Origin of the sequence: Microbacterium sp. NPDC058389, assembly GCF_042722305.1 — a bacterium.
Taxonomy (GTDB): Bacteria; Actinomycetota; Actinomycetes; order Actinomycetales; family Microbacteriaceae; genus Microbacterium.
The window spans coordinates 50528-165870 of record NZ_JBHXJQ010000005.1 but is presented as its reverse complement, the minus strand read 5'-3'; the positions used below and the strand labels follow the sequence as shown (position 1 = coordinate 165870).

The following is a 115343-nucleotide window of genomic DNA, read 5'->3' as shown; positions in this document are numbered from 1 at the left end:
CGCGCGGCGTACGAGTACATCACGCGGCTCTTGCTCAGCCCCTTGGCCTTGGCGAGGCGCACATAGTCCTCGCCCATCGTGGTGACCATCATGTTGCGCATGCCGAGCAGCCATCCGCCGACCGACGCGATGACGATCGTGAGCGCCGGCAGGATCGCGTGTTCGATGGCGCTGGAGATGAAGGGCCAGTTGAAGCCGATTGTCGTCCCGACCGCGTAGCCGCCGGAAATGGGAAACCAGTGCAGCAGGATGCCGAAGACGTACACCATGATCGTCGCGAACCAGAAGTACGGGATCGACGAGAGGAAGTTTGTGATCGGGACGACCGAGTCGGTCCACGAGCCGCGCCGCCATCCGACGTACATGCCGAGGCCCGTGCCGATGACGAAGCTGATGACGGTGCAGACCGTGACGAGGGCGAGCGTCCACCAGATGCTCTGGTCGAGAACGTCTCGCACGGGCGACGGGTAGTAGGCATACGAGATGCCGAAGTCTCCCGTGAGCACGCGCCCCCAATAGTCGACGTACTGCTCCCACAGCGTACGGTTGTCGGAACCGAACAGCTGACGCAGCGCGGCGACGGCCTCGGCGCTGAGCTTGCCCTGGAACTTGTTGATCAGGGCCGTGGCCGGGTCGCCCGGCATGAGGCGCGGGATCAGGAAGTTCAGACTGATCGCCGCCCAGGCGGTGACCAGGTAGAAGAAGATCCGGCGGCGGAACGCGCGCATGTCTCTCAGTCCTCCATCGGGGTCGTCAGCCACCGCACGCAGCGCTCGAGAAGTTCGCGCACGGCGGGTTCCCCGAACGGCCGGGTGTCGTGGCCGAGTTGGATGTAGCAGATGCGGCCCGCTGCGTCGTCGCGAACGACGGCGACTGGCTCGCGACCGTCTGCGGTCACGCGCCAAGCGATGGGGCGCGCGTCGGCGGCGACCTCGAGCAGATAGTGCTCGTGGTCGACGTCGAAGCCGGCGAGTCCGCTCGTTACTGGGTGGTCGGGGTCGACCTCGACGCGGAAGCGACTGCCGTGGGGGTGCGGGCCGTGCGAGAGGAAGCGCGCTCCGATGAGCTCGGCGAGCCTGCGCTCGGGCGCGGACTCGAAGAGCACGGCGCCGGCGTGGACGACCAGCAGCGAGGTACCGGCACTCACCGCTGCGACGAGCGCATCGACGCGCTCGATCGACAGGTCCGCCACGGCGGTCTCGAGCACGACCAGATCAGGAGCAGCTTCGAGCAGCGCCGCGGTGCCGACACGCACCCGCGCCGCCATGCCGTTCTCGGCGAGAAGCTGCGCGAGCGCGTCTGATACGCCAAACAGGTCCTCGTAGACGTCGTCGCCGCCGATCAGGACGTCGGCGCGCACCGATCGACCGGCGCCGGATCGGCGCTGGGCAGGGGTTAGGGTCATCGTCCTTCGTCTCAGTATGTGGAACGCTGCTCGCCGGTCGGTTCCCAGAAGCCGCGGGTCAACCCGTCGGCAAGGGCGTTGTCGGCTGGATCGAGCGGCAGCAGCACCCGACGGCGTGAGCGGCTGCTCTCGTAGGTTGCGAAGATGATCTCCGCACCCGCGAGTGCTCGGCGCGCGGTTAGGGCCGGCTCGCGGCCTGTCGTGTATGCATCGACGACGTCACCGATCGCGGCATCCGTGGCGGCGAAGATCGCGGGATCGATGCCGTGGTCCCACGTTGCGGCATCCGTCGCGTACGGTGTCGGGAAGATCTCGTCGCCGGCGCCGAAGCGCTGCACCGTGCACTGCGCACCGCGCGTCGTGATGCGCCCCGTCGTGCCCTGCACGATCAGGCCGACATTGTTCGACAGGTTCAGCACGGGCGACTGGGGCTCGCGTCCTGTGACGACGACGGCGCCGACGCCCGACGGCCAGCGGATCTGCGTCAGCGAAGAGGTCTCGGAGAAGACGCCGTAGACGTACCGGTTGACTGAGACGTCGATCTGGCCGATCACCCAGTGCGGCTTCGCGTCGTCGAGCACGAACAGGATGAGATCGACGATGTGGCTGCCCCAGTCGCCGAGGTTAGGGCAGTACCCCTCGATGCTCACGATCTCGCCGATCGCGCCTTCGCGGATGCGCTGGACGGTGTGCCGGTACACCGGTTCGAATCGCCGCTGCAGGTTCACGGTGAGCTGGACGCCCGCTGCCTCGGCGTCGGCGACCATCGTCTTGGCGTCGGCGTAAGAGGTCGCCATTGGCTTCTCCACGTGGATGGCCCGTACACCCGCCGCGATCGCCGCGCGCACGACCTCGAGCCGGACTGCCGGAGGCGTGCACACGCTGACGAACTCCGGCCGCAGCTCGGCGAGCATCGCCTCCGCGTCGCCGAACGCCCGCGCTCCGTGCTCCTCGGCCAGTTCCGCTGCGAGCTGCTCCGTCGGGTCGGCCACCGCTATCAAATCGACACCAGTGGCCCGTGCCCAGGCACGAGCGTGCACGCGGCCCTGGGAGCCTGCGGCAATCACGGCAGCAGTCTGAGCGATCACGATGTCCATTCCCCATTGATGACGAGCAGTAGTCCACATGTATACCACTAGCGGCCAAGGTAATACGTGTTGTATCTTTTACGCAATCCGGAGTTCACCACCAATACCGTTCAGAGAGAGGCGGGCTTGCCGTGCTCGTTAGCCAGGTCGTGGGTCCGGGTCGCTCCGAAGTAGTCGAGGTCGAGGATCTGGTGCCGGGGGCGCGGCAGGTGCTACTGGAAGTGCTCGCGTGCGGTGTCTGCACCTCGGATCGCACCGCTTGGGGCGAGCATGACGTCGCGGGTGCACCGACGCGTCTCGGACACGAAGTCGTGGGCCGGGTGAGCGGCGTCGGCGTCGAAGCCGCCCGCTGGCGCATCGGCGACGTCGTGACCGGCCTCGGCGGCGACGGGTTCGCGACCGCGGCCGTGTTCGACGCCGACTCACTGGCCCCTATACCCACTGGCATCGCCCCCGAGCTGGCGCTGGGCGAGCCGCTCGCCGTCCTCGAGGAGGCCATCTCCCGCGCCGGCATCCGTCCCGGCGACCGGGTGGCGATCGTCGGGCTCGGCTTTATGGGCCTGGGCCTCGTGCAACTGGCAGCGCTGCGCCTGCCGAGTCTGCTCGTGGGGATCGACCCCCGACCAGGCAACGACGCGCTCGCCCTGCGGCTGGGAGCGCACGAAGTGCACCGGCCGGACGCGCTGCCCACGGAGTTCACCACGGGAGGTCTCCGCGAGCTCCGCTTCGACGTCGTGATCGAAGCCGCCGGCGTCACAAGCGCCCTGTCCACCTCATCGACCATCGTCCGCCCCTACGGCACCGTTTGCGTCGTCGGCTATCACCATTCGGGCACCGCTCCGATGGACATGGAGCTGTGGTACAAGGGCGTCACGACCGTCAACGGCTTCTCACCGCACCGCCCGCGGACCATGCGCGCGATGCGCGATGGACTCGGCATGATTGCCGATCGCACCTTCGACTACACGCCCCTCATCACGCATCGCTTCGGTCTGCGCGAGGTCGATGCCGCTTTCGAGCTCATGCGCGAGCACCCCGCGAGCTTCGTGAAGTCCGTGATCGTCCCGTGAGCATCTGGCGGGGCGCTGCGCCGACGAGACGGCTGCTGCGCTCAGCAGAAACAGGAGTCAATGTGAACGGCTACATCAGTTTCAATGCAGCGCGACAGACGCAGGCCGAGATCCTCGGCGGCCGTGTCCTTCCCCACCTTCGCGCGCAGGTCTCCGAGCTGTCCGCACGCGGGGTCCTGCAGGGTCGCGGCCCCGTCTTCACGGGGATCGGAGCGAGCCATGCGGCTGCCGCGGGAGGCGTGTGGCGCCTGCGTGACCGCGGCGTGGACGCCTGGCGGCTGTCGGCGGGCGACAACCCGATCCCGCCGCCAGATGGCGACCGGCTGGTGTTCGGGATCTCGCAGTCCGGCCGCAGCACCGAGACCATCGCGTCGCTCGACTCGCCGCACCGCGAGCGCCGCGCCGCGATCGTGAACCGACCGCAGTCCCCCGTCGGCGACCTCGCCGCGCACGTCGTGGATCTCGGAAGCGTGAACGACAGCTACGCGTCGACCCTCGGCTACACGGCGACCGCGATGGCCGTCGCGCTGATCGCGGAAGCGTGGGACGGCGGCGCGCCGGATTCCACGTGGGAGCGACTTCCCGAGGCGATCGCGCAGGCGCGCTCCGACCTCGCCGCTCGGGTCGAAGACAGCGTGAACCTGTTCCGAGGCGCGCAGTACGCCGACTTCGTCGCCGCGGGTTCATCGCTGGGTACCGCTGAGGTAGGCGCACTCCTCCTCCGCGAAGTGGCCCGTGTCGCGTCGGCCGGCTTCGGCACGCGTCAATACCTGCACGGCTCGATGGAATCCGCCAGCGACGGCGTCCACGTCTTCTTCGGTGCGCACCGTGAGGCTGCCGCCGCGGACGTGCTCGCGAACGCGGGCCACAAGGTCGTCTTCATGACCGATTCGGATGCGACGACGGCCGCGTCGGTGTGCGACCTCCGGCTGCCGCGCTTCACGCCCACTCAACGCCCGCTGATCGAAGCCGTCCTCCTCCAGGATTTCATCGAGGGCGTCGCCGGAGTCCGCGGCGTGGAGATCGAGGAGTTCGTGTTCCACCACGACGACACCAAGGTCGCGGCGAGTGCCCGAGATGAGTGACTACCTGGTTGGTCTCGACGTCGGCCACGCGAAGGCCGCCGACCTTGCGCGGCATGGATCGATGACGATTCCGTCGCGCCTGACCGCACCGCGGGACAGCGGAACACCACTCCCCGACCCCTTCTAGGAGCACAACCATGACCCATCCTCTGCCGTACTACAACCTGGCACTCCTGGAGGCGGAGCCACGCGCTCGATTCGACTCCTTCACCCGCGACGACGCCGCCGCCCTCGGCATCGCGGCGGCGCAGATAATCCGCGAGTGGGGATTGAGCCTGATGGCCGATGTCCACATCGGCGATGAGCTCGCGTTCCGCGTCCAGTACGGGCAGACCGGCGAGGGCAGCCTGCACTGGGTGAGCGGGAAACGCCGCGTGGTGAGGAAGTTCAGCGAGAGCTCGCTGCTCGTCCGCTTCCGCGGAATAGACACTCCTCACCTCGTCGAAGGCCTGGGCGATGAGTACGCCGTCTGGGGCGGGGGTGTGCCGATCTTCGTGGGAGACGAGCTCGCGGCGACGCTCACGACCTCCGGCGAAGAAGATGTCGTGGACCACGAAGTTGCGGTCACCGCCCTGGCCCGCTTCGCAGCACAGGACCGCGCCCTGTCCGCGTAGCGGGCGGCCGGCGAGTCCTGAGATAGGTGGGATGTATCCAGTAACCGCAGCTTCTACATCGCGGGGGGTTCGTCTTTCTCAGGTCGCCGGGATCACTCCCCCGCGGCGCCGCTCCGGTGCCGGATCGGATCGAGGATCGCCTCGGCCGCCCACATGGCGGCGTCCGCGATGTCGCGGCCGCCCATTCCGAGCTCTCTCCGCATCGTCACCCAGGTCGCCGACGAGTCCAGGTGGCACAGCGCCGCCACCACGGCGCGCCGATCGTCGTCGCCGAGCGAGGGCACCTCGCTGCGCAGCATCCTATCGAACTCCGTCTGGTGGGGCGCAGGGTCCGCGCCGTTCACGCCTCTCATCGCCGTTTCGGCGACGACATGGGCCAGCTCCGGCCGCCGGTCGTAGGCCTCCATGGTCTCGCGGATGGCGATCGGCACATCGAAGATCGACTCGGACTCCGCGCGCGAGAAGATCGTGTGCTCGATCCACGCCGACGTCGCCAGCAGCAGGTCGACGCGCGTGGGGTAGTAGCGGAAGACCGTGCGCTCGCCGACCCCCGCGCGCAGCGCGATCACACGGAACGACACATCGTCGGTGCCGACCTCCTCGATGAGCTCGGCGTACGCGGCGAGGATCGACGCCTGCGTCCCGGAGAGCTCCTGCGCCGGCGGGGCAGTGCCCACTAGGCGGCCCGACGGGTCCTGGTCGAGACGGGGAGGAACCTGTCGACGGCGAGATCGAATGCCCGGAAGGTCTCGTCGGCACTCATCTCGAAGCCGGTCCGCATCCGCGCCCAGAACATGGGCGACGCGAAGTAGCGCAGCGAGGCGGCCGTGCGCAGCGCGTCCCTCCTGTTGAGCGTCGGCGCCGTCGCCTCCAGCATCGCGACGATCGCCTCCGTCATCGGCGCAGCGGCCTCCTGCACGGTGGGCGACAGGGCCGCGCCGCGGGCGGCCACGAAGGCGAACGCGGGCTGGGAGTCGTACGCACGGAATCGAGCGCGCACCGCGGTGCGGAACTCGTCCGCGGTCCGGAACTCGGGGACCGGGAAGTGCTCGGCCTCGATCCAGCGGGCGAGCGCCTCGAGCAGGTGCGACCGGGTCGGGAAGCGGCGGTAGATCGTCCGCTCGGACACGTCGGTCATCTCGGCGAGCTCGAGGTAGGAGACATCCTCGAACGTGCGCTCGCGAAGCAGCAGCGCAGCGGCGGCGAGGATCGCGGACTGCGTGTCGAGGGCCTCGTCCATCAGACCTTCCTTCCTCGCCCGGATCGAGACGACGCGGCCGGTTCCGGCGGGAGGACGTAACGGTCGGAGTCGTCGAGGGCCAGCGCGAGCGACGAGACGAACTGCACCTCGCCCCGCGGACCCGCCTCGGCCGAGGCCAGCATATCGGGCCGCTCGAACGTGTAGCCGGTGACATGGCACCGCAGGCGCTCGCCCGACGGATTGCCGTCGCGATCCAGAATGGGGCTCGGGATGCCGTCGGAAGAGCGTCGGAGGTAGAACCGGCCGCGTGTGAGGATCGCCATGAGCGGGGTGACGACGACGGCGGCACCGATCGCCACGAGCACGGAGAAGGGCTGCAGGCGAGGGCCGAAGGCACCCGCGAAGCACAGGAGCGAGAGCAGCGACGCGATGCCCACCGAGACCGGCCCGACGGGGTTCCAGTTGTGGAGCATCCCGCGACGGAACTCCGGGAAGCGCGGCGAGAGCCCGAGCAGGTGCTTGTTGATCACGATGTCGGCCGAGATCGTGACGAGCCACGCCATCACGACGTTGGCGTACAGGCTCAGGACGAACGAGATGAGGCTGAAGACGTCCATGAGCATGAGCGCGAGCGCGATCACGAGGTTGAAGACCACGAAGACGGTGCGCCCCGGGTAGTGCTTCTTGACACGCGTGTACACGTTCGACCAGGCGAGCGAGCCGGAGTACGCGTTCGTCACGTTGATCTTGACCTGCGCGATGACGATGAGCACGAGCGCGAAGACGAGCGCGATCCAGTCCGGGAGCAGCGACTGGTACATGCCGAGGAACTGCTTCACGGGCTCGACGGCGCGATCGGCGATCGACGGGTCCACCTTCGTCACCAGGTACACCGCGAGGAACAGGCCGATGACCTGCTTCGTCCCGCTGAAGATCACCCAGCCGGGGCCGCTGAACACGAACGACGCCCACCACGACTTCGCGTTCGCGGACGTGCGCGGCGGCATGACCCGGATGTAATCGATCTGCTCCGCGAGCTGCGGGGTCAGCGCGAAGCACACCGCGGCGCTCGCGACCACGGCGCTGAAGCTGACGGTGCCGTCCGACTCCCCGGTGAACCCGAGGAACTCGCCCACCGCGTCGGGCTGCGTGAACACGATCCAGACGAGCGGGACGAGCGCCAGCGCGAGCCAGAGCGGCGTGGTCCAGAAGTGCAGTCGTTCCAGCGCCCGCATGCCGTAGACCACGATCGGGATGACCGCCACGGTGGAGATCACGTAGCCGATCGGCAGCGGTATCCCGACCGCGACCTCCAGCCCCTGCGCCATGATCGCGCCCTCCAGCGCGAAGAAGATGCACGTGAACCCCGCGAACACGACCGTCGTGATGATCGAGCCGTAGTAACCGAAGCCCGAGCCGCGCGCGATGAGGTCGAGGTCGAGGTTGTAGCGCGCCGCATAGAACGCGACCGGGAAGCCGACGAGGAAGATGATGACGGAGGCGAGCAGGATGCCGAGCACGGCGTTGCTCGTGCCGTGCTCCAGGCCGATGCTGGCCCCGATGGAGAAGTCGGCGAGGAACGCGATCGAGCCGAGTGCCGTGCCTCCGACCGACAGCGCGCTCCAGCGCCGGAACGAGCGCGGCACGTACCGGAACGCATAGTCCTCGAGGCTGTCTTCTGCGGCGGCGCGCGCATCGCCGCCTCGTGCCCCGGCTCTCGCGCCCGGCACAGCCACACTCACCTCCGGCGCATCCACGATGTCTGGATCATGCCGCGAGCGTGTTTCGGGCGCGTTGCCGCGGGGAATCGATCTGATTCAGATGGCCATCGCGTGACGCACCGTGTCGGCGGCGGCCGCACCTCCCTGTCCTGTCATGGTGATCCGGCCGGCCTGCAGCACGGAGAAGGTGTTCGTGGAGCGCAGCGCGAAGCCGACGTGCTGCTCGACGAGCAGGACGGAGAGGTCGCCGCGCCGGGTGAGCGCGATGATGACCCGCTCGATGTCGGCGACGATGTTGGGCTGGATGCCCTCCGTGGGTTCGTCGAGCACCAGCAGCCTCGGCTTGGTGAGCAGAGTGCGGGCGATCGCGAGCTGCTGCCGCTGGCCACCGGACAGCAGGCCGGCACGCCGGCCGAGGAGCTCCTTGAGCGCCGGGAAGAGGTCGAACACCTCGTCGATGTCCGAATGCCGCTTCGCCACGAGCTGCAGGTTCTCCAGGGTGGTCATCTGGGGGAACGACTGCTGACCCTGAGGGACGTAACCGAGACCGCGCCGGACCCGCTGGGAGGGCGGCATCCGGGTCACGTCCTCGCCGTCGATCAGCACCCTGCCGCTCATCGCCGGGATCAAGCCCGTCGCGACCCGGAGGAGCGTCGTCTTGCCGGCCCCGTTGTGGCCCATCACCGACACCGCCTCCCCGTGGGGAACCCGCACGGTGACGTCGTGCAGCACCTTCGTGCGACCGTAGCCGGCCGTGACCCCTGCGATCTCGAGCATCAGTGACCCCTGCCTTCCGCTGCGGCGTCGGCCGCTGATCCGAGGTAGACCTCCTGGACACGCGGGTCCGCCTGGACCTGTTCCACGGTGCCCGCCGTGAGCAGCTTGCCGGTGTGCATGACGGTCACCCATTCGGCGTAGTTGCGGACGAAGTCCATGTCGTGCTCGATGACGATGATGGTGCGCTCGTCGCCGATGCGGCGCAGCAGCTGCCCCGTCTCGTCGCGTTCGTCGACGTTCATCCCGGCGACGGGTTCGTCGAGGAACATCACCTGAGCGTCCTGCACCAGCAGCATGCCGATCTCCAGCCATTGCTTCTGACCGTGCGCGAGGATGCCGGCGGGCCGGTCTCTCAGGGCGGTGAGCCCGATGGTCTCCAGCGCCTCTTCGACGTACTCGGGCACTCCGCGGCGCGTGAGCGGAAGCCCCCACGCGCTGCGGTGCAGCCCACCCGCGATGTCGAGGTTCTGCAGCACCGACAACTCGTCGAAGACGGTCGCGGTCTGGAACGTGCGGCCCACCCCGGCCCGGATGATCTTGTTCGTCTTCATCGCCACGAGATCCATGCCGTTGTACACGGCGGTGCCGGAGGCGGGGACGAGCCCGGTCAGCGCATCCACGAGCGTCGTCTTCCCTGCGCCGTTCGGCCCGATCAGGAAGTGCACCTGCCCCTTGAGCATGAGCAGGCTGACGTCGTCGACCGCCGTGAAGCCGTCGAAGGTCACGGTCAGGTTCGCCACGGCCACCGAGGTCTCGGCGTCGGGCACCAGCGTCTCGCCGGCGCTCACCGCCGCGGCATCCTCTTCGATTCCGGTCATGCCGACACCTCCGGTTCCGCGGTGGCGTGCACCACGGGCTTGTCCGTTCTCACGCGCACCATGAGCGCCTTCGTCCGGTCGAACAGCGACGCCAGCCCGTTCGGCAGGAACAGGGTGACCAGGACGAACACCAGCCCGAGTACGTAGACCCAGCCCTCCGGCCAGCTGGACGCGAGGCTCGACTGCCCCCACCCGATCGCCATCGCGCCCAGCACCGGGCCGAACAGCGACGCGCGCCCTCCGAGCGCCACACCGGCGATCATCAGGATCGACGCGGAGGCGCCGATCTCCTGCGGCGTGATGATCCCGACCAGCGGCACGAACATCGCACCGCCGATGCTCGCCATCACCGCGGCGATGACGAACGCCACGAGCTTGATGTTGGCGGGGTCGTAGCCGAGGAAGCGGACCCGTTCCTCGGCATCCCGCGTCGCGAGCAGGAGCTCGCCGAACCGGCTGCGATAGAGCTGCCACGCGACGAGCATGCAGACGATGAGCAGGCCGACGGTGATCATGTAGATCATGATCTTGTTCGCGTCGTCGTTCAGGACGTAGCCGAAGAAGTACTTGAACCCGCTCAGTCCCGTGTCTCCCCCGGTCTCGCGGATCGTCGAGCTGATGAACACGGCGAGCGCGACCGCGAGCGCCTGGGTGAGGATCGCGAAGTACGCGCCCTTGACCCGACGTTTGAACAGTGCGTAGCCCAGTGCCCCGGCCACGATCACCGGGAGCAGGACGATCGCCAGCACGGTGAACCACTCGCTGCGGAACGGCTCCCAGAACGCCGGAACCGGCGCGAGCGGGTCGTAGAGGATCATGAAGGTCGGGGTCGCGTCGGGCCCCGCGGTCTCCAGCGTCAGGTGCATCGCCATGGCGTAGGCGCCCAGCCCGAAGAAGACGCCCTGACCCATGACGAGCATGCCGCCGCGTCCCCACGCGAGACCGATGCCGACAGCGACGATCGCCCAGGCGCTGTACTTGCCGAGATTGTTGATCCAGTGCATCGACAGGACGGCCGGCGCCACCGCGAGCAGCAGGAAGGCGAACACCGCGATGCCGACGAGCGACGTCCACGGCCTGATCTTGGTGAGCATCGTCATGCCAGCCCCCTCGTGCGAACGGTGAACAGGCCCTGCGGACGGATCTGCAGGAAGATCACGACGAGGACGAAGGCGAGGACCTGCGCGAGGCTGCCGGTCGTCCAGTCGGCGAAGAGCGCCATCGCGATCCCGATGGCCAGGGCGGCGATCACCGTCCCCTTGATCTGGCCGATGCCGCCGACCACCACCACGAGGAACGCGGGGATGATGTACTGCACCCCCATCTGGGAGTTGGTGCCGCCGATCAGCGAGGCGGCCACCCCGGCGACGCCTGCCAGGCCCGACCCGACGAAGAACGTGAGGCGGTCGACCCGGCGCGTGCGGATGCCCGCCGTCTCGGCGAGGTCGCGGTTCTGCACGGTCGCCCGGATGCGGCGACCGAAGGAGGTGTACTTAAGCCAGGCGGCGAGCGCGGCGACGCACACCGCCGCGAGCGCGATGGTGAACACCTGACGGAGCGGCCAGGCGTAGCCGAAGACGTCGATCTGGCCCTGGAGCCAGCCGGGGTTCTCCACGGGAACGCCCTGAGCCGGGAAGATCTGCAGCGCTGCCTGCTGGAGGATCAGCGCGACACCGACGGTGACGAGGAGGGTGTCGAGGGGCCTCCGGTACATCCATTGCAGGATGCTCACCTCGAGCAGCAGCCCGAGCAGGCCGGCGACGACGAAGGCGACCGGCAGTGCCACCGGGATGGAGATGTTGCTGTCGGGGATCACGAGCTGGGTGAGATAGGTGACGAACGCGCCCGCCATGATGAACTCGCCGTGGGCCATGTTGATCACCCCCATCTGCCCGAAGGTGAGCGTGAGGCCGAGGGCGGCCAGCAGCAGCAGCGCGCCGAGCGCCGAGCCGTTGAGCAGCGGCGGTATGAGTGCGTCCATGCGTGGTCACTCCCTTCTGTGCGGAATGCGACGTCTGATGAAGCGGGAGGGGATGCGGGGCTCTGTGCCGCGTGGAGCACGGAGCCCCGCATCCTGGTCGACTCAGCCGGCGGCGGCCACGAGCGACTTGCGGACGTCCTCGGGGAACCAGTCATAGCCTTCGAGGTACGGGTCCGGCTCGATGAACTCGTCGGAGGCCCACACGATGTCGAACTGGTTCTCGGCGTTGATCTTGCCGATGTGGCCGGGCTTCGAGATGTGGTGGTTCTCGCCGTCGAGCGTGACGACCCCCTCGGGGGCGTCGACGGTGATCTCGTTCTCCACTGCGGCCTCGTTGATCGCGTCGACGTCGAACGAGCCGGCGGCCTCCGCAAGGGCCTTGTAGAGGTAGAGCGAGATGTACGCGGCCTCCATCGGGTCGCTGGTCACGCCGCTGGAGCCGGGGTACGCCTTCCACGCGTCGATGAACGCCGGGTTGTTGGGCGTGTCGAGCGACTGGAAGTAGTTCCACGACGCGAAGTTGCCGGTGACCTCGTGGCCCATCGCCGGTGCCTCCTCCTCGGCGATCGACACGGAGATGATCGGGGTCGTCTCCGGGCTGAGGCCGGCGTCGTAGTACGCCTTGACGAAGCCGACGTTCGACGAGCCGTTGATCGTGTTGAAGATGAAGTCGGGCTTCGCCTCCACGATCTTGGCGACCTGCGTCGTCCAGTCGTCCTTGTCGAGCGGCACGTACTCCTCGCCGACGATCTCGATGCCGAGCTCCGCCGCGTACAGCTTGATGATGGCGTTCGCCGTGCGCGGGAAGACGTAGTCGGAACCGGCGAGGAACAGCGTCTTCACCCCCTGCGATGCGAGGTAGTCCATCGCCGGGATGATCTGCTGGTTGGTGGTCGCGCCGGTGTAGTAGATGTTGGGCGAGGACTCCAGGCCCTCGTACTGCACCGGGTAGAAGAACAGGCCGTTGTGCTCCTCGACGACCGGCTTCACAGCCTTCCGCGACGAGGACGTCCAGCCGCCGAAGATCGCGGCGACGCAGTCCTGGGTGAGCAGCTTCTCGGTCTTCTCGGCGAAGGTCGGCCAGTCGGTGGCGCCGTCCTCCTGGACGTACTCGATCTGCTTGCCCAGGATGCCGCCGTCGGCGTTGATCTCGTCCGCGGCCATGTGCAGCACGTTGGACACGGTCTTCTCCGAGATGGCCATCCCGCCCGTGAGGGAGTTCAGGAAGCCGAGCTTGATGGTGTCGCCGGACGTGTCGACGCAGCTTGCTGCGGCCGCTTCCGAGGCGGTCGGTGCGGCGTCGCCGGCGCGACTGCCGCAGCCGGAGAGGACCAGGGCGGTGCTCGTGACGAGCGCCCCCGCGGCGAGGATCGCCCTCAGGCGCTTCCTGCTCGTGGTGATCATGCTGTGCTCCGTTCGTTGTGATGCGAGACGCGAATCGCGAACGGAGCACACACCGGGCGCCACCTGGCGCACGACAGGAACCGCCCGCGGGGCGGATCCGTCGGATGCGCCGCTCGCCGGTCAGGGATTGCTGGTGGTGCTCGTCGGCCGGGCCGTCGTACAGCGAGGGTCCGACCCGTTTCCTCGTCGGCGGCAGGGTTCCGTCGACGGCTGCAGGTGATCCCACGATGGGGGTGCGGCATTACATTGCCATTGCTCGTGTGTATCGCATGTGTAAACAGTCGTTCGGGTGCGCGCCATCATCCGTTGATATTCCGGGGTTGCGAGCGCACGCGTCATCTTCGAGTGGATGCAGTCACTCGAGCGTGATGACAGACTTCTGACACATCGACTCCGCCCATGGGAGCGGATCGGTGTGTCAGCGAACCGGCACCCCCGGCCGATTCGCCCCGGTCGACGACGGAGGAAGCCGATGCACCTGTCACCCGCAGACACGGAGAAGCTGCTGCTGGCCGTGGCAGGCATGGTGGCCCGCGACCGCAGAGCGCGCGGCGTCAAGCTCAACCACCCCGAGGCCGTCGCACTGCTGTCGACCTGGGTCATCGAGCGCGCCCGGGACGGTGCCGAGGTGGCTCAGCTGATGACCGAGGGGCGCGCGGTCCTCGGCCGCGACGACGTCATGGACGGCGTGGCGGACATGCTCGCCGACGTCCAGGTCGAGGCGACCTTTCCCGACGGGCGCAAGCTCGTCACCCTTCACCACCCGATCGATTGAGAGACTGCCATGGCATCAGGTTCGGCATCCGGCCCCGGCGCGATCCGCGTGAGACCGGGATGGATCGAGCTCAACGCGGACCGCACGGACGACGAGAGGCTCGAACTCGTCATCCTCAACACCGGCGATCGGCCCGTCCAGATCGGCTCGCACATCCATCTGCCGGACGTGAACGCCGCACTCGAGTTCGACCGCGCGGCCGCCGCCGGCTTCCGCCTCGACATCCCGTCGGGAACCTCCGAGAGGTTCGAGCCGGGGGTCTCCAAGCGCATCGCAGCGGTGGCGCTGCGAGGACGCCGGCGGGTGCCGGGCATTCAGCTGCGGCCGACCGAGGAGGGTCGCTGATGGTGCGCATCGACCGGGAGAGATACGCCGCGATCTACGGCCCTACCGCGGGCGACCAGGTGCGGCTCGGCGACACGGACCTGTGGATCGAGCTCGAAGACGACCTCACCGTCGGCGGCGAGGAGGCCGTGTTCGGCGGGGGCAAGTCGATCCGCGAGTCCATGGCGCAGAGCACGCTCTCCCGCGCCGAGGGAGCGCTCGACACCGTCATCACCAACGCCGTCGTCCTCGACTGGTGGGGCATCGTCCGGGCGGATGTCGGCATCCGGGGAGGGCGCATCGTCGGGATCGGCAGGGCCGGCAATCCCGACATCGCGGACGGCGTCGATCCGCGGCTCGTCATCGGCCCTTCGACCGACGTGATCTCGGGCGAGGGGAAGATCCTCACGGCCGGGGCGATCGACTCGCACGTCCACCTGCTGTCTCCGTCGCAGATCCACGAGGCACTGGCGGCCGGCGTCACCACGATCGTCGGCGGTGGGACGGGTCCTTCCGAGGGCTCGAAGGCGACCACGGTGACCCCGGGCTCGTGGCATCTCGAGCAGATGCACCGTTCGCTCGACCGGTTCCCCGTGAACGTGCTGCTGCTCGGCAAGGGCAACACGGTCTCGGCCGCCGCGTTCGAGGAGCAGGCGCTCGCCGGCGCCGCCGGCTACAAGGTGCATGAGGACTGGGGGTCGACCCCCGCCGCGATCGACGCCAGCCTGCGCGCCGCCGAGGAGTGGGGGCTGCAGGTCGCGCTGCACAGCGACTCGCTCAACGAGGCCGGGTTCGTCGAGTCGAGCATCGCCGCGATCGCGGGCCGCAGCATCCACGCGTTCCACGTCGAAGGAGCCGGCGGTGGACACGCGCCCGACATCCTGTCGATCGCGGGGCTGCCGTACGTCATCCCCGGATCGACGAATCCGACGCTGCCCCACACCGTCAACACCGTCGCCGAGCACCTCGACATGCTGATGGTCTGCCACCACCTCAACCCGGGCGTGCCCGAGGACCTGGCGTTCGCCGAGTCCCGCATCCGCGCCACCACGATCGCCGCCGAGGACATCCTGCACGACATGGGCGCGATCTCCATCACCTCGTCGGATGCCCAGGCGATGGGCCGCATCGGCGAGGTGGTCACGCGCACCTGGCAGGTCGCCCACGTCATGAAGGCGCGGCGCGGGCCTTTGGGCGGAGGGCTCCCCGCCGACAACGAACGGGCCCGTCGGTACGTCGCGAAGTACACCGTGAACCCCGCGATCGCGCACGGGATCGATGACGAGGTCGGCTCGATCGAGGTGGGCAAGCTCGCCGACCTGGTGCTGTGGGATCCGCGCTTCTTCGGATTCCGGCCCAGCGTCGTGATCAAGGGCGGCGGCCTCGTCTGGGGAGCGCTCGGCGACCCGAACGCCTCGATCCCCACGCCGCAGCCGGTACTGATGCGTCCGTCGTTCGCCGACGCGATCGGCGGGTCGCTGTCGGTGTCGTTCGTCTCGCCCGCGGCGCTGGAGGCGGGGCTCGCCGAACGCCTGGGACTGACCCGTCGCCTGCTGCCGCTGCGCTCCACGCGGCAGATCGGGAAGGCCGACATGCGCAACAACGACGCCCTGCCCCGGATCGACATCCGGCCCGACACCTTCGACATCGCCATCGACGGCGACCGGGTCGAGCCGGCTCCCGCGGCGCGGCTTCCGCTCGCGCAGCTCTACCAGCTCTTCTGATGCGTCCCCTCTCCTCGACCACCGCCGCCATGCTGCTCGCCGACGCACGGCTGCCGTCGGGCGGCCACGCGCACTCCGCGGGCGTGGAGCCGGCAGTCATGGCCGGGGTCTCTCCGGCGGAGCTGCCGGCGCTCCTCCGCGGGCGGGCATCCACGACCACGCTCGTCGAAGCGGGGACCGCCGTGGCCGCACGGCACGCGCACCTCACCGGCGGCGCGCTGGACGAGGTCGAGGCGGCGTGGGCGGCGCGGACCCCGAGCAGGGCGCAGCGGGATGCCGCGCGGATGCTCGCGCGGGGCTACCTGCGGGTCGGCGCGCGACTGTTCCCCGGCGACGCGGCGATCCGGACGTGGAGCGACCGCGCGGCGCCGCCGCCCAGGCCCTGCGTGCTCGGCGTCATGGCGGTCGGATTCGCGATGACGCCGCTGGAGCTCGCGCGCCTCGTCGCCTACGACGACATGCAGGCTGCGGCGGCCGCCGTCCTCAAACTCGAGCCGCGCGATCCGCTCGACCTCGTGTCGCTCGTCGTCGAGTCGTGCGCCGAGATCGAGGACGACCTGGTCGCGATCGCCGCCATCACCGATCCGACCGAGATCCCCGCGCTCAGCGCACCGCAATCCGAAGCGTGGGCAGAAGCCCACGCGCGAACCACGAGGAGGCTCTTCCGTGCCTGATTCCCCCGCATCCCGCGCCCTTCGCCTCGGCGTCGCCGGCCCCGTCGGCACCGGCAAGTCGTCGCTCATCGCGACGATCTGCCGCGCCCTCGCCGACGAGATCCGCATCGGCGTGATCACCAACGACATCTACACCGACGAGGACGCCCGCTTCCTCCGGTCGGCGGGAGTGCTCGAGCCCGAGCGCATCGTGGCCGTCGAGACGGGCGCATGCCCCCACACCGCGATCCGGGACGACGTCACCGCGAACCTGCTCGCCGCCGAGGATCTGGAACGGGCGTTCGCGCCGCTGGACATGGTCGTGATCGAGTCCGGTGGCGACAACCTCACCGCCACGTTCTCACCGGCGCTCGTCGACGCGCAGATCTTCGTCCTCGACGTGGCGGGCGGCGGGGATGTCGCCCGCAAGGGCGGGCCGGGCATCGGCCGCGCCGATCTGCTGGTGGTGAACAAGACCGACCTCGCCCCGTACGTGGGTGTGGACGTCCCGCAGATGGTGAGCGATGCGACCTCGGCGCGCGACGGCCGGCCCGTGCTGGCGCTCTCGCGGACCGACGCCGCATCGGTGGCGGCCTTGCGTCAGTGGGTGCTCGCGATGCTGGCCGCGCACCGTGCCGGCTCGCACGTGCCGCAGGACCCGGGACCGATGGCGCCCCACTTCCACGCGGACGAGGAGGGCAACAGCTACCTCCACACGCACGCGGACGGGGAGGACGCGCACGGGCATCCCGTCGGCGAGGAGGCGCACAGCCACGCCGGCCACGCGCACCCATGACGCAGACGGTCGTCGAGATCTCGCCGCGCGGCGGCGAGGCGTCGTGCGCGCTGGCGGGCGAGCTGGTCGTGCCGCGACTGGTCCGGCGTGTGGGCCGCCGCGTCGAGGTCGCCCTCGTCGCGGGGAGGGCGATGCTCCTGCCCGGCGACGAGGTCAGGATCGAGATCCGCGTCGGCGAGGGCTGCACGCTCGACCTCGTCGACATCGGCGGACTCGTCGTCTACGGCCGCGCCGGCGAGACGGGCGCCCCCTCGCGCTGGCACGCCCGCATCGACCTCGCGCAGCACGCGTCCCTCGGCTGGGATGGTCTGCCGACGGTGATCACGGATGCCGGCGACCTCAGTCGCTCGCTGACCGTGCGGCTCGCGCACGGGTCGTCGGCGGTCCTGCGCGAGACACTCGTCCTCGGCCGCACCGGGGAGCGCGGCGGCCGCCTCCACGCCGACGCCGACATCGCGGATGCCGTCGGGCCGATCCTGCGGGAGACGCTCGTGGTCGACGGTCGCGACGCGGTCCCGGGTGTGCTCGGGGATCAGCGCGTCCTGGACAGCATCCTCTCTCTCGGAGAGCACGGCGACGCGTCCGACGTGCCCGGAGCCACTCGTCTCGAGTTCGAACGGGGCGGGTGGGCGCTGCGCTACCTCGGCGACGCCGCGCACCGCAGCCCGCTGAACGGCGCCCGCATCGGCGACGCCGCGCAGGAGCGGGAGCCGGTCGGCACCGCGTGACCCCGCAGCTGCGGACCGACGCCCCACCCGTCGACCCATCTCCACCGATCCGCTCCGGAAAGGAGCACCCGTGAACCGTACGACTCCTGCCGCTCGACACGTCCTCGTCGCCGTCGGTGCGCTCCTCCTGGTCAGCTGGGGCCTCTTCGCGGCCGTGGTGCTGCCCGGCGACTACCAGGCCGGCACCACCACGTTCGGCGTCGGGCTCGCCGTCACCGCCTTCGTGCTGGGCATGCGCCACGCCTTCGACGCCGACCACATCGCCGCCATCGACAACACCAGCCGCAAACTCGTCGCCGACGGGCGGGATCCGTCGAGCGTCGGCCTATGGTTCGCGCTCGGGCACTCGACCGTGGTGCTGGTCGCGGTGGGTCTGGTCACCGCCGGGGTGGGCGCGCTCACCGCGCAGATCGGGGTGGATCAGTCGCCCCTGGCGATCTTCACGGGCGTATGGGGGCCGACCGTGTCGAGCCTGTTCCTCCTCGTCATGGCGACGGTGAACCTCACCATCCTCGTGCGCCTGATCCGCAGCGCGCGCCGGGGAGGGACCACCTCCGACCAGCCGACCGGCGGCGGCGTCGTGTCACTGCTGGTCGCCCGGACCTCCGCGGCGCTGGATGCCCCGTGGAAGATGTTCGTCGTCGGCCTGCTGTTCGGCCTGGGATTCGACACGGCATCCACGATCGCGCTGCTCCTGATCGCCGGCGGTGCGGGCATCGTGATGCCCTGGTACGCGGCGATGGTGCTCCCCCTGCTGTTCACCGCGGGGATGGTCATGTGCGACGGCGTCAACAGCATCGTCACCTCGAGGATCTACCGCTGGTCGGCCGACCAGCCCGAGCGGCGGGTGCGGTACAACGCCGCCCTGATCTCGATCTCGGTCGCGGTCGCGCTCGTCGTCGGCACCGTGGGCCTGTGCGGCGTCCTCGTGGACTCGTTCGGCGTGAGCCTGCCCCCTGTGGAGGCCGTCGCCGCGACGGATCTCGACTCGTTCGGGCTGATGATCGTCGGAGCGCTGCTTGTCGCGTGGCTCGTCAGCTGGGTGGTCGCCCGCTCGGGGGGTCCTGCGGCGACCGCGCAGGGGATCGACGCGACGTGACCGGCGGTCGACGGATCGCCGATCACCGGCGGCACCCGCATGGTGCGACCGGTCAGACGATTCGATACCCCAGGTAGACGAACCCGTTCGCAAAGCGGTGCTCGGCGAACAGCTCCAGGTCGAGCCGCAGACCGTCGTCGAGGAAGCGGGTGCCGCCGCCGACAACCGAGGGTGCCACGACGACGTGGACCTCGTCGAGCAGACCGGCACGGGCGGCGGCCGAGGCCAGCAGACCGCCGCCGATCGCGACCGGACCGGGTGAGGCATCCCGCATCCGCCGCACGTCGGCGGGATCGAAGACCGGCCGCAGCTCGGTGCGCCGCGTCGTCACCGCCTCGAGGGTCGACGAGTACACGACCTTGTCGATGTCGCGCCATTGCAGTGCGAACGCGCGCTCGGCGGGCGGCAGGTCGTCGAGCGGGAAGTCGTCCCACGCCTTCATGACCTCGTAGACCTTGCGGCCGTACAGGTGGACGCGCGCCGGCGCGAGCAGGTCGTTGACGAAGGAATGGACCTCGGCGTCGGGCGTCGCCCAGCCCCAGCGGCCGTCGGGACCGGCGATGTAGCCGTCGAGCGAGGCGGAGTTGAAGTAGATCAGCGAGCCCACGCCCGGCACGCTACCCGGCGCCCCGCGGACGCATAACCCCCGGCGGGGGTTCGCGGGCGATCCTCAGGTTGCCCTCTTGTGCGAGAAGTGGATGCCGCCGCTATTGTTTCTCGATAGGTACATGCCGTTTATCGATAGGTTGACACATGCAACGCACCACGATCGTCGTCCTCAAGGTCCTGATCGCGGGTCTGCTCGCCCTGCTGTTGGTCTGCCAGATCTTCGTCGTGCCGGCCGTCGCCGCGCAGTCCGCCGTGCGGTACGCCGAGATCGCGTACTTCGAGATCCCGGGCACCATCGTCGGCATCCTCTTCCTGCTGTGCGTGCAGGTCGTGCTGGTGTGCGTGTGGCGCCTGCTGTCGCTCGTGCGAGAAGACAGCATCTTCAGCGACAGCGCCTTCCCCGACGTCGACGTGAGCCTCGCGGCCGTCGTGTTCGCGACACTCCTCGTGCTGATCGCACTCGTCGCCCTGAGCTTCACCGGGTTCATGACGCCGTCGATCACGCTCCTCCTGCTGCTCGGCGTCGTCGTCGGCGCGGGGCTGTCGCTGCTGATCGTCGTGCTGCGCGGCCTCCTGCGCAAGGCGTCGCGGCTCGAGGCGGACCTCGCGGAGGTGGTGTGATGCCGATCATCATCAACCTCGACGTGCAGCTGGCGAAGAAGAAGATGTCGGTCACCGACTTCGCCGCCGCCATCGACATCACGCCGGCCAACGTGTCGGTGCTCAAGAACGGCCGCGCGAAGGCGGTGCGGTTCACGACACTCGACGCGATCTGCCGCGTGCTGGACTGCCAGCCCGGCGACATCCTGGAATGGGTGCCCGACGACCACCCGGCGGCCGTCGCCGCCGAGTCCGGCACCGAGGCCGACGGATGAGCACCGTCGCGCACGAGCGTCGGTCGCCGGCCTGGAACGACAAGGCCATCGCCGAGCTGCTCGACGTCGTCCGCTGTCCGGTGTGCGCGGGCGGCATCGTGTCGGAGCGGCGCTGCCCGACCTGCGGCGCGGACTTCGACGGGCCGATCGGGCGCGACCTCTGGCTGGCGTCGCAGCGCGCGGTCGAGGCGCTCAAGGCGCGCCAGGCCGTGCTCGACCGCGTGCCGTCGCTCCCGGTTCCGCCGGCGCCGGCCGCGGCGACTCCGGGAGCCGGGATGCCGGGGGCCGCGGCATCCACCATCCCCGCGCCGGGCGCGGGGGAACCGGGCCCGCCGCTGCCGCCCGTGCACCGGACCGGCGACGCGCCGGTGCCTGCCCCCGGCGCATCGGCATCGGTGCAGTCGGTGCTGGCCGTGGCGGGTGCGGGCCTCGTCGCGGTCGCCGCACTCGTGTTCACCTTCTTCAACCCCGATCTCGACGACCCGATCATCCGCACCGGGATCGTCGGCGCGATCGCGGCGGCGTTCCTCGGCGGTGCGCCGCTGCTGGCCCGCCGGCGGCTGCGGCTGTCGGCGGAGGCGATCGGCGCGCTCGGGGTCGTGTTCCTCGCCCTCACGGTGACGGCGGCGCTGCCGTTCGCGCGCAACGGATGGGTCTCGGCGGGGCTCGTCGCCCTCGTCGCCGGCGGTGCGCTCGCGCTGCTCGGCCCGCGGGCGCACATCCGGGCGTGGCTGTGGTGCGGCGTCGTCGCGCTGGCGTTCGCGCCGCTGCTGCTCGCACTGGGAGCCGGATCGGCGCTCGTCGCGACGGCGGGCTGCCTCACCTCGGCGGCCGCCGCGAGCGCCCTGATCGCGCTCACGAGGGGCGGCGCCGAGCGCGTCACGCTCACGATCGCGCAACTCGTGTTCGCGGCGACGGCCGTCGCACTCATCCCCGCGACCGTCGTCGAGACGGGCCTCGGACCGGCGTGGATCGCCGCTCCGACGCTGCTCGGGGTCGCCGCCGTCGCGGTGGCCGCCACCTACGCCCCGACGCGCGGGCTGTGGAGCGGCATCGCCGGCGCCGCGCTCGTCGGCGCCGCCACCTCGCTCACGCTCGGCGCCCTCGGGACGGCGCCCGTCGGCGGAGCGATCGCATTGCTGCCGACCACCGCCGGCGCCGGGCTCGTACTGGTCGGCGTCCTCACGCCGCTGCACCGTCTCGTCTCGCGGGGGGCGCTGTTCACGGGCGCGGTGCTCGTCGTCGCGGTCATCGCCGCGGCGCCGACGCTCATGGCCCTGCTGGCGCTGGCGGCCGGGATCGCACGCCCCGGGGCGCAGGAAGCGCTACTGCCACCCGACAGCGCGTGGGGGCTGCCCGCGGGGCTGTTCGCCCTGGCGCTCACCCTGGCGTCGTTCGCCGCGATCACGCGCGACGACGCAGCGGGCCGGGGGGCGGCATCCACTCCTCCCGGGTCCGTGGCGCGCGACCAACGGTCGCGGCACGTGGCGGATGCCCCCGACGCCGCCGACTCCCCGCAGACAGGCCCCGGCGTCTGGACGCCGACACCGCTCGGCACGCGCTGGCTCGGGTTCCTCGGTGCGTGGTACGCGGTGCTGGCGTTCCTCACGGTGCTGGCGCTTCCGGCGATCGACACGTGGGCGCGGATCGCCGTCGGGCTCGGCGCGGCCGTCTGCGCGAGCGCCGTCGTCCTGACGGTGCTGCGGGATGCCTCAGCCTCGGTCCGGATGCCGCTCGTGGTCGGCGCGCACGCCGCCGTCGTGTACGCGGCCGTGCTGTCGTGGGCCGACACCGGTCTCGCGGTCGCCGCGGGTCCGGCCGTCGTCGCCGCCGCAGGCGTGCTGATGCTGACGGTGCCGCGCCCGGCGCGGTTCGTGCACGTCGCACTGGGATTCGCCTACGCGCTCGTCGTGCTGGCGACTGCGCTCGACCGCTCCGGGACCGACGCGATCGTCGCCGTCTGCCTCACGACGTGCGCGGCCGGCGTCGTCGCCATCGCCGTGACGTTCGCACGGCGCGTGCGGCTGCACGAGTGGTACGCCGTGCTGACGGTCACCGCAGTTCCGTTCGCCGTGGGCGTCGCGCAGGTGCTGTTCGAGCGCAGCGGCTGGACCGCACTGTCGACCGCCGTCATCTTCTGCCTCGCGCTCACGCTCGTGACGACCACCCGCCCCGGACTCGGCCTGCCGGTGCGCACGCTCGCCGCCGCCACGCTGGTGCCCGCGCTGGCGGTCGTCGCCGTCTGCCTCGGCGCTCAGCTGCTGCCGATGAGCGGCTCGCCCGTCGTGCTCCCGGTCATCGCCGGACTCGTCGCCGTCACGCTCGCGGCGGGGGACAGCATCGGCACGGCACTCGCCCGCCGCCTCCCCCGGGCATCGGCGCGTGCCGCCGGCCTGGCGATCGAGGCTTCCGCCCTGCTCACCGCGGCCATCGCCGTCGGCCTGGCGCTCGTGCGCACCGCCGCCGGGCTGCCGACGACCCTGCTCGTGCTCCTGATCCTCGGCGCCGGGTTCGCGGTGACCGCCGTGCTCTCACCGCGCCGCTACGCGTGGCCCCTCGCCGGCGCGGCGCTGACCGGCGCCCTCTGGACCGCGTGGGGACTCGCCGGCGTCACGGGCCTGGAGCCCTACGTGCTGCCGCCCGCGCTCGGGGCCGCCGCCGTCGCCGCGGTGCTGACCGCGCGCGGCCGCCGGGCGACCGGCCTGTACACGGCCGGACTCGGGGTCGCCGTGATCGCGGTGCTGCTCGTTGCGGCGGCGGGGCGGGATGCCGGCCTGCCGGCGCTCCCGGGCGCCACCGGATCCGAACCCCGGACGTTCGCGCTCGTGGCTGCCGCGTGGCTGTTGACCGCGGCATCCCTCGCCGTCCGACGGGTGGACGACCCGCGCGTGCGCCGGCTGCGGGGGCTGACGACCCCGACCCTCGCGTTCGCCATCACGGCAGCCGCCGGCGCGGCGGTGCAGGGGGTGCGGTGGGGCACCGGGATGGACGCCGCGCCCACCGATCCCGCGATCGTCGGCGCACTCCTGTTCGGCGTCATCGGCGCCGGTGCCGCGGCGAGCGCGGCACGGCTGCTCCACCGCTCGGCGACACCCGGGGCCCTGCTTGCCCGCACGCGCTGGCTGGGCGCGCCGGCCGTGCTCATCGTGGGCCTCGCGACGTGGCCGGCGATCGAACGCGACTGGGTCTCGATCTGGACGATGTGGGGCCTCGCCGTGGCGTTGCTGACGCTCCTGGTCGTGGTCGCCGCGCGCGGCCTGCGGGGCCCGACCGCGCTGCCGCCGGTGCCGTTCCTGTTCGCTGTCTCGTTCGTCACCGCCGTCGTCGCCTGGAGCCCCCGCGACCTGCGCGTCGAGTGGTTCTCGCTGCCGCTCGGGCTGTTCCTGCTCGCGGCCGGCGCGCTCGCGATGCAGCATCCGGGGTCCCGCGTCGCGTCCCCGTCGCTCAGGGACTGGCCGGCGGGCTGGAGCGGCTCATGGGCCCTCCTCGGCCCGGGGCTGCTCGTGACGCTCAGCGCCTCGGTCGCCGCGACCTACACCGACCCCCGCACGTGGCGGGCGATCCTCGTGATGGCGATCGCGCTCGTCGCGATCCTCGTGGGGGCGACGCTGCGCCTCGCTGCGCCGTTCCTCATCGGCATCGTGGTGCTGCCGGTCGAGAACGTGCTGGCGTTCGTCGTGCAGATCGGCCGCGGCATCGAGGCGATGCCGTGGTGGATCACCCTGTCGGTCGTGGGCGCGGTGCTCCTCATCATCGCCGTGGCATACGAGCGGCGGGCCGGCGAGGGGTCGGGGCTGACGGCGCGGCTGCGCGACCTCGCCTGACCGGGCAGGGGGGCGTGGGGCGGCTCAGGCGCCGAGGGTCACGTCGACCTGGATCTCGGTCGCGAGGCGCTCCAGCTCCGCGGTGAGGGCGTCGAGATCGACGGATGCCGGCACCCGTGCGGCGACCGTCGCCTCGAAGAGGCGGCCGCCGTACATCGCGGCGTCGGTGGTGCGGGTCGCCATGCGGTCGATCGTCACCCCGTGCGCGCTCAGCACCGCGCTGATGTCGCGGACGATGCCGGCGCGGTCGTTGCCCACGACCTCGAGCGTGAGCGCACGGCCGGGTGCGACACCTGCGGCTCCTTCCGCTCCCGCGTGGACCGTGACCTTCAGGAGCCCGTCGAGCGACGACAGTGCGGCGCGCAGGTCGTCGGCCCGCTCGCGGGCCACCGAGACCTCGATGATCCCCGCGAACGCGCCCGCGAGCTCGGCGAGCTGGCTGTTCTCCCAGTTGCCGCCGTGTGCGCCGACGACGTCGGCGACCGCCGCGACGAGTCCGGACCGGTCGTCGCCGACCACGGTGAGCACAAGCGTCGTCATGGGCTCACTGTACCGACGCGGTCATCGCGGAGCGAGGGCGTCGCCGACGGGGAACGGCAGCGGGAAGCGCTCCGGGTTCGCGCCCACGGCGGACGCGGCGCCATACTCGTCGGCGACGACGACGACGCCCCGCGGACTCGCCTCGCCGATCCGCACGGGACGCTCCGAGCCGTCGGCGAACCGCAGCGTCCAGCGGTCGGCGAGGTAGCCGATGCCGAGTTCCTCGAGCAGCTCCTCGGCGTCGAGCCACTCCAGCGGCTCGCCGTCGGCGCCGCCGGGCGTGCGCTCGCGGCCGAGCAGGTCGAACACCCGGAACCCGTCGCCGTCGGCCCGCATCCAGCCGAGCACCTCGCCGTCGGGACGGCGGTGTTCGATCCAGTCCGGGGGCAGCATCCGTCGAGCGTAGCGGGGTCACGAGGGTTCTCCACAGCCGGGCGCGCGGGAGCACGTCCGGGTGCCCCATCCGGGTATCCTCCAAACAGGCGGCCGCGCGGGGAATCGCGGTCCGGATCTGGGGATTCACATGGCCACTGCCGGCTCTCCTGCACCCACGCGCAAGCGGCGAGGCCGCGTGTTCGCCGGCGTCGCGGTCGGCGTCGTCGTGCTCGCCGCGGTGGCGGGCACGATCACGGCGATCACGATGGCGAGGGCGGGAGCGGATGCCGCACCCGTCGCCGTCCCGACGTCGACCGCCACGCCCGCTCCGACACCTTCGCCGACGCCGCTCACCGCCGAGGAGCAGCTGCTCGCGACGGTGACCGACCCGGCCGCCTGCGCGGTCAGCTTCACCGGCGACGGGGTCACCGACGCACCTCAGCTGCAGACGCAGGGCGCGCTGTACGCGGGCCTGCCGATCCCGGCGCGCGACGGCCTCGTGTTCGCAGGCTGGTACGCGACGCCGGCCGATGCCGCGGCCCTCGCGATCCCCGGCCGCGTCAACGGGTCGGAGCCCGTGGTGTGCGCCGATCGGCGCGTGACGCTGTACGGCGCGTGGGTGAGCCCCGAGCAGAACGCGGCCGAGAACGCCCGCATCCCGATCCTCATGTACCACCAGTTCACGGCGAAGCCCGAGGGCGAGTCGGGGTGGCTGCGTGGCAATTACGCCTACATCGGCGACTTCGACGCGCACATGAACCACATCGCCACCGGCGGCTTCTACCTGCCGACGTGGGACGAGCTGTCGGCGTTCATCGACGGACGCCTGTTCCTGCCGAACCACTCGGTGATCGTCACCGACGACGACGCCGACCAGTCGTGGTTCGACCTCGCGGCGCCCGTCGTCGACAAGTACAAGGTGCTCACGACATCGTTCATGATCACGGCGTACCGGCAGGACCCCGCCCCCAACCTGTACGTGCTGCGGCGCTCGCACACGCACGACATGCACCAGGCGGGCGACAACGGCAAGGGACGCATGGTCAACTGGACGGCCGACCAGATCGCCGCAGACATGGAGGCCTCGGCCATCGTGCTCGGCGTCAAGGAGATCATGGCCTACCCGTACGGCCACTACAACGACACGGCCAAGCAGGGGCTGCGGCAGGCGGGCTGGGAGATGGCGCGCACGATCGAACCCGGGTACGTCACGATCGGCACCGACAAGCTCGCACTGCCCGTGGCGCGCATCAACTACGGCATGGGCCTCGACGCGCTGGTCGGCCTGATCGGCTGAACTCTGAGCGCAACCCTAGGACGCACTACCGGTTTCCCTTAAGGCTTGTCAAGCATTCATAGAAAAACCCTTCCGGTCTGTGGACTCCGGGCGTACAGTGACTTCTCGCAGGGGATCTGGGGATCCCTTCGACCCGACACCCGGCCGGGTCTCGCACTGGGGTTGGTCAGCTCGGCACCGGAACCCGACAACGACGTCGCGCCGACCAGTGGGAAGTTGATGTCTGCTAAGGACGCGTCATCGTGCGCGCGGTGGACCGCGGTCTGAACCAGACCGCGTTCGACGCGGCGCCCGCGGGCGCCGGCGGAGTGACCCGAACACTCCGCCGACGCCCGATCCTTCCGCGCCCGCTGTTCGATACGCTTCCCGCTGCCGTTGCCCCACGTGTCCAGCCGTCGTTGGAACGCCGCAGGCTCTGGGAGCGGCGATTCCGGCGGCGGCTGGACGTCACCGACGCGGTCAGCATCACCGTCGCCGTGTCGGCCGCCGTCTTCGTCGAGACCGGGCCCATCGAGACGTGGGCAGACCTTGCAGGGCCGGTGCGCATCGGGGTCTTCGTGGTCGCCGCGTGGCTGATGCTGCTGTGGCTCGCCCGGACGCGCGAGCCGGCCGTCCTCGGCGCCGGCTCGGCCGAGTACAAGCGCATCGGGCACGCGACGGGCCTCGCCTTCGGCATCCTGTCGACCGCCTTCATCCTCGCCCAGCTGCCCGGGCTGCGCGCGCAGCTGCTCGTGGCCATGCCGTTCGGGCTGGTGACCCTCGTCTTCAGCAGGTGGCTGTGGCGCAAGTGGCTGATCCACGAGCGCGAGCGCGGCGAGTGCGTGTCTCGCGTCATCGTCGCCGGATCCCGCGACGACGTCGAGTACGTCATCGAGAAGCTCGTCGACGACCCCCACCACGCGTATCACGTCATCGGGGCGACGACGACGGACGGACTGATCGACCCGATCCGCATCGGCGACCACCTGTACCCGGTCATCGGATCCATCCGCTCCACCGCGACGTACGGCCGCGCCTCGGGCGCCGACGCGATCGTCGTGGCCAGCACGCCCGACGACGACCGCGACTTCGTCCGGCGGCTCGGCTGGGAGCTGGAGGGGACCGCGGCGGAGCTGGTGCTCTGCAACCGCCTCACCGATGTGGCCGGTCCGCGACTGTCACTGCGGCCGCTCGACGGCCTGCCGCTCGTGCAGGTGAAGATCCCCGAGTTCGAGGGCGGCATCCACGCCATCAAGCGCGGGATGGACGTCGTGCTGTCGCTGCTCGCGCTCGTCCCGATCCTCCTCCTGACGCCCGTCATCGCCCTCGCCATCAAGCTCGACACCCCCGGTCCGGTGCTGTTCCACCAACTGCGGGTGGGCCGCGACGGACGGCAGTTCTGGATGATGAAGTTCCGCACGATGGTCGTCGACGCCGAATCCAGCCGCGACAGCCTCCATGCCCGGAACGAAGGCGCCGGTCCGCTGTTCAAGCTCAAGCGGGACCCCCGGGTGACCCGCGTGGGGGCGGTCCTGCGCAAGTTCTCGATCGACGAGCTGCCGCAGTTCGCGAACGTGCTGCGCGGTGACATGAGCATCGTCGGGCCCCGTCCGCCGCTGCCCGCCGAAGTCACCGCGTACGACGGCACCGTCTACCGCCGGCTGTATCTCAAGCCCGGCATCACGGGGCTGTGGCAGATCAGCGGGCGCAGCGACCTGTCGTGGGAGGACAGCGTGCGGCTGGACCTCGGGTACGTCGAGAACTGGTCCATCGCCACCGACCTCATGATCATGTGGCGCACCGCCAAGGTCATGGTCGCGCCGAAGGGGGCGTACTGATGGGCCTTCACCGTCTTCGGCCGGCGACAACGGCGTCGCCGGCCGATGGGAGCCGGATCCGCGGTCGCGAGCCGACACGGACCGCCGGGTGCACAACGGCGATCGCGCGAGCGGCCATCGCCCAGTCCCCCAAGCGGGCGTGGCCGCGGGTCCCTGGGAGCACGCGCCGATCGGCGCGGCCACGGCAGGGGACGAGCCCGGGCCGGGGTTAGGGCGCGAAGACGGTTTGGGGGCCGCGCATGGAAGTCCAGCAGGAATCGAAGACCGCGCATCGGAGCGGGCTGACTCGGCCGATGTGGGGTGCGCTCATCGCGGTGGGAGCCGTCGTGCTCATCACCGCCGGAGCCGCGGTGTGGCTCTTCGTCGCTCCCGTCGGCGGACCGGGCGGGGCAGGGGCGGCACCGCATCCGTCGCCGGCCGCGGTCGCGACCCAGGGCCCCCTTCCGGAGGCCACGCCGACGACCGGCAGCGAGGTGCTCCCGCCGCCGGCCGAAGACACGGAGGGCGGGCTGCCGCTTCCGCCCTCGACCGCAACGCTTTTCACCGGACCGCTGCCGGCATCCGCCTCCGGCGCCGCAGACCTCGTCGACGGCTTCCCGTCGGACGTGATGGGACCGGCCCCCGAGGCGACCGTCGTGCAGAACGAGATCGCGACCGAGGGCGAGATGGTGCAGGTGTCGCTCGTGGCCCGCACGCAGGCGTCGCCCCAGGAGGTCATCGACCACTACGCACAGCTGTGGGCGTCGAAGGGCCTCGTGGCCGCACCGGAGAGTGCGGACGGATCCGTCGCCTACACGAGCGCCCTCGACTCCCTGACTCTGGCGTTCACGCCCGCCACGGGGACGGGCACGGTGTACATGGTGCACGGGGTCTTCCGGACGAACTGACGCGGCATGTACATCTCCCTCTCGAACAAGCCCGGACCCGACGAGCAGGAAGGCACGCCGCCCGCTGCGCCCGCGCACAGGCCCCGAGGCGTGCGCACGGTCTCATCGACGGTCGTCACCCTCGGCATCGTGTCGATGCTGACCGACATCTCCTCCGAGTCGGTTTCCGCGATCCTGCCGCTGTACATCACGGGCGTCCTCGGCCTCTCCACGATCGCCTTCGGATTCCTCGACGGCCTCTACCAAGGGGTGAGCGCCCTCGTCCGCATCGCAGGCGGCTACGTCTCCGACCGCGTCGATCAGCCCAAGTGGGTCGCGTTCGTCGGCTACGCCCTCGCCGCCGTCGCACGGCTCGGGCTGCTCTTCGGGTCGGGCTTCGCCGCGATCACCGCCGTGATCACGGCGGACCGCGTGGGAAAGGGCATCCGCACCGCGCCACGGGACTCTCTCATCACGGCCGCCTCACGGCCCGACAATCTCGGCACCTCGTTCGGGGTGCACCGCACGCTCGATAACATCGGCGCCGCCGTCGGCCCCCTGCTCGCATTCTTCATCCTGCTCGTCGTCCCCGACGGCTACGACACGATCTTCGCGACGTCGTTCGCTTTCGCCGCGATCGGCGTCCTGATCCTCGGCATCGTGGTCCCCAACGTCCGCACCCGCGCGCGGAGGACGGCTCCCGCAGACGCTGAGCGATCGGATGCCGCCCCCCGGCCACGATTCGACTGGAGCGTCGTCACGTCCGGCCCCATGCGCCGGCTGCTGGCGGCGGCCGGCATGCTGGGCCTGCTCACGATCGGCGACGGCTTCGTCTACCTCGTGCTGCAGTCGCGCGGCGGCTTCGCCGCGCAGTGGTTCCCGCTCTTCTACGTCGGCACGAACGTGGCCTTCCTCGCGCTCGCGATCCCCCTCGGCGCGCTCGCCGACCGCATCGGCCGCACGCGCGTGTTCGTCTGGGGGCATGTGGCTCTGCTGGCGACCTACGTCACCGCGGCCCTGCCGATCGCCGACATCGCCGCGACGGTGCTGTGCCTCATGTTCCTCGGCGCGTTCTATGCGGCGACCGACGGCGTGCTCGCCGCGCTCGCCGCCCAGCTGACGACACCGGAGACCCACGGGACGGGGATCGCCGCAGCGCAGACGGTCGTCGCCCTGGCGCGCTTCCTCTCGGCGGTGGGGTTCGGGTTCCTCTGGTACGCGGTCGGCCGCGAGAACTCGATCCTCATCGTCGCGGGCGTCCTGGCGGTCGCCATCCCGGTCGCCGCGGTACTGCTGCGGCCCCTCCTGTCGACTCGAGACCGGTCATGACGGACCGGAGCAAGTGGCTCATCGTCGCCCTGGCGTCGGTGCTCCTGCTGGGCGTCGCAACCGGGGTCGGAGTGATCGGCTGGTACCAGTACCAGGCGAGGGGATCCGCCGCCAGCACGGTCCAGACGGCCTCGCCGGCGGACTGGGCCACCGGCGACCGTGTGGTGTTCCGCAACACCGCGATGGGCGAAGGCTACGGGCAGGTCGCGAGCGTCCGGCTCGACGACCCGGGAGGCCCCCGAGCCGTCATCGCCCAAGCCTGCGATCGCGTGACCGCGACCGACGGCAGGTTCGTCTGCCTGCGCTCCGAGCGGGGGATCGTTCCGCGCTACACCGCGACGCTCTTCGACGACGACGGCCGCGAGGTGGAGTCATGGCCGCTCGCCGGCATCCCGAGCCGCGCCCGGATCTCTCCCGACGGCACGCTCATCGCGACGACGGCCTTCGTGACAGGGCATTCGTACGCGACGGTGGGCTTCTCGACCGCGACCACGGTGCACACGACCGACGGTCGCGACGAGGGCAATCTCGAGGACTACACGCTCGTCGTCGACGGCGAGGTCGTCGCCCCCGTCGATCGCAACTACTGGGGCGTGACCTTCGTAGACGACGTCACCTTCTACGCCACGGCGGGACTCACGACGACGGGCACGACCTATCTGGTGCGCGGCGACCTGGAGACCCGCACGCTCACCTCGATCGCCGAGGACGTGGAATGCCCCTCGCTCTCACCGGACGGCTCGCGCATCGCCTTCAAGCGCGTCACCTCGGGATCCGGCCCCACCGTGCACTGGACTCCCGCGATCATGGACCTGGCCAGCGGATCCGTCCGGGTCCTGGATGCCGAGACCCGCAACGTCGACGACCAGATCGCCTGGCTCGACGACGACACGATCCTCTACGGACTCCCGCGTGAGGGGGTGGCCGGCGACACGGACGTCTGGTCGCTCGCCGCCGACGGCTCGGGCGCGCCCGAGCTGTTCATCGAACACGCATGGTCCCCGTCCGTGGTGCGAGGGTAGCCGCGACCATGCTGTGCCAGAGCGAGCGCGTCGTTCCGCCGGGGGCCCGGCTAGCGCCCACCATCCGGGGGTGTCGCACCGCGGCGTCGGAGCACGACCAGCCACGCGATGGCCGCGCCGACCGCGGCGCCGAGGCCGTTGGCGAGCACGTCGCGCAGACTCGGGCTGCGTTCCGGAATCAGCACCTGCACCAGCTCGACCGTGACCGACAGGGCCAGTGCGAGGGTGGCGCCCCACAGGTGGTGGCGCATCAGCACGGTGAGCAGGAGACCCAGCGGAACGAACATCAGGACGTTCGCGGCGAACTCGACCCATCCGGCGCCGAACGGCACCAGTCCCGTGCCGTCGTGAAGCCACCGCGTGAACGCCGCGATGACGTCACCGTACGAGACGGGCGCGAAGACCACCGCGGCGACGGCGCTCACGTAGACCACGAGACCGACCACCGCCCATCGCGGCCGGCGCGCTTGGCTCCCCATCCCGCCACTCTGGCACGACGGGCGGCCCGGATCCCAGCGCCGTATGCCGTGCGGTGGCGCGGGGGAGCTCCATCACGGGGAGGAGAAGAGGATGCTGACTGTCGTCATCGCCGCGCACAACGAGGAGAGCATCATCGGCGCGTGCCTGGATGCACTGCTGGCGCAGCCCGAGAGCGCGGTCGAGCGCATCATCGTCTGCGCGAACGGCTGCACCGACCGCACGGCAGAGATCGCCGCCACCCGAGGCGTGCGGGTGATCGACCGTCGCCAGGCCGGCAAGCCCGGCGCGCTCAACGCCGGCGACGAGATCGCGACGGGGTTCCCCCGCATCTACCTGGATGCCGACATCATCGTGCCCGTGGGCGCTCTGGGGTCGATCATCTCGCGCTTCGACGCCGCGCCGTCGGCGCTCGCGGTGGTGCCGCGGCGCCGCATCGAGACCACGGGACGCCCCTGGCCGGTGAGAGCCTACTTCTCGATCAACGAGCGCCTGCCGGCGTTCCGCAAGGGCCTGTTCGGGCGGGGCCTCATCGCCCTCTCCGAGACGGGCCGCGCACGCTTCGGCGCCTTCCCGGACGTCATCTCCGACGACCTCTTCGTCGACGCGCAGTACACCGATGAGGAGAAGGCCGAGGCGGAGGACGTCGTGATCGTGGTCGAGGCACCGTGGACGACCAGCAGCCTCGTGAACCGCCTGGTGCGGGTCCGCCGCGGCAACGCACAGATGCGCGCGGCGGCGGCCGATCAGCAGATCGCCGTCGCGGTGCGGCCGTCGGATCGATGGGCATGGCTGCGCGACGTCGTCGCCCGGGAACCGCGCCTGATCCTGGCCGCCGCACCCTACGTCGCGATCACCCTCCTCGCGTCGCTCCGCGCGAGGCGCTCCGACGGCACCGGGACGGCGTGGGGTCAGGACCGCAGCACGCGGGACGCCTCAGCGGTCGCGGCACAGGGTGGCGTCCCTGCTGCCGACCCGGCCGCTCTCGCGGAGGGCTGAAAGCTCAGCTGCTGCTCGCCGCTCGCACGATGAAGGCGACCACGTCTTCATCCGTGCCGGAGTTCGACTGCACGTGGACGGCGATGTCGTCGGGTGGCATCGTCTCGACGAACTCGCGTGCGGTCTCCATCGTGAGGGCAGTCGTCCCCCAATGGCTGTGGCAGAGACTGCGCTCCCCCACGTTCGTGCGGCGGCTCGGCTCGGCGAGCGACATCACGTACGTGCCGTAGGTGAGGTATTCCGAGAAGTCGATGCTGGCTCCGACGGCGGTGCGCCAGTCCCGGCCCGTGCTCGCCTCGACCCGGTGGAGGCACTCGCGCACGAGCGCCGGATCCCAGCTCACGAATGCGGAGATGTAATCCGGCGAGTCCACCTCCGTGGTCTCCAGTCCGAGGAGCGCAAGCGCCCTCCTCCGCTGTGAGAGATGACGGGTCATCTGCTCCGTGATCCCGTGGGGACGTCGGTAGAGACGGACGACGCCGTCCGCCGTCCGGAACGCCCCTTCCCGCAGGGGCCGCACGACGACGACGTCGGAGTCGATCATCACCGCCACGTCGGTCGTGAGCTCGGAGACGACCGCGAGCTTCACGAGCTGCTGCATGATCCAGCCGCGCACGGGCGGCCACGGTCGGGCGGCGTTCACCGCCGCGAGGCGGAACCCCCGAGGCATCCCGGGCAGCGTGGCGATCCACGAGGTCTGCAGGAACTTCCGCGGGAGCACCGCGCTGTAGCGGCGCACCTCCAGCCGTCGCGAACGGATGGTGCCGAAGAGCTCTGCGTGCGCATCCGGCACGACGACGATGTGGCGCACCTCGTCACCGCTGTTGCGGACGAGCGATTCGTGCATCCGCTCGAAGCCCGCGAAGTCGGGGGCGTAGCTGGCGGTGACGAGCGAGAGGCTCATGACGTCGCCGCTCCCCCCGAGCGCGCGACCCCGCGGGGTGCGTCCGCCGCCGGACCGGTGGCATGCGGCAGTGACGACCACGATCGAGGCGACAGGACGGTGCGCAGGATCGCCCGATGCTCGGGGGCCGCCGAGCGCGTGAGCTCGTTGAGCACGGCCGTGGCGTGGAACAGCAGGGTCGCCGCCGGCCCATGGTACTTCGCGTAGTAGCGGATGCGGTTGACGGCCAGCAGAGTGGCGAGGGCGACCGACGCACCCGAGCCGCCCTCCGCGTGACGGACGACGGCCGCGGGCTCGAACCACACCTGGAATCCGGCATCCCGGGCCCGGCGACAGTAGTCGGTCTCCTCCGAATACAGGAAGAATCGCTCGTCCCACTCCCCGATCGCCGCCGATGCCTCCCGCGAGACGAGCAGCGCGGCGCCCGTCGCCCATTCCACCGGGTGGGCCACGGCATACTCGGCCGGCGGGAGCACCATCTCGGTGAGCGCTGCAGGACGCCGGCGCAGCCGTCCGCCGACGAGCGCGTCGCACACGCTCCGGAGCACCGACGGCTCGCGACGCAGCGACGCGGTGCGTCCGTCCGCGCCGTCGAGGATGACCGGGACAGCGAGCCCGACGCCGGGCTGGGCGACGCGCTCACGGAGCGCGGCGATCGCGCCCGGGTGCACGACGAGATCGGGATTGAGGATCAGGATCGCATCAGCGTCGCCGGCCGCCCCCATGGCCGCGTTGATCCCCCCGGCGTAGCCGAGGTTCCCGCCCGTCGGCAGGGCGACGACGTCGGTGTGCGCGCGGGCCACCGCGAGGGTGTCGTCGGGCGAGTCGTTGTCCGCGACGACGACCCGGAGCCGTTGCCCCACCGCCTCGCGGCGCAGCGAGTCGATGAGCCCCCCGATGTCGGCGGCGGAGCGATAGGTGACGACCACGACCGCGACATCAGCGCGGTCGTCCGGTCCGACGAAGCGGCCGTCGCTCCGATCACCGCCGGCGCGCGCGGGGTCGCCCCGCTCGTTGTCAGGCACCATCGCCTCCCCTCGCGTCCCCGCCGGCGGGCCTGCCCCCGTTCCCCTCGGGGTATGTGCAGGACCGTCGGCTCTTGCGCACCGTCGCGAAGCCGATGATGATCACTCCGGTGAGGAACCTTCGCAAGACTCTACGCTTTCTCCTCGTGCTCGTCCGGCGCCGGCTGTTCAACATCTGGCTCAACGGCATCGTGGCGTCGGAGCTCCTGCCCGAGCACGCGCGCTGGCTCTTCCTGCGCGCGTCGGGCATGCGCGTGGAGCGCTCGCTGATCGACTCCGGCGGGTACATCGGCAGCACCCGCATCGTGATCGGCCGCGGATGCTCGATCAACCACGGCGTGTTCCTCGACGGCTCCGCCCCGGTGGTCCTCGGACGGAACGTCTCGCTCGGCATGAACGTCCTCGTGATCACCGGCACGCACGAGCCGGGGAGCACCGTCAACCGCGCGGACGGCGCATTCACGACCGGGCCCGTGAGGATCGAGGACGGTGCGTGGATCGGAGCCGCGGCGGTCATCCTCCCGGGTGTGACGATCGGCCACGGGGCCATCGTGGGCGCGGGATCCGTCGTCATGAAGGACGTCGCCCCCGATACCGTCGTCCTGGGCAACCCCGCGCGATTGGTGCGCCGCCTCGATGCGGACGAGCCTGCCGACCCGGCGCCATCAGTCCGCTGAACTCTGACGAGGGCGCCACGGCGACGCCGCGGCCGGCTCGGCCGCGATCGGCTCGTAGACCGTGAAGTCGTCCCCCACCGACAGCGCGGACGGCCGAGGTCCCCACACCCGCGCCGTCTCGTTCGCGGCGGCCACCGTCCGGATGGCACCGCACAGTCCGACCAGCACGAAGAGCAGGCCGGCGGTGATGGGGAACGCCAGCCCGTCGAAGAAGGCGAACAGCAGGGCGACATTCAGCACCGACGCGGCGAGGGCGTGACCCACGAGCCGCGCATCCGGCCAGATGCTCCGCTGGCGCGCGTCCCAGGCGCTCCACATCGCCGTGACCAGGATCGCGCCGAACGCGACCACCCCGATCACGCCCACCTCTATCGCGGTGATGGCCCACTGGTTGTCGAAGATGTAGTACCGCGGCAGGAAGGTTCCCGATCCGACACCGATCAGCGGAGACGGCGACATGAACTCGGTCAGTCTCGCCAGCGCGTCCGTGCGGGAGAGCGTGCTGCCGTCCTCCGAGGCGCCGGTGAAGAGTCTCGCCGTGGCCCCGGCGAGACCGGGGATCGCCGCGATGAGCACGCCGACCAGGACCACGCCCCCGGCGACGACCTGCACCCGATACCGTGGCGGGATCGCGGGGATCATGGCGACGACCGCGACCGCGAAGCCGATCATCGCCGAACGCGACAGCCCCGTCAGCGCGACGACGGCGATCAGGGCCGTCGCCGCCCACCACCACAGTGACGCAGCGCGCGACGCCCCCGGCCGGAACCCACGCGTCAACGCGGCCGCGATACAGATCGACAGCCCCGCGTTGAGAGTCGTCACGAGTTCGAGCGGATGCGTCGCGGTGGCCGAGGCGCGGATCTGCCCGTTGCGCTCCGCGACCCCGCCGAAGCCGAGGGTGAACCCCGGAACGGAACCCCAGAAGTCGAGGAGGTACTGCTGCGTGACGACCTGGACGAGCGCGAGCGCCGCCAGCAGCGCGACACCGATGCCGATGCGGCGGACGAGACGCGAGACGTCGCGCATCGTCTGGACCCCGTCGAGGATGACCAGCAGCACGCCGGCCGACGAGACGAGACCCACGACCCATGTGATCGCGGGGCTGATCTGGTCGGCGGGCTGGCCGCGGAGCATCGCCGCACCGAAGCTCACCAGCACGATCACGAAGTAGACGACGAAGGCGAACCGCACGGGCTGCGAGACCCGCTCGACGTCGACGGTGCGCCATTGCAGACGTGACACCGCCCAGAACACGAAGAGCGCCAGCCCCCACAGCAGCGCCGGGCGTCCGAGGGATCCGAGGCCCGTGATCGTCACATTGGACGGGATCGCGAGGAGGAGCACGAGATAGACGGTGACGAGCGTGGTCGCGTCCCCCACCCGGTTGGATCTCGCCAGTGCCGTGTGCCCGGTCGCCGGCCGCGGGATCTGACCGCCGAACGTCGTCACCGTCATCCTCCGGAGGCGCCCGGCCGGTGCTCCGAGGCGGCCGGCGAGCCGGACGCCGGCTGCTCCAGCTGGGCGTCCAGCTCGTCGAGTGCGTCGAGGTCGGCATCGTGACCGGCGGCGCCCGGACGACCGGCATCCGGGCCGTCGAGGTCGGGATCATCGCGGTCGGGATCGTCGCCGGCCGCGGCGCCGCGACCTGGATCGTCCGGTGCGCCCCGCTCATCCGCGGTCACCGGCGCACCGGCGCGGCGTCGCCTGCGCTTGGCCAGCCCATCGACCAGCGCCGTCACGAACAGCGCGATCGCGGCGACCAGGAGCGCCGCGCCGCCGGCGATGAGCAGCCGGGTGCGCTCGATCTGCCGGCTCTGCGTGTCGACGGCGAGCGTCGTGATCGACATCCGGGAGTCGCCGGCGATCGACTCCTCCTGCTGCATCGACTCGAGCGTCGACACGGTGCGATCCATCATGATCGCGAGCAGCGCCTCGGCGTCGGCGTCCGAACCCGCCGTGACCTTGATCGTGATGATCGGCGCCGACGTGCCCGAGCGGCTGACCTCGACCTCTGCGCCGGGGAAGTCCGCCAGCACCTCGCTCAGCACGTTCTCGCCCATGACGGCCTGCACCACGATGTCGGCCGGGAGGGCGAGCCCACTCAGATACAGGTAGGGGTTGGTCGCGTCCTCGGGGAGCGAGCCCATGCCCGGGAGCACGATCTGCACCCCTTGGCGCTCGTACTCGGGTTCGACCGCCATCCACGCGGCCACGCCGCAGGCGACGGCGAGCAGCAGCCCCGGCACCACGATGTACCAGCGCCGCAGCATCATCCGCCACGCGTCCGCGAGCTTCATGTCGTCCTCCCCCGTGTCACCGGCACCCCGGCGCCACGCCGGTGCCGTGCCGCCCTGTCCCACACCAGCGCTGCGCCGACGCCGGCGATGAGGCCGGCGATCGTCATGGCGGCGAACGCCGCCAGGGTGCTGGCGCGGGTGGGCGCGATGTACTGGACCGTCGTCGACAGCGGGTCGATGGACGGCACGACGAAGTCGGCCTCGGGTGCTCCCGCCTCCTGCTGCAGCTCGTCCGCCGTGCGCAGCACCTCGTCGATCAGAGCGGACTGTCGCACCTCGACCTCCCGCTGCGAGCGGCCGATCACCTGCACGGTGACCGCGGCGACGGGGTGGTCCGTCACCCATTGGTTGCCTGAGAACGACATGCCGACCACTTCGGCGTCGCGGACACCCACGCCGTACAGCGGAGCCTCGTCCTGCGAGTATCGCTCCGGCGCCCGGCCCTGGTTGACCCGCAGCGCCACCATGTCGGCGAACGAGATGACGCTGTCGTTGGTGAACCCGTTGTCGAGTTCGGTGCGCGCAGCGCCGGGCCAGCGGAACTCGACGACGGCGCGGGTCGAGTACGTGCCGCCGTCGTGCAGGAACATCGCCGTCAGGATCGCGGCGAGCGCCAGCGCGACCACGGTGGTGTACCACCTCCGTGCGACGACTCCCAGGATCTGGCGCACCGTCACGATCCGGCTCCTCTGCCGATGGACGCGGTCCCCCATTGGCCGCGCCGTGCTGAGAGCAGAGTATCCGCGGAATCTCGGTGGCGGCTGAGTACACGCACGCTCCGTCCGAGACCCGCCGAACCCCCGGCGGTCGTCCCCGACGGCGGTGAGGCACGCGGCGCCTCAGAATGAGAAACCTCTCACCGCGACGGCGGGAGTACCATCGGATGCACTGGGGTTCAGCCGCGGCCGAGTACGCCGCCTTCCGTGATTTTCCGCACTGCCCGACGCCGTCGCGACTCACGACACCGCGAGCTCTCCCTCGGAGTGAGAAAGCTCTCACTCCGTCGTTGAGCGCGAACGCCCGTGCGAGGGTGGAACGCGCTGGCGATCGACGCCTGCCGGACCGGTGACATCGCGGTCCACAGATGACGAAGGAACTCCGAGCGTGCATTCTGACCTCTCGATGCAGAGTCGCCGCAGCCGCCGCGACGCCATCACCCGACCACGACCCAGCGTCTGGGCACGGCTGGCCACGGCCTTCGCGATCGCTGTCGCCGCCGCGGTGGCCGTGTCGCTGCTCTCGACGATGGGCGCATCCGCGGCGACACCGACCGGGGTGTTCACGGCCTCCGACGCGCCGCGGACCCTCGCCGACCCGGACACGGCCTCGGTCGAACTCGGGGTGAAGCTCACCGTCGCGACGGCGGGCGTCGTCACGGGCGTCGAGTACTACGCCACGCCGGCCAACGGCGGGACCCACGTGGGTTCGCTGTGGGGACCCGACGGCAAGCGCCTCGCGAGCGCCACGTTCCCCACCGCGACGAAGAGCGGCTGGGTCAAGGTCTCGTTCGCGACCCCGGTGACGGTACAGCCCGGCAAGACGTATGTGGCTTCGTACCTCGCGCCGAAGGGCCGTTATGCGGTGACCGAGAACTTCTTCACCAAGGCCCGCACGGCGGGCGATGTGACGTTCCCGAAGAACGCGGGCGTGTACGCCTACGGCACGGGCGGATTCCCCACCAAGGTCTACAAGGCGTCGAACTACTACGTCGACGTGCTCTTCGTCGCGGGCAAGCCCGGTGCCGGCACCACGCCCGGCGTCACGCCCACCTCCACCGCGCAGCCGAGCCCGAGCGTCACGCCCACCACGACCCCGACGCCGACGACCTCCCCGACGAGCTCCCCCACTCCGACGGCCGCCCCGACGCCGACGGCCACCCCGACGCCCACGACCAGCCCGTCGCCGGGTACCGGCGGTCAGAAGAACTGCATCACGAACCCCAGCGCGTGCGGCTACCCCGATGCGACGAACACCGGAGTCAAGGCCGGCGTCACGCTCACCCGCGTCCCGGAGGACGCCACCAGCGGCCCCGGCTGGACGTGGCGCTCCGACATCCGTGCGGTGGAGACGACCGGCAACGGTGTGACCATCCAGGGCCTCAAGATCGCCAACGGCTCGATCATCGTCAAGCACAGCGGCGTGACCCTGCGCAACGTCTCGGTCGCGTCGACCGACTACTACCCGATCAACTGCGTGTACTCCGGGGCGACCCGCGACGCCGACAGCTGCCTCGGGCTGACGGCGGAGGACGTCGAGATCAAGGGAACGGCGAACTGCCAGGCCGCGATGGCGTTCAACGGCTACACCGCCCGGCGCGTCTACGCACACGGCTGCATGGACGGGTTCAAGGCCGACTCGAACGTCCTCATCGAGGACAGCTACGTCACGGCACTGACCTATGTGCCGGAGTCCTCGCCGGGGGCCGGTGACGCCTCGCACAACGACGGTGTCCAGTCGACGGCGAGCGGCAACATCGTGGTGCGTCACACCACCTTCAAGCTGGGCAACCAGTCCGGTGTGAACGCCGTGTTCCAGATGGGCGTGAAGGGCCGCGACAACCACGGCGTGACCATCCAGAACAACCTCATCGACGGCGGCGGCTGGATGCTCAACGCCACTCCGATCGACGGCATCCTGGTCAAGGACAACCGGTTCACGCACCGGTCGACCTGGGGCATCGGCTACGTCAGCGGCGGCTCGTGGACGGGCAACTACTGGGACGACACGCTCGCCCTCGTCGCCGAGAACGACTGACGCAGAAGACCCGGCGCGCTCCGCAGAGCCCGACGGCCACGACAGTGGCGTCGGGCTCTGCGGCCGTCCGGACGATCAGGCCGCCGCTGCAGCGACCTTCGCGTCGACGAAGGCCGTGAGCGCGCCGACGGTCTCGAAGATGTCGGCGCCGAACTCGTCGTCGTCGATCGTGATGTCGAACCGTTCCTCGATCGTCGCCACGAGCTGCACCACGCCGAAGGAGTCGAGCTCGGGAAGCTCGCCCAGCAGCGCCGTCTCCTCCGTCAGGTCGTCGGGGGTCTGCGGCAGCTCGAGCGCGTAGATCAGCGCCTCGCGCACGGCGTCCAGGGATGTGGTCATCGGTCGTCCTTCCTCGTGTTCGTCAGATCCTGCTCAAAGCGAGCTGCGGCCAGTGCCGCGCCGGGGTGTTCGCGTCGAGCACGGGCACGCCCGCGTCGAGGAGGACGCCCTCCGGGGCACGGTCGGACCCCAGGATGATGCCGTCGGCACCCGTGATCGCCGCGGCCCGGGAGCCGACGAGGAGCCGCTCGAGGTGCGGCAGGCGAAGCCGGATGTACGACTCGTTGCTGCCGACGAGCTCGGCCGGGTTCACGACCTCGTCGAAGATGCGCACCTCCACGCCTTTGCCGGTGAGCGTCTCGGCGATGTCGACGTAGGGACTCTCACGCAGGTCGTCCGTGCCGCTCTTGAAGGCGAGTCCGAGCAGGGCGACGCGCCGCCACCCCAACGACAGCACGTGGTCGACCAGACGCCGCGTATGCGAGGCGTTGCTCGGCAGAAGGCTCTCCAGCAGCGGCGCCGCCACATCGGCGTGACGGACCGCATGGATCAGGGCGCGGACGTCCTTGGGCAGGCAGGAGCCCCCGAAGGAGGCGCCCGGACGGAGATAGCGCGCCGAGACGTTCAGCATCTTGTCCTCGACGAAGACGGCCATGAGCGCATCGGCGTCGACGTCGTACGCGTCCGCGAATCGTGCCATCTCGTTCGCGAACGCGATCTTCACCGCGTGGAAGGCGTTGCTGGCGTACTTGACGGACTCCGCCGTCGCGATCGACACCTGACGGACCGGCGCGGCCACGCTGTCGAAGAGATCGGTCACCGCGGCGAGCGCGACGTCGTCGTCCGTGCCGATGATCGTGAAGGGCGGATGCCCGAAGTCGACGATGGCGGACGACTCCCGGAGGAACTCGGGGCAGTAGGCGACGCTGTACCGCCCGCCGGCGGGATCGGGCATGCGCTCCGCGACGATCCGCTCGGTCGTGCCCGGCAGCAGCGTGCTGCGGACGACGACGGTCAGGTGCCGTCCCTCGGGATGCTGCTCGAGGAAGGCGCCGATCTGTCCGAGCACCTCCTCGACGAAGCCGGTGAACAGCGCGCCGTTGGGTGCCGACGGCGTCCCCACGCACACGACGGCGACGTCGGCGTCGTTCAACGCGCGGACGGCGTCGGTGGTCGCGGTGAGACGCCCGGCATCCACCACCTCCGAGATGAGCGACGCCAACCCCGGCTCGGCGAGGGGCGCCAGGCCCCGCCGGACCGCCAGCACCTTCGGCCGCGCGAGGTCCACCCCCACCACGTGATGCCCCGCCTCGGCGAGGCAGGCGGCCGTGACACTGCCCACGTACCCCAGCCCGAACACGACGACTCTCATGCTTCTGCCCTCCTCTTCATGTCGGATGCCTCCAGATCGATCCAGTGCTGCGGCACCGCTTCGCCGACAGCCGTGGCCGCTGTGGCGGCCGCCCTCTCGGCGGCGAGCCGCCCGTAGGTCGTTGTGAGCCTCTCCGCCTGGATCTCCCAGCACAGCTGCTCCTCGAAGCGCGCCCGCCCGGCCTCTCCCATCCGCCGCGCGAGGGCCGGATCGCCCAGCACCTGCTCCACGGCGTGGGCGAAGCTCCGGGCGTCGTTGTCGCGGGTCGCGTAGAGCGAGGCATCCCTGGCCGAATAGCGCCCTTCGCGCACGTCGAACTGCACGATGGGCCTGCCCAGCGCCATGTACTCGATGATCTTGTTCATCGTCGACAGGTCGTTCATGGTGTTGACCTCATCGGGGTTCACGCACACGTCGGCATCGGCGAGGATGCTCTTCATCACGTCGTCGGGCACGCGGCCATGGAATTCGACCCGGTCGGCGATCCCGCGGGTCCGCGCCAGGGACTCCAGGCGCCCCCGGTCGGGCCCCGATCCGATCAGCGCGAGATGCACGTCGAGGTGCCGCTCCGCGACGAGCACCTTCACGGCGTCGATCAGATACTCGATGCCCTCCTGGCGCCCCATCACTCCGACGTAGCCCAGCAGGTACCGCCGCCCCCGGTGCCAGTCCTCGCCGGTCGAACGATACGACGCCCACGAACGGGAGGGCCCCGACCGCACCACCGTCACGTCCGAACCGATGAAGCGGCCCCGCCTCATCGCGATGTCGCGGTAGCTCTCGTTGGTGGAGATGACGTGGTCGGCCCACGCGTAGGTGCGCTGCTCGCACAGACGTGCGACCCCCACGAAGAGCCAGGGCAGCGGCATCCGCTTCGCCTGCACCAGCTCGGGCCCGATGTCGTGCTGGTCGAACACGAGCACGCTCCCGTCCTCCCGCTTCGCGCGTTTGGCGACGAGGTACAGCAGATCGGGCGGATTGCAGAAGTGGACGATGTCGAAGGGTGCGACGCTGCGGGCCACCTCGAACGTCCGCGTCATCCGGCTGAGTGACACGACGTACTCGTTGACGTACCCGAAGATGCCCTTGGCCTCGCGCGGGGCCTCGTAGCGGTTCACGCCGACGCCGTCGATCACGAAGTCGCCCACGGGATGGTGCTCATCGCTCGGGCAGATGACCGTCACGTCCGCTCCGGCGGCGGCGAGCGACGTCGCCTCCTGCCAGACGCGACGGTCGAACGGGACGGGGAGGTTCTGGACCAGGATGGCGATGCGCCGTCCCCTCAGGGTCCCGACTGCTGCCTCGTGTTCGGATTCCATTTCTTCTCTTCCCCTCAGACGAGGACTTCCGCCGGGGCCGGGTGGCCGAGGAACGCCGTCGGGCTGGCCGTCAGGCCGTACGCGCCCTGCTGGAAGACCACGATCAGATCGTCGAGCTGCGCCGCCGGCACGTCGACATCGTCGCCGAGCAGGTCCAGCGGGGTGCACAGGCATCCCACGACGTCGACCTTCTCGGCGGGCTCCGCGTCGGCGCGGTTGCCGACGATGAGCGGGTAGTTGCGCCGGATCGCCTGCCCGAAGTTGCCGGAGGCCGCGAGCTGGTGGTGCATGCCGCCGTCGACGACGAGGTAGGTCCTGCCCCGCGACACCTTGCGGTCGAGCACCCGCGTGACGTAGACCCCGCACTCGCCGACGAGGTAGCGGCCCAGCTCGATGACCGGCACGGCATCGGGCATCCGCTCGGAGATCGGCCCGTCCACGAGATCCTGCAGCGAACTCGCCACGACGTCCAGATCGAGCGGGCGGTCCTTCGCGGTGTAGGGGATGCCGAACCCTCCGCCCAGGTTGAGATAGCGCACCGGCGAGCCGACGTGCTCCGCGAGGCGGCTCACCAGGTCGACGGTCCGCCGCTGCGCCTCGGCGATCGTCTCGGCGTTGAGGTTCTGGGATCCGGCGAACACGTGGAACCCGATCAGGTCTATGCCGGATCCGGCATATTCCCGCAGCACATTCGGGACGATCTCGGCATCCATCCCGAACTGCTGGGATCCGCCTCCCATGCGCATGCCCGAGCCCTTCACGGCGAAGTCGGGGTTCACCCGCACGGCGACGTGCGGCACCACGCCCAGTTCGTCGCCGGCATCGATCACGCGGACGAGCTCGGTCGTGGACTCCACCTCGACGACGACCTCGGCGGCGACCGCCTGGCGGATCTCGGCCGGCGTCTTGCCCGGCCCCGCGAAGCTCACCCCGCCGGGCCGGATCGGCGCGTCGAGTGCCGTCCGCAGCTCCAGCCCCGAGGCGACGTCGATGCGGTCGACGCGCTGGGCGAGGTGCTGCACGACCGCCGGCATCGGGTTGGCCTTCATCGCGTAGCTCAGCTCCACCCGCGTCGGCAGCGCGCCGCGCAGTCGGTCGATCCGAGCATCGAGCAGTCCGCGGTCGTAGGCGAAGAAGGGCGTCGAGCCGACTCTGGCCGCGAGCCGGCCGAGGCCCATGCCGCCGATCCTCAGCTCGCCGTCGACGGTGCCGAACGCCTCGAGATGCTCCTGCGGTGTCATGCCGTCACCTCCCTGACGATCGCGCGGCGATCGAACTTGCCGTTGGGCGAGCGCGGCAGGTCTGCACGCGTCTCGATCGTGGACGGAAGCATGAACAGCGGCAGCAGGCGTCGCAGCCGGGCGTGCAGCCCCGCCGGGTCGAGGTGGGGTGCTGCCGGAGTGACGACGAGGACGATGCGCTGTCCGAGCTCCGGATCGTCTACGCCGAAGGCGACGGCATCGCGCACCAGTCCGGTGCTGTACGCGGCCTCTTCGATCTCGGTCGGGCTCACGCGATAGCCGGAGGTCTTGATCATCTCGTCCCGGCGTCCGACGAAGTAGAGGAACCCCTCCTCGTCGGCGACGACGGTGTCGCCCGACCAGACGGCCGGCTCGGGCGCCCGCCACGGCTGCCCGGGATGCGGCATGAGTCGGTAGCGCTCGGCGGTGCGCTCCGGATCGTTCCAGTACCCGAGGGCGACGAAGGCTCCCCGGTGGACGAGCTCGCCCTCCTCCCCCGGCGCACACCGCGTGCCGTCGGGACGGAGCACGAGGATCTCGGCATTGGGGACCGCCTTGCCGATCGATCCGGGGCGGCGGTCTACCTCGGCAGGGTCGAGGTAGGTCGAGCGGAACGCCTCGGTGAGCCCGTACATGAGGTACGGCTTCGCGGCGGGGAAGAGGCTGCGCAGCCTGTCGAGCGCGGTGCGCGGCAGCCGCCCCCCGGTGTTCGCGAAGTAGCGCAGCCGCGATGCCGCCGCCTGCGGCCACGGCACGTCGGCGATCTGCAGCCACAGCGGCGGCACGCCTGTGAGTCCCGTCACGCCATGGCGCTCGCAGAGCCTCGGCACGTCGTGAGGGAGGAGATAGTTCATGAGGATCACCGAGGCGCCCACCGAGAAGGCGGTCGTGATCTGGCTCAGGCCCGCGTCGAAGCTGAGCGGCAGAGCGCTCAGGATGACGTCGTCCGCGGTGTTCTGCAGGTAGGTGCTGACGCTCTCCGCGCCGGCGATGAGGTTGCGGTGGCTGAGGACGACGCCCTTCGGGCGCCCCGTGCTGCCCGACGTGTAGAGGATGGCCGCCGGGTCGACGTCGATCGTGTCGCAGGCGCGAGGCTCGGCGTCGGCATCCTGTCCGTCGTCCCACAGATGGATCTGCGGCGCGGCCGGCGGATGCTCGGGGGGCTTGCCCACCACGACGACGTCGGCCACGAGCGTGGCGTCCGCCAGCTCCTGCGCCAGCTGTCCGAGGCGATCAGCGGACGTGATGAGGATGCGCGCCCCGCTGTCGCCGAGGATGTGCGCCACCTGTGCCGGCTTGAGCACATGGTTGATCGGCACGAAGATGCCGCCGGCGACCGACGTCGCGAACATCGCCGCGACGGTCTCGATCCGCTTGTCGAGGTAGATCGCCACTCGGTCGCCCCGCTCGAGTCCGAGCTCCTGCAGCTGCGCTGCGGCGGCACGGACGATCGCCCAGGCCTGGGCGTAGGTGACGGAGTCGTCGCGGTATACGAGCGCGTCGGCTTCCGGGGTCGCCGCCGCCGCCTGAGCGAGCAGGTCGTGCACGTGGGATCGCGTCGGAGTCATGGCGCCGTCCCCTCCTCGTCGAGCCACGCCAGCAGCTGGCGCGCGCGGGACGGCCAGCCGGCATCGGCCACGGACCGGCGGATCTCGCGGTCGTCCGACCGCGCGCGGACACGCTCGTGCACGAGCGATGCGAACGCCTCCGCCGACCCCGCTGTGCTGACGAACCGGGCGTCGAGGCCCTCCGTCGTGGCCACGTCCGTCGCCACGACGGGGCGCCCCGCGGCCAGATACTCGATCGTCTTCAGCGGGTAGCTGCGCCGGTTGAACATGGTGTCGGCATAGGGCGTGAGGCCGACGTCCATGCACGCGAGATACGCAGGCAGGTCGTCGCGCGGCACGGCGGTCACCCACTGGACGCCGGGGAGGCGCGTCAGCGCCGCGAACCTCTCGGCGGTGTCCGACGAGTGGAAGCGCTGCGGCCCCACCAGCAGCAGGCCGATCCCGGTCCCCTGCACCGCCTGCAGGACCGACAGGTCGACGCGGGAGTTGAACTGCCCCACGACACCGGCGATCGGCGACGGGAGCCGCACGTCCTGCGCGCGTTCGACATCCGGGCGCGCGAGCACGTCGAGATCCGCACCGTTGGGCAGCCAGCGCGATGCACGGCTCGTGCGCTGCAGGTGGCGGGCGAGTTCCGGGGTGACGGCGAGCACCAGGTCCGCCTCGCGGAGGTTCGCCTCGCGCGCGGTCCCGAGGTAGCGCCGGTCCACGCCCCACAGTGCGCCGGCCTCGACGAAGTCGTCGGTGGCGTAGTAGACCTTCCGGCCGGGGAGCCGCCGGGTGTGGGCGAGCATCGGCGACGACGACGCGCAGACCACGGCGGAAGGAGTCAGGCCGTTCCTCCGGAGGTACGCCTGGGCGATGACCCCGCACCACACGTCGGCGATCCATCGGAGGACGGGGCGCTGGTTCGCCGGCACGATCGCGCCACGGAGGCGGACGATGTTCGGGCGGGGGCTGGTGACCGCCGGCACCGACGGCACGCGGCGACGCAGCGGGCTCTGCGTCGGGTCCACCCAGATGACCGGGCGCTGCCGCGAGATCTCGGTCACCAGCTGCCGGTCCGTCCCCGCGACGTCGTCCCAGGCGACGCCCGGGAAGTAGAGGATCGGATCGTGCGCGGCGCCTGCGGCGCGGGGAGCGCCTGCCGTCACGTGGCGCTCGCCGGCGACCGGAACCGCGTTGAAGTCGTCCGTCGGCGCACGGCCCAGCCTGCGGGCCACGCCGCGACGGAGGTAGTAGCCGCCCAGTGCGCCGGCCGACGCCGCGGCCGAGAGGAACCGGCGCTTCTGATCCGCGCGCGCGGCCCACGCATCCCGGTACACGGCCACCTGGCGGTGGGCGGCCTTCGTGATCGAGAAGTCCTCGACGAGCTCGCGGCTGAAGGCGCCGAGCTCCCGCCGGAGATCCTCGTCCGCGAGCAGAGGCTCCAGCTCCGCACGCAGCCGGCCGGCGCCGTCGGCGCGACCCTCCCCGACGCCGTACCAGCCCTGCCAGCGGAAGACCTCCGCGGTCTGCCGCGACAGGGTCCGGAAGAACCCGTGCTCCCCCTGAACGATCAGCGGCTTGCCGAACGCGAGCGATCGGAGTGCCGATCCGCCCATGCCGAGCATGATGTCCGCGGTCGCGTACGCGACCCTCGGGTCGGCGAGCTCGCCGGTGAAAACGACGCTCCGGCGCCCCCGCCCTGCGTCGGCGCGTGCGGCGGCCTTCACCATGTCCGGTCGTGAGCTGCCGTCGCCCACGATCAGCAGCTGGAACGGCAGCGCATCGGCGAGCTCGCCCGCGACCTCGATCGCGGCGAGGATGCCCTCCGCCTTCAGGTCGGGCACCAGGCGACTGACGCACGCGACGACCGGTCGCTCGTCGAGCCCCCACCTGGCGCGGAACGCCGCGATCTCGGCATCCCCCGGCGCAGTGTTGTGGGCGAGGTCGACCGGCGGCTCGATCAGCGTCACCGCCAGGCGTCCGCGTGCCTGCTCGACCGCCGAGATCTGCTGCGTGCCGACGACGAGCGGCATCCACTTCGGGAGGAAGGGCGCCACGGCCATGGACATGACCGTGCAGACCGCGGCGGCGTCCGGCAGAGGCTCCGTCGCCAGCGCGGCCTCCAGCGCGGGCGGCCACTCGTAGCCGTGCACGACGTCGATGCCGCGTTCGACGACGAGCTCGCGGATCGCTCTGGCCACGTTCTGCGACGGGCGGCGCCCGGGCTCGGGCGATTCGACGAACTCCAGGCCCAGCTCGTCGATGCGCGCGCACAGCGTGCCGCGGCGTCCGAAGACGATGCATTCGTGGCCGATCGCGGTCACCGCGGCGGCCAGCTCGATCGCGTTGAGCTGGCTGCCTCCGAGGTCGAGGTCGTGCGGGCAGACGAGGATCTTCACGGCCTCGCCCCTTCCGCCGTGGCCGCGCGGGCCGTCTGCAGGATCCCCAGGCTCCGCCGTGACAACAGGAGCAGTCCCGCGCTCGCCGCGACCGACAGGGCTCCCGCGACTGCTGCTGCGAGCAGAGGGGACGCGATCAGCTGAGCGCACAGGATGCTCGCCGCCAGCACGACGCCGCCGCCGAGCAGGGGGACGAGGGTCGCGCGGGCCAGCGCGAGCAGGTGCACGCCGGCACGCCCGAGGGCCCAGCCGTAGCCGCCGATCATGACTGCGGCGGCGACGACGAACTGCGCAGCTGCGACGCCCGCGATGCCTCCCCGGTCGGCGCCGAGGAGCAGCGCGGGCACGAGCACCGCGAGCCACGCGAGCTGGATGATCAGCAGCGCCGTGGACCGGCGCTTGACGGCGAGGAAGTCGTACGACAGCTCGAACACGATGCGGATCGCCGCCTGGAGCGCGAGCCACTGCAGTGCCAGCGCGGCCGGAGCCCACACCTCTCCGTAGACGAAGATGACGACCGGCAGCGCAGCGCCGGAGAGGAACGCGCACGCGGGGAGCGCCACCGCCAGCACGACACGGAACGCCGCCCGGAAGCCGGCATCCATTCGGCTCGCATCGCCCTGGATCCGCGCGAACGCCGCCGGCGCGACAGCCCTGATGGGCTGGGACAGCATGTTCACGGGCCAGCTGGCGAGGTTGAAGGCCAGCACGTAGAAGCCGAGCGCCTGCGAGCCGAGGAGCGCGCCGACGATCAGCTGATCGGCGTACGCGACGGCGAAGACGACGATGCTCGCCCCCGCGAGCGGCAGGCCGAACCCGAGCAGCGGCCGCACGAGCGTCCGGTCCCAGCCGAAGCGCAGCCGCTCGGGCGAGAACGCGATGATCATCGCGGAGAAGACGACGGTGGCGACCACGCGTCCGATCGCGAGGCTCATCGCCCCCACGCCGAGGACGGCCAGCACGATCGAGATGCCCGCGCCCAGCCAGACGTTCACCTGGTCCGCGATGGTGCGCCTGCCCTGCTGGAACCCGCGCTGCAGGAGGGCGGCCGGGGTGGCGACGAGCCCGTTCAGCGGGACGCACACGAGCATGAGCTGGACGACGGGGGTGGCGTCGGGATCGCCCATCGCGGTGGCGAACGCCGGCGCGACGGCGAGCCCCGCGGCGAAGATCAGCGTGCTCGCCACGACCGAGATCGTCGTCACCGTGGGCGCGATGCGGCGAGGGTCGCCGTCCCACCTCACGATCGCGAGGCTGACGCCGAGCTCGTTGAAGCTGAGCACCGCCATCAGGGCGACCATCGCGACGGCGAAGGTGCCGAACTCCTCGGGTCCCAGCAGCCGCGCGATGACGATGCCGATCGCGAGGCCGCTGAGCTTGCCGATCACCGTGTTGGCGAAGCTCCACCCGAGCGCGCGCCGCGCGGTGGGCGCGCGGGACCCGCGTTCGGTGTCCGTCGTCGAGCCGCGCACCCGCATGTCATGCCCCTACCGCGGAGTGGAGCGCACCGACCACGGCGTCCTGCTGCGGGCGGGTGAGGTGCGGGAACATCGGCAGCGACAGGATCCGGTCTGCGGCGGCCTCCGCCGTGGGGCACTGACCGCGCCGCCCGCCGAGGGCGGCGTACGCCTCGGTGAGGTGCACCGGCGTCGGATAGTGGATGCCGCAGCCGACGCCCGCGTCGCGCAGCGCGTCTGCCACGTCGTCGCGGTCGGCGACCCGGATCACGTAGAGGTGCCAGACGTCGACGTTTCCGTGGCGGACGACGGGCGTGCGCACCGCGCCGAGGCCGTCGAGCAGCTCGCCGTAGCGGGCAGCTGCTGCCGCCCGGGCGCCGTTCCAGCCGGTGAGGCGGCGCAGCTTCGCGCGCAGGACGGTCGCCTGCACGGCGTCCAGCCGGGCGTTGATGCCGATGCGGTCGTGCACGTACTTGTCGGAGCTGCCGTGCGCCGCGAGATTCCGCACACGAGCGGCCAGCTCGGCGTCGTTCGTCATCACGGCTCCGGCGTCGCCCGCCGCGCCCAGGTTCTTCCCCGGGTAGAAGCTGGTCGCCGCGATCCTGCCGAGGGCCCCGGCGCGCCCGGCAGGGCCGGACGCGCCCTGCGACTGTGCGGCATCCTCCACGATCTCCAGTCCGTGCCTCGCGGCGATCGGAGCGAGGAGCTCCATCGGGGCGGTCTGCCCGAACAGGTGGACGGGCACGATCACCCGGGTGCGAGGGGTGATGGCGGCTTCGGCGGCGGCGGGATCGATGAGCAGATGCCGGTCGTCGACGTCGACGAAGACGGGCACCGCCCCGACGCGGGAGGCCGCCTCCGCGGTCGCGATGAAGGTGTTGGCGGGCATGATGATCTCGTCGCCCGGCTGCACGCCGACCGCCCGGTAGGCGAGCTCGAGGGCGTCGGTGCCGTTGGAGACGCCGACGACGTGCTCGACGCCGATGTACTCGGCGTACTCGCGCTCGAACGCCTCGACCGCGGCGCCGCCGATGAAGGCGGCGGTCGCGAGCTGGTCGCGCCAGATCGGGATCACCTCGTCGGCGATCTCCGCCTGCTGCGCGGCCAGGTCGAGGAAGGGGACCCGCACGTTCATGCCGGTCTCCTGATCTCCCGCGCCGGCACGCCCGCCCACGTCGCAGCGGCGGGCACGTGGTCCAGGACGACGGCCCCCATCCCCACCGTGGCCGCCTCGCCGACGGTGAGCCCCTGCCGCACCGACGCGTTCATGCCGAGGTAGGCGGCAGGACCGATGCGCACCGTGCCGCCCAGTGACACTCCCGCGGCGAGCGTCGCGAAGTCCTCCAGGACGTCGTCGTGCGTGATCGTGCAGTTCGGCATGACGACGACGTGGTGCCCCAGCACGGCATCCGCGGTCACGACCACGTTGTCCAGGACGACGCTGCCCGGGCCGATGCGGCTCGACTTTCCGATGCGGGCCGATCGCGCGACGTACGTGGCGTACCGGTCCGCGCCGACGCCGGACTCGCGGAGCCGGCGCACCACGGCGCGGCGACCCTGACTGCGTCCGACGCAGACCAGCAGCGCCTCGGGACGCGCAGCGACGTCGCCGACGGTCCCGACGACCGGGATGCCGCCGACCATGGTGCCCTGCAGGTCGGCGTCGTCGTCCACCACTCCGACGACGCCCGTGATGCCGGCGGCGAGCACCTCGCGGGCGAGTCCGCTCGCTCCGACCAGCAGGATCCCCTCGTTCACGATGCCGCTCCGCCCGGTGCGCGCAGGACGGCGATCACGCGGTCCTGGTCCTCCTCGGTCAGCTGGTGGAAGACGGGGAGGATCAGCGTGGCGTCGGTCAGGTGCTCGGTGACGGGCAGGCCCGCCTCCGGGGTGAGGTCGCGATAGGGCGGCTGACGGTGCGCCGCCATGATGCCCCGGCGCGCCGAGATGTCGGCAAGCGCGAGCGCCTCCAGCAGCCCGTCGCGGTCCGTCGGGTACTCCGCGCCGACCTCGACCCAGAACGACTGGTAGTTGCCCGCGCCGTACTCGGGATCGGCGACGGCGCGGAGCCCGCCGATCTCGCGGATGGCCTCCTGGTACCGGGCGGCGATCTCGCGCCGGCGTGCGACGATCCGGTGCAGCCGTCCGAGCTGGACGAGTCCGACGGCGGCCTGCAGGTCCGTCATCCGGAAGTTGAAGCCGACCTCGGTGTACTCCTCGGGCGGCGGCAGCACGGACGCGTGCCGGTCGGCCGCCGAGACGCTCATCGCGTGCTCGCGCAGGTGCCGGGCACGCTCCGCCCAGTCCGGGTTGGCGGTCGTGAGCATGCCGCCCTCACCGGTCGTGAGGAGCTTGCGCGGGTGGAACGACCACGTCGCGATCTCGGCCCCGGCGCCCACGGGACGCCCCTTGTAGACCGAACCGGCGCCGCACGCGGCATCCTCCACGACGACGATGTTGAGCTGATCGGTGAACGAGCGGATGTCGTCGATGTCGACGGGCACACCGCCCTGGTCCACCGCGATGACCGCCCGCGTCTGCGGCGTCAGCGCGTCGGCCACCGTATGGCCGGTGACGTTGCCCGTGACCGGATCGACGTCGGCGAACACGGGGGTCGCGCCGACGTAGCGGACGGCGTTGGTCGTCGCGATGAACGAGAACGACGGCACGACGACGTCGTCGCCAGGGCCGATGCCCGCCACGATCAGCGACAGGTGCAGAGCTGTGGTGCAGCTGCTGGTCGCGACCGCCTGGCGCGCCAGCATGGCCTCGGCGAACGCCTGCTCGAAGCGCGCCACGCGCGGTCCCTGCGCAACCCAGCCGCTCGCGATCGCTTCGGCGACGGCATCCGCCTCCTCCTGCCCCATCCACGGGACCATCACGTTGATGCGGCCGCTCACGGGACGCCCACCGTCCGGCCCGCCGCGATCTCCTCGCGCAGCGGCCGCCACCAGTCGACGAGCAGCCGCAGACCCTCCTCGAGCCCGATCGTCGCTTCGAACCCGAGGTCGCGCCGCGCCGCGGAGGTGTCGGCCAGGCGGCGCGCGACGCCGTTGACCGCCCGCTCCGGTCCGTGCTCGACACCGAGGTCGGAGCCCATCACGCGCAGCAGCTCCTCGGCGAGACCGAGCAGGCTGGTCTCGGTTCCGCTGGCGATGTTGTACGTCCCCGCGACGATGTCGCTCCGCGCCGCGAGCACGTTGGCGCGGGCGATGTCGGGGACGCAGACGAAGTCCATCGTCTGGCGCCCGTCGCCGAAGACGAGCGGCGGACGGCCGTCGGCGATGCGCTCCATCCATCGCACGAGCACTTCGGTGTAGAGGCCGTGCACGTCCATGCGCGGGCCGTACACGTTGAAGTAGCGCAGCAGCACGTAGTCGAGGCCCTCCATGGCGTGGAAGCTGCGGATCAGCCCCTCGTCGAACGTCTTCGCCGCGCCGTACAGCGTGTCGTTGTTCTCGTGGTGGTGCCGTTCGGTCGTCGGGAACTCCTCTGCCATGCCGTAGACCGACGCGCTCGACGCGGCGATGAGCTTCTTCACGCGGTGCCGCGCGGCGGACTCGACGACGTTGAAGGTGCCGTCGACGAGCACCTCCAGGGCGAGGCGCGGCTCCTCGGCGCACTGCGTGATGCGGATGGCCGCCTGATGGAACACCACGTCCGCGCCGGCGGTGAGGTCGTCCACGAGGACGGCGTCGCGGATGTCGCCCTCGATCAGGTCGACCCGCCCGTCCGCGAGGGCGTCGTCGAGGTTGGCGCGCCGGCCGCGCACGAGATTGTCGAGCACGTCGACGTGGGCGACGTCGGCCGCCAGCAGCTCGTCGACGAGCGTGGAGCCGATCGTCCCCGCCCCGCCGGTGACCAGCACCCGGGACCCCTGCAGCTCGGTCATGCGCGCTGCGCCTCTCGCTCGACGGACTCCAGGGGCTCGGGGGCACCGTGGGCATGGAGACTGCGGGATGCCGCTTCCAGGACCGACAGCACGCGCAGGCCGGATTCGCCGCTGGTGCGCGGGGCCCGGCGTTCGCGGATCGCGCTCGCGAACTCGCTCGCCACGCTCGCCAGCGCCTCGCGCTCGGGCAGCGCCGGCGCCCACGTGTCGCCCAGCCGGTACGAGATCTGGGCTGCGCGCTCGTCGGCGGTCTCCTTGGAATGCAGCGCCAGGTCGACGCCGCGGTCGTAGACGCTCACCCGCTGCTGCGGGTTGAGGTCGTCCCACACGAGCGTGCGGCGGGTCCCCCCGATCACCATCTGCCGGATCTTGGTCGGGCTCAGCCAGTTGACGTGGACGTGGGCGATGCCGCCGATGGCGAGGGGCATCGCCAGGTAGCCGATGCACGACTTGCCCGTGTGCAGCGGGTCCGCGCCGTGCGCCGACACCGAGGTGACGTCGAGGCCGCCGGGGAGGACGAAGTCCACGATCGAGAGGTCGTGCGGCGCGAGATCCCAGAAGACGTCGACGTCGGGCTGGATGAGGCCCAGGTTGATCCGCACGCTGTCGACGAAGAGGATCTCACCGAGAGCGCCCTCCGCGATCAGCTCGCGCATCTTGAGCACGGCGGGCGTGTAGCAGTAGGTGTGATCGGCCATCAGCACGAGGCCGTTCGCCCGGGCACGGGCGACCATCGCGACGCCGCGGTCCCAGCCGTCGGCCAGCGGCTTCTCGACGATGACGTGCTTGCCGGCCTCGAGCGCCGCCAGCACGATCCTGTGGTGCGTGCGCGCCGGTGTGGCGACGGCGACGGCGTCGATCCCGGGGTCTGCGAGCACGTCCTCCAGGCGCGGCGTCACGTGGGCGCCGCCCACGCCGTCGGCGACGCGGGTCGCTCGCACGAGGTCGAGATCGCAGATCGCGGCCAGGTTCCAGTCGGGCGACGCGCGGAAGTTGCGAGCCAGATTCGGCCCCCAGTAGCCCGCACCGATGACAGCGACGTTCAGGTGTGAAGACACGCCGAATACACCCCCAATCTCTTCGCTCCGGCCCCCATGGCGGAGTGATCGTTACATCCGGGTATCGTTTTCAGTTGTCGGGGTCGAAGATGATGTCGACCCAGAGCTTGGTGTTCGTCGTCAAGTTCGGGTACCCCGTTCCGTAGACGTAGGCGCCGCCGGTCGCGTAGGTCGAGATCGGCCCGTTGGTGACGACCCCGCTCAGCCCCCCGTTGGTCGTCGCGTACACGCGGGACGTGCTGTACATGCTGACGCGGTACTGCGCGCCGACCGTGAGACGGACGGGCGTCGACAGCTGGGCGGTCTGCCAGCCGGAGGCGGTCTCGCCCGTGAACGTGACCGTGGCGAGACGCTGGCCGTTCGCGTTCCACAGCGAGCCGGTGTGCGTGCCGGTGTTCGACGTGCCCTTGTAGAACTTGATCGCCGTGACGACGCCCGGCGCGCTCGTGCGGAAGCGCGTGGCTGCGTTGATGTTGAGCACGGTGGTGTTGTTGGCGTTGCTCGGGGTGCCCGTCGGGAACAGGCTCACCTGGTCCTGCTTGGCCATCGTGGTGAACGACCACGTCCCGTTCGCCACCGCGGTGCCGTTCGCGGTGACCGTCGCGGTGTACGCCGTCGTCCAGCCCAGCGCCGCGGTGGGCGTGAAGGTCACCACGCCCGTCGACGCGTTGAAGGCCGAGGTGCCGGCCACGTTCGTCGTGCCGGCCTTGAGCGTCAGAGTCGCCGACACCGCCCCCGCCAGCGTCGCGGTGATCTTGACGGTCGCGGGGTCGACGTTCACGGCCGACGCGGCGGGCGATGTCGCCGACAGCGTCGCCGGAGCGACGGTGGTGAACGACCAGGCCCCGCCGGTGACGGCGGCGCCGTTGGCCGTGGCCGTGACCGTGTAGGTCTTCGCGTACGCGAGGGCTGCGGTCGGGGTGAGGGTCGCCACGCCCGTCGACGCGTTGAAGGTGGAGGTGCCCGCGACGGCCACGCCGCCCGTGGCGACGGCCAGCGACGCCGAATCCGCGTTGGTGAGGGTGGCCGTGATCGACAGGCCTGTCGGCATGACGTTGGTGGCCCCTGCCGCCGGTGTCGTCGAGGTGATCGCCGCCTCCGGGACCGTCGTGAACGTCCAGGTGCCGCCGGCCAGCGGGGCCGAGTTGGCGGTGACGGTGACGGTGTACGTCTTGCCACGCAGCAGCGGCGCGCTCGGGGTGAAGGTCACGGCGCCCGTCGCAGGGTCGAACGCGGACGTGCCGCCGACGGGCGCCCCGCCCAGGGTGAGAGCGATCGAGGCTGTCGTCGCGTTGCCGATGCTCGCCGTCACCACCGTGCTCAGGGCGACGTTGGTCGCACCCGCGGCGGGCGACACCGAGGCGAGTGTCGGCCGGAAGTCGATCACCGGCTCGACGAAGTACGCGGATGCACCGGACGACTGGTCGGGGAAGCCGCCGCTGGATCCGTAGCGGAAGCGGCCGTTGGTCGTGGCCGGTGCGGTGATGTCGCCCGACACCTTGGGGCTCGCGAAGTAGCCGCCGGTGTACGAGTAGCCGCCGTTGGGGGCCAGGTACGACACGACGTAGGTCTGTCCGGGCGAGACCGAGATCGGCGTCGCCAGTGCGGCGCTCTGCCATCCCGCGGCCGACTCGGCGAGGAACGTCACCTGCGCCAGAGCCACGCCGGTGCTGTCCCACAGGGTGCCGCGATGGACGCCGGTGTTCCCCTCGCCCTTGTAGAACCGGATCGCCGTGACCTTCCCGACCTTGCCTACCGTGAACGCCGTGCCGAGCTCGACCGGTTCGGTCTCGGCGACGGCCGGCACCTGCGGTGTATCGGCCCCGAACAGCGTCTGCATCGTCCCGGCGGGGGCCTCGGCGACGCGGAAGACCCACGAGTCGAGGATCGCGCCGTCGAGGACGACGGCGGCCGTGTAGTTGCCGGAGTTCAGCAGCGCGGCGGTGGGGACGAACCGCACCAGGCCCGACGCGCGGGTGAAGGAGGAGGCTCCCGCGACGGCGCCCGCAGGGCCCGTCACGGTGAGGGACGGGGTCTGCGTCGCGCTCACCCCGGCGACGGTCGCCGAGACCGCGGCGTCGACGGCGACGCCGTCCGCTCCACGGGCGGGCACGGTGTTGGAGACGGCGAGCGCCGACTGCACGACGAACTCCACGTCGGCGAAGTAGTTCGTCGAGTTGTAGGTGTTCGTCGGCACCGTTCCGCCCGCTCCGTAGCGGTAGCGGCCGTTCTCGCCGGCGATCGTCTTGAGCGGTCCGCTGGACACTTCCGCGGTGAGCGCCGCCGCCGTGTACGCATAGCGTCCCGCGGGCGCGAGGTACGACACCGTGTAGGTCTGCCCCGGCCCGACGACGACGGGAGTGGAGAGCACCGCGCGCTGCCAGCCCGAGGCCGTCTCGTTGGTGAACGTGACCTGCGCCAGCCGGGTTCCGTCCTGCGCCCAGAGCGAGCCCCCGTGGACGCCGGACGTGGCCGCGCCCTTGTAGTAGCGGATGGCGCGGATCTCGCCGACCACGGAGGTCGTGAACGCGAGGCCGAGCTCGACCGACGCGGTGTCGCCCGTCTCGGCCTGCACGGCCGGGGTCGTGGCGGCGAAGAACGTCGAGATCGCCTGCCCGGCGGCGGGGGCGACGACGAACGACCAGGCGACGTCGGAGCCCGCAGCGCCGTTCGCGCCGACCAGTCCCGTGATCGCGACCGACACCGAGGCGCCGCGGGTGAGGGCGGCCGAGGGGGTGAAGACGATCGTCTTCGCGTCCGACGACAGCGCCCATGCCCCGGCGACGATGACGCCGTCGGCCTTCACCACGCCCTGGTATCCGGTGGCCATCGCGCCGTTGAAGACGGCCGAGATCGTGGTGGTCGGTGGGGCGTCCAGGGAGGCGTTCTGCGGCGAGACCGAGACGAGTGCCGGCGCGACCGCGGCCGGGATGAAGACGACGTCCACGCCGTAGCTGGCCGTCGAGGTCTGAGACGGGAATCCGCCGCTGTACGTGAAGGCTCCGCCGTCCGGTCCGACGGTCAGCGGACCACGCGTGTAGCCGCTGGCGAACTGCCCGGCGGTCACGGCATAGCCGCCGGCCGGCGCCAGGTATGCGGCCGTGTACGTCTGGCCGGGGACCACGCTGATCGGGCTCGGCAGCGTGACGGTCTGCCATCCGGTCGACGATTCGTTCTGGAAGGTCGCGGTCGAGAGCTGGCTGCCGTTCGCGGCCCACAGCGAGCCCACGTGCGTGCCGGTGTTGGCGGTTCCCTTGTAGAACTTGATCGCCGTGATCTTGCCCGCCGCCTGGACGCTGAACTTCACGCCCACGGTCACCGAATCGCGATCGGCGTCGGATGCGACGGTGGGCGTCGAGCTCTCGGGGTACAGCGAGCACGGGCACTGCCCCTCGGGCAGGTCGACGCCCTGCGTCGTGAAGCTCCACGAGGATGCCGCATCCAGCGCGATGCCGTTGAGGTCCTTCGCCGTCGGGGTCACCGTGTAGGTGGTCGAGGCAGCGAGGGCGCTCACGGGAGCGAACCGCGCGGTCTTCGTCGCGGCGTCGTACGAGACGGTGCCCGCGACGCTGGTGCCGCCGGCATCCTTCACAGAGATCCCCACCGTGGCGGGGTCGGCCGGACGCGTGAACGTCGCGGTGATGGCCGTCGTGAGCGGGACGCTGGATGCCCCCGCCAGCGGTGTGCGGGTGCTGATGCGCAGCGGCGACGAGTCCGACTTCGTGAACAGGAGGTCCACGTAGTAGTTGCCTTCTTTGAAGGTGGACGTCGGGAAGCTGCCGGCCCCCGCGTACACGCCCGGCGAGTCGGTGCCCGCGACGTTGTCGACGCTCAGCGGCGGCGACGTGACCGACTTGTACGGCCAGTACAGCTCGGTCGACGCATACCGGCCCTGCGGAGCGGTGTACGACACGGTGTACCGCGTCCCCGCGATGACCTCCACGGGACTCACGAACTGCGCGGTCTGCCAGCCGGTCGACGTCTCGTTCGTGAAGGTGACGGACGCGAGTCTGGTGCCCGCGGCATCCCACAGCGAGCCGACGTGCGTGCCCCCGTTGCCCGAGCCCTTGTAGAAGCGGACGCCGGTGACGAATCCGTCGGTCGTCGGCGTGAAGCGCAGCCCGAGCTCGTACGCCCCGGCGTCGCTGGTCGCAGCCACGGCGGGAACACTGTTCCCGAAGACGCTCGCGGGGCCGGTGATGTTGAGGCTCCGGGTGGTCCCCGCCGTGGAGTAGTTGGCGCTGTCGTCGATCGCGCGCACGATCAGCGGCGTGGCCGCTGTCCCCGTCTGGACATAGCTGAACGTCCAGCTCGTGGTGCCCTGGGCCGGGTGCCAAGTCGCGCCTCCATCGCTGGAGAACTCGACTCCGGCCACCCGGCCTCCGACATCATTCGCCGTGCCGGTCGCCGTCACGGTGGTGCCGTTGGCGATCGACTGTCCCTCGACCGGCGAAGTGATCGACACCGTCGGTGCGGTCGTGTCCGTGCTCTTGATCGCTGCCGTGAGGCCCGACATCAGCGTCCCCGGCTGCGCGCCCATGTCGGCCAGCAGGTTGACCTCCGCCTGCTGCATGCGCACGTCGGCGGCGGCCCCGTCGCCATCGTGCGTCTGATCGAGACCCCAGCCCCACTGGATGCTCGCGGCCGAGAACACGAGCGCTCCGCTGGCGGCCTTGTACAGCGTGACGTGATGGGTCGTCGTGCCGGACACCACCGTGCTGCCGTAGTCCGTCAGATACTGCGGCGTCGGCCCGGTCGTGGTCGACAGCCTGATCAGTCCCTGCGGGCGGGATCCGTTGTCGAGGTCCTCGTTCGCCTCGTAGCCGATCGTGTGGGCGGCGAGGGATGCCGTCGTCCCGGCCGCGAGCGACGCGAGCGACGTGTTGCGCCACAGCCTGGTCTTGCCCTCTTCGCTGCTGACCTGCACGGCGAGGTCGACGTCGTTGACCATGTACATGGTTCCCGAGACGGAGTTCTCGGGAAGCCCCGCCCCCTGTGCGCGCGTCGCGAAGCGGGGGTCGCGCCAGGTGCCGGTCCACTGCGCGTCGGGGTCGATCTTGGCGTCGCTCCAGGTCTCCTTGTACGACACGAGGGTGCGATAGGCGGTCCCGGTGCCGTCGATGGAGTTCTCGTACCGGGTGTGCCAGTACCCCTCGTTGCCGGCCAGGAACTGCATGTTCACGCCGGCGTCGCGTGCGGCCTCGACGTTCGCCCGCTGAGCGGCCGACCAGTACTCGTCGTGACCGACCGAGAGGAAGACCTTGTGATTGCGCAGCTCGCCTCCGCGCCGGTCGGTGTCCACCCCGGCCAGGTAGCTGACGTCGTAGCCGTTGCGCTCCATGAAGCGCACGGTCGCGTACTCGGAGCTGAAGTAGAAGTCGCGCCCGGAGACGTTGCCGCGCGTGGCGAAGGGCCGGTTGTAGCTGATCTTGTACGCGCGCCCGTTCGATGCGCCCTGGTAGAAGTCCGAGCCGCCATACGTGTTGTAGGCCTGCCAGGTCGGGTCGGAGGTCTGGAACAGCACGTCGGAGTGGTTGCCGTCGTTGCGGACGATGAAGATGATGTGACTGGCGTCGCCGTTGTCGGTGCGGGTCAGCTTGGCGATGTACACGCCCGATACGGCGTCAGCGGGCACGTTCCACGACGCCGACACCCCCCAGTTGCCGCAGTCGTACAGCTCGGTGGTGACGTCCGAGATGCACTGCGGCTGGTTCTGGGGCAGCGTCGCCGTGACCGGGACCGTCGTGATGAAACGCGCCCCGAGACCCTGGTACCAGCCGGTGCGGTAGACGTCGATCTTGTACGCGCGTGCGGTGGTGTCGATCTTGAAGTCGATGCGCTGACCCGCGTTCACCGAGATGTCGGTCGCGAAGCCCTGGATCGTCGAGTCGCCCGCCCCGTCGATGTCCCACACGTCGGGGTCGGTGCCGGGTTTCTGGTTCTCGCAGACGATGGGGTTGATGTTCGCCCCGCAAGGGCTCGCCGCGCGTGCCTGCGGTCCTGGCGAGATCGCGATGATCATCGCGCCCACCAAGGCTGCGATCGCAGCGAAAGTGATGGTCTTCCTGCGGTACGACTGCACGCCGGGCAGAGCCGACGCCAGAGGCTGGTTGATCCCCATGAGCTTCCCTGTTCCCGACGCCCTCGTCGGTGCTGCCTTCCCGTCGGCCTTCGGGTGACCGGCTGGGAAGACATCCGCGTGCGATACTTCCCCAGTGCCCGCGGAGGGTCCCGCGCGAAGTATAACCACAAGCTGACGCACAATGGAACCCGCACGACGAAGCAGGGAGGGGATCATGGGCGATTCGACGACGATCGAGGCATCCGCCGATGTGGCCGACAGCGCCCGGCTCGGGGCCGGCACGCGCGTGTGGCACCTGGCGCAGATCCGCGAGAATGCGGTCCTCGGCGCCGACTGCAACATCGGGCGGGGTGCGTACATCGGACCGGGCGTCGTGCTCGGCGACGCCTGCAAGATCCAGAATCACGCGCTCGTGTACGAGCCTGCTCGGCTGGCCGACGGCGTGTTCATCGGGCCCGCGGCGGTGCTCACGAACGATGAGTTCCCGCGCGCGGTCAACCCCGACCTGACTCCGAAGACCGCCGCGGACTGGCATCAGGTGGGCGTGACCGTCGGCACCGGCGCGTCGATCGGCGCCCGCGCGGTCTGCGTCGCCCCGGTCACGATCGGCGCGTGGGCGCTCGTCGCTGCCGGCGCCGTCGTGACGAAGGACGTCGCCCCCTACGCTCTCGTGGTCGGTGTGCCGGCGAGACGGATCGGCTGGGTCGGGCGCGCCGGCGTGCCGTTGGGCCCGCAGGGCGACGCCTGGGTGTGTCCCCGGACCGGCGAACGCTACGCGCAGGAGGGCGAGACGCTGCGGCCCCTCGACTGAAGCGGTCTACAGCTCGCCCGGGGCGGTGGCCTGCGCGTCGAGTTCGTCGATGAGCACGCGTGCGGGGGACTTCTGCTCGGCGCCGGCCTTGCGAGGCGCGTACACGACCAGCGAGTGGAAGACGAAGCGCACGAAGAACGCGATGACGAGCGTGATGGCCGTGGCCACGACGGCCGAGATGTGGCCGCTCGACACCATCAGCGCGACGATCGGGATGCGGATGACGGCCTCGGCGTTGTTGAACGCGAAGGACTTGGCGAACCGCTGCCAGACGCCGGTGGCGCTCTCGCGCATGTCCTGGAAGACGAATCGCTCCTGCAGCAGGAAGTTGCCGATGATCGTGACCTCGGCGGCGATCACCGCCGCGACGATGTAGTCCACGTCCATGTGCGTCAGCGCCCACACGATCGCGATGTTCGCGATGGCGCCGAGCCCGCCGATCACGGCGAACAGCGACATCTTGCCGAACCGCAGCGCGGTCAGCTGCGTGAGGAAGTGCACGCCCTGCCGCACGGACGCCTTCGATTCGCCGGCGTGACGGTCGGCGAAGTCGAACGGCACCTCGGCGACGCGCATGGGCCGCCGCGCGAGGATCTCGAGCAGGATCTTGAACCCGCGGGGCTTCAGCTGCGCGCCGTCGACGGTGCGCCGGTCGACGAGGAAGTACCCGGTCATCGGGTCGGACACGTCCTTCAGGCGGATCGGGAACATCGCCCGGGTCAGCGCCGTCGCGCCCTTCGACACGAGCACCCGCGTGCGATCGGCAAGCCCCTCGGCCGTGCCGCCGCCGGCGTACCGCGACGCGATCACGACATCCACGTCGCCGCGGACGAAGCGCCGCCACAGCTCGGGGATCTCCTCCGGCGGGTGCTGCAGGTCGCCGTCCATCACGAGGCACGCGTCCGACTCGGCCGCCGCGAACCCGGCCATGACGGCTCCGCCCAGCCCGCCCGTCGCGTGCGCGCGATGGATCAGCCGGACCGGAAGATCCGTGGATGCCGCACCCTCCGCCCGCTCGGCGGTCACACGTGCGGCGACCTCCCGGATGACGTCGGGCGTGGCATCCGTCGAGTCGTCGACGAAGACGATCTCGGCCTCGATGCCGGCGCCGTCGACAGCGGATGCGACGCGACGAACGAGCTCCTCGATGTTGGGAGCCTCGTTGAACGTCGGAATCACGATCGACAGGAGCATCGCCGGACATCTTTCCACGCGCACCTGAACGGAAGGCGGAGCGTTCAGCCAACCCTGGGGATACGCGCGGCCCGCACCTGGTTTCGGCCGCTCCGTGCAGGAGGTGGCGTCCGGCGCCTGTCCAGGCGGGCCGGGAGAGAATGGACGCATGACCTCCTCCCCCTCGACGATCACCATGTTCGGCGCCGACTGGTGCCGCGACTGCATCCGCACCAAGAAGCAGCTCGACGAACTCGGCATCTCGTACACCTACGTCGACCTCGTCGCCGACCCCGCCGCCGCCGATGTCGCGCGCGACATCTCGGGCCGCACGAACATCCCGGTCGTGGTGTACCCGGACTCCTCGCACCACGTCGAGCCGTCGAACGCCGATGTCGAGGCGAAGCTGCGCGAGCTCTCGCTGATCTGACGCTCCGGGGCGCCGCTCACCTAGGCTGAGGCCGTGAGCGTCGAACGCAACACCCGCGAGATCGAGGGAACGGTCGTCACCGACTTCCAGGACCGGATGAGCTACGGCGGGTACCTCGATCTCGACACCCTGCTGTCGGCCCAGCGACCGCTGAGCGACCCCGAGCATCACGACGAACTGCTGTTCATCGTGCAGCACCAGACCACGGAGCTGTGGCTGAAGCTGATCCTGCACGAGCTCGGCGCGGCGTGCCGGCTGCTGCGCGAGGACCAGCTCGCGCCGGCGCTCAAGTGCATCGCGCGCGTGAAGCACATCCAGAAGACCCTCACCGAGCAGTGGTCGGTCCTGGCGACGCTGACCCCCGCCGAGTACGCGCAGTTCCGCGGGGTGCTCGGCAACGCGAGCGGGTTCCAGTCGGCCCAGTACCGTGCGGTGGAGTTCACGCTCGGCAACAAGAACGCCGGCATGCTGCGCGTGTTCTCGTCGGACGCCCACGCCCACGCCCTCGTCGAGGCGGCGCTGCAGGCGCCGAGCCTGTACGACGAGTTCCTGCGGCTGCTCGCCCGCACCGGCTACCCGATCCCCGCGTCCGTGCTCGAGCGCGACGTGACGACGGCCTGGACCTACACGCCAGAGCTCGTGCCGGTGTTCACCGAGGTGTACCGCGACCCGCAGACGCACTGGGCGGCGTATGAGACGTGCGAGGAGCTCGTGGACCTGGAGGACAACTTCCAGCTGTGGCGCTTCCGCCATCTCAAGACCGTCGAGCGCATCATCGGGCTCAAGATCGGCACGGGCGGCTCCAGCGGCGTCCCGTTCCTGCGTCGAGCGCTCGACCTCACCTTCTTCCCCGAGCTGTACGCGGTGCGGACGGAGCTGTGATGTCGGGCGATCCCTTCGCGCTGCGCGCCCTCCTCGGCCCTGACGCCACCCTGTGCCGCCGCGCGATCACCGGGGAGCACGGCGTCTCGCTGCCGCCGTTCACCGACCACCATGTGCACCTGCACCTCATCGACGAGCAGGCGCTCGCACCGGGCGGAATCGCCGCGGTGCTCGATCTGGGCGGCGACCCGGTGGCTCTCGCCCAGCGCCCGGCCGAGAGCATTCCCCGAGTGGCATATGCCGGCGCCTTCCTCACCGCGCCAGGCGGCTACCCCGCCGGCAGGCCCTGGGCGCCGCCCCGCGTCGTGCGCGAGATCACCGACGCATCGACGCACCCCGGCGTCCCGGGAGGCGCCGCGACGGCGGTCGACGAGCAGGCGTCGTTCGGGGCATCCGTCGTCAAGATCGCCCTCAACAGCACGACGGGGCCCGTCCCCGACGCCGACACGCTCGCCGCGATCATCGCCATCGCCCATGACCGCGGCCTCCCCGTCGTCGCGCACGCCGAAGGCGAGGGGATGCCGCAGCTCGCCGCCGACGCGGGCGTCGAGGCCTTCGCCCACACGCCGTTCACCGGGTCCGTCGGCAGCGCGTTCATCGCGCACGCGGTCGCCGCAGGGCAGGTGTGGATCTCGACGCTCGCGATCCACGACGACCCCGACGCCGCCGAGTCGGCGCGCGCCAATCTGGCAGCGTTCGCCGCCGCCGGCGGGCGCGTGCTCTACGGCACGGACCTCGGCAACGGCGACCGGCCGGCGGGCGTCGTCGCCGAGGAGGTGGCCGCGCTCGATCGCGCCGGCGTCCGCGGCGCGGCACTCATCGTCGCGATGGCCGATCCGTGGCCGGCCGCCGCACCGCCGTCGGGGGTCTCGACGTTCGTTCCCGGTGAGCCGCCCACCCACCTCGACGAGGTCGCGGAGTGGCTGCGCGGTGCGACCGTCGTCCCCACCGAGGAGCTCATCCATGACGAGTGCTGACCCCGTGACCGTCGAGGCGCTCGCGGACGAGGCATCCACTCTTGATGCCGCCGACCCGCTGCGGGATCGACGAGACCTCTTCGTCGGCGCCGAGACATCGCTCGTCTACTTCGACGGCAACTCGCTCGGCCGGCCGCTGCGGGCCTCGGTCGTGCGCCTCGAACGGTTCGCGCGCGACGAGTGGGGCGGCCGACTCATCCGGGGCTGGGACGAGTCGTGGATGCAGCTGCCGTTCGACATCGGCGACGCCCTCGGCCGCACCGCGCTCGGCGCCGCGCCCGGCCAGACCGTGATCGGCGACTCGACCACCGTGCTGCTGTACAAGCTCGTGCGCGCCGCGTTCGACGCCGCCGTCGCGGACGATCCCGACCGCGTCGAGATCGTCGTCGACCGGGACAACTTCCCCACCGACCGCTACCTCGTCGAGGGCATCGCCGCCGAGCGCGGCGGACGCGTGCGCTGGATCGACGTCGACCTCTCCCGCGGCGTGACCGCCGACGCGCTGGCCGCCGCGGTGGCGCCCTCGACCGCCGTCGTGCTGCTGTCGCACGTCGCCTACCGCTCCGGGTATCTCGCGGATGCCGGGGCCCTCACCCGCATCGCGCACGACGCCGGCGCCCTCATCGTGTGGGACCTGTGCCACTCGGCAGGTTCCGTGCCGGTGCAGGCCGATGCGTGGGACTTCGACCTCGCCGTGGGCTGCACGTACAAGTACCTCAACGGCGGACCCGGCTCACCCGCGTTCGCGTACGTCGCCGCGCGGCTGCAGGACCGTCTGACGCAGCCGATCCAGGGCTGGATGGGCACCGCCGACGTGTTCGCGATGGGTCCTGCGTACACGCCTGCCACCGGGATGCGGCGGTTCCTCTCGGGCACCCCGCCGGTGGTCGGGATGCTGGCGATGCAGGACACCCTGGCGCTGCTGGACGAGGTCGGCATCGAGGCGGTGCGCGCCAAGTCGGTCGCGCTCACCGAGTTCGCCGTCCGGGTCGCCGACGAGCTGCTCGCGCCGCTCGGGGTGTCCGTGGCCTCGCCGAGGGACCCCGCCGAGCGGGGCGGCCACGTCACGCTGTCGCATCCCTCGATGCGGGAGGTCACGGCGCGACTGTGGGCCCAGGACGTCATCCCCGACTACCGCGATCCCGGCGGGCTGCGCATCGGGCTGTCGCCCCTGTCGACGTCGTTCGGCGAGACGCTCCAGGGCCTCCGCGCCGTCGAGGCGGCGGTGCGCGCCGAGGGCTGAGCGCGTTCCCGACGGCACAGGCTGCGCTTCGTCTCGCTCCTTCGTCGCTCGCTCAGCGTCCGGTATCGAGGTGACCACCCGGTCGCCGAGCGAGCCCCCCACACCCGCAACACAACCACCCGATCGCCGAGCGAGCCCCCCACACCCGCAACACAACCACCCGATCGCCGAGCGAGCCCCCCACACCCGCAACACAACCACCCGGTCGCCGAGCGAGCGCCCCGCACGAGCAACGCAACCACCCGGTCGCTGAGCGAGCGCCCCGCAGGAGCAACGCAACCACCCGGTCGCCGAGCGAGCGCCCGCCCGCAGGAGCAACGCAACCACCCGGTCGCTGAGCGAGCGCCAGCGAGACGAAGCGCGTGCACGGCGGGCTTCCGACGCTGACCTACACTGGCGCGATGAGCAATGAGGCTCCGGCGGCGCCGGGCAACGCGGCTGGGCCCACGCGCCCCGAGGCTCCGGGCGCCGCGCCCACGGCGTCTGGAGGGGGCGTGGGTACCACTTCTTCGCGCCTCGGCGCCGGCACGATCGCGCGCTACGCGATCGGCTCCCTCGGCACGGGCGGGTTCGCGACGCTGCCGGGACTGGTCCTGACCTACTACCTCACCGACTCGCTCGGCGTCGCCGCGCTGGCGGCGGGCGCCGTGATCACGATCGCCAAGGTGTGGGACGTCATCATCGACCCCGTCATCGGGGCGCTCACCGACCGCGACCTCGCGCGGCACGGCAGCCGCCGCCGGCTCATGCTGATCGGCGCGTGCGCGCTGCCGGTGCTGTTCGCCCTGACGTTCGCGGTGCCGCCGGCGCTCGGGCCGCTCGCGGCGGGTATCTGGGTGCTGCTCGCCTTCACGTTCACGGCCACCGCGTTCAGCCTCTTCCAGGTGCCGTACATCGCGCTGCCCGCCGAGCTGACGCCGCGGTACGACGAGCGCACGCGCCTGCTGACATGGCGGGTCGTGGTGCTCACCCTCGCGATCCTGCTGTTCGGCGCGGGAGGACCCGCGCTGCGCCGCGTCTCGGACGACCCCGTGATCGGGTACCTCGTGATGGGGATCGTGTGCGGTGTCGTCATCGGGCTCGGGATGCTGGTCTCGACGACGGTCGCGCGGCGCACCGTGCCCGCACCCGCGCCGGTCGCGGCGCCGGCGGCCGAGAAGACGGGCATCCGCGAGCACTATGCCGCGGGCATCCGCGCGCTGCGCCGCAGCCGGCCGTTCCGGCTGCTGCTCGCGACCTTCGTGCTGCAGGCGCTCGCGACGGGGCTCATGCTCGCCGGCGCGCAGTACGTCGCGACGTGGGTGCTGCACTCGGAGGCCGCCGTCGAGCTGCTGTTCATCGCGCTGATCGCGCCCGCGCTGCTGGCCGCGCCGGGCTGGGGCGTCGTGGCCCGTCGCATCGGCAAGGAGCGCACGTTCGCCATCGCGAGCATCGTGTTCGGCGTCGCCGCGCTCACGATCCTCGGCGTGCTGTGGGCGCCCGGCGACTGGATCTACGTCCCCGTCGGCATCGCCGGCATCGCCTACGCGGGCATGCAGTCGCTCCCCATGGCGATGCTGCCCGACGTCATCTCGCACGACGAGCGCACGCACCCCGACGCCGCGGCCGGCGCCGGCCGCGCGGGGGCGTTCAGCGGCGTGTGGACTGCCGGCGAGACGGTGGGCTTCGCGCTCGGCGCGACGACCCTGTCGCTCATCCTCGCGATGACGGGGTACGTCTCGCGCGCAGCCGGGCAGGTCGTGGAGCAGCCGGATGCCGCCGTCACCGGCATCGTCGTGAGCTTCAGTCTCGCGCCGGCTGTGCTGATCGCCCTGAGCCTCGTGGCCCTCGCCCGCTACCCGCTGCGGCGCACCGACATCGACCTGTCCTGACGCGGCGGTGGCGGCATCCACTGATACCGAGTCGCACCACCTCTGGAACTGCGTGCCGCGAAGGCGACCCGTGACGTAGGATGCCCGGTGACGGACTCACCCGACCCGGGTCCCGGGCACGAGTTCGAAGGAGAGCACATGTCCCCCACCTCTTCGGCCGCCGCGAAGACCCCCGCGAAGACCCCCGCGAAGCCCCGTGCGAAGAAGGCCGCCACCGGCGCCGCTCCCGCCCTGCCCGACGACGAGCGCGCGGCGCTGGACGCCGACCTCGACCGCCTCGAGCAGGGCTCCCGCGTGTGGGTCGCCCTCACGCTCGACCAGCGGGCGCGGCTGCTCGGGCGCGTGCGCGACGCCGTCGGCGCGGTCGCCCAGGAGTGGGCCGACGCGGCCACGATGTCGAAGGGCCTGGAGCCCGGGCATGCGCTGTCGGGCGAGGAGTGGCTCGGCGGTCCGTACGCGGTGATCGGCCTGCTCGACGGGTTGCGCGAGACCCTGGAGGCACTGGCGAAGGGCAGGAGCCCGCTCGACGGCGTGACGATCGACGACGCGCCCGGCGGGCGCCTGCGCGCGCACACGTTCCCGCTGAACGGCACCGAGAAGTTCCTGCTGTCGGGCTTCACGGGCGAGGTGTGGTTCGAGCCCGGCGTCACGGCCGACGAGGCGCGACGCGACGCCGGCCTCGCGCAGCTGACGCCCACCGCGTCCGGCGGTGTCGGCCTCGTCCTCGGCGCCGGCAACGTCACCTCGATCCCTGTCGCCGACGTGCTGTACGAGCTGTTCGCCCACAACCGCGTGGCCCTGCTCAAGGTCAACCCGACACAGGATTCGCTCGTGCCCGTCTTCGAGCGCGCACTGGCGCCCCTCATCGAGCCCGGCTTCGTGCGCATCGTCCGCGGCGGCGCCGCCACTGGCGCGTACCTCACGTCGCACCCGCGCATCGTCCATGTCCACATCACCGGGTCCGCTGCGACGTTCGACGCGATCGTGTGGGGCCCAGGGGCCACCACCCGCGAGACCCCGAAGCTCCAGGTGCCGATCACGGCCGAACTCGGCGGCGTCTCGCCCATCATCGTGGTGCCGGGCCAGTGGTCCGCCGCCGATCTGAAGTACCAGGCCGAGCACGTCGCCACGATGCGCCTCGTCAACGCCGGGCACAACTGCATCGCCGGCCAGCTCGTGATCGTGAGCTCGGACTGGCCGCAGCGCGCCGAGTTCCTGCACCGGCTGCATGAGGCCTACGCCGCCGCGCCCGAGCGCCCCGTGTGGTACCCGCGCAGCGACGAGCGGCTCGGGGCCGCGGCATCCGCCTATCCCGACGCCGTGTGGTGCGCCGACCACACCCGCGCGATCGTCGAGGTGAAGGGCGACGACCCGGCTCCCGTCGAGACGATCGAGTACTTCGCCCCGATCCTGGGCGTCGTCGAGGTCGGCGGCACGGGACAGGAGTTCCTCGACGCGGCCGTCGCCCACGCGAACGACAAGCTCACCGGCACGCTCGGGGCCAACGTCATCATCGACCCCACGACCGAGGCGGCGCTCGGCGACGGCTTCGAGCGGGCGATCGCCGACCTGCGGTACGGCGACATCGCGATCAACACGTGGACCGCGTTCAACTTCCTCACGGCGCGCCTCACGTGGGGCGGGTTCCCCGGCGCGACGCTCGCCGAGGTGTCCAGCGGCATCGGGGTCGTGCACAACGCCCTGCTGCTCGACCGGGTGGAGCGCTCGGTCGCACGCGGCCCGTTCCGGCCCTTCCCGCGGTCGGTCGGCAAGGGCGTGTTCACGATCCTGCCGACGCCGCCGTGGTTCGTGAGCTCGCGCACGGGTGCCGAGGTGAGCGCCGGTCTCACGCGCTTCCTCGTGGACGGAAAGCTGCCCGGCCTCGTCGCGACGCTCACGAAGGCCATGCAGGCATGAGCCGGAAGGATGCGGCGTTCGGGCGCGACGGGCTCGAAGCCGACTACGTCGTCGTCGGCGCGGGCTCCGCGGGGGCGGCGCTCGCGGCCCGCCTCAGCGAGGACCCGACCGTGTCGGTGCTGCTGCTGGAGGCCGGCGGACCCGACAAGGCGATGGAGCTGCACGTCCCCGCCGCGTTCTCGAAGCTGTTCCGCGGCGCATACGACTGGAACTACGACACCGTCCCCCAGCCCGGGCTCGAGGGTCGCACGGTGTACTGGCCGCGCGGCAAGACGCTCGGCGGCTCGTCGTCGCTCAACGCGATGATGTGGGTGCGCGGGTTCGCCGCCGACTACGACGAATGGGCGGATGCCGCCGGCCCGGCCTGGTCGTGGGACGCCCTGGTCCCGTACTTCCGCCGCGTGGAGCGCACCGCCGACCCGGCCGACTCGACGCAGGGCGCGGACGGCGCGCAGGCCGTCGAGCACCAGCGGGATCCCCGGCCCCAGACGTCGGTGTTCCTGGCGGCGGCACGCGAGGCGGGGCATCCCGTCACTCCTGCCAACCTGCCGACAGGTCAGGGCTTCTCGCAGACGATGGTGAGCGAGCACCGCGGCGGCCGCGCATCGACCGCCGACTCGTACCTGCGTCCCGCCAAGGGCCGCCCCGGGCTGCGGGTGCTGACCGGCGCGCACGTGCGGCGCGTGACGTTCGACGCTTCGACAGGCTCAGCGACCGCGGGCGCGGGCGCAGGCGCGGGCGCGGGTGAGGCTGAGGGCACCGGCGCCGCTCCGCGGGCGACCGGCGTGTACGTCGACCTCGACGGCATCACCCGCCACGTGCGGGCACGGCGCGAGGTGATCCTGTCGGGCGGCGCCGTCAACACGCCGCAGCTGCTGATGCTGAGCGGCATCGGCCCGGCCGCGCACCTCGCCGAGCACGGCATCGACGTGCTCGTCGACGCCCCCGACGTGGGGGCGAACCTGCGGGACCACCTCGTCGCGGGCCTTGCCCCGGCCGCGCCCGGCGGCACGCTGTTCGACGCCGAGAAGCCCGCCGAGCTCGTGAAGTACCTGGCCTCGCGCAAGGGGATGCTGACCTCCAACGTCGGCGAGGCCTACGGTTTCGTCCGCACCGCCGTCGCCGACGCAGCCGGCATGCCCCAGGGCCTCCCCGACATCGAGATCATCTTCGCCCCCGTGCCGTACGTCGGCGAGGGACTCGTCCCGACGCCCGGCCACGGTCTCACCGTCGGGGCGATCCTGCTGCGCCCGCGCAGTCGCGGCACGATCCGCCTCGCATCGTCCGATCCGGCCGCGGCGCCGGTCATCGACCCCGCGTACCTCTCCGACGCCGACGGTGTGGATGCCGCGACGATGCTCGCCGGCCTCGCGGCGTGCGAGCGCCTCATCGACACCGACGCGATGCGCACGATCACGACGGGCGGCTGGGTGCAGCCCGACGGCGGCGAGCGCATGACGCCCGAGGAGCGCGCCGAGCTCTCGATGCGCCGCTACTCGCACACGCTCTACCACCCGGTCGGCACGGCCCGGATGGGAACGGATGCCGCCTCCGTCGTCGACCCCGAGCTCCGTGTCCGCGGTGTCTCGGGCCTGCGCGTCGCCGACGCCTCGATCATGCCCACCGTGATCCGCGGCCACACGAACGCGCCCGCGATCGTGATCGGCGAGGTCGCCGCCGACCTGCTGCGCGGCCGCCGCTGACGCCGGTCACCGGCCGTTGAGCGAGCGAGGAACGAGCGAGACGAAACACCCCGACCGCACGAACGACCTCGTCCCAGAAGAGCTCGTCTGCGCGCGCCAGAGCACGCTCCACTCAACGACCCGGGACCGTTGACCGCGCCGGACCCCCTCGCGACCGCTTCACCGCACCGGCACGGCGACCTCGGGAAGCGGCAGCGACTCCCCGCCGGCGAACATGCGGCGCACGAGCGGCAGCATGACCCGCGAGAAAATGACGCGCGTGAGGGCCCGCGACACCGCAGCCTCGAAGGCGGTGGCCGGCACCATGCGCTTGATGCCGCCGCCCGGGATCTCCTTGCCCTTCTCGGCGAACGGCGCGATGTCGGCCGAGTAGGCCTGGAGCGCCCCGGGGGCGTCGCCGGGCGTCGCGGCGAGACGCGCCGCGAGCAGGTACGCGCCGATGAGCGCGGTCGCCGTGCCCTGACCTGTCATCGGCGAGCCGCATGACGCGGCGTCGCCGAGCAGCACGACACGGCCGTTCGCGACGTCGGGCACGTCGATGCGCACGAGCTCGTCGAAGTACAGATCGGATGCCTCACCCAGCGCCTCGAGCACGGCCGGCGCGTGCCAGCCGGCACCGGCGATGCGCTCGCGGATGAGCGCCTCCTGCGCCGCGCGGTCTCCGCGCAGCGACGGATCGCGGTCCATGCGGAACGTGAGGATGGCCTTCGAGGTCGACGGGTCGCGGTCGGGACGGATGCCGAACGTCGCCCCCGGCACGAAACGCAGCGCGAACCAGCCCTCCTCGAGGTCGGCGGGCGTCGGCATCGTGAAGAACGCGGCGTATCCGCCGAGGGAGGTCGCGAACTGCTCCTCGGGGCCGAACGCGAGGCGACGGGTGGCCGAGTGCACGCCGTCGGCGCCGACCACGACATCGAAGCGGGCCGATGCGGCGCGCTCGAACGACACGTCGACGCCCGTGGCATCTTGCGTGAGGGCTGTCAGGCGGTCGCCGAACCGCAGGTCGAGCAGCCCGGGCGCGGTGTCGGCCGCAGCCTGCAGTGCGTCGAGCAGCACCTGCGCGAGGTCGCCGCGGGCGATCTCGATCTCGGCCACCGCACCCTCGCCGTCGAAGTCGGCCATCGACATGCGGCCGAAGACCTTGCCCTCGCCGTCTACGTACGACATGCCCTCCTCGTGGACGCGCAGCCCGTCGATGCCGGGCATGATGCCCATGCGCTCGGCGACCTCGCGGCTCGCGCCGCGCAGATCGACCGCCTGGCCGCCGGGGCGCGGCGCGTCGGCGCGCTCGACGACGGTGGTGCGGATTCCGGCGCGGATGAGCTGCAGGGCGAGGGCGAGGCCGGCGATCCCGCCGCCCGAGACGAGGACGTGCGGCGTGCGGTCGAAGTCGTTCATGAGGCATCCCATCATCATCAGTTGGACATTTGTATGAGACATATGTCTAACAGAGGATTCAGACGTTTGTCTAGCACGAACGTCTGAGACGCATGAGTACGATGGATGCATGGGCAATCGCGAAGACCTCCTGGCCGGTGCACGACAGGTGATCCTGGAGCGCGGGGTCGCCAAGGCGACGGCGCGCGACATCGCCGCGGCGGCCGGCGTCAGTCTCGCCGCGATCGGGTACCACTTCGGCTCCAAGGAGGAGCTCATCAGTGCCGCGCTGACGGAGTCGCTCGGCACCGGCATCGGCGACGCCATGGAGGCCGTGGTCGACGAGACCGCCGCCCTCCCCCTGATCGCAGGATTCACGGCCATGTTCGACCGCATGCCCGAGATCTTCGCGAGCAACCGTGAAGAGCTGTTCGCGAGCCTGGAGAACTCCGTCCGCGTCGCGCGCGACAAGAGCGGCAGCGAGGCGCTCGTGGATGCCGTCGGCCAGGCCCACCTCGGGATCGTCGAGGTGCTGCGCAAGGCACGCCCCGACCTCGCCGACGCCGACCTCGACGCCATCGCCAAGCTCGAGTTCGTGATCGTGCAGAGCCTCGGTCTGCTGTGGATCATCAGCCCCGAGTCCCTGCCGACGGGCGAGGAGCTCGCGCGTGCCGTCAGTGCGATCGCGAGCGACGGCGGCGCCACCGTCGCCGGCTGAGCGGCGAGCCCTCCCGCGCCCGCAGCTGCGCCGCCAAGAATTCAGGAGACACGCCGCGTGCCAGGCCGCTGCGGCTGCGCGCGGGTGCGCTGCTCCTGAATCCTCGACGCCGAGACCGGCGCCGGACGCCGAGACGGCCCCGGCCGCACGGTGCGGACGGGGCGCTTCGTCTCGCTCCTTCGTCGTTCGCTCAGCGGCCCGAGGGCGACGAAAGACGAAACGCCCTGCCGCGAGGAGCGACAGGGCGTTTCGAGGAAGGACTGCGTATCAGCGGCCGCCGCGGCGATTGCCGCCGTTCTGGCGGACGACCGAGCCGACCATCAGCTTGCCGGTGCCGCCGGACGACGCGCGACGACCGGGCGTGCGCGGGTTGCCCGCGGTCTGCTGGCCCGTGCGGCCGTGACCGGCGCTCTGGTCATGACGCTGGTGCGACGACTTCTCGTGCGTGGATGCCGCATCCCGGCGCTGACCGCCGGCAGCCTGCTGGCCGCCCTGGCCGCCCTGACCGCCCTGGCCGGAACCGCCCCGGCGGCGACGGCCGCCCTGGCCCGAACCGGCGCCCCGGCCCTGGCCGCCGGCATCCCGCTCGTCACGCGCGGCGCGCTTGCGCTGGGCGTTGGCGCCCTGGCTGGTGCCACGGGCCGGAGCCGCGACGGGCACCGGCTTGACGTACGGCGCGACCTGACCGACGAGCGCGGTCACCTCGGGCGAGGTCGCCGTGACGGCGACCGGCTCGACCGAGATCGCGGCCTTGCGCAGCAGCTGCGACACGTCGCGCTTCTGGTCGGGGAGCACGAGCGTGACCACGGCACCCTCCGCCCCCGCGCGGGCCGTGCGGCCCGAACGGTGCAGGTACGCCTTGTGCTCCATGGGCGGGTCGACGTGGATGACGAGCTCGACGTCGTCGACGTGTACGCCGCGCGCGGCGACGTCGGTCGCGACGAGCACCTTCACCTCGCCCGACGAGAACGCCGCGAGGTTGCGGTCGCGCGCCGCCTGCGACAGGTTGCCGTGCAGGTCGACCGCGGGGATGCCCTGCGCCGTGAGCTGCTTGGCGAGCTTCTTCGCCTGGTGCTTGGTGCGCATGAACAGGATGCGGCGGCCCATGCCCGAGGCGAGCGCCGTGACGACGTCCTTCTTGGCGTCGGCGTCGGCGAGCGTGAAGACGTGGTGCGTCATCGCGGCGACCGGCGAGTGTGCCTCGTCGACCGAGTGCAGCACCTCGTTCTGCAGGAAGCGGTTCACGAGCTTGTCGACCCCGTTGTCGAGGGTCGCGCTGAACAGCAGACGCTGACCGCCGGACGGCGTCGCGTTGAGGATGCGGGTCACGCCCGGCAGGAAGCCGAGGTCGGCCATGTGATCGGCCTCGTCGATGACCGTGATCTCGACGGCGTCGAGGTGGACGAAGCCCTGCTTCATGAGGTCCTCGAGGCGGCCGGGGCACGCCACGACGATGTCGACGCCCGCGTTGAGCGCGTTCACCTGGCGGTTCTGGTTCACGCCGCCGAAGATCGTCGTCGTGGTGAGGTTGTAGGCCTTCGCCAGCGGCGCGAGCGTCGCGTCGATCTGCGTCGCGAGCTCGCGGGTCGGGGCGAGCACGAGACCGAGCGGGCGGCCCTTGCGGCGCGGCCCGCCGGCGAGGGTGGTGCCCAGGCGCGCGACCATCGGGATCGAGAACGCGAGCGTCTTGCCCGAGCCGGTCTTGCCGCGGCCCAGCACGTCGCGGCCGGCGAGCGTGTCGGGGAGCGTGTCGACCTGGATCGGGAACGCGGTGGTCTTGCCGGCCGCAGCGAGTGCGGTGACGAGAGGCTGAGGCACGCCGAGCGCGCCGAAAGTCATGTCGGTCATGAGTGTCTGTCTCTGGGCACAGCGGTGCCCTGTCGGTGGCCGGGGCGGATTTCGCCCTCGGGTCGCCGTACGAAAGATGTCAGCGCGGTTCTTCGGATCGGGAATCCGGATGCCGGCGAGGGAAGCGTTCTACGACGCGAGAAGCGCACGAAGGCGCTGCAAGGTTCTCCACCTTACCAGTGGGCGGCTGGGCGTTCCCCGTCACCCGCTTCGTCTCGCCGCACGTCAGCGGCCCGAGTCGACCTCGGAGACCGCAGCGGCGTCCTCGGACTCCGGCTCGTCGACCTCGATGACGGCCTCCGCCTGCGCCGGCGTCACCCGCGCGAAGCGGTCGGTCGCCGCGCGGAGCGCCGCGGCGATGCCGGGCTCGGAGGCGGCGTGTGCGGCATCCGGGACCATCACGAAGTCGGCCTCGGGCCACGCGCGATGCAGGTCCCACGCGGTCATGGCGGGGGTGCACACGTCGTAGCGGCCCTGCACGATCACCGCGGGGATGTGACGGATGCGGTCGACCCCGGCGATGAGCTGCTCGGGCTCGAACCAGCCGCCGTGGAGGAAGTAGTGGTTCTCGATGCGGGCGAAGGCGACGGCCTCGCGCGGTGACGTCATCGCGTCGACGAGCTCGGGGTCGGGCAGAAGGGTGAGGTTCGACGCCTCCCACCGGGACCAGGCGACGGCCGCGGGCACGTGGACCGCGGGGTTCGGGTCGGCGAGCCTCCGGTGGTACGCCTGCATCAGCCGTGAGCGCTCGAGGATCGGTATGGGGGCGATGAAGTCCTCCCACAGATCCGGGACGATGGATGCCGCGCCGCCCTCGTAGAACCACTCCAGCTCGTGGCGCCGCAGCGTGAAGATGCCGCGCAGCACGAGCTCGGTGACGGATTCGGGATGCGCCTGCGCATAGGCGAGCGCGAGGGCGCTCCCCCACGAGCCGCCGAAGACCTGCCAGGCGGGGATGCCGAGGTTCTTGCGCAGCAGCTCGAGGTCGGCGACGAGGTGCCACGTCGTGTTGTGGCGCAGGTCGGCGCGAGGCTCGCTGGCGTGCGGAGTGGAGCGTCCGCAGCCGCGCTGGTCGAGCAGGATGACCCGGTACACCGCAGGGTCGAAGAAGCGACGGTGCCAGGCCGAGATGCCGGCGCCCGGCCCGCCGTGGAGGAACACGACGGGCTTGCCCTCCGGGTTGCCGACCTGTTCGTAGTACAGCCGGTTGCCCTCGCCGGCGAACAGGGTGCCCGTGTCGTAGGGCTCGATGGGCGGATAGAGGATGTCGTCGAGCTGCTCGTTCATAGGCTTCCCCCCGGAACGCCGAAGGTGTCGCACGCTGAGACACCGCTCTGGTAGCCCAGCTGGAACCAGCGCTGCCGTTGCGCACTGGAGCCGTGGGTCCAGGTCTCGGGGTTCGTGTACCCCCCGGACTGCTGCTGGATGTTGTCGTCGCCGACGGCCCCCGCAGCGTTGATCGCGTCGGCGATCTGCGCCTGCGTCGGGGGCTGCAGATACGGCACCCCGTTGTCGTCGACCTCCTCGGTCATGGCCCCGACCCAGGCGCCTGCGAAGCAGTCGGCCTGCAGCTCGGTGCGCACGCCGTTGCCGGTGGCGCCGGCGCCGTCGTTCGGATGCTGGTCCATGATGCCGGTGATGTACTGCACGTGGTGCCCGTACTCGTGGGCGAGCACGTACAGCTGCGCGAGGTCGCCCGCCGACGCGCCGAACTGGTCGCGCATCAGGCCGAAGAACGTCGGGTCGACGTACACGGCCTCATCTGGCGGGCAGTAGAACGGCCCGGTCTGATTGGATGCCGTGCCGCAGGACGACGACGTCGAGCCGTTGACGATCACGAGGGTCGGCGCGCGGTAGCCCTGCACTTGGCCGGACCAGTACTCGTCGAGCACGACGCTGCCGGCGGCGAGCCGGCAGGAGTCGTTCGCGTTGGCGTCGGCGCCGGTCTCGCACTGGGCGATCTCGGAGTCCCCTCCGCTCGCTCCGCCCTGCGGGGCCAGGGGCAGAACGCTGGAGAAGTCCTGCCCGGTGAAGAGCTGGAGCAGCAGCACCGCGATGGCCCCGAGGCCCACGACCCCGCCGCCTGCGACAGCCACGCCCGCCCCGCGACGCCTCGCCGTGTTCCCCCCGACGTTGGCGTTCTCGTTGAACGTCATGTCTGTCACGGTACCGTGAGAGCCTGATCGGGGCACGGAACGGCCCGGAAGATCGCGGGATCCGGAGGTGGATGCCGCGGGCATAGGCTCAGGGCATGGCGAGCGCACCCACGACCGTGACCATCACCGGCGGCGGCGGGCAGATCGGGTATGCCCTGATGTTCCGCATCGCAGCGGGCGACATGCTGGGGCCTGACCGCCCGATCCGGCTGCGGCTGCTGGAGATCCCGCAGGGCATGAAGGCGGCCGAGGGCGCGGCCCTCGAACTGCAGGACTGCGCCTTTCCGCTGCTCGTCGACGTGGACGTCACCGACGACCCGCTCACCGCCTTCAACGGGGCCCGCATCGCGATGCTCGTCGGCGCGCGCCCCCGCGCCGCGGGCATGGAGCGCGCCGACCTGCTCGCGGCGAACGCCGGCATCTTCGGCCCGCAGGGCCGCGCGATCGGCGCCGTGGCCGACGACGACGTGCGCGTGGTCGTGGTGGGCAACCCCGCCAACACGAACGCGCTCATCGCCGCGGCATCCGCCGCTCCGCATGTTCCCGCCGAGCGCTTCACGGCCCTCACGCGCCTCGACCACAACCGCGCCGTCGGCCAGCTCGCCGAGGTGCTCGGACGGGGTGCCGACCGGATCGAGGGCGTGACGATCTGGGGCAACCACTCGGCGTCGCAGTTCCCCGACGTCGCGCACGCCGTCGTGGACTCGCGCGACACGATGGTGGTCGACGCGCTGGCCGAGCGACTGGGCGGGCACGAGGCGGCGACCCGGTGGCTCGACGACACCTTCATCCCCCGGGTCGCGAAGCGGGGCGCGGAGATCATCGAGGTGCGCGGCTCGTCGTCGGTCGCTTCGGCCGCGAACGCCGCGATCGACCACGTGCGCGACGAGCAGCTCGGCACGCTCCACCGCACGTGGACGTCGGCCGCCGTCGTCTCGCGCGGCGAGTACGGCGTGCCCGAGGGACTCGTGAGCTCGTTCCCGGTGCGTTCGCACGGCGAGGGGTACGAGATCGTCGAGGGCCTCGACATCGACGACCGCGCCCGCGCCCGCATCGACGCCTCTGTTGCGGAGCTGGTCGCCGAACGCGACGCGGTGAAGGCGCTCGGCGTCCTGGGCTGACATCCGTCACGCACCGGGCCGCGCAATAGGCTCTAGGCCATGGAAGCGCTGGTCGTCGTGATCCTGGCCGTGATCGCGATCGCGGTCGCCACGGCCATCGCCCCGAAGGTGAGGATCGCGGGTCCGCTGATCCTCGTGGTCGTCGGCATCGTCGTCGGGCTCCTGCCCTTCGTCGAGGTGCCCGAGATCGACCCCGAGTGGATCCTCATCGGCGTGCTGCCGCCCCTGCTGTACTCGGCGGCCGTCTCGATCCCCGCGATCGAGTTCCGCCGCGACTTCGGCGCGATCGCGGGGCTGTCGTTCGTGCTGGTGCTGATCAGCGCCGGCGCGCTGGGGATGCTGTTCCACTGGCTGATCCCGGGCGTCGACATCTTCCTCGGCGTCGCGCTGGGCGCGATCCTGAGCCCCACAGACGCCGTGGCGACCTCGATCGTCAAGCGCCTCGGCATCTCGGGGCGCGTCGTCACGATGCTGGAGGGCGAGAGCCTGCTCAACGACGCCACCGCCCTGGTGCTCATGCGCACGATGGTGGCCTCGGCCGCGTTCGCGGTGTCGAGCGGCTCCGCGGGGGAGGCCGGCGTCGAGGCCACCGACGCCGCCTTCGGCTTTCTGCCCGCGTTCGCGTGGGGAGTGTTCATCGCCCTCGTCGTCGGCGGCGTCGTCGGCTGGCTCAACCTGAGGCTGCGCGCCCTCGTGCACCACGCCGCCGCCAACACGGCGATCGGGTTCGTCGTGCCGTTCGTCGCGTACCTGCCGACCGAGCACCTCGGCGGGTCCGGGCTCGTGGCCGCGGTCGTCGCAGGCATCGTCACGGGCCAGGGTGCCGCACGACGGTTCTCGCCCGAGCAGCGCCGATCGGACGAACTCACCTGGCGCACGGTCGAACTCATGCTCGAAGGCGCGGTGTTCCTCATCATGGGCCTCGAGCTCAAGCAGATCGTCACCGACAACTTCGCCAAGCACAACGGTCTCGGCACCGGACTGGAGATCGCCGCGCTCGCGTTCGTGGTGATCATGGTGGTCCGCACGGCGTACGTGTCGCTGCTGGTGTGGCTGCAGACCCGCCGTGCGGCCCGCAAGCAGCAGTCGAAGGAGCGGCTGGAGTCGTTCAACGACCGGCTCGACCAGATCGCGGACGGCACGGTCGTCCTCCCGCCGGGCGGCCCGGGCGCGGGTGAGCGCGGAGGCTCCCGCGAGCGCCGACGCGGCCGGCGCCGCGGAGGACCGGGCGCTCCGATGGACGAGGAGCGCACGCAGCGGCGCGTGTCGTCGATGCGGCGGCGGGTCACCACCGCACTGCAGGACATCGACTATTACCAGTCCGAGCCGCTCGGCTGGAAGCACGGCACCGTCATCGTGTGGGCCGGCATGCGCGGAGTCGTCACCCTCGCCGCGGCGCAGACCCTTCCGCGTGACACCCCGTCCCGCGAGCTGCTGGTGCTCGTCGCGTTCGCTGTCGCCGCGGGCAGCCTCGCGATCCAGGGCTCCACGCTCCCGTGGCTCGTGAAGGTGCTGAAGTTCCCGGTCGCCGCCGGGGACGGCGCCCTGCAGCGCGAGATCGGACGCCTGGACGACGAGCTTCGTGTGGCGGCGGCATCCGCGCTTCACGATCCCGAGTTGAAGCGCCGTGACGGACGCCCGTTCTCGCCCGAGCTGATGGCGCAGCGCGCGCGCTTCGCACAGCCGCCCCGCGAGGAGCTGAGCAACATCGACCCCGCGGAGCTGTTCGAGCTGCGGCTCGCCTCGATCACCGCGATGCGCGCCGAGCTGGAGCAGCTCAGCCACGGCGGCGCGTACAGCACCGCCGCGCTGCGCCACGCGCTGGCCGAGCTCGACGCCGATCAGCTCAGCGTCGAGCTGCGCCTGGGCGACGACTGAGGTCCGGCCGGGTGAGACAATGGGGGCCGAGCAAGGGGGCACTCACATGAGCGACACGACACCGAAGACGCGATCGGATGCCGTCACGCCCGACACTGCGCCGCTGACGCTTCCGCACACCGCGGCCGAATGCCCCAAGTGCTTCACCGAGCTGCAGGGCGACCGCACCTGGTGGCTCGCACGCCCGGCCGGATCCCGTCTGGTCGGACTCGTCATCGCCCGCGACGACATGCCGTCGGTGGTCGAGCAGCGCAACGACCTGACACGGTTCGGCGTGCCGATCGAAGGCTTCCGGCACCCCGCCCCCGAGACGCTGGAGTCGTGGGAGGAGCGCCTGACGCGACTTTTCGGCCGCCTGACACGCGGCGACGTGGTGGTCGTCGCCAACGTGCACGCGCTCGGACGCGACATCGACGAAGAGACCCGCACCGTCACCGAGCTGCACCGCAGGGGCATCGTGGTCAAGGTCGTCAGCCACGGCGGCCGCCACCTCTACGACGCCGGGCGCTGACCGGCGGCACGGGCGGTCGCACCCGGCGAAGCCGTCAGTCGTCGTCGGAACCGAGCGCCGAGTCGTGCTCGAGGTCGAGGAGCGGCAGGTCCTCGCGCGCCACCATGCGTGCGGCGACCGCGTGCTCCACCAGGCGGATCCGCCGGTTGGTGGCGTAGGACCGCACCCCGCCGCGCAGGCCCGGCACGCCGGCGCGATCGAGCTTGTCGCACACGTTGTCGAGCTTGCGGTTGAAGCGCGTGAGGGTCCAGCCCAGGCGCTCGGCGGCCTGAGCCGATGTCGGCAGCTCACTCATGCCGGTGCCCTCGCGGCGCAGCACCGGCTCGGCGAGGGCGAGGATCATGACCTTCTGGCTGTGCGTGAGCGGCACCTCGCCGATCGTCGAGAGCCCGTCGTCGTCGTCCCCGAGCGGCGGCTGCGTCTCGCGGAACGTCGGCTCGGCGGCGTGGATCGTCAGCTCGTAGGTCGTCGGCCCCGCGCTGAAGATCACGGTGGTCGCGGCGAACACCAGCGGCAGCCGCGCACCCGGCGCGAGCCACGCCTGCACCCGCCCGCCCGTGTCGGTGACGGTCGCCGACAGTCGCGTGCCGACGTTCGACAGCAGCCACAGCCCCTCGACGTTCTGGATCGTCAGGAAGTTGCGGTGCAGGAACAGGTTGTCGTCGATCGCGAGGTCGCCCTCGCGGCCGACGGTGAACACCTGATGGGGTTCGACCTCGAACTCCTCACCGGCGAACTCGACGCTCAGCTGGTCGGCAGCGGGCGGGGTCACGGCGTGCACCCCCGCGTCGGGTCGTCGGGGTCGTGCTGCGTGCCGTTCCTGCGCACGAGCAGCACGTCGATGCAGGTCTGCCCGGACGCCGCGGCCGGCACGGTGATCTCAGCCGCCGTGACGGGCTCCTGCTCGGCATGGGTGTCGGTCAGCGAGACCTGCTGGACGAGGTAGAAGTCGCCGTCCTTCGGGTCGGGGTTCGTCCACGTGAACTTCACGCCGCCGTCGACCGGGGTTCCGACGACATCCTCCACCGCCGGCACGGTCAGCGCGATCACGTCCTGCGGCTTCGTCGTCGCCTCGGTCGCCTTCGGCTCCGGTGCGCCGCCGAGCAGCCCGGGCAGCGACACGCCCACGATGATCGCGACGACCACGAGCGCCGCGGCGCCGAGCCCGATCCACAGTCCGGTCCGGCGACGCCGGGGGGCGGCATCCACGTCTTCCTCGTCGGCGACGGCGGCCGTCGGCAGCGGGACGGGTGCACGCATGACGGTCTCGTCCAGCGACACGGGAAGCGGCACCTGGTCGCGGCGCATGGTGTCGGCGGTCGCCGACGTGGCGCCCCGCAGCACCGTCGCGCCGTCGACAGGCTCGAACACGGGTGCCGTCGCGGGCGGGAAGCCGGTCGTGACGGGCGGCGCCGAGAAGCGGGGCGCGACGGGGGTGGTGGTCGCCGACGGGCGGGTCATGCCGGCGGCGGGCGTCGTCTCGGGGTCGATGCTGACGACCCCGCGCACGCGGGTGAGGCCGTCGTCCTCGTTCCGCTCGATGTCGTCCGGCGCCTGGTCGTCGAGGATGTCGATGGGGGTCACCGAGTGCGACAGCTCGATCTGCACCGTCTGCAGTGCCCGGGCGAACGCCAGCGCGCTCTCGTACCGGTCGCCCGACGGCTTCGCCATCGCACGATCGAGCACCCGCTGCAGGGATGCCGGCGCGTCGGGCCGGCCGAGCGGCGGCAGCGGCATCGTCTCGATGCGCGAGATCAGCTCGGCGGCACTGTTGCGCTGTCCGGGCAGCTCGAACGGCGAGCGGCCGGCGAGCAGCGTGTACACGGTCGCGCCGAGGGCGTAGACGTCGGAGCGCGGATCGCTGCGCGGCACGTCGGCGAACGACTCCGGCGGCGACCACGGGATCGACAGGCCTGCGGACTCCGCCGCCGCGCTCGTCGTGGACGCGATGCCGAAGTCGGTGAGCGCCGGCCGGTTGTACTCGGTGACGAGGATGTTGGCGGGTTTGATGTCGCGGTGCAGCACGCCCGCGCGGTGCGCCGTCTCGACGGCCGCCGCCACCTGCACGCCGACCCGCAGCGACTCTGCGATCGAGAACGGCTCGCGCCGGTAGCGCACCTGCAGGTTGGGCCGCGGGCAGTACTCCATCACCAGGTACGGGCGCCCGTCGCGGGCGACGCCTGCCTGGTAGATCGTCACGATCGCTGGATGCGTCGAGAGCATCGCCATGACGTTGGCCTCGGCGGTGAACTCCTCGACCGAGTCGCTGGACATGCGGTCGGTGAGGAGCACCTTGACCGCGACGCGGCGCTTGGGCAGCGCCTGCTCGTACAGGTACACGTCGGCGAATCCGCCCGACCCGAGCAGGTCGACGTACGTGAAGCCGGGAAGGTCCGGCGGCGCCATGGGTGCGCGCTTGGCCATCAGGAGAGCCCCTCGATCGCGACCGTGATGCCGTCGCCCAGATCGAGCACGTCGCCCGGGATCACGACCGTCGCCTCGCCCGGGTGCAGCCGCATCGGGTCGGCGGCCGTGCGCAGCAGCGTGGTGCCGTTCGTGGTGCGCAGGTCGGTGGCCACGATGCTCTCGCCCTCGACGCGCAGCTCGACGTGGCTGCGCGAGATGTCCTGCTGCGGGCTGTCGACGGCCACCAGGTGCGGCAGGTCGGTGCCACTGACCCGGGTGGACCGCGGCCGGCGGCCGATCACGACTGTGCGGTCGAGCAGCAGCACCTGTCCCGTCGAGACGCGGATGCGGCCGGGCGCCGGCGGACGCGGCGGGGCCAGCGGCGGCGTGGTCGACGTCGGAGCCTCCGCGGCGGCGGCTGCCTCACGGCCGGCGCGCAGCGCCCTGGCCTGGGCGAGCGAGATCGTCGCACCGTCGTGGTCGCCCGGCGCGGGAGCCGCGGGAACGTCCTCGACGGGGCGGACCACCGTCGCACCCCACAGCGGGTCGTGTCCGGTGGTCGACGAGGCGTCGCCTCCGACCGGCCCGGCAGCGGACGTCTCGGGCCGTGACTGCGACAGCTCGGAGTCCTCGGGCAGCAGCGTCTCGTCGCCCGCCACCGTCTGCACGGTGCTCGAGTCGATCAACCCCGGCACGTTGCCCGCCGGCTCCGGCGAGGGAGAAGTGGATGCCGCACCCCGCCTGGTCGCAGGGACCGCGTCGACCGCCACAGGCGTCGCCGCGACCGGCGCCGCCGCGACCGGCGCGGCCGTGGGGGCCTCCACGACCGGCGCGAGCACAGCCGGCAGTGCGACGGGGGCGGGGGCCGAAACCGGCTCAGGCACGGGAGCAGGAGCAGTGGCCGCAGGGGCAGGGACGACCGGCACGGCGGCGGTCGCGGCATCCCACACGATCGTCGATGCGAGCACGACGCCATCGGTCACGGGCAGCTCGGCGGGGTCGGCACCCTCGCCCGCACCCGACTGCAGGGTCACGCGCCGCACACCGCGCACGACTCGCTCGGTCCACGTCGTGACGCCGGCGCCCGACACGCGCTCGGGCGCATCCGCGTCTACGTCGAAGGCGAAGTCGCCGCGCACCGCGATGCGCACGGAGTCACCCTCGACGAGCGCGACCGCGAACGCCGGGATCGCCGTGAGCGACGCACCGTACGCGCCGGTGAGCGACTCGATGACACCGCCGAGGCCCCGCCCTTCCGCCACGACCGACCGCACCCGGGTGAGCAGCGCGGCGGACGCGCCGTGTTCGAACACCGCGAATCCGCGCGGCGTCACCGCGACGGGTGTCGAGCCGGGGGCGTACAGCATCGGCATCAGGAACCTCCAGTGACGGCGGCCCGGGGGAGGGTGTCGGCGTCGATGTCGAAATCGGCGGCGACGGCAGGCGCACCTACCGGAACCGTATCGCGCTCGTTCGGACGGTCGGTCCGGCTGCGCACCGCGAGCGCGTCGACCACGACCGCCGTGATGTTGTCGCGCCCGCCCCGGACCATCGCCTCGTGCACCAGCCGCGTCGCCGCCGCCTGCGGATCGGTCTCGGCGAGCAGGATGCCGTGGATCGCATCCTGCTCCAGCTCGCCCGACAGCCCGTCCGAGCAGACCAGGATGCGATCGCCCTCCTCGGCGGGGATCAGCCAGTAGTCCGCCGCGGCGTCGCTGCCGGCGCCGATCGCCCGGGTGATGACGTTGCGGCGCGAATCGCGGTGGGCCTCGTCGGCGGCCAGCTCGCCGGCATCCACCAGCTCCTGCACGTACGAGTGGTCGACGCTCACCTGCTCGAAGTGGCCGTCGCTCAGGCGGTACGTGCGCGAGTCGCCGAGGTTGACGGCCAGCCAGTAGCCGTCGCCGTCGATGTCGGCGACGACGACGCCGGCGAGTGTCGTACCGGCGCCCGCTCCCCCGCCGGCCGGCAATGCGGCGACACGGCGACGGGCCGTGGCCAGCGCCTCGTGCATGTCGTCCTGCGTGAGACTCGGGCGTCCCGCCAGACGCGCGAAGACGTCGACCACGGCCGCGCTGGCGACCTCGCCCGCGTTGTGGCCGCCCATGCCGTCGGCGACGAGGAACAGCGGCGCCTGCGCGAGGTACGAGTCCTCGTTGATGCGGCGGCGCAGACCCGGGTCGGTCGCCGCGCCGGACGCGACGACGATGGGTGCGGGCAACTCGGCCATCATGCGCCACCCACCGTCACGGCGCGGTCGCCGAACTCCAGACGATCGCCGGTGCGGAGGTTCGTGCGCACCCCTGCGACGAGCGGGATGCGTCCGCCGTCGCGCACCAGGATCGTGCCGTTCGTCGAGTGGCGGTCGACGATCCACGCGGCCGCCGGGTCGCCGCCGATCTCGAAGTGCGTCTTCGACAGCGACAGCGTCTCGTCGCGCACCGCGATCGCCACGGCACCCGCTTCGCCGGCGGGGTTGCGGCCGTACAGCGTGCGGCCGTACACGGCCATGCGCGTGCCGTCGTCCCACGTCAGCACGGCGATCACGGGCGCGTCGGGGTACAGCGCCGCGCGCTGAGCCGGCGGCGCCACGGCCATGCGGGTCGCGTCGAGGTCGTCGGCGAGGGCCGCGGGGACGGATGCCGCCTGCGCCGCGGGGACGACGACAGGCGCCGGGGCCGGGGCCGGGGCCGGCACGGGCACGGGCGCGACGACCGGTGCGAGGTGGGGCGGCGCGACCACCGGCGCCGACACCGGAGGCGCTGCGATCGGCGCGGGGTCAGGGCCGTGGCCGGCGGCGGTGCCGAACAGCGCCGACATCGGGTCCAGCGGCTCGGTCGTGGTCGCCGCGGGGAACGGCGTCGTCTCTTCGGGGAACTCCGGCGGCGTCTTCGCGATCGCCGCGGCGGCGGACGACGACGTGTGCCACGGCACCTCGGCGATGACGCCCGAGGGCGCCGCCGGGCGCGCTGCGGCCGCGGGCGGTGTGACACCCGCGGCGCGGGCGCTCTGCGTGGACCAGCCCGGAGCGGCCGGGGGCGCCGAGGGGCGCAGCTCTGTGGCGCCGACGGCGTCGTCGTCCAGCGGCGCGACGCCGGCTGCGGGTGCCGAGACGGGTGCCTGCGCCGCACGTGCGGGCGGCGCAACGGCTGCCGGCGGCGCGAGCGTGGCCACCGGCATCCCGGTCGGCGGCGGCAGGTACGGGTTCGCCGTCGCTGCACGGGTGCCCGGCGCGACCGGCCAGGCGGCGGGCGCCGGTGCCTGCGCGTCGACGACGGCCGCCTTCGCGGCCAGGTCGTGCCACCCCTGGCGGCGACCGCTCTGGTCGAACAGCGGAGTGAAGTAGCCGACGACGATCGCGCAGCTCGCACCGAACACGATGTTGCGCCACACCGCTCGCCAGAAGCCGATCGGGCCGCCTGTCGCCGCGTCCTGCAGCCGCACGCGCAGCGCACGCTGCCCGATCGAGCCGCGACCGCCCTGCATGGCCGTGTACACCAGCGCCCACGCGAGCAGCAGCAGGCTGATGAGCGCGTACGCCAGCAGCACGAACGATGCCAGCGCCTCGGGGCGCCACCCCGGGCCGACACCGAGCACGATGCCGACCGCGATGCCGATCAGCAGTGCGCCCAGCGCGTATCCGATCGCGAGATCGATCGCGAAAGCGCCCACACGGCGCCCGAGGGACGCCGGGGCCTCGACGCCTGACGGGCTGTTGGTCATTCGTTCTCCTGTGCTGGGGGGTCGGCGCGCTCGGGTGCGCGGCGGGCGTCGGCGGCGCTGCGCGGCGGCAGCGCGAACCGGGTGCCCTCGAGAAGGGTGCGGATGCTCAGGCGCGCACGCAGGCGGCGCCAGAACGAGCGGGTGCGACCCATCCCCCCGACGAGCGCATCCACCTCCGCCCAGAACGCGTCGATGTCGGCCGGCGTGGGCTCGGTGGGACCGAACACCTCGATATCGGCGCGGTGCGCGAGGGTCGCCACACGGGGCTCGGCGAACGCGGACGTCAGCACGCCGGCGTCCTCCTGCCGCGTCGCACCGGGGCGCACCGGGGCTCCGAGGTCGGACGCGCGGTCGACGAGCTCGTCCCAGCCACCGCTGATCCGGTCGGCGGCGCGCTCGGCCTGACGGCGCTTGCGACGGCGCGCGGCCTTCATCACGCCGATCACGATGAACGGGGCCAGCAGCAGGGCGAGCACGCCGAGGGCGCTCACCCCGATCGTCACGATCATCCACAGCAGGGCCGAGTCGAACCCGTCCTCATCCTCTGCGCCACGGTCGTCGGCCACCGTCGGCGGCAGGTCGACCGGCTCCTGCGGCGGGGGCGGCGGCTGCAGCACCTGCGGCTTGGGATCGGCCTTGGGCTTGGTGGTCTGGTCGCTCGGGACCTGGTCCTCGGGCGGCGTCGGGTCGAACGGGACCCAGCCGGCCTTGTCGAAGGCGACCTCGACCCACGCGTGCAGGTTGTCGCCATTGGCCTCGAAGACGGCGCCCCCGGCCTGGTCCTCGTCGGGGTAGAACCCCATCACGACGCGCGCGGGGATGCCGAGCTCGCGAGCCATCAGCGCCATCGCGGTCGCGTACTGCTCGTCGTCGCCGACCATCTGCTGCGAGCCGAGCAGCGTCGCGATGCGCTCCGCGCCGTGGCCGGCGCGCGACAGCGGCTGCCCCTCGAGGCCGTGGCTGAAGAAGCCGTCCTCCGACAGGAACTGCTGGAGTGCGCGCACCTGCTCGAGGGGAGTGGATGCCTCGGCCACCGCCGTCGACGCGACATCGGCCAGGTCCTTCGGCACGCCCTCCTGCTTCGGGAGCGACACCGGCGCGAACTTCTGCTTCGCGAGCTGCTCGTCGCTGGGAACCGACGGGATCACGCTGTCGAGCGTGTACGCGTCGCCCTTGCCGAGACCGGCGGTCACCACACCGGTGTCGGTGGACTCGTTGTAGTGGGCGGTGCGACGCAGGTCGTCGGCATGGTCGCCGTCGAACGTGATGCTGCGGACGGCGCCGGCGTCCGGCATCCACACGCTCTCGAGGTCGCCGATCTCGACCCGCACCGTCGCTTCGACGCCCTTCGCCTCGGCCGACATGTTCGTGCGCGCCTGCGAGAAGGCGCCGGACGAGCCCGCGCCCTTGTCGGACACGTTGTAGACCATGCCGTTGTACTCGTCCATGGTCGCCAGGCGCACGCGGGCGTCCTTGGGCAGACCCGTGACGGTGAAGAGCGTGTCGTCGGCGTGGTCGCGCACGTACGCACGGTACGACTGCAGCGGGCTGGCGTACTCACGCACGTCGAACGGCGGGATCACGACGTCGCGCAGCACGTAACGGGGCGACTGCGGCGCGGCGAACGCGCTCGTCGCGACACCGATGACACCCGCGAGCGCGACGACCCCGGCCCCCAGCAGAACCCGCCGGACGCCGGCCCCGCGGGATGCCCCCGCCTCGCCGACGGAGACGGCGGCCGCCTGCGGCAGCCACGCCTGGCGGACGGCGAGCCACACCACCGAGACGAGGCCGAACACGACGCCCTGGACCACCGGGACGAACGGCTGCGACGTGCCCAGCGCGATCTCGGCGCCCAGGAACGCGGCGGCCGGGATGAGCGCCCACGCGGCGCTGCGCAGTCGCAGCGCGAACGACGTCGTGAGCACGGCGGCCACGAGCGCGAGCAGGAACGGGACGACCAGGTGGCCGTCGTCGGCCGCGACGGGCGCGATCGTCGTGAGCAGCTGCTTGAACGACATCACCGAGCCCAGCGCCAGCAGGCCGAGAGTCTGCACGGTCGGCACGACGCCCGCGACCGTCGTCGCCGGCAGGGCGAGCGCGCCGCCGAAGAGGAAGTACACCACGATCGTCGCGGCGGCGACGGCGAGGACGCCCCAGCGGAACACCCGGCCGAGCACCGCGATGCCCATGCCGAGGACGAGTCCGCCCAGCGCCGCGACGAGGTAGCGGGGGCCGTCGAACGTCGGCCAGAACCCGACGACGGGGATCAGCAGCAGCACCGAGACGGCGACGAGGTCGAGGATCCAGCGGCGGCGCGAGAGCGGTTCGGGCGCGGGCCGTGCCGGACGCGTCGGGCGTGCGGTCTTGGCCGCGCGGGTCGCGGCGGCGGGCGCGGTCATGCGAGCACCTTGCGCAGGGCGAGGGGCAGCTGCTCCAGTGCGCCCACGGTGATGACGTCGGCGTCGCCGATGCGACGCAGGGCGGGCGGGGTGCCGGCCGGAGCGACGACGACCGCGAGCACGCGGGCGCCGAACGGCAGCCGGCTGCACGCGGTGCGCAGGTCGTTCGCGTCGACCTTGCTGCCGCACACCAGCACGACGACGCTCGCCAGCGCCAGGGTCGCGGCGACCGAGCCCGCGAGCTCGACGATGCCGCCCGCACGCGAACGGGAATGCTCCAGGCCCGACAGCGCGTCGAGGAACTGCTTGCCGGTCGCCGCCGGCAGCGCCCGCTCCTGCACGCGCACCTCCACGCGCTGCGAATCACGCAGCGCTCGCAGGCCCAGCGAGCCCGCGACCGAGATCGCCAGCTCGAACTCCTCGTCGTCGCGGTAGTCGCCGGGGCTCGTCGACAGGCCGATCACGAAGTGCGACCGGCGGGTCTCTTCGTACTGGCGCACCATGATGTGCCCGGTGCGCGCGGTGGACTTCCAGTGCACGTGACGCAGGTCGTCGCCGGCCTGGTACTCGCGCAGCGCGTGGAACGACACGTCGTCGGGCGACAGGTCGGTGGCGGGCAGGCCCTCGAGGTCGCGCAGGAAGCCGAGCGACTGCCCGTCGAACAGCACGGTCCGCGGGTGCACGAACAGGTCGACCGGCTCGTCGCGCCGGTGCACCCGCTCGAAGAGGCCCAGCGGGTCGCCGCGCACGACGCTGACGGGACCGACCTTGACGACGGCCCGGCGCGACGTCGGGATGGCGAACAGCTCCTCGGCGGCCTCGCCGGGCGCGAGGCGGTGCACGTCGAAGACGCCGCGCCCGTTGCCGACCGGCAGCACGACCCGCGAGGGCAGGATGGCGCGCGTGCCGGTGTTCGACAGCGTGAGCGCGCCGACCGCCCGCTCCCCCACGACGACGCGCGTGCGGTTGAGGTCGAGCGACACCTCGTAGGCCGTGCGGCCGATGAGGAAGAGCAGGCACAGCAGCAGCACCGTGCCGACGACGACCGCGGTGACGGTGAGCTCCCACCAGCCGAGCGACCGGCCGGCGATCCACAGCGCGACCGTCGCGGCGATGAGCACCCAGGCGACGGGGCGCACGACCCCGAACACGCGGCCGAGCACACGACCGATGGCGCGCAGCACGGTCAGCGCGAGCTGCCCGTACCCCGCGCTGCGATCCTGTGCCGCGGCCTGCGACCCGAGTGCCTCCGTCGCCATCAGGCCGCGGACCTCGCCTGCGGCGCCGCGACGGACTCGAGCACGCGTGCGACGACGGTCTCGGCGGACGTGCCGCCGAACTCGGCCTCGGGGTCGAGCACGATTCGGTGCGTCCACACCGGGCCCGCAAGCGTCTTGACGTCGTCGGGCAGCACGAAGTGGCGTCCCTGGGCTGCGGCGAAGACCTTGGCGATCCGCACCATCGCCAGCGATCCGCGCACCGAGACTCCCAGGCGCGTCGCCTTGTCGTCGCGCGTGGCCTCGGCCAGCTGCGCCGTGTAGCGGAGCACCGCCGGGTCGACGTGCACCGTGCCGGCGAGGTCGGCCATGTCGGCCACCGCACCGGTCGTGATGATCGCCGGCAGGTGTGCCGACGGGTTGCGGTCGGCCGCGCCCGCGAGGATGCGCTCGGCGACCGCGAGGTCGGGGTAGCCGATCGACGTCTTCACGAGGAAGCGGTCGAGCTGTGCCTCGGGCAGCTTGTACGTGCCGGCCTGCTCGATAGGGTTCTGCGTCGCGATGACCAGGAACGGGCGGCCGACCTCGTGCGCCACGCCGTCGACGGTGACCCGCGACTCCTCCATGACCTCCAGGAGCGCCGACTGCGTCTTCGGCGAGGCGCGGTTGATCTCGTCCGCGAGCACGATCGACGCGAACACGGGGCCGCGGTGGAACTCGAAGCGGCGCGACGTCTGGTCGTAGATCGTGACGCCGGTCACGTCAGACGGCAGCAGATCGGGAGTGAACTGGATGCGCGTGCTGCTGCCCTGAACCGTGGCCGCGAGAGCCTTGGCGAGGCTCGTCTTGCCCGTGCCCGGGGCGTCCTCGAGCAGCACGTGGCCCTCGGCGAGCATCGCCGACAGCACCAGTCCCACCACCTCGCGCTTGCCCATGAGGGCCTGGTCGACGTTGTCGACAAGTCGCGCGAAGGTGCCCTGGAACCAGGCCGCCTGTTCGGGGGTCATCGTCATGTGAGTCTCGTTCTCTCGTTGCGTCGTGTCGTGTTCGGAAGAGGGATGCCGCACTAAGGCCAGACGTAGGACTCGGACATGCCCCAGCCTTGGATGTCGGCGGCCACGGTGTGCCCCTGGTAGCCGTACCAGCAGCTCAGGTCGAAGCTCCCGTTGGCCGGCACGGTGTACGTGTTGTACGACGTGCCCGGCATGAGGCGGCCGTCCTCGAAGCACCCGATCCTGTAGGTGCCGGCGGGGAAGTTCTCCACGTGGACCTGGAAGTAGTAGCACTGGACGGTGCATCCGCTCTTGGCCGCGCCTCGGCTGACCCACGCTCGAGCCTTCGGCTTGGCGACCGTGGTCGCCGAGTCTGCCGGCGAGACGGAGCTCCACTGGCCGGCCGCATCCTGGGCGCGTGCCTCGATGCGGTGCGTCTCGCTGTAGCCGTAGTTGCCCGTCGTGCCGCCGTTGTTCGCGACGTTCTGCCAGCCGCCGCCGTCGATCCGGATCTGCATCTGGGTGATCGCACGGCCGTTCTCAGCCGGAGCCGTCCACTCGTACACGATGCTCGTCCCGCTGGTCTTCGCGGTCGCAGACGGAGTCTTCACCGGACCGTACGGCGTCGCGGCGTTCGACGCGGCAGACGCGGCGCCGTCGTACCGGACAGCATCCATCGACGTGTACGCGCGGAGCGTGACGTTGTAGCTCTTCCCGTTGGTCAGACCGGCGATCGTGCTGCCGTTGAAGGCCTGCCACGAGTTCCCGCCGTCGACCGAGTACTGGTACTGCAGTTCAGACCCGCTCGCGCCGTTTCCATCGCCTGCCGTGTAGGTCACGTGGACGAGGTTGTCGCCGCTCGGTGTCGTGGCTCGCACGTCGGTGGGGGCGTCGGGCGCGACGAACGCGCGACGCGCTGCAGAGGCCGCGCTCCAGTCGCCCCACCCGGCCTTGTTCTGTGCGCGCACCTGGAACGTGTAGTCCGTCGTCGAGGTCGCGAGATTGATGACCTGGCGCAACGAGCCCGCGGGCACGTCGAGCGTGTTCGTGACGGTGTTCCCCTGCAGCACCTGCACCTGGTACGCCGAGATCGCCGCGCCATTCGTCGTCGGCTGCGCCCACAGCACTTCCAGCTGCGCCTGGTCGCCCACCGGCGTGAGCCGGTTCGTCGTCGGCGCCGCCGGAGGCTCCGGCGCCTTGGCCGGCACCTCTTCGAGTGACCACGGGCTCCAGCTCGAGGGCTCCGGGGCCAGGTTCACCGCCTGCACCTGGACCTGGTACGACATGCCGTTCTCCAGCCCGGTCCACACCGTCGAGTTGCCGGTCACGCCCTTCTTGAGCGCGACCCCCGACAGCGGCGCCGGCGAGATCTGCAGGTTGAAGGATTGGACGGGCGACCCCGGGGTGGGCGGCGTCACCCACGTCACGGTCAGGCTCGCGTCGCCGAACGTCAGCGTCGGCGCCTGAGGCGTGTCGGGGCGCGCATCGGGGCGTGCCTCGGCAGAGGGCGCGGAGGGGTCCGAGTCTCCGACGCGGTTCGTGGCGACCACCGTGAAGTTGTACTTCACATTGTTGGTCAGCCCGTCCAGCGTGCAGGTCGTCGACGTGCAGCTCTTGGTGTACTTCGCGGTCGTCGACGTCACGGTGTAGCCGGTGATCTCGGCGCCGTTGTCGGCGGGCGGCGTCCACGACAGCACGACGGTGCGGTCCTGCACGCTCGACACGATCGGCGTGCCCGGCGTCGCAGGGCGTCCCTGCACGGTGAGGCGGATGCGACCTTCGACCTCGCGGTCGACGTCGGCGGTGGCGTCCTGGATCCGGTACCGGACCACCATCGTGCCGAAGAAGTCCTCGTTGGGCGTCACCTCGACCCTGTCACCCGAGACCTTCACATTGCCGTCGCCGGTGTCGAGCGAGGCCGTCGTGATCTTGAGCGGCTTGCCGTCCTTCTCGAACGGGTTGAAGTCGTTGTCGAGGACCGCGACGGACTGGGTCTTGCCCTGGTGCGCCTCGTCGATCACGTCGTCGTTCGCGGTCGCGAGCGGACGGGTGGATGCCGTCACGTTGACCGTCACCGAGCCGTCGATGGGCTCCGTCACACCGTCGGTGATCTTGAGCTTGATCGTCGCCGCGGTGCCCTTCTTGGTGTCGGCCGCGGCGCTCACGCGCAGCTCGCCCTTCTCGATCGAGGCGGTCATGCCCGCAGGCGAGCCGCCGACGATCTCGTACTTCATGCCCGCCAGATCGTCCTTGTCGGGGTCGGTGGTGAGCGACTTCAGGTCGAGACCGGTCGGTTCCTCGCCGGGCGCGACCTCCATCGCGCCGTTCGCGAACGACGGCTGCTGGTTGTCGGGCGGAAGCACCAGGACGGGCAGCGTCAACGTCGCCTCACGCCCCTCGGGGTCGTCGGGGCCGCTGCCGTCGGTGACCTCGAACGTGATCGCATCGTCGCCGAAGTAGCCGGCCGCAGAGGTGTAGACGAGGGTCTTGGCGTCCTTGATGAGACTCGATCCGTCGTTGTGGACGGCTGCCACCTTCGCGGCCTCGGTGATGATGACATCGCCGCCGCCGGCGGCGCGGACGTGCTCGGCGAGCGGGATCTCGATCGTCTCGCCGCTCTTGACCTCGATCGGCTCGACGGTCGTCAGGACGGGCGGCAGCGACGACAGGCCCGGCACGTGGATGAAGGCGGAGGCCGCGTTGCCGTCCTCGTCCGTCAGCGTGTACTGGATGAGCTGCGGCGCGTCGGTGAGCGTGACGCGAACCTTGCCGCCCTTCACGACGCGGGCCGTGGCGTCGTTCACGGTCACCTGCAGCGCCTCGATGGTCCCGTCGGGATCCTCGTCGTTCGCGAGGACGTCGACGTCGGTCACGCCGTCCTCGACGTCGGGGGCGCGCACGTAGTCGTCGCGGGCGACCGGCGGCAGCAGGGGCACGTCCTCGGCCACGGTGATCTGCAGCACGGCCGTCGCCTTGGCGCCGCGGGCGTCCTTGATGGAGTACTGCAGCGAGGTCTCGACGGGCTTGCCGGGCGCGGTCACGACGACGCGGTCGCCCTGGACCTTCGCCGTCACGCCGACGCCCTCCGGCAGCACGAGCGCGTTGGCGATGAGGCCGAAACGGTCGCCGTCGGGGTCGGAGTCGTTCGCCAGCACCGGCACGGCGACGGTGCGCCCGGGGCGCATGACGATGGTGTCCTTCACCGCGTACGGCGCCTGGTTCGCGGCCTCGGGCGGGGCGATGCCGACGCTGATCGTCGCCGTCGCCTCGGCACCCAGCCGGTCGCGCACGCGGTACGTGAAGCCGTCGACGCCCGACGTGTCGCCGAACGCCTCGTACACGAGGTAGTCCGAGCCGGTCTCGACGATGCGCCCCTTCTTCGGGGGCGAGTCGATGCCGACGAGCTCGACCGAATCGCCGTCGGCGTCGATGCCGTCCAGCGGCACCGCGATGCGGACCCGGCTGCCCGTCAGCACGCGGGAAGTGATGTCGCGCGGACGCGGCGCGGCGTTCGTCTCGAGGTTCACCGGCACGACCTGGATCGTGATGTAGCCGGCATCCTTCTGCCCGGTGCTGTCGACGACCTCGTACGTGGCGTAGACGGTGCCCGGCTCGTCCGACGCACGGAATCGCACGGTGTCCTGCGACACAAAAGCCTCGCCGTCCTCGGGCTCGGGCAGAGGCTCGACGAGGTCGGGGGCGACGTGGATCGTGTCGCCGTTCGGGTGGTAGTCGTTGTCGAGCACCGGGATGGTCACGACGTCGCCGGCACGCACGACCGCCTGGTCGTCGTTCGCGACGGGCGGGCGCAGCTGCGCGGGCGCCGGCACCGGGATCACGATGACGTCCGCTTCGGCCTGCTGCGAGCCGTTCGAGATGCGGTACGTGATGCGCACCTGCTCGGACAGCGCCGCCTGGTCGGTGATGCGCAGCGTCTCATGGTTGAGCACCGCGACGCCGATGCCCGAGTTGGACTCAGCCGTCACGGACTGCACGACGAGGATGCCGCCGTTCGGGTCGCTGTCGTTCTGCAGCACGTCGACGAGCACTTCGCCGCCGGCCGGCAGCAGTGCGATGTCCCGCACGGCGACCGGGGGCAGGTCGGTCTCGGATTCCTCGATGACGTCGACGCGCACGAGCCCGGGGACCGGGTCGACCCCCGCCGCCACGAGGTACTGCACGTAGTACGTACCGGGGGTGTCGGAGTTGAACGTGAAGGTCTTGTTCGGGTAGTCCGGGTTGATCGTGGCTCCCGCGACCTCGTCGACGCGGGCGAGGCGCAGCGGCTCACGCGTGGAGCTGACGTCGTTCTGCAACGGCGAGACCGTCGCCGTCTTGCCGACGCGGACGACGACGTAGTCGGCGTTCGTGACGGGGATGGTGGAGCCGATCGGCTTGACGTCGAAGCGCACCGGACCCGTGCCGTCGTCATCGCCGTCCGAGACGACGACCGGCACCTCCTTGCGGCCCTGCGTGCCGCCGACCGCGCGGAACGTGATGCGGCCGTCCGACGTGAAGTCGGACTCGTCGCCGTCGGAGGCGTACGCCGACTTCAGGAAGACGTCGTCGCCGTCGGGGTCGTACCAGTCCGGCAGCACGTTGTAGGTGACCGTGCCGCCCGCCTCGACCGCGACAGTCGTGGTGCGCTTGGCCTTGGGTGCCTCGTTGACGTCCCAGCCGTGGACGGTGAGCGAGACCGTCGCAGTGTCGGTGCCGCCGCGGCCGTCGGTGATCTCGTAGGTGAACTTCGTGGAGCCGGCCGCCTCGTCGGGCACCGAGATCTGCAGCGCGCGCCCGTTGTCGACCTGCTGGATCTCGCCGAACGACGGCCCGTCGCCGGTGACGCGCGCGGTCAGGATGTCGCCGTCGGGGTCGCTGTCGTTGTCGAGGACGGCGAGCATCGTGGTGCGCCCCGGGCGCACGCCGAAGTCGTCGTCCGTCGCCGTCGGCGGGGTGTTGATCTCCGAACGCTTGGGCAGCGTCGTCTCGGTGGTGTCCTCGGTGGTCTGCTCGTCGTCCTCGGAGTCGCCCTCGGGGGGCGTGATCTCGTCCCAGTTGTCGACCCGCTGAAGATCGTCGACGGCCATCCAGGTCGCGCCGCTCACGACGTCGTTGAGCACGACGATGTCGCGGTTCACTCGGAAGGTCAGCACCGATGTGGGCTCGATGCCCTCGACGTCGCTCTTCAGGTCGTCGGCGTCGCCGGTGCAGTCGCGCACGAATCGTCCCGAGCCGCTCCAGGCCGCGTACGTGCAGCCGTCGAGGTACACGGGCGCGGCGGGAGTGCCCTCACGGCCGGCATCCGTCGTCTTCGGCTTCGAGCCGTCGAACGGCACGCGCACCAGTCCGCTGCTCGTGGCGACGGCGACCGCGTCGGCGGCCGCGGACGCCTGCTGCAGCTGGGTCGCCTCGGGCACCTTCACCTGCGTGCCGTCGGCGAACACGGTGCCGCTGTCGGAGTCCAGCACCACCGGCTGGTCGCCGACCACGGTGATCGAGGCCTTGGCGTCCTTCTTCAGCCCGTCGAGCGCGCGCGACTCGGGGTCGCCCGGCTCGCCCTCGGCGTCGGTGCGCACGACGACGATCTCGCCCTTGTCGGGCGAGACCGCGTACACGGTGCCGTCGAGGCCGACCGCCACGGCCGCACCCTTGCCGAGTTCGACGACAGGGTCTTCGCCCTTGATCTTGAGGGAGCCGCCCGCGGGTGCCACCCACAGTCCGCCCTTCGCGGGGTCGAGCACTGCGACGGTCTGGCCACCGAGGGCCACGACAGCCGAACCCGGCAGGTCTGCGGGCTCGGCGAGGGCGACGTTCGCCGGGTCGACCGTCGACACGGTCGAGTTCTCGGCGTCGACCATCAGCACCGTGGCGCCGGACTGCAGGATGTCGTAGTCCTGGCTCGGCGTGCGCAGCGCGCCGTCGAGCACCTCGGACTCGTGGTTGAAGTGACCGACCAGCAGGCTGGACTGCTTGGTCACCCACACACCGCCGTCGTGCAGATCGACCTCGGTCGTCGGCAGGCCGTCGTAGACGAACGCGAGGGTGGTGATGGCGACCGCGGCCGCGCTGACGACACCGGCGGAAGCCAGTGTGCGCGGGCGCGCGCGCAACCACGCGAAAGACCTCATGGAACGTCAGCCTCCTGGGGACGGCGGCATCGTCGTCCGTGCGGTGCGAGCTGACGTGGGGCGTCGGCTGCACACACCGAAGACGGGGGATCCGCTTCAGAATACCCGTTCGATCAGGGAACCTGTGACGCGAGCATGGGGACAATCACCCATCCTCCGACCGGCTCCGCGCCGGTCGGAGGCGGGCTCGGGAACCGGTCGAAGGACGATCTCAGGAACCGGTCGTAGGACGACCTCAGGAACCGGCCGCTGAGCCTGTCGAAGCGCCCACGTACTCCCGCAGGTGCTTCGCGGTGAGGGTGCCGGCACCGGCGACCAGGTCGGCGGGCGTGCCTTCGAACACGATCGATCCGCCGTCGTGGCCGGCGCCCGGTCCGATGTCGATGATCCAGTCGGCGTGCGCCATGACGGCCTGGTGGTGCTCGATCACGATGACGCTGTTGCCGGCCTCGACGAGGCGGTCCAGCATCCCGAGCAGGTTGTCGACGTCGGCGAGGTGCAGGCCCGTGGTGGGCTCGTCGAGCACGTAGATCGCGCCCTTCTTCGCCATCGAGATCGCCAGCTTGAGGCGCTGCCGCTCGCCGCCGGAGAGCGTGTTGAGCGCCTGGCCCAGCGTCAGGTAGCCGAGCCCCACGTCGATCATGCGCGCGAGCGTCGTGTGGGCGGGTCCCTTCGTGAAGAACGTGGATGCCTCGTCCGCCGACATCGCTAGCACCTCGGCGATGTTCTTGCCGTCCAGCGTGTACTCCAGCACCTCGTCGCTGAAACCCGACCCCTCGCACAGCTCGCACAGGGTCTCGACGCTCTGGGTGAAGCCGAGGTTGGTGATGATGACGCCGAGGCCGCGGCACGCGGGGCACGCACCCTCGGAGTTGGCGCTGAAGAGCGCGGGCTTCACGCCGTTCGCCTTCGCGAACGCCGACCGGATCGTGTCGAGCAGGCCGGTGTAGGTCGCCGGGCTGGAGCGCCGGTTGCCCTTGATCGGCGACTGGTCCACGACCACGACGTCGTCGAAGCCGGGCACGTTGCCGTGGATGAGCGAGGACTTGCCCGACCCAGCCACTCCGGTCACGACGGTGAGGATGCCGAGCGGCACGTCGACGTCGACCTTCTTGAGGTTGTGCTGGGTGGCGCCGCGGATCTCGAGCGCGCCCTTCGCGGCGCGCGTCGCCTCCTTGAGCCTCGCGCGGTCGTCCAGATGGCGCCCGGTGAGGGTGCCCGAGGCGCGCAGGCCCGCGACGTCGCCCTCGTACTGCACCTCGCCGCCGGCGCGGCCGGCGCCCGGCCCCAGATCGACGACGTGATCGGCGATCTCGATGACCTCGGGCTTGTGCTCGACGACGAGCACCGTGTTGCCCTTGTCGCGCAGCTGCTCGAGCAGATCGTTCATGCGCTGGATGTCGTGCGGGTGCAGACCCGCCGTCGGCTCGTCGAACACGTAGGTGATGTCGGTGAGCGCCGATCCGAGGTGCCGGATCATCTTGGTGCGCTGCGCCTCCCCGCCCGACAGCGTGCCCGACGCGCGATCCAGCGACAGGTACCCGAGCCCGACCTCGACGAACGAGGCGATCGTCTGGCGCAGCCCGACCATGAGCGGCGCGACCGCGGGATCGTCCACCGTGTCGAGCCAGTCCGCGAGGTCGGAGATCTGCATGGCCGCGGCATCCGCGATGCTCGTCCCGTTGATCTTGGAGGACCGCGCGCCCTCGTTGAGGCGCGTGCCGCCGCAGTCGGGGCACGGCATGAACTTGACCGCGCGCTCGACGAAGGCGCGGATGTGCGGCTGCAGCGCGTCGCGGTCCTTCTGGAGCATCGCCTTCGTGATCTTGGGGACGAGCCCCTCGTAGGTCATATTGATGTTCTGGATCTTGACCTTCGTCGGCTCCTTGTAGAGGAAGTCGGCCAGCTCCTGTTCGGTGTAGTCCTGGATCGGCTTGGCCGCGTCCACGAATCCGGACTCGGTGAAACCGCGCACCATCCAGCCGTCGGCGTTGTACCCCGGCACCTGGATCGCGCCGTCGGCGAGCGACTTGGTCTTGTCGTACAGCTCGTCGAGGTCGATGTCGCTCACCTCGCCGAGACCTTCACAGCGCGAGCACATGCCGCCGGTGATCTCGAACGAGCGGCGCTCCTTGATCTTCTTGCCGCCCTTCTCGAGCGTCACGGCGCCGGCGCCCGACACCGAGGGGATGTTGAACGAGAACGCCTGCGGCGATCCGACGTGCGGCTGTCCGATGCGGCTGAACAGCAGGCGGAGCATCGCGTGCGCGTCGGTCGCGGTGCCGACCGTGGAGCGCGCGTTGGCGCCCATGCGCTCCTGGTCGACGATGATCGCGGGGCTCACGTTCTCGAGCGCGTCGACGTCGGGCCGGTTCAGCTGACCCATGAACTGCTGCACGAAGGTCGGGTAGGTCTCGTTGATGAGCCGCTGCGACTCGTTGGCGATCGTCGCGAACACGAGCGACGACTTGCCCGAGCCGCTCACCCCGGTGAACACGCTCAGCCGGCGCTTGGGGATGTCGACGGACACGTCCTTCAGGTTGTTCTCACGCGCCCCGACGACGCGGATGACCTCGTGGGAGTCGGCGATGTGGGGCGCGGCGCTGCCATCCCCGCCCGGTTGATGAGCCTGTCGAATCATGCGCCCCAGTCTGCCCGGCAACCCGGACATCCCGCTTCCTCAATCCTGCTCGATCGGGCCATTCCGAGGTTTGGGGCGCAGAAGCCCCCTTGGGGCGCGCTTCTCGCGCCCCAAGGGAGCACACGCGCCCCAAACCCGAGAGAGGGACACGACCCGCAACGGGTCAGGCGGGGTCGACGGCGAAGTTGTCGCGGAACACCGCGTCGGGGTCGTACGTCGCCTTCACCGTGCGCAGGCGTTCCAGTGTCGCGGGCGGGAAGGCCTCGGCGATGCGCTCGGGGCGCTCGGACGAGTCGAAGCTCAGGTACATGCCCTGCGTGTGCGCCGCCAGCGAGCGCCACGCCGCGTCCAGCCGGGCGGGATCGCCGCCGAGGGCGGCGACCGAGAAGTTCGAGGACCGGTGCGCGTAGGCCGTCGCATCCTCGGCCACGTCGGCGACGGCCCCGCCGACCGCGCGCAGCTGGAAGAACGGCACGGCACCGGTGCGCAGCATCCCGTCGACCGCTTCGGCGAACGCGGGCGTGACGTGTTCGACGAGCGCCGAGCGCGAGTGGGGCTCGCCCGCGCCGTGCTGCGGACCGAGGTCGGCGTTCGCCATGACCTGCGCGTACGTCGTGAGCTGCACCTGCTGCTGAACGAGCGGCGCGAGCTCGGCGAACGGCTGCAGGCGCGCGATGATCGTGTCGGGGTCATCGGAGTCGACGAGTCCGTACAGCTGCACGATCTGTGGCTGCCCCGGACGCGGGGCGCCGGTGAGCAGGAACATCGTGAGGTCGCGCGGCGCCGCCTCGACGATGCGTCCGTAGCCCTCCAGGAACGCGGGCAGGTCGTCGACCTGGAACGCGAGCTGCGCGTGGCCGAGCTGCCCCACCTCGTCGACCTCGAACTCGAATGCCGTGACGATGCCGACGTTGGCGCCCGCGCCGCGGATCGCCCAGAAGAGCTCGGGGCGGGTGGAGGCGTCGGTGCGCACGATCGAGCCGTCGGCGAGCACCACCTCGGCCGCGCGCAGGTGGTCGATGGTCAGGCCGTGCTCACGCGCGAGCAGGCCGATGCCGCCGGCGGTCGCGAGGCCGCCGACGCCCACCCCGCCGTAGTCGCCGGACGACAGCGCCCAGCCGTGCTCGCCGAGGGCGGCGGCGACCTGCGTCCACCGGGCGCCCGGGCCGATGCGCACGAGGCGCCGGCCGGCGTCGAGCACCTCGATCGCGTTCAGCAGCCGCAGGTCGATGACGATGCCGCCGTCGTTGGTGCTGCGGCCGCTGATGCCGTGCCCGCCGCTGCGCACCGACAGCGGGATCGAGGGATGCCGTCGGGCGAACCCGATCGCCTCCCCGACCTGCGCCGCCGTGGCCGGCTGCAGGACGATCCCGGGGGCGCCGCCGCGCATGTAGGTGGAGCGGACGTCGCCGTAGTCGAAGTCGCCGGGCTCGATGGCGCGCAGCCCCGCAGGCACGTCGTCGTACGCGATGCCGTCGCGGCGCGCGGCGAGCGCGGCCGACGACCGCGCCGGGGCGACGGAGACACCGCCGGCGCTCCGCTCGGCGGCCACGAGCTCGCGCACCGCGGGCGCGACCTCTTCGCCGTAGAACCGCAGCAGGTTCGGGTCGTCGCCGGCGAGGATGAACGTGCTGATGCCGTCTTCGAGCGCGAGCCGGGCGAGACGCTCGGCGAACTCGTGCGGGTCTGCGGCCAGCTGCCCGATGTTCAGCAGCCGGCGGATCTCACGCGGGTCGCGGCCGGCCGCGGCGGCCGCCTCGTCGATGGCCGCGTTGCCGCGGGAGAGATCGCCCGGCTTCATGTAGCCGAGCGACGGCAGCCAGCCGTCGCCCTTGCGGCCGGTGAGTGCGAGCATGCGCGGCTTGTACGCGCCGATCAGGATCGGCACCTCGTGCGCCGGGCGCGGGCCGCGCTTGGCGCCGTGCACGCGGTGGAAGCGGCCGTCGGTGAAGACACCGCCGCGCTCGTCGGTGCGCCAGAGCTCCCGCATGACGTCGATGGCCTCGCCCAGTGCGGTGACGGACTCGCCCGCGGTCAGGCGCCCACCGCCCATCGCCTCGATGGCGTCCCAGAAGCCGCCGGCGCCGAGACCGAGCTCGAAGCGGCCGCCCGACAGCAGGTCGAGGCTCGCCGCCGAGCGGGCGACGACCGCCGGCGGACGCAGCGGCACGTTCAGCACGTTGGGCGCGATGCGGATCGTGTCGGTGCGGGCCGCCACGAACGACATGAGGGTCCACGTGTCGAGGAACGCGGGCTGGTACGGGTGGTCCTGGAAGGTGACGAGATCGAGACCGGATGCCTCGGCCACCTGCGACAGCAGCACCGGCGCGTCGGGTGCCGCGGCCGAGGGGGTGATGAACGCGCCGAATTCGACCGCGTGTCCGTAGTCCATGTAGAGCCTCCGCGGACGCCAACCGGCGGCATCCACTGTTCATTCCATCGCATGCTTCTCCCTCGCGCCGCCCGGCATGCGTAGGCTGACGCTCGATGGCCACTGTGAGCGTCGTGATCCCGTCGCTGAACGACGCCGAGATGCTGCGGCACTGCCTGGCAGCACTGGCCGCCCAGACACGTGCGCCCGACGAGATCATCGTGGTCGACAACGGATCCGATGACGACACCGCCGAGGTCGCGCGTGCCGCGGGGGCGCGGGTCGTGGCGGAACCGGTCCGCGGCGTGCTGCGCGCGACCGCCGCCGGGTTCGACGCCGCGACGGGCGAGGTCGTCGGGCGGCTCGACGCCGATTCGCGGCCCGCCCAGGACTGGGCGGCACGGATCGACCGGCGATTCAGCGCCGACCCGACCCTCACCGCCCTCACCGGCACCGGGACGTTCTACGGCGGCAGCCGCTTCTGGCGCTTCATCGGGCACCACGTGTACCTCGGCGGGTACCTGTTCGTGTTCCGGGCGGTCATCGGGCACGTCCCGCTGTTCGGCTCGAACTTCGCGATGCGACGCGACGCCTGGGTCGGCATCCGCTCCCGCGTGCACCTCGACGACCCGCACGCGCACGACGACCTCGACATCAGCCTCGTGCTGCCGCCTGATGCCGGCATCGAGTTCGACCCGCGGCTGCACGTGCAGGTGTCGGCGCGGCCGTTCGAGAGCTGGGCGGGATTCGGGCGGCGCGCGTCGTGGGCGTTCCACATCGTCGGCGTCAACCTGCGGGAGGTGCCGTGGCTGCGCCGGGTATGGCGCTGCGCGCAGGGCCGGCGGGATCGACGCCGACGGCAGCGCGAGCTGGGGCTGCGGCATCCGCACCGTCCTGGTCCGCTGCGGCGGCGTCGGGCGCCGCAGGCAGTCGCGGACGAGGAGACCCGCCCGGTCAACCCCGCATGAGGTCGCGCATCGCCTCGGTGAGCTGGTGCGGCGCCGTCTCGCACGGACTGTGGCCGGTGGGCAGCACGAGCAGGCGCGCCCCGATCCGCTCGGCGAACGCCCGATGCGCCGACGTGCGCCACACGTCGCCCGTCCCGGTCGCGACGAGGATCGGGATGCCGGCGGCCCGCAGTTCGCGCGACAGCTCCGGCGTGCGCTGCATGAGCGCCATGATGTCGGCCACGCTCGACGCGCGCGTGAGCTCGAAGCGCGCCGTCACGAAGACGGCCCGCTCCCGCGGCGCGCGGTGCACGTTGTGCCGCAGCGCCGCGATGAACGGCCGCCCGAGCGCGCGTCCGGGCACGACGTAGCTGAAGGGCCCCAGCACCTTGAACCCGCGCAGCGCCCGGCCTGCCAGCGGCGGCGCCGACAGCAGGGTCAGGCTCGCGAAGAGCTCGGGATGACGGGATGCCGCCACCTCCGCCACCGTGCCGGCGAACGAGTACCCCAGCACGTGCGCCGGCACCGCCCCCGCACGGAGCACCGCGAGCAGGTCGTCCACGAACAGGTCCAGCGTGTAGCGCCGCTGCGGCGGATCGAGGTTCTCGGGCCCCGCGGGCGCCGACTCGAACTGCCCGGCGAGGTCGAAGGACTCGACCCGGAAGCCGGCTGCCGCGAACAGCGGCATCATGAGAGTGAAATCCTCTTTCGAGCCGGTCATGCCCGGCACGAGCACGACTCGCGGTCCCTCGGCCGGTCCCAGCGCGACGCGGGCGAGCAGGCCGCTCGGCGCATCGACCGCGTCGCGTGCCGCGCCCTCGGGGAGCACGCTCCAGTCGATCGGGACCAGCGCGGCATCGAGAGCCGCCGCGCGCGCCATGCGCTCCGCAGCCGGCGCGAGCGGTGCCGGGCCGTCGTCGGCGGGCGCGCTCACGACGGCATCCTAGGCGCGTGCCGCCGGGGCGCCGAACGACGCGGCGAGGGCGATCGAATCGAAGAAGCTCAGCATCGCGTTGCGCAGTTCGCCCAGCGGTGTCGCGAAGCTCGCGAGCACCACCTGCTTCGACCCGGGCACGGCGTACCAGTAGTCGGCCTCCAGGCGGGTCGCGGTCACGGCGACACCGTCCTCCTCCACCGTCTCCTGGTACTCGCGGTCGGTCCGCAGCACGCTCGCGCGCGGCCCGTCCAGGCGGCGGGCCGTGTCGGCGACGCCGACCGCCGACGTCGCCAGCCCCTCGCGCAGCACCGACAGGACGGCATCCGCGCTCGTCCCCACGGCGGGGGTCATCCGCAGCCGCTTCGGAGCGTGGACCGTGAGGGATGCCGGCGTCCAGACCCCCGGCGCGGCCTCGAGGCACAGGAACAGAGCGTGCGCCTCGGCCTCCCGCGCGGCGGAGACGGCCCGGTCGAAGGACTCGCGCAGGCGACGCCGCGCGATCGCCGCGTCGTCGGCCGCGCCCACCAGATCGCGGACGGTCGCGTCGATCTGCGCGCGCGCCTGCCGCTCGTCGCGAGGATCGACGGTCAGCCACCGCCCGGGCAGCTGGAAGGTCAGCCGCGGCGGCGCGGCCTCCGCCTGCCGGCCACTCACTCGCCGTCCGCGATCGCGCGCATCTGCGCGGGCGACAGCGTGATCGAGTACGGGTTGTCGTCGTCGAGGCCGAGGGCCGAGTACACCTCGGGGGTCACCGTCAGCTCGGCTCGCTGCGCGTCGAACTCGTCCTCGTAGTCGCTGAGCTGCCCAGGCACGAATGCGAGCGTGACCTCGTGACGCGAGCCCACCGGGTCGGCGACGAACACCGGTGCGGCGGAGCGGACGGCGCCGGCGATGCCGGCATCGCTGGAGTCCTCGAGGTACAGCGTGACCACGAGCTGGGTCTCCCACGGGAAGTTCGAGTGGGTGACGGCGACGGTGGCGTCGTTCACGCCGTCGACCGCAGACAGCTGCGCCTCCAGATCGGTCACGTCGGGGTTGCCCGCGCATCCGGCGAGCGCCAGGGCACTCACGGCGACCAGTGCGATCACCGCCGGGATGCGGAGCCGTCCGCCCCGGTCACGAGCCACGCGAGTACTGCGCAACGTACACCTCCTCATAGCCGCTGTCGCCTTCGCCCGCGAAGAAGATCTCGTCGCCCGGTCGCGGCTCGGGCAGGTAGTGCTCGGCCTGCTCACCGTACATGCCGGCGTCGTGCATCGGCCAGACGAGCGGGCGGTACTCCTGCCAGTCGGCGTCGAAGACGGCGAGGCGGTCCACCGGATCGAGGCCGACGAACTCCAGCGTGTGCACCGGATCGATGCCGTTCTTGATCTGCGTGACGCGCACGCCGTCCGGCATGTCGCTGTAGTGCTTGTCGATCGCCGACCCCGCGACGAACACCGACTCCACGCGATCCGAGACACGCGGATCGGTCGCGAGCTCGCCGGCCATCATGCCGCCCAGCGACCACCCCGTGAACATGATCGGGGCGTCGCTCTCGAAGACGCCCGCGTCGGTCATCGCCTGCCACACGGCCTCCTCGTACTGCGTCCGCATCTCGGGGAAGAGCGACAGCATGAGGTCGGTGCGCAGGTCGTTCATCGCGCCGTCGGTGTTGAACGGGCCCCAGTTCTGCGTGCTCGGGGTCTGCACCCGCCACGACACGATGTTGCCGGCCTCGTCGTGCACCGCGACCACGCGGATCTCGGTGAGCGAGTCCTTGCCGAAACGGTCCTGCTGCGCGAGCTGCTGCATCAGCCCCTGATAGTCCCGCGCCTCGGCGGCCTCGTCCGTCTTCTGGGTCACGCTCTTGCGCAGCTGCGGCGAGCCGACCTGCTCGGCGACGGCCAGCGCGACGATCAGGCCGGCGAGCACGACACCGAGCACGAGCAGCCCGATCGCACCGAAGGCGGTGAACACGATGCCGATGAGGGCGGCCGCGATCACCACCATGAGCAGCACCACCAAAGACGACACGAGGGCGCTCAGCGCCTGCCCGAGCCAGTCGAGCACCGGCGCGAGCACCGTGCCGAGCCAATCCCCCACCGCCGACAGCACGTCGCCGACCCCGCCCCAGAACTGGTCCCAGTTGTCGCCCCACGAGTCGGCGCCGTGCTCGATGGCGGTCTCGATCTCGCGGATCGCACGGTCGGCGGCATCCCGGATCCGGTCCCGCGCGTCGTACAGCGCGGTACGCGCACTGTCGACGTGCGCATTGGCGGTGGCGATGTCGTCGTAGGCCGCCCAGCGCTCCTCCTTGAGGGAGGTCGTCGGCTCGCCCTTCGCCTCGGCGAGGGTGATCGCGTTGTCGAGGTCGTCGATGCCGCCCTCGAGCCGGTACGCGCGGTCCTGGTAGTAGTCGGCGTCCTCGATGGCTGCGCGCGCCTTGTCCTGGATGGGGCCCAGCTCGACGGCGAAGGTCGTGAGAGCGGTCGCGGTGCCGCCGTACCGGCGGTGCGCACGGCGGAGGCCGCGGGCCGCCTCGTCGGCGCTGTCGCGCAGCGCATCGGTGGCCTGCGAGACCTGACCGTCGACGATGTCGCGCAGCGCCTCGGCGGCCTTCTCGATCGCGGACGCCGTCACCTGCAGTCGGCGCGCTCGCCGTTCGAGCTCATCGGGCTCGCCCGCGAAGACGTCCTCGAAGTCGATCGCCAGTCCGGAGGCCACGTGTCAGCCCATCTCTTCGTCGAGTTCGGTGAGGCTCTCGGCGATCGCCTCGAGCCAGTCGCCGACGGCCACGAGCTGCTCTTCGAGCTTGCCCCGGTTGTGGTCCCAGTTGCCGGCGAAGTCGCGCACTCGGCCTGCGAGGCGGGAGTCGCCCGTGAGGTCGGCGAGGTCCTCCCCCACCCGGTCGGCGCTGCGGAAGGTGTCGAGGGCGCCGTCCACGCGCGACTGCGCCGTCTCGAGCGCGGTCAGGTCGACGTCGATATCGGCCACGATCACCCCTTTCGTCTCGAGGCGAGCCTAGGGGAAGCCGCGCGCATCGCCGATGGGGACAGTTCCCCATGTGGGCCCCACCCGGGCCGGCGTCAGGGGATCTCCAACACCGCCGTCGCGCCGACGGGTCAACGCTCGGTCACACGGTGCGCCAGCATCCGTCGACGTGATCGTCGACCATGCCGGCCGACTGCATGAGCGCGTACATCGTGGTCGGGCCGACGAACCGGAACCCGCGCTTGCGCAGCGCCTTGCTCATCGCGTCCGACGCCGGCGTCGTGGCCGGCACGTCGGCGAACGTCGACGGACGACGATGGGATGCCGGCGCGAACGACCACATGAACGCGTCGAGCTCGCCCGGCTCGAGTCCCTGCACGAGACGCGCGTTCGAGATCGTCGCCTCGATCTTGGCGCGGTTGCGGATGATGCCGGCATCCGTCATCAGACGCTCGACGTCGTCGGGCCCGAACGCGGCGACGGCGTCGGGGTCGAAGCCGGCGAACACCTCGCGGAACCGCGGACGCTTGCGCAGGATCGTGATCCACGACAGCCCCGCCTGAAAGCCCTCGAGACTCAGCTTCTCGAACAGCGCGCGGTCGCCGTGCAGCGCCACCCCCCACTCCTCGTCGTGGTAGCGCGCGTACTCGGGATCGTCGCCGACCCACGCGCAGCGCGCGCGGCCATCGGCTCCGGTGCGGACATCCATGCTCACCGCGCCAGCCTAGGGTCGGGCTCCGACGCCGGGGCGTTAAGCCGAGTGTCACCGGGCCGATTCCCGGATGCCGCGCGCGTCGCTTACCTTGGAATGTCGGGCTGTTCACGCCCGCAGGGCTGGGAGGCAGGACCATGAAGATCGTCGCGTCGGCGGATTGGCGGGATGCCGTCCCGTTCGAGAACCCCGTTCTGGTGGCCGACGTGGTCCCGGGGGAACCGACGCGGTGCTTCGCGTGCGGCCCCGACTCGGAGCTGCTGCCCCGCACCGAGCTGTGGGCGTACAAGCATCGCCACCCCAAGAACCACGACGGCTACGTGCGCTTCTACTGCGCGTTCCATGTGCCGGAGGCCCCGCCGCAGCCCCAGCCCGCGGCTGCGGCTCCTGCGGCCCGCGCGAAGGCGTCGCGTCCCGCGGCCGTGCCGCGCGTCTCGATGAAGCCGGTCATCCCGGAGCGCGTGCGCACGATGTGCCCGAACTGCTTCGTCGAGGTCTCGGCGACCGGCGAGTGCGGCATGTGCGGTTGGTCGGAGAACTGACCTGAGCCGAGTGGATGCCGCGACCCGCGGCATCCTTGTGTCCGCCGTTTCCGGGCAAAGAGAAGGGGACCGCGTTCCCGATTCGCGGTCCCCTGGAAGACGCTCCCGACGCACGAAGCCCGTATGCGCAGTCGGGTGAAGGCTGCCTTCATATGGGATATGTCCGTCCCGAGACGATCTGGGACACCCCGGAAGTCATCGTTACCTTTTCGTGACTTTTGGGGTGTCCCAGGCTCGTCAGGTCACTTCTTCTTCAGCGACTTCTCCGACACGGGTGCCTCTCCCGACGCGGCGAGCGCGCGGTAGTACTCGCGGGCCTCGTCCTGGCGCTTGCGCTCGACGCCCGACGCGATGGGGGCGCGCACGTGCTCCGGCGCGAAGCCGTAGGCGTCGACGAGGTCCTGCGCGTGCGGGCGGAGGCGGGCCGCCAGGCGGTCGATGTACCGCGAGACCGACGCCGCACGCTGCGTCGACAGGCGCCCGTTGATGAGGTACCAGGCCAGGTGCTTCTCGATGAGGTGCAGGCCGAACAGGTCGCGCAGCCAGGTCAGCACGTGGACGGTGCCCTCGTCCGAGACCCGGTGGATGCCGTCGGTGAACGCCTCCCACTGCAGCAGCTCGCCGTGCGCACGCGCGGCCTCGATGAGCTCGGCCTGATGGCTGTTGAACAGCGCCGCCGCCTCGGCGGGAGACAGCTTCGACGCCGGGCGCAGCGCGCCGGCCACGTCGGCCACCATCTGCTGCACACGACCGGCGAGCAGTTCGTGCTGCTGGTCCTCACGCAGGCCGAACTCCACCGAGCGTGCGGTCGAGCCGAAGTCGGTGACCGCCTGGCCGAGCTGACGGAGCCCCGCCCCGTGGAAGAGCTTGCCCGCGGTCTGCCCGACCGCGAATCGCGCGAGGGCCGCGGCATCCTTGCCCTTGAACTGCTTGGCGTAGTCCGCGAGCAGTCGCTTGCCCACCAGCTGCAGCAGGATGTTGTTGTCGCCCTCGAACGTGACATAGACGTCGAGGTCCTGGTGCAGGCCGACGAAGCGGTTCTCGGCGATGAAGCCCGAGCCGCCGCACGCCTCGCGCGCCTCCTGGATGGTCGACAGCGCGTTCCACGTGCTCAGCGGCTTGAGCGAGGCCGCGAGCGTCTCGAGGTCCTCGCGCTCCTCGGGGGTGTCGTTTCGTCCCGAGAACACGGCGTCGAACTTCTTCAGCAGCTCGTCGTTGGCGAAGAACTGCGCGTAGTTCTGGGCCAGGAGCGGCAGCAGCCGACGCTGGTGCTTGCCGTAGTCGAGCAGCACGACCTCGTCGGTGCCGGCGCCCGAGTCGAACTGGCGACGCTGGCCCGCGTAGGTGAGCGCGATGTACAGCGCGAGCGCGGTGCCCGTGGTCGCGGCGCCGTCGAGCGACACGCGGCCCTGCACGAGCGCACCGAGCATGGTGAAGAAGCGGCGTCCGGGGCTCGGGATGTCGGACGTGTACGAGCCGTCGGGGGCGACCTGGCCGTAGCGGTCGAGCAGGTTGAAGCGCGGCACGCGCACGTGGTCGAACGCGAGGCGACCGTTGTCGATGCCGTTGAGGCCGCCCTTGACGCCGTCGTCCTCGCTGGTGACGCCGTCGAGCATGCCGCCCTCGTCGTCGCGGATCGGCACGTAGAAGCAGTGCACGCCGTAGTTCACGCCGCCCGTGATGAGCTGCGCGAACACCGTCGCCGCCTTGCCGTGCAGCGCGGCGTTGCCGAGGTAGTCCTTCGTCGCCGCGCGGAACGGCGTGTGGATGACGAACTCCTCGGTGTCGGGGTCGTACGTCGCCGTCGTGCCGATGGCGGCGACATCCGAGCCGTGGCCGATCTCGGTCATGGCGAACGCGCCGGGGATCGACAGGTCGATGACGCCGGGCAGCCACTGGTCGTGGTGCTTCTTCGTGCCGAGCTGGTGGATGGCCGAGCCGAACAGGCCCCACTGCACGCCGGACTTGATCTGCAGGCTCGGGTCGGCGAGCACGAGCTCCATGAACCCGGCGAGGTTCGCGCCGTTGTTCTCGAGGCCGCCGTACTCCTTGGGGAAGGCGCGGCGCGACCCGCCATGCTCGACGAGCAGGTGCAGCTGGCTGAGCACGCGCTCGCGGTGCTCGGGCATCGGCTGCCCGTCGATGCGCCAGAAGGCGGGGTCCTTGATCATCTCGCGCGCCTCGCGGCGCGTGTCGGCCCACGTGCCGAGCAGCAGGTCGGTGACCGCGTTCACATCGATGCGCGGTTCGGAAGCCTCGGCCGCCGTGTGGGGCGCGGTCGGGGCCCCGCCGGCGGGCGTGTGCTTGTGGACGGCGGGCTTCTTGGAGCGGACGGCGGCGTCAGCCATGTCATCACCTCTCGAGACGAGGGACAGGGGGAAGGTCATTTCGACCGTAGAACTCCCACAAGCCACCTTCAAAGCCACTGGTGGTTTCGTACAAATGCGGCCGCCGACGTGTGCCCTCACCGTTGTACGGGGCGCACAGGCGGCCGTCGCCTGCATGCATCGCGCAGGAGTGGATGCCGCCATCCGGACTGTCTGGGATCCCGGACGCCCGTGCCGCGACGGGGGCTGTACGCGGGCCGGGGTGGACGCGAGACTTGGGCGACCCCGGGCATCGTGGTCCGGGCGACGGGTGGGAGTCAGCCATGGGCACAGTCGGCGCGCAGCTCTTTCGGCGCAAGCCCATCGTCGTGCAGCACAAGCACCACAAGGGCGAGGAGCTCGCCCGCAACCTCAGCACCTTCCAGCTGATGATGTTCGGCGTCGGCGCGACCGTCGGCACCGGCATCTTCTTCGTGCTGAGCGAATCGATCCCCAAAGCGGGGCCGGCCGTCATCATCTCGTTCGTGGTCGCCGCGATCTGCGCGGGGCTGTCGGCGCTCTGCTACGCGGAGCTCGCGGCGGCGATCCCGGTGAGCGGCTCGACCTACTCGTACACCTACCACGCCCTCGGCGAGGTCTGGGCGATCGTCATCGCCGGCTGCGTGCTGCTGGAGTACGGTGTCGCGGTGTCGGCGGTCGCGGTGGGCTGGAGCGGCTACTTCAACGAGCTGCTGCAGAACACGCTGGGATTCCGGCTGCCCGAGGCCCTGTCGGTGTCGTTCATCCCCGGCTCGGACGGCGCCGCCACCGGCGGGGTCATCAACCTCCCCGCCGTGGTGCTCGTCGGGCTGTGCTGTCTGCTGCTGATCCGAGGCGTCGCGGAGTCGGCGACGGTCAACACGATCATGGTGCTCATCAAGCTCGGCGTGCTGGCACTGTTCATCGTCCTCGGGCTCACGGCGTTCAACGCCGACCACTTCGAGGACTTCTTCCGCTTCGGAGCGGCCGGCATCAGCGCGGCGGCGGGCACCATCTTCTTCTCGTTCATCGGCCTCGACGCCGTCGCGACCGCGGGAGAGGAGGTGCGCAACCCGCAGAAGGCGCTGCCACGCGCGATCATCGGCGCGCTCATCATCGTCTCGACGGTCTACATCCTGGTGGCGATCGCAGGCCTCGCCGCCGAGCCGGTCGAGTTCTTCTCCACCGAGGAGGCCGGCGAGGCCGGCCTCGCGAAGATCCTGGAGAACGTGACGGGCACGCCGATCTGGGGAACGATCCTGGCGGCCGGCGCCGTCATCTCGATCTTCTCGGTGACGCTCGTCACGCTGTACGGCCAGACGCGCATCCTGTTCTCGATCTCGCGCGACGGGTTCGTGCCGCGTCGCTTCGTGCGCGTCAACGCCAAGACGCTGACGCCGATCTACAACACGGTCGTCGTGTCGGTGATCGTGGCGATCGTCGCCGGTTTCGTGCCGTCCGACTACCTGTGGGACACCGTGTCGATCGGCACCCTGATGGCCTTCATCGTGGTCGCCCTCGCGGTCATCGTGCTGCGTCGCACCAAGCCCGACCTGGAGAGGCCCTTCCGCGTGCCGCTCTACCCGGTGGTGCCGATCCTCACGATCGCCGCGTGCGTGTACATCCTGTCGGGCCTCGCCGCGGTCACGTGGGTGATCTTCGGCGTCTGGATCGCGATCGTCCTGGCCTACTACTGGTTCTACGGCCGCAGGCACGCGACGCTCAACGACTACACGTCCGACGAGCAGATCGCCGAGCCGATCCACCCCGAGGAGGAGCAGTGACGTACGTCGTCGGGTACGGTCCGCGCAACGACGACCGCAGCGCCCTCGAGCTCGCCTTCCAGTTCGCCCGCTCGCATCCCGAGACCGTCGTGGCGGTGTCGGTCGTCCCGCAGGGCTGGGGCACGCCGCTGGCAGGCGGCGTCGACCGCGAGTACGAGGAGTGGGCGGCGGGCGAGGGGCAGCGGAGCGCCGAGCTCGCCGTCGCGGACTTCTCGCATCACCCCGGACTCGACGCCGAGGCCGTGTGGATCACGGGGCGCTCCGTGCCCGCCGCGCTCATCGACGAGGCGACGGCTCGGGATGCCGCGCTCATCGTGGTGGGCTCGGCCGAAGAGGCCGAACCCGGACGGGTGCGCCTCACGTCCAAGACCGACCGCCTCGTCCACTCCTCGCCGCTGCCGGTCGCGATCGCCCCGCGCAACTATCGCACGACGAGCCGCGTCACGCGCGTGACCGTCGGCTTCCGCGACGATGACGCGAGCTGGTCGCTGCTGGACCGCGTCGCCGCGCTGGCGCGCGCCTCTGCGGCACGGATGCGGGTCGTCACGTTCCTCGTGAACCCGGCCCGCCGGCCGGTCACGACCGACATCAGCCACGCGCAGACCCAGGTCATCGACGTGTGGGCGGCGCAGGCCGTCGCCGCGCAGGCCGACGCCGTGGCGCACCTGCGCAGCCTGGGCTTCGCCGACGAGGAGGTCGAGCACGGCATCTCCGCCGCCCCCGACTGGGGCTCGGCGGTCGCGTCCGTCGGCTGGGCCGACGGCGACATCCTGGTCGTCGGGTCGTCGTCCACACACCGCCTGGCCCAGGTGTTCCTCGGCTCCAGCGCGTCCAAGATCCTGCGCAACGTCCCGGTGCCGGTCGTCGTGGTGCCGGGCGCCGGCGTCTAGACCAGAGAAGTGGGGGGGGGGGGCCCCGCGGCGGGCGGGCGGGAAAGGGGGGGGCCCCGGGGCGGGGGTGGACGCGAGGGGCCGCGGGCGCGGGGGGCGCCCGGGGCGG

General features: G+C 71.3%; 94 protein-coding genes (1 of these 94 cut by a window edge). 38 read left to right on the top strand and 56 right to left on the bottom strand.

What is annotated here, in order from left to right; genetic code table 11:
- The 3 genes in view from ACFWJ8_RS09220 to ACFWJ8_RS09210 are tightly spaced (at most 11 nt apart) and all read right to left on the bottom strand, a layout consistent with a single transcriptional unit that may run on beyond the window.
- Positions 1-728 carry the 5' portion of an ABC transporter permease gene (locus tag ACFWJ8_RS09220; protein WP_378810801.1) on the bottom strand. The gene continues 247 nt to the left of window position 1, outside the view, so the window shows 728 of its 975 coding nt (coding positions 1-728); it begins with the start codon at positions 726-728; its stop codon lies off the left edge, out of view.
- Positions 729-733: 5 nt separating this feature from the next.
- On the bottom strand, positions 734-1405 hold the full coding sequence (locus ACFWJ8_RS09215) for a ThuA domain-containing protein (protein ID WP_378810800.1): 672 nt from the start codon (positions 1403-1405) through the stop codon (positions 734-736).
- An 11-nt stretch (positions 1406-1416) separates the two neighbouring features.
- Positions 1417-2502 carry a Gfo/Idh/MocA family protein gene (locus tag ACFWJ8_RS09210; protein ID WP_378810799.1) on the bottom strand — a complete coding sequence of 362 codons (1086 nt, stop codon included), beginning with the start codon at positions 2500-2502 and terminating at the stop codon, positions 1417-1419.
- A gap of 122 nt (positions 2503-2624) precedes the next feature.
- On the opposite strand from ACFWJ8_RS09210, the gene ACFWJ8_RS09205 reads away from it, so the two are divergent.
- The 3 genes from ACFWJ8_RS09205 to ACFWJ8_RS09195 all read left to right on the top strand — a co-directional run bounded on the left by ACFWJ8_RS09205 (position 2625) and on the right by ACFWJ8_RS09195 (position 5262).
- Positions 2625-3563, top strand: a complete 939-nt coding sequence (locus ACFWJ8_RS09205) for an alcohol dehydrogenase catalytic domain-containing protein (RefSeq protein ID WP_378810798.1) — start codon at positions 2625-2627, stop codon at positions 3561-3563.
- 62 nt (positions 3564-3625) lie between these two features.
- A complete protein-coding gene (locus ACFWJ8_RS09200; protein ID WP_378810797.1) occupies positions 3626-4648 on the top strand; it encodes an SIS domain-containing protein in 1023 nt (340 codons plus the stop codon).
- A 137-nt stretch (positions 4649-4785) separates the two neighbouring features.
- Complete coding sequence (locus ACFWJ8_RS09195; RefSeq protein WP_378810795.1) at positions 4786-5262, top strand: heme-binding protein; 477 nt, start codon at positions 4786-4788, stop codon at positions 5260-5262.
- Positions 5263-5354: 92 nt separating this feature from the next.
- Here the strand turns inward: ACFWJ8_RS09195 and ACFWJ8_RS09190 are convergent, their stop codons facing one another.
- The 8 genes from ACFWJ8_RS09190 to urtA form a co-directional block, all read right to left on the bottom strand.
- On the bottom strand, positions 5355-5939 hold the full coding sequence (locus ACFWJ8_RS09190; RefSeq protein WP_378810794.1) for a helix-turn-helix domain-containing protein: 585 nt from the start codon (positions 5937-5939) through the stop codon (positions 5355-5357).
- On the bottom strand, positions 5939-6502 hold the full coding sequence (locus ACFWJ8_RS09185; RefSeq protein ID WP_378810793.1) for a TetR family transcriptional regulator: 564 nt from the start codon (positions 6500-6502) through the stop codon (positions 5939-5941). The genes ACFWJ8_RS09190 and ACFWJ8_RS09185 overlap by 1 nt, the downstream gene beginning before the upstream one ends.
- A complete protein-coding gene (locus ACFWJ8_RS09180) occupies positions 6502-8193 on the bottom strand; it encodes a purine-cytosine permease family protein (RefSeq protein WP_378810792.1) in 1692 nt (563 codons plus the stop codon). The genes ACFWJ8_RS09185 and ACFWJ8_RS09180 overlap by 1 nt, the downstream gene beginning before the upstream one ends.
- Positions 8194-8280: 87 nt before the next feature.
- Positions 8281-8961, bottom strand: coding sequence for an urea ABC transporter ATP-binding subunit UrtE (gene urtE / locus ACFWJ8_RS09175; protein WP_378810791.1), 681 nt, complete (start codon positions 8959-8961; stop codon positions 8281-8283).
- A complete protein-coding gene (urtD, locus tag ACFWJ8_RS09170) occupies positions 8961-9779 on the bottom strand; it encodes an urea ABC transporter ATP-binding protein UrtD (RefSeq protein ID WP_378810790.1) in 819 nt (272 codons plus the stop codon). Before urtD ends, urtE begins: the two co-directional genes overlap by 1 nt.
- The gene (gene urtC / locus ACFWJ8_RS09165) at positions 9776-10879 is read right to left on the bottom strand and encodes an urea ABC transporter permease subunit UrtC (RefSeq protein WP_378810789.1); all 1104 of its coding nucleotides are present in this window, start codon (positions 10877-10879) and stop codon (positions 9776-9778) included. Before urtC ends, urtD begins: the two co-directional genes overlap by 4 nt.
- Positions 10876-11760 (bottom strand): urea ABC transporter permease subunit UrtB, encoded by an 885-nt coding sequence (urtB, locus tag ACFWJ8_RS09160; protein ID WP_378810788.1) that lies wholly within the window; start codon positions 11758-11760, stop codon positions 10876-10878. The genes urtC and urtB overlap by 4 nt, the downstream gene beginning before the upstream one ends.
- A gap of 102 nt (positions 11761-11862) precedes the next feature.
- The gene (gene urtA, locus ACFWJ8_RS09155; RefSeq protein ID WP_378810787.1) at positions 11863-13164 is read right to left on the bottom strand and encodes an urea ABC transporter substrate-binding protein; all 1302 of its coding nucleotides are present in this window, start codon (positions 13162-13164) and stop codon (positions 11863-11865) included.
- A 472-nt stretch (positions 13165-13636) separates the two neighbouring features.
- Between urtA and ACFWJ8_RS09150 the strand changes: the two genes are divergently transcribed.
- From ACFWJ8_RS09150 to ACFWJ8_RS09120, 7 genes are all read left to right on the top strand, one after another.
- Complete coding sequence (locus tag ACFWJ8_RS09150) at positions 13637-13939, top strand: urease subunit gamma (protein WP_378810786.1); 303 nt, start codon at positions 13637-13639, stop codon at positions 13937-13939.
- A 9-nt stretch (positions 13940-13948) separates the two neighbouring features.
- Positions 13949-14284: an urease subunit beta gene (ureB, locus tag ACFWJ8_RS09145; protein WP_378810785.1), complete on the top strand. Its 336-nt coding sequence runs from the start codon at positions 13949-13951 to the stop codon at positions 14282-14284.
- Positions 14284-15987 carry an urease subunit alpha gene (locus ACFWJ8_RS09140; RefSeq protein WP_378810784.1) on the top strand — a complete coding sequence of 568 codons (1704 nt, stop codon included), beginning with the start codon at positions 14284-14286 and terminating at the stop codon, positions 15985-15987. The genes ureB and ACFWJ8_RS09140 overlap by 1 nt, the downstream gene beginning before the upstream one ends.
- Positions 15987-16661 (top strand): urease accessory protein UreF, encoded by a 675-nt coding sequence (locus tag ACFWJ8_RS09135; protein WP_378810782.1) that lies wholly within the window; start codon positions 15987-15989, stop codon positions 16659-16661. Before ACFWJ8_RS09140 ends, ACFWJ8_RS09135 begins: the two co-directional genes overlap by 1 nt.
- Complete coding sequence (ureG, locus tag ACFWJ8_RS09130; protein WP_378810781.1) at positions 16654-17436, top strand: urease accessory protein UreG; 783 nt, start codon at positions 16654-16656, stop codon at positions 17434-17436. Before ACFWJ8_RS09135 ends, ureG begins: the two co-directional genes overlap by 8 nt.
- Positions 17433-18164: an urease accessory protein UreD gene (locus ACFWJ8_RS09125; protein ID WP_378810779.1), complete on the top strand. Its 732-nt coding sequence runs from the start codon at positions 17433-17435 to the stop codon at positions 18162-18164. The genes ureG and ACFWJ8_RS09125 overlap by 4 nt, the downstream gene beginning before the upstream one ends.
- Before the next feature lie 70 nt (positions 18165-18234).
- Complete coding sequence (locus ACFWJ8_RS09120; RefSeq protein ID WP_378810778.1) at positions 18235-19263, top strand: HoxN/HupN/NixA family nickel/cobalt transporter; 1029 nt, start codon at positions 18235-18237, stop codon at positions 19261-19263.
- A gap of 52 nt (positions 19264-19315) precedes the next feature.
- Here the strand turns inward: ACFWJ8_RS09120 and ACFWJ8_RS09115 are convergent, their stop codons facing one another.
- A complete protein-coding gene (locus tag ACFWJ8_RS09115; protein ID WP_378810776.1) occupies positions 19316-19870 on the bottom strand; it encodes a dihydrofolate reductase family protein in 555 nt (184 codons plus the stop codon).
- Positions 19871-20016: 146 nt separating this feature from the next.
- Here ACFWJ8_RS09115 and ACFWJ8_RS09110 point away from each other — a divergent pair, with 146 nt between their 5' ends.
- The 3 genes from ACFWJ8_RS09110 to ACFWJ8_RS09100 are packed head-to-tail and all read left to right on the top strand — an operon-like array spanning position 20017 to position 24571.
- Positions 20017-20493, top strand: a complete 477-nt coding sequence (locus ACFWJ8_RS09110) for a DUF2975 domain-containing protein (protein ID WP_378810774.1) — start codon at positions 20017-20019, stop codon at positions 20491-20493.
- Entirely contained in the window at positions 20493-20747 is a 255-nt protein-coding gene (locus tag ACFWJ8_RS09105; RefSeq protein WP_378810773.1) for a helix-turn-helix domain-containing protein, read from the top strand. Before ACFWJ8_RS09110 ends, ACFWJ8_RS09105 begins: the two co-directional genes overlap by 1 nt.
- The gene (locus ACFWJ8_RS09100) at positions 20744-24571 is read left to right on the top strand and encodes an SCO7613 C-terminal domain-containing membrane protein (protein WP_378810771.1); all 3828 of its coding nucleotides are present in this window, start codon (positions 20744-20746) and stop codon (positions 24569-24571) included. Before ACFWJ8_RS09105 ends, ACFWJ8_RS09100 begins: the two co-directional genes overlap by 4 nt.
- 24 nt (positions 24572-24595) lie before the next feature.
- Here ACFWJ8_RS09100 and ACFWJ8_RS09095 read toward each other — a convergent pair whose 3' ends face one another.
- Together ACFWJ8_RS09095 and ACFWJ8_RS09090 are read right to left on the bottom strand one after the other, a co-directional pair.
- Complete coding sequence (locus ACFWJ8_RS09095; RefSeq protein ID WP_378810770.1) at positions 24596-25111, bottom strand: glycine cleavage system protein R; 516 nt, start codon at positions 25109-25111, stop codon at positions 24596-24598.
- Positions 25112-25132: 21 nt separating this feature from the next.
- On the bottom strand, positions 25133-25504 hold the full coding sequence (locus ACFWJ8_RS09090) for a hypothetical protein (RefSeq protein WP_378810768.1): 372 nt from the start codon (positions 25502-25504) through the stop codon (positions 25133-25135).
- 130 nt (positions 25505-25634) lie between these two features.
- On the opposite strand from ACFWJ8_RS09090, the gene ACFWJ8_RS09085 reads away from it, so the two are divergent.
- The 5 genes from ACFWJ8_RS09085 to ACFWJ8_RS09065 all read left to right on the top strand — a co-directional run bounded on the left by ACFWJ8_RS09085 (position 25635) and on the right by ACFWJ8_RS09065 (position 31817).
- Complete coding sequence (locus ACFWJ8_RS09085; RefSeq protein ID WP_378810767.1) at positions 25635-26783, top strand: polysaccharide deacetylase family protein; 1149 nt, start codon at positions 25635-25637, stop codon at positions 26781-26783.
- A 251-nt stretch (positions 26784-27034) separates the two neighbouring features.
- Positions 27035-28600 carry a sugar transferase gene (locus ACFWJ8_RS09080; protein WP_378810765.1) on the top strand — a complete coding sequence of 522 codons (1566 nt, stop codon included), beginning with the start codon at positions 27035-27037 and terminating at the stop codon, positions 28598-28600.
- Positions 28601-28839: 239 nt separating this feature from the next.
- Positions 28840-29487 carry a hypothetical protein gene (locus ACFWJ8_RS09075; RefSeq protein WP_378810763.1) on the top strand — a complete coding sequence of 216 codons (648 nt, stop codon included), beginning with the start codon at positions 28840-28842 and terminating at the stop codon, positions 29485-29487.
- 6 nt (positions 29488-29493) lie between these two features.
- Positions 29494-30795, top strand: coding sequence for an MFS transporter (locus ACFWJ8_RS09070; protein WP_378810761.1), 1302 nt, complete (start codon positions 29494-29496; stop codon positions 30793-30795).
- The gene (locus ACFWJ8_RS09065; RefSeq protein ID WP_378810760.1) at positions 30792-31817 is read left to right on the top strand and encodes a hypothetical protein; all 1026 of its coding nucleotides are present in this window, start codon (positions 30792-30794) and stop codon (positions 31815-31817) included. The genes ACFWJ8_RS09070 and ACFWJ8_RS09065 overlap by 4 nt, the downstream gene beginning before the upstream one ends.
- A 50-nt stretch (positions 31818-31867) precedes the next feature.
- Here the strand turns inward: ACFWJ8_RS09065 and ACFWJ8_RS09060 are convergent, their stop codons facing one another.
- Positions 31868-32296, bottom strand: coding sequence for a VanZ family protein (locus tag ACFWJ8_RS09060; protein WP_378810759.1), 429 nt, complete (start codon positions 32294-32296; stop codon positions 31868-31870).
- 91 nt (positions 32297-32387) lie between these two features.
- Here ACFWJ8_RS09060 and ACFWJ8_RS09055 point away from each other — a divergent pair, with 91 nt between their 5' ends.
- On the top strand, positions 32388-33293 hold the full coding sequence (locus tag ACFWJ8_RS09055) for a glycosyltransferase family 2 protein (RefSeq protein ID WP_378810758.1): 906 nt from the start codon (positions 32388-32390) through the stop codon (positions 33291-33293).
- 4 nt (positions 33294-33297) lie between these two features.
- Here ACFWJ8_RS09055 and ACFWJ8_RS09050 read toward each other — a convergent pair whose 3' ends face one another.
- Both ACFWJ8_RS09050 and ACFWJ8_RS09045 read right to left on the bottom strand, forming a co-directional pair.
- On the bottom strand, positions 33298-34197 hold the full coding sequence (locus tag ACFWJ8_RS09050; RefSeq protein ID WP_378810757.1) for a DUF6492 family protein: 900 nt from the start codon (positions 34195-34197) through the stop codon (positions 33298-33300).
- Positions 34194-35225: a glycosyltransferase gene (locus tag ACFWJ8_RS09045; protein WP_378810756.1), complete on the bottom strand. Its 1032-nt coding sequence runs from the start codon at positions 35223-35225 to the stop codon at positions 34194-34196. The genes ACFWJ8_RS09050 and ACFWJ8_RS09045 overlap by 4 nt, the downstream gene beginning before the upstream one ends.
- Positions 35226-35368: 143 nt before the next feature.
- Here ACFWJ8_RS09045 and ACFWJ8_RS09040 point away from each other — a divergent pair, with 143 nt between their 5' ends.
- Positions 35369-35899 carry an acyltransferase gene (locus ACFWJ8_RS09040; RefSeq protein ID WP_378810754.1) on the top strand — a complete coding sequence of 177 codons (531 nt, stop codon included), beginning with the start codon at positions 35369-35371 and terminating at the stop codon, positions 35897-35899.
- Here ACFWJ8_RS09040 and ACFWJ8_RS09035 read toward each other — a convergent pair.
- The 3 genes from ACFWJ8_RS09035 to ACFWJ8_RS09025 are packed head-to-tail and all read right to left on the bottom strand — an operon-like array spanning position 35888 to position 38876.
- A complete protein-coding gene (locus ACFWJ8_RS09035; protein ID WP_378810753.1) occupies positions 35888-37351 on the bottom strand; it encodes an O-antigen ligase family protein in 1464 nt (487 codons plus the stop codon). The two genes, ACFWJ8_RS09040 and ACFWJ8_RS09035, sit on opposite strands and share 12 nt — an antisense overlap.
- 2 nt (positions 37352-37353) lie before the next feature.
- Positions 37354-38199: a hypothetical protein gene (locus ACFWJ8_RS09030; protein ID WP_378810751.1), complete on the bottom strand. Its 846-nt coding sequence runs from the start codon at positions 38197-38199 to the stop codon at positions 37354-37356.
- Complete coding sequence (locus ACFWJ8_RS09025) at positions 38196-38876, bottom strand: hypothetical protein (RefSeq protein WP_378810750.1); 681 nt, start codon at positions 38874-38876, stop codon at positions 38196-38198. Before ACFWJ8_RS09025 ends, ACFWJ8_RS09030 begins: the two co-directional genes overlap by 4 nt.
- Positions 38877-39303: 427 nt before the next feature.
- Between ACFWJ8_RS09025 and ACFWJ8_RS09020 the strand changes: the two genes are divergently transcribed.
- Positions 39304-40953: a DUF4082 domain-containing protein gene (locus tag ACFWJ8_RS09020; protein ID WP_378810748.1), complete on the top strand. Its 1650-nt coding sequence runs from the start codon at positions 39304-39306 to the stop codon at positions 40951-40953.
- 75 nt (positions 40954-41028) lie between these two features.
- On the opposite strand, the gene ACFWJ8_RS09015 is transcribed toward ACFWJ8_RS09020, so the two are convergent.
- From ACFWJ8_RS09015 to ACFWJ8_RS08955, 13 genes are all read right to left on the bottom strand, one after another.
- Complete coding sequence (locus ACFWJ8_RS09015; protein WP_378810747.1) at positions 41029-41292, bottom strand: acyl carrier protein; 264 nt, start codon at positions 41290-41292, stop codon at positions 41029-41031.
- Between the two features lie 22 nt (positions 41293-41314).
- Positions 41315-42604, bottom strand: coding sequence for a nucleotide sugar dehydrogenase (locus ACFWJ8_RS09010; RefSeq protein WP_378810745.1), 1290 nt, complete (start codon positions 42602-42604; stop codon positions 41315-41317).
- On the bottom strand, positions 42601-43923 hold the full coding sequence (locus ACFWJ8_RS09005) for a glycosyltransferase family 4 protein (RefSeq protein ID WP_378810744.1): 1323 nt from the start codon (positions 43921-43923) through the stop codon (positions 42601-42603). Before ACFWJ8_RS09005 ends, ACFWJ8_RS09010 begins: the two co-directional genes overlap by 4 nt.
- 14 nt (positions 43924-43937) lie before the next feature.
- Positions 43938-45164, bottom strand: coding sequence for a pyridoxal-dependent decarboxylase, exosortase A system-associated (locus tag ACFWJ8_RS09000; RefSeq protein ID WP_378810743.1), 1227 nt, complete (start codon positions 45162-45164; stop codon positions 43938-43940).
- On the bottom strand, positions 45161-46732 hold the full coding sequence (locus tag ACFWJ8_RS08995; RefSeq protein ID WP_378810742.1) for an acyl-CoA ligase (AMP-forming), exosortase A system-associated: 1572 nt from the start codon (positions 46730-46732) through the stop codon (positions 45161-45163). The genes ACFWJ8_RS09000 and ACFWJ8_RS08995 overlap by 4 nt, the downstream gene beginning before the upstream one ends.
- Entirely contained in the window at positions 46729-49119 is a 2391-nt protein-coding gene (locus ACFWJ8_RS08990; RefSeq protein WP_378810741.1) for a glycosyltransferase family 4 protein, read from the bottom strand. Before ACFWJ8_RS08990 ends, ACFWJ8_RS08995 begins: the two co-directional genes overlap by 4 nt.
- Positions 49116-50597 carry an oligosaccharide flippase family protein gene (locus tag ACFWJ8_RS08985; protein WP_378810739.1) on the bottom strand — a complete coding sequence of 494 codons (1482 nt, stop codon included), beginning with the start codon at positions 50595-50597 and terminating at the stop codon, positions 49116-49118. The genes ACFWJ8_RS08990 and ACFWJ8_RS08985 overlap by 4 nt, the downstream gene beginning before the upstream one ends.
- Position 50598: 1 nt before the next feature.
- On the bottom strand, positions 50599-51711 hold the full coding sequence (locus ACFWJ8_RS08980; RefSeq protein WP_378810738.1) for a DegT/DnrJ/EryC1/StrS family aminotransferase: 1113 nt from the start codon (positions 51709-51711) through the stop codon (positions 50599-50601).
- Positions 51708-52334: a NeuD/PglB/VioB family sugar acetyltransferase gene (locus ACFWJ8_RS08975; RefSeq protein WP_378810737.1), complete on the bottom strand. Its 627-nt coding sequence runs from the start codon at positions 52332-52334 to the stop codon at positions 51708-51710. Before ACFWJ8_RS08975 ends, ACFWJ8_RS08980 begins: the two co-directional genes overlap by 4 nt.
- Positions 52331-53455 carry a DegT/DnrJ/EryC1/StrS family aminotransferase gene (locus tag ACFWJ8_RS08970; protein ID WP_378810947.1) on the bottom strand — a complete coding sequence of 375 codons (1125 nt, stop codon included), beginning with the start codon at positions 53453-53455 and terminating at the stop codon, positions 52331-52333. Before ACFWJ8_RS08970 ends, ACFWJ8_RS08975 begins: the two co-directional genes overlap by 4 nt.
- A gap of 17 nt (positions 53456-53472) precedes the next feature.
- Entirely contained in the window at positions 53473-54468 is a 996-nt protein-coding gene (locus ACFWJ8_RS08965) for an NAD-dependent epimerase/dehydratase family protein (protein ID WP_378810736.1), read from the bottom strand.
- Positions 54465-55526: a Gfo/Idh/MocA family protein gene (locus ACFWJ8_RS08960; protein ID WP_378810734.1), complete on the bottom strand. Its 1062-nt coding sequence runs from the start codon at positions 55524-55526 to the stop codon at positions 54465-54467. The genes ACFWJ8_RS08965 and ACFWJ8_RS08960 overlap by 4 nt, the downstream gene beginning before the upstream one ends.
- Before the next feature lie 70 nt (positions 55527-55596).
- Positions 55597-61440, bottom strand: coding sequence for a DUF4082 domain-containing protein (locus ACFWJ8_RS08955; RefSeq protein ID WP_378810733.1), 5844 nt, complete (start codon positions 61438-61440; stop codon positions 55597-55599).
- Between ACFWJ8_RS08955 and ACFWJ8_RS08950 the strand changes: the two genes are divergently transcribed.
- Complete coding sequence (locus ACFWJ8_RS08950) at positions 61430-61705, top strand: hypothetical protein (protein ID WP_378810732.1); 276 nt, start codon at positions 61430-61432, stop codon at positions 61703-61705. The genes ACFWJ8_RS08955 and ACFWJ8_RS08950 overlap by 11 nt on opposite strands.
- A gap of 117 nt (positions 61706-61822) precedes the next feature.
- A complete protein-coding gene (locus ACFWJ8_RS08945) occupies positions 61823-62419 on the top strand; it encodes an acyltransferase (RefSeq protein WP_378810730.1) in 597 nt (198 codons plus the stop codon).
- 6 nt (positions 62420-62425) lie between these two features.
- Here ACFWJ8_RS08945 and ACFWJ8_RS08940 read toward each other — a convergent pair whose 3' ends face one another.
- Positions 62426-63613 carry a glycosyltransferase gene (locus ACFWJ8_RS08940; RefSeq protein WP_378810728.1) on the bottom strand — a complete coding sequence of 396 codons (1188 nt, stop codon included), beginning with the start codon at positions 63611-63613 and terminating at the stop codon, positions 62426-62428.
- A 148-nt stretch (positions 63614-63761) separates the two neighbouring features.
- On the opposite strand from ACFWJ8_RS08940, the gene ACFWJ8_RS08935 reads away from it, so the two are divergent.
- The 7 genes from ACFWJ8_RS08935 to ACFWJ8_RS08905 all read left to right on the top strand — a co-directional run bounded on the left by ACFWJ8_RS08935 (position 63762) and on the right by ACFWJ8_RS08905 (position 72615).
- Positions 63762-64022: a glutaredoxin domain-containing protein gene (locus ACFWJ8_RS08935; protein ID WP_378810727.1), complete on the top strand. Its 261-nt coding sequence runs from the start codon at positions 63762-63764 to the stop codon at positions 64020-64022.
- Positions 64023-64055: 33 nt separating this feature from the next.
- The gene (gene kynA / locus ACFWJ8_RS08930) at positions 64056-64904 is read left to right on the top strand and encodes a tryptophan 2,3-dioxygenase (RefSeq protein ID WP_378810726.1); all 849 of its coding nucleotides are present in this window, start codon (positions 64056-64058) and stop codon (positions 64902-64904) included.
- Positions 64904-65881 (top strand): hypothetical protein, encoded by a 978-nt coding sequence (locus tag ACFWJ8_RS08925; RefSeq protein WP_378810724.1) that lies wholly within the window; start codon positions 64904-64906, stop codon positions 65879-65881. The genes kynA and ACFWJ8_RS08925 overlap by 1 nt, the downstream gene beginning before the upstream one ends.
- Positions 65868-67124, top strand: coding sequence for a kynureninase (locus ACFWJ8_RS08920; RefSeq protein ID WP_378810722.1), 1257 nt, complete (start codon positions 65868-65870; stop codon positions 67122-67124). The genes ACFWJ8_RS08925 and ACFWJ8_RS08920 overlap by 14 nt, the downstream gene beginning before the upstream one ends.
- 401 nt (positions 67125-67525) lie before the next feature.
- The gene (locus tag ACFWJ8_RS08915) at positions 67526-68995 is read left to right on the top strand and encodes an MFS transporter (RefSeq protein ID WP_378810720.1); all 1470 of its coding nucleotides are present in this window, start codon (positions 67526-67528) and stop codon (positions 68993-68995) included.
- 138 nt (positions 68996-69133) lie between these two features.
- On the top strand, positions 69134-70912 hold the full coding sequence (locus ACFWJ8_RS08910) for an aldehyde dehydrogenase family protein (RefSeq protein ID WP_378810719.1): 1779 nt from the start codon (positions 69134-69136) through the stop codon (positions 70910-70912).
- A complete protein-coding gene (locus ACFWJ8_RS08905) occupies positions 70909-72615 on the top strand; it encodes a GMC family oxidoreductase (RefSeq protein ID WP_378810718.1) in 1707 nt (568 codons plus the stop codon). Before ACFWJ8_RS08910 ends, ACFWJ8_RS08905 begins: the two co-directional genes overlap by 4 nt.
- 159 nt (positions 72616-72774) lie before the next feature.
- Here the strand turns inward: ACFWJ8_RS08905 and ACFWJ8_RS08900 are convergent, their stop codons facing one another.
- Positions 72775-74013 (bottom strand): FAD-dependent monooxygenase, encoded by a 1239-nt coding sequence (locus ACFWJ8_RS08900; protein ID WP_378810717.1) that lies wholly within the window; start codon positions 74011-74013, stop codon positions 72775-72777.
- Between the two features lie 109 nt (positions 74014-74122).
- Between ACFWJ8_RS08900 and ACFWJ8_RS08895 the strand changes: the two genes are divergently transcribed.
- Complete coding sequence (locus tag ACFWJ8_RS08895) at positions 74123-74710, top strand: TetR family transcriptional regulator (RefSeq protein WP_378810716.1); 588 nt, start codon at positions 74123-74125, stop codon at positions 74708-74710.
- A gap of 267 nt (positions 74711-74977) precedes the next feature.
- Here ACFWJ8_RS08895 and ACFWJ8_RS08890 read toward each other — a convergent pair whose 3' ends face one another.
- From ACFWJ8_RS08890 to ACFWJ8_RS08880, 3 genes are all read right to left on the bottom strand, one after another.
- On the bottom strand, positions 74978-76558 hold the full coding sequence (locus ACFWJ8_RS08890) for a DEAD/DEAH box helicase (protein WP_378810714.1): 1581 nt from the start codon (positions 76556-76558) through the stop codon (positions 74978-74980).
- Between the two features lie 225 nt (positions 76559-76783).
- Positions 76784-77845 (bottom strand): prolyl aminopeptidase, encoded by a 1062-nt coding sequence (pip, locus tag ACFWJ8_RS08885; RefSeq protein ID WP_378810713.1) that lies wholly within the window; start codon positions 77843-77845, stop codon positions 76784-76786.
- Positions 77842-78714 (bottom strand): neutral zinc metallopeptidase, encoded by an 873-nt coding sequence (locus ACFWJ8_RS08880; RefSeq protein WP_378810712.1) that lies wholly within the window; start codon positions 78712-78714, stop codon positions 77842-77844. The genes pip and ACFWJ8_RS08880 overlap by 4 nt, the downstream gene beginning before the upstream one ends.
- 95 nt (positions 78715-78809) lie before the next feature.
- On the opposite strand from ACFWJ8_RS08880, the gene ACFWJ8_RS08875 reads away from it, so the two are divergent.
- From ACFWJ8_RS08875 to ACFWJ8_RS08865, 3 genes are read left to right on the top strand one after another with little or no spacing between them, the layout of a single operon-like run.
- On the top strand, positions 78810-79835 hold the full coding sequence (locus ACFWJ8_RS08875) for a malate dehydrogenase (protein ID WP_378810711.1): 1026 nt from the start codon (positions 78810-78812) through the stop codon (positions 79833-79835).
- 39 nt (positions 79836-79874) lie between these two features.
- A complete protein-coding gene (locus ACFWJ8_RS08870) occupies positions 79875-81713 on the top strand; it encodes a cation:proton antiporter (RefSeq protein ID WP_378810710.1) in 1839 nt (612 codons plus the stop codon).
- Positions 81714-81759: 46 nt separating this feature from the next.
- The gene (locus ACFWJ8_RS08865) at positions 81760-82224 is read left to right on the top strand and encodes a recombinase family protein (RefSeq protein ID WP_378810709.1); all 465 of its coding nucleotides are present in this window, start codon (positions 81760-81762) and stop codon (positions 82222-82224) included.
- Positions 82225-82258: 34 nt separating this feature from the next.
- Here the strand turns inward: ACFWJ8_RS08865 and ACFWJ8_RS08860 are convergent, their stop codons facing one another.
- The 11 genes from ACFWJ8_RS08860 to ACFWJ8_RS08810 form a co-directional block, all read right to left on the bottom strand.
- Entirely contained in the window at positions 82259-82996 is a 738-nt protein-coding gene (locus tag ACFWJ8_RS08860; protein WP_378810708.1) for a hypothetical protein, read from the bottom strand.
- The gene (locus ACFWJ8_RS08855; RefSeq protein ID WP_378810707.1) at positions 82993-84648 is read right to left on the bottom strand and encodes a protein kinase; all 1656 of its coding nucleotides are present in this window, start codon (positions 84646-84648) and stop codon (positions 82993-82995) included. The genes ACFWJ8_RS08860 and ACFWJ8_RS08855 overlap by 4 nt, the downstream gene beginning before the upstream one ends.
- On the bottom strand, positions 84648-86003 hold the full coding sequence (locus ACFWJ8_RS08850; protein WP_378810705.1) for an FHA domain-containing protein: 1356 nt from the start codon (positions 86001-86003) through the stop codon (positions 84648-84650). Before ACFWJ8_RS08850 ends, ACFWJ8_RS08855 begins: the two co-directional genes overlap by 1 nt.
- On the bottom strand, positions 86003-86860 hold the full coding sequence (locus tag ACFWJ8_RS08845) for a PP2C family protein-serine/threonine phosphatase (RefSeq protein WP_378810704.1): 858 nt from the start codon (positions 86858-86860) through the stop codon (positions 86003-86005). Before ACFWJ8_RS08845 ends, ACFWJ8_RS08850 begins: the two co-directional genes overlap by 1 nt.
- Entirely contained in the window at positions 86860-88353 is a 1494-nt protein-coding gene (locus tag ACFWJ8_RS08840) for an RDD family protein (protein WP_378810702.1), read from the bottom strand. The genes ACFWJ8_RS08845 and ACFWJ8_RS08840 overlap by 1 nt, the downstream gene beginning before the upstream one ends.
- Complete coding sequence (locus ACFWJ8_RS08835) at positions 88350-90755, bottom strand: transglutaminaseTgpA domain-containing protein (RefSeq protein WP_378810701.1); 2406 nt, start codon at positions 90753-90755, stop codon at positions 88350-88352. Before ACFWJ8_RS08835 ends, ACFWJ8_RS08840 begins: the two co-directional genes overlap by 4 nt.
- Positions 90752-92014 (bottom strand): DUF58 domain-containing protein, encoded by a 1263-nt coding sequence (locus ACFWJ8_RS08830; RefSeq protein WP_378810699.1) that lies wholly within the window; start codon positions 92012-92014, stop codon positions 90752-90754. Before ACFWJ8_RS08830 ends, ACFWJ8_RS08835 begins: the two co-directional genes overlap by 4 nt.
- Complete coding sequence (locus tag ACFWJ8_RS08825) at positions 92014-92985, bottom strand: AAA family ATPase (protein ID WP_378810697.1); 972 nt, start codon at positions 92983-92985, stop codon at positions 92014-92016. The genes ACFWJ8_RS08830 and ACFWJ8_RS08825 overlap by 1 nt, the downstream gene beginning before the upstream one ends.
- A gap of 53 nt (positions 92986-93038) precedes the next feature.
- The gene (locus ACFWJ8_RS08820; protein ID WP_378810696.1) at positions 93039-99092 is read right to left on the bottom strand and encodes an Ig-like domain-containing protein; all 6054 of its coding nucleotides are present in this window, start codon (positions 99090-99092) and stop codon (positions 93039-93041) included.
- A 235-nt stretch (positions 99093-99327) separates the two neighbouring features.
- The gene (locus ACFWJ8_RS08815) at positions 99328-101733 is read right to left on the bottom strand and encodes an ATP-binding cassette domain-containing protein (protein WP_378810695.1); all 2406 of its coding nucleotides are present in this window, start codon (positions 101731-101733) and stop codon (positions 99328-99330) included.
- A 163-nt stretch (positions 101734-101896) separates the two neighbouring features.
- Positions 101897-104125, bottom strand: a complete 2229-nt coding sequence (locus tag ACFWJ8_RS08810) for an LLM class flavin-dependent oxidoreductase (RefSeq protein WP_378810693.1) — start codon at positions 104123-104125, stop codon at positions 101897-101899.
- A 95-nt stretch (positions 104126-104220) separates the two neighbouring features.
- On the opposite strand from ACFWJ8_RS08810, the gene ACFWJ8_RS08805 reads away from it, so the two are divergent.
- Positions 104221-105072 carry a glycosyltransferase family 2 protein gene (locus tag ACFWJ8_RS08805; protein WP_378810692.1) on the top strand — a complete coding sequence of 284 codons (852 nt, stop codon included), beginning with the start codon at positions 104221-104223 and terminating at the stop codon, positions 105070-105072.
- Here the strand turns inward: ACFWJ8_RS08805 and ACFWJ8_RS08800 are convergent.
- The 6 genes from ACFWJ8_RS08800 to ACFWJ8_RS08775 all read right to left on the bottom strand — a co-directional run bounded on the left by ACFWJ8_RS08800 (position 105059) and on the right by ACFWJ8_RS08775 (position 109670).
- Positions 105059-105985 (bottom strand): alpha/beta fold hydrolase, encoded by a 927-nt coding sequence (locus ACFWJ8_RS08800; RefSeq protein ID WP_378810691.1) that lies wholly within the window; start codon positions 105983-105985, stop codon positions 105059-105061. The two genes, ACFWJ8_RS08805 and ACFWJ8_RS08800, sit on opposite strands and share 14 nt — an antisense overlap.
- A gap of 9 nt (positions 105986-105994) precedes the next feature.
- Positions 105995-106642 carry a hypothetical protein gene (locus ACFWJ8_RS08795; RefSeq protein ID WP_378810690.1) on the bottom strand — a complete coding sequence of 216 codons (648 nt, stop codon included), beginning with the start codon at positions 106640-106642 and terminating at the stop codon, positions 105995-105997.
- Positions 106639-107115 (bottom strand): hypothetical protein, encoded by a 477-nt coding sequence (locus tag ACFWJ8_RS08790; RefSeq protein WP_378810689.1) that lies wholly within the window; start codon positions 107113-107115, stop codon positions 106639-106641. Before ACFWJ8_RS08790 ends, ACFWJ8_RS08795 begins: the two co-directional genes overlap by 4 nt.
- Complete coding sequence (locus ACFWJ8_RS08785; protein WP_378810687.1) at positions 107105-108694, bottom strand: putative T7SS-secreted protein; 1590 nt, start codon at positions 108692-108694, stop codon at positions 107105-107107. Before ACFWJ8_RS08785 ends, ACFWJ8_RS08790 begins: the two co-directional genes overlap by 11 nt.
- A 3-nt stretch (positions 108695-108697) precedes the next feature.
- Entirely contained in the window at positions 108698-108964 is a 267-nt protein-coding gene (locus tag ACFWJ8_RS08780) for a hypothetical protein (RefSeq protein WP_378810686.1), read from the bottom strand.
- A gap of 139 nt (positions 108965-109103) precedes the next feature.
- Positions 109104-109670 (bottom strand): DNA-3-methyladenine glycosylase I, encoded by a 567-nt coding sequence (locus tag ACFWJ8_RS08775; protein WP_378810946.1) that lies wholly within the window; start codon positions 109668-109670, stop codon positions 109104-109106.
- Between the two features lie 140 nt (positions 109671-109810).
- On the opposite strand from ACFWJ8_RS08775, the gene ACFWJ8_RS08770 reads away from it, so the two are divergent.
- Positions 109811-110215, top strand: a complete 405-nt coding sequence (locus ACFWJ8_RS08770; protein WP_378810684.1) for a glucose-6-phosphate dehydrogenase — start codon at positions 109811-109813, stop codon at positions 110213-110215.
- 242 nt (positions 110216-110457) lie between these two features.
- On the opposite strand, the gene ACFWJ8_RS08765 is transcribed toward ACFWJ8_RS08770, so the two are convergent.
- Positions 110458-112563, bottom strand: a complete 2106-nt coding sequence (locus tag ACFWJ8_RS08765) for an acyl-CoA dehydrogenase (RefSeq protein ID WP_378810682.1) — start codon at positions 112561-112563, stop codon at positions 110458-110460.
- Between the two features lie 302 nt (positions 112564-112865).
- On the opposite strand from ACFWJ8_RS08765, the gene ACFWJ8_RS08760 reads away from it, so the two are divergent.
- Together ACFWJ8_RS08760 and ACFWJ8_RS08755 are read left to right on the top strand one after the other, a co-directional pair.
- Entirely contained in the window at positions 112866-114344 is a 1479-nt protein-coding gene (locus tag ACFWJ8_RS08760) for an APC family permease (RefSeq protein WP_378810680.1), read from the top strand.
- Positions 114341-115234 carry a universal stress protein gene (locus ACFWJ8_RS08755; RefSeq protein ID WP_378810679.1) on the top strand — a complete coding sequence of 298 codons (894 nt, stop codon included), beginning with the start codon at positions 114341-114343 and terminating at the stop codon, positions 115232-115234. Before ACFWJ8_RS08760 ends, ACFWJ8_RS08755 begins: the two co-directional genes overlap by 4 nt.
- The last annotated feature ends 109 nt before the right edge of the window (positions 115235-115343 follow it).

What these genes read in the sequence shown, in the direction of transcription:
- ACFWJ8_RS09215 (WP_378810800.1), bottom strand. Translation starts at nt 1,405, where the DNA reads ATGACCCTAACCCCTGCCCAGCGCCGATCCGGCGCCGGTCGATCGGTG.
- ACFWJ8_RS09210 (WP_378810799.1), bottom strand. Translation starts at nt 2,502, where the DNA reads ATGGACATCGTGATCGCTCAGACTGCTGCCGTGATTGCCGCAGGCTCC.
- ACFWJ8_RS09195 (WP_378810795.1), top strand. Translation starts at nt 4,786, where the DNA reads ATGACCCATCCTCTGCCGTACTACAACCTGGCACTCCTGGAGGCGGAG.
- ACFWJ8_RS09185 (WP_378810793.1), bottom strand. Translation starts at nt 6,502, where the DNA reads ATGGACGAGGCCCTCGACACGCAGTCCGCGATCCTCGCCGCCGCTGCG.
- urtE (WP_378810791.1), bottom strand. Translation starts at nt 8,961, where the DNA reads ATGCTCGAGATCGCAGGGGTCACGGCCGGCTACGGTCGCACGAAGGTG.
- urtD (WP_378810790.1), bottom strand. Translation starts at nt 9,779, where the DNA reads ATGACCGGAATCGAAGAGGATGCCGCGGCGGTGAGCGCCGGCGAGACG.
- urtC (WP_378810789.1), bottom strand. Translation starts at nt 10,879, where the DNA reads ATGACGATGCTCACCAAGATCAGGCCGTGGACGTCGCTCGTCGGCATC.
- urtB (WP_378810788.1), bottom strand. Translation starts at nt 11,760, where the DNA reads ATGGACGCACTCATACCGCCGCTGCTCAACGGCTCGGCGCTCGGCGCG.
- urtA (WP_378810787.1), bottom strand. Translation starts at nt 13,164, where the DNA reads ATGATCACCACGAGCAGGAAGCGCCTGAGGGCGATCCTCGCCGCGGGG.
- ACFWJ8_RS09150 (WP_378810786.1), top strand. Translation starts at nt 13,637, where the DNA reads ATGCACCTGTCACCCGCAGACACGGAGAAGCTGCTGCTGGCCGTGGCA.
- ureB (WP_378810785.1), top strand. Translation starts at nt 13,949, where the DNA reads ATGGCATCAGGTTCGGCATCCGGCCCCGGCGCGATCCGCGTGAGACCG.
- ACFWJ8_RS09140 (WP_378810784.1), top strand. Translation starts at nt 14,284, where the DNA reads ATGGTGCGCATCGACCGGGAGAGATACGCCGCGATCTACGGCCCTACC.
- ACFWJ8_RS09135 (WP_378810782.1), top strand. Translation starts at nt 15,987, where the DNA reads ATGCGTCCCCTCTCCTCGACCACCGCCGCCATGCTGCTCGCCGACGCA.
- ACFWJ8_RS09125 (WP_378810779.1), top strand. Translation starts at nt 17,433, where the DNA reads ATGACGCAGACGGTCGTCGAGATCTCGCCGCGCGGCGGCGAGGCGTCG.
- ACFWJ8_RS09110 (WP_378810774.1), top strand. Translation starts at nt 20,017, where the DNA reads ATGCAACGCACCACGATCGTCGTCCTCAAGGTCCTGATCGCGGGTCTG.
- ACFWJ8_RS09105 (WP_378810773.1), top strand. Translation starts at nt 20,493, where the DNA reads ATGCCGATCATCATCAACCTCGACGTGCAGCTGGCGAAGAAGAAGATG.
- ACFWJ8_RS09100 (WP_378810771.1), top strand. Translation starts at nt 20,744, where the DNA reads ATGAGCACCGTCGCGCACGAGCGTCGGTCGCCGGCCTGGAACGACAAG.
- ACFWJ8_RS09095 (WP_378810770.1), bottom strand. Translation starts at nt 25,111, where the DNA reads ATGACGACGCTTGTGCTCACCGTGGTCGGCGACGACCGGTCCGGACTC.
- ACFWJ8_RS09090 (WP_378810768.1), bottom strand. Translation starts at nt 25,504, where the DNA reads ATGCTGCCCCCGGACTGGATCGAACACCGCCGTCCCGACGGCGAGGTG.
- ACFWJ8_RS09085 (WP_378810767.1), top strand. Translation starts at nt 25,635, where the DNA reads ATGGCCACTGCCGGCTCTCCTGCACCCACGCGCAAGCGGCGAGGCCGC.
- ACFWJ8_RS09075 (WP_378810763.1), top strand. Translation starts at nt 28,840, where the DNA reads ATGGAAGTCCAGCAGGAATCGAAGACCGCGCATCGGAGCGGGCTGACT.
- ACFWJ8_RS09070 (WP_378810761.1), top strand. Translation starts at nt 29,494, where the DNA reads ATGTACATCTCCCTCTCGAACAAGCCCGGACCCGACGAGCAGGAAGGC.
- ACFWJ8_RS09065 (WP_378810760.1), top strand. Translation starts at nt 30,792, where the DNA reads ATGACGGACCGGAGCAAGTGGCTCATCGTCGCCCTGGCGTCGGTGCTC.
- ACFWJ8_RS09060 (WP_378810759.1), bottom strand. Translation starts at nt 32,296, where the DNA reads ATGGGGAGCCAAGCGCGCCGGCCGCGATGGGCGGTGGTCGGTCTCGTG.
- ACFWJ8_RS09055 (WP_378810758.1), top strand. Translation starts at nt 32,388, where the DNA reads ATGCTGACTGTCGTCATCGCCGCGCACAACGAGGAGAGCATCATCGGC.
- ACFWJ8_RS09050 (WP_378810757.1), bottom strand. Translation starts at nt 34,197, where the DNA reads ATGAGCCTCTCGCTCGTCACCGCCAGCTACGCCCCCGACTTCGCGGGC.
- ACFWJ8_RS09045 (WP_378810756.1), bottom strand. Translation starts at nt 35,225, where the DNA reads ATGGTGCCTGACAACGAGCGGGGCGACCCCGCGCGCGCCGGCGGTGAT.
- ACFWJ8_RS09030 (WP_378810751.1), bottom strand. Translation starts at nt 38,199, where the DNA reads ATGAAGCTCGCGGACGCGTGGCGGATGATGCTGCGGCGCTGGTACATC.
- ACFWJ8_RS09015 (WP_378810747.1), bottom strand. Translation starts at nt 41,292, where the DNA reads ATGACCACATCCCTGGACGCCGTGCGCGAGGCGCTGATCTACGCGCTC.
- ACFWJ8_RS09010 (WP_378810745.1), bottom strand. Translation starts at nt 42,604, where the DNA reads ATGAGAGTCGTCGTGTTCGGGCTGGGGTACGTGGGCAGTGTCACGGCC.
- ACFWJ8_RS09005 (WP_378810744.1), bottom strand. Translation starts at nt 43,923, where the DNA reads ATGGAATCCGAACACGAGGCAGCAGTCGGGACCCTGAGGGGACGGCGC.
- ACFWJ8_RS09000 (WP_378810743.1), bottom strand. Translation starts at nt 45,164, where the DNA reads ATGACACCGCAGGAGCATCTCGAGGCGTTCGGCACCGTCGACGGCGAG.
- ACFWJ8_RS08995 (WP_378810742.1), bottom strand. Translation starts at nt 46,732, where the DNA reads ATGACTCCGACGCGATCCCACGTGCACGACCTGCTCGCTCAGGCGGCG.
- ACFWJ8_RS08985 (WP_378810739.1), bottom strand. Translation starts at nt 50,597, where the DNA reads ATGCGGGTGCGCGGCTCGACGACGGACACCGAACGCGGGTCCCGCGCG.
- ACFWJ8_RS08980 (WP_378810738.1), bottom strand. Translation starts at nt 51,711, where the DNA reads ATGAACGTGCGGGTCCCCTTCCTCGACCTGGCCGCGCAGCAGGCGGAG.
- ACFWJ8_RS08970 (WP_378810947.1), bottom strand. Translation starts at nt 53,455, where the DNA reads ATGGTCCCGTGGATGGGGCAGGAGGAGGCGGATGCCGTCGCCGAAGCG.
- ACFWJ8_RS08965 (WP_378810736.1), bottom strand. Translation starts at nt 54,468, where the DNA reads ATGACCGAGCTGCAGGGGTCCCGGGTGCTGGTCACCGGCGGGGCGGGG.
- ACFWJ8_RS08950 (WP_378810732.1), top strand. Translation starts at nt 61,430, where the DNA reads ATGTCCCACACGTCGGGGTCGGTGCCGGGTTTCTGGTTCTCGCAGACG.
- ACFWJ8_RS08945 (WP_378810730.1), top strand. Translation starts at nt 61,823, where the DNA reads ATGGGCGATTCGACGACGATCGAGGCATCCGCCGATGTGGCCGACAGC.
- ACFWJ8_RS08940 (WP_378810728.1), bottom strand. Translation starts at nt 63,613, where the DNA reads ATGCTCCTGTCGATCGTGATTCCGACGTTCAACGAGGCTCCCAACATC.
- ACFWJ8_RS08935 (WP_378810727.1), top strand. Translation starts at nt 63,762, where the DNA reads ATGACCTCCTCCCCCTCGACGATCACCATGTTCGGCGCCGACTGGTGC.
- ACFWJ8_RS08925 (WP_378810724.1), top strand. Translation starts at nt 64,904, where the DNA reads ATGTCGGGCGATCCCTTCGCGCTGCGCGCCCTCCTCGGCCCTGACGCC.
- ACFWJ8_RS08920 (WP_378810722.1), top strand. Translation starts at nt 65,868, where the DNA reads ATGACGAGTGCTGACCCCGTGACCGTCGAGGCGCTCGCGGACGAGGCA.
- ACFWJ8_RS08915 (WP_378810720.1), top strand. Translation starts at nt 67,526, where the DNA reads ATGAGCAATGAGGCTCCGGCGGCGCCGGGCAACGCGGCTGGGCCCACG.
- ACFWJ8_RS08910 (WP_378810719.1), top strand. Translation starts at nt 69,134, where the DNA reads ATGTCCCCCACCTCTTCGGCCGCCGCGAAGACCCCCGCGAAGACCCCC.
- ACFWJ8_RS08905 (WP_378810718.1), top strand. Translation starts at nt 70,909, where the DNA reads ATGAGCCGGAAGGATGCGGCGTTCGGGCGCGACGGGCTCGAAGCCGAC.
- ACFWJ8_RS08900 (WP_378810717.1), bottom strand. Translation starts at nt 74,013, where the DNA reads ATGAACGACTTCGACCGCACGCCGCACGTCCTCGTCTCGGGCGGCGGG.
- ACFWJ8_RS08895 (WP_378810716.1), top strand. Translation starts at nt 74,123, where the DNA reads ATGGGCAATCGCGAAGACCTCCTGGCCGGTGCACGACAGGTGATCCTG.
- ACFWJ8_RS08890 (WP_378810714.1), bottom strand. Translation starts at nt 76,558, where the DNA reads ATGACCGACATGACTTTCGGCGCGCTCGGCGTGCCTCAGCCTCTCGTC.
- pip (WP_378810713.1), bottom strand. Translation starts at nt 77,845, where the DNA reads ATGAACGAGCAGCTCGACGACATCCTCTATCCGCCCATCGAGCCCTAC.
- ACFWJ8_RS08880 (WP_378810712.1), bottom strand. Translation starts at nt 78,714, where the DNA reads ATGACGTTCAACGAGAACGCCAACGTCGGGGGGAACACGGCGAGGCGT.
- ACFWJ8_RS08875 (WP_378810711.1), top strand. Translation starts at nt 78,810, where the DNA reads ATGGCGAGCGCACCCACGACCGTGACCATCACCGGCGGCGGCGGGCAG.
- ACFWJ8_RS08870 (WP_378810710.1), top strand. Translation starts at nt 79,875, where the DNA reads ATGGAAGCGCTGGTCGTCGTGATCCTGGCCGTGATCGCGATCGCGGTC.
- ACFWJ8_RS08865 (WP_378810709.1), top strand. Translation starts at nt 81,760, where the DNA reads ATGAGCGACACGACACCGAAGACGCGATCGGATGCCGTCACGCCCGAC.
- ACFWJ8_RS08855 (WP_378810707.1), bottom strand. Translation starts at nt 84,648, where the DNA reads ATGGCCAAGCGCGCACCCATGGCGCCGCCGGACCTTCCCGGCTTCACG.
- ACFWJ8_RS08850 (WP_378810705.1), bottom strand. Translation starts at nt 86,003, where the DNA reads ATGCCGATGCTGTACGCCCCCGGCTCGACACCCGTCGCGGTGACGCCG.
- ACFWJ8_RS08845 (WP_378810704.1), bottom strand. Translation starts at nt 86,860, where the DNA reads ATGGCCGAGTTGCCCGCACCCATCGTCGTCGCGTCCGGCGCGGCGACC.
- ACFWJ8_RS08840 (WP_378810702.1), bottom strand. Translation starts at nt 88,353, where the DNA reads ATGACCAACAGCCCGTCAGGCGTCGAGGCCCCGGCGTCCCTCGGGCGC.
- ACFWJ8_RS08835 (WP_378810701.1), bottom strand. Translation starts at nt 90,755, where the DNA reads ATGACCGCGCCCGCCGCCGCGACCCGCGCGGCCAAGACCGCACGCCCG.
- ACFWJ8_RS08830 (WP_378810699.1), bottom strand. Translation starts at nt 92,014, where the DNA reads ATGGCGACGGAGGCACTCGGGTCGCAGGCCGCGGCACAGGATCGCAGC.
- ACFWJ8_RS08825 (WP_378810697.1), bottom strand. Translation starts at nt 92,985, where the DNA reads ATGACGATGACCCCCGAACAGGCGGCCTGGTTCCAGGGCACCTTCGCG.
- ACFWJ8_RS08820 (WP_378810696.1), bottom strand. Translation starts at nt 99,092, where the DNA reads ATGAGGTCTTTCGCGTGGTTGCGCGCGCGCCCGCGCACACTGGCTTCC.
- ACFWJ8_RS08815 (WP_378810695.1), bottom strand. Translation starts at nt 101,733, where the DNA reads ATGATTCGACAGGCTCATCAACCGGGCGGGGATGGCAGCGCCGCGCCC.
- ACFWJ8_RS08810 (WP_378810693.1), bottom strand. Translation starts at nt 104,125, where the DNA reads ATGGACTACGGACACGCGGTCGAATTCGGCGCGTTCATCACCCCCTCG.
- ACFWJ8_RS08805 (WP_378810692.1), top strand. Translation starts at nt 104,221, where the DNA reads ATGGCCACTGTGAGCGTCGTGATCCCGTCGCTGAACGACGCCGAGATG.
- ACFWJ8_RS08775 (WP_378810946.1), bottom strand. Translation starts at nt 109,670, where the DNA reads ATGGATGTCCGCACCGGAGCCGATGGCCGCGCGCGCTGCGCGTGGGTC.
- ACFWJ8_RS08770 (WP_378810684.1), top strand. Translation starts at nt 109,811, where the DNA reads ATGAAGATCGTCGCGTCGGCGGATTGGCGGGATGCCGTCCCGTTCGAG.
- ACFWJ8_RS08765 (WP_378810682.1), bottom strand. Translation starts at nt 112,563, where the DNA reads ATGGCTGACGCCGCCGTCCGCTCCAAGAAGCCCGCCGTCCACAAGCAC.
- ACFWJ8_RS08760 (WP_378810680.1), top strand. Translation starts at nt 112,866, where the DNA reads ATGGGCACAGTCGGCGCGCAGCTCTTTCGGCGCAAGCCCATCGTCGTG.